The sequence below is a fragment of the Streptomyces iconiensis genome, assembly GCF_028657195.3.
Classification (GTDB): Bacteria; Actinomycetota; Actinomycetes; order Streptomycetales; family Streptomycetaceae; genus Streptomyces; species Streptomyces iconiensis.
The window spans coordinates 1-111,183 of sequence record NZ_JANCPR020000006.1 but is presented as its reverse complement, the minus strand read 5'-3'; the positions used below and the strand labels follow the sequence as shown (position 1 = coordinate 111,183).

The window sequence follows — 111,183 nt, the reverse complement described above, 5'->3', positions numbered from 1 at the left end:
GCGAGGGCCCTCGCAACTGCGGGGTTCGCTCTCAGCGAACGCCTACCGGGGCGCGTTCCAGGTGGGTGGGCTCCGGGGTGCCCTCGCGCCCTCGCGGCTTCTGGTGGGGGCCCGGAGGGGTCAGCGGGTGACGGTGAAGGTCGCGGCGTCGGGGGCGAAGGCCGTGTCGCCGTCCTTCGCGGTCGCCAGTGCGGAGATGTGCCAGGTGCCCTTGGGCAGGTCGGCGGCTTCCTTCGGGGTGACCTTCAGGGTGTAGGTGCACTCGGAGGTCTCCGTCGTGGACTTCTTGCAGGTGGCGCGTTCGGCGGTCGCCATTTCCTTGGCGGTGGGCTTGAGGTCCGAACTCTTCGGCCAGGCCAGGACCTTGAGGTTCCGGATCCCCGAGTCGTCGGTCACCTTCGCCGTGTAGGTGAGCGAGCCGTCGGTGTCGGCGGTCGGGGCGGCATAGCGGGCCGAGCCGTTCTCGATGGTCGGTTCGCTGGACGCGGTGGCTGATGCGACGCCACCGATCGCAAGGCCGCCAATAACGACGGCACCAATGAGTGACGGAACAACGATGCGCTTGGACATGGGAATTCTCTCCTCAGAAACGTGATCCGGAATGCGTGAATGGCGCCGGTGCGGTGTTCCCGGGAAACGCGAAGAAAGCGTTGAGTGCTGAACAAAAGGACCGGGAACAACCGGTTGCCGATGCGTTCATCGACGTAATCGAGCCTATGGCCGCCGGAGTGCGTGGTCCTCAGGCTCTGGGACGAACACTTCCTGCAACCAGAGATAGAGAACGGTGCGGTACGCCTCCACCGGGCGGCGTGCGGGTGCCGCAGGAACTGGGAGTTCGTCGGTCCGGAGGGAGGGAACCGGTCCGGGGCACAAGGAGCCGGTCCGGGGCACAAGGAGCCGGTCCGGGGTACTGAGCAAGTCGCGCATCGGGCTGGTCGTGCGTGCGGGGCGCTTTTCTCTTCACCGTTCTCTTCACTGGGCTTCGGAGACTCCGGGCTTCCGGGCTTCCGGGCTACATCGTGTTGTCTTCTTCTGAACGGGGGCGATGGAAGAGCGGTGGTGACCCGGCGGCTGGAATTCGTCACTCCCCTGTGCGGAAAGTGTGGGCGTGGCCGTGGGACAGGTGGTGGGTGCCATGGGTGCGGGTGGCGAGCCAGCCGGCCATCGCTCGTACGCCGAGGCCGATGGCGCGCTCGTCCGGGGTGAAGTCGGGGTAGTGCGGATAGCTGGTGGTGATGGGCGCTTCGGGGGTGCGGACTCCCAGGAAGGTGTAGGTGCCAGGCACGCGGTCCAAGTAGAGAGCGAAGTCGTCCCCGTTGAACGGGAAGGCGGCATGCAGGCGAGTGGTCGCGTCGCGGCCGAGCGTGTGGCGCAGATGGCGGGCGAGCCTGCGCGCGTCCTGTTCGGGGCAGACCATGGCGGGGAAGGGCTCGCGGGGGAAGCTCACCCTGGCCCCGGCGTACGACTTGGCGAGGCGGCGGATGTCCTCGCGTACCTCCACGTAGCGCTCCTCCGGCCAGCAGCGGGAGGCCACCTCCACCTTGGCCGCACCGTCGACGCCGTCAGCAGCCTCCTGGACCCTGGCCCGAGCGGCCACGAACCGGGCCAGCGGCCCGTTGGGCGTCTGCACATCGGCGACCATCCGCTCCAGGTCGGCGGGCTGCTGCGGCGGTGTCACCGTGGCGAGCGCGCCGATGTCGGCGGCCAGTCGCCGCGCCGCTTCGGGCGCGTCCGTACCCGACAGTGCCACTTCCGGACGGTCCTGCCCCGGCAGCCCGTAGCCGGGGGTCACGGCGAACTGCCCGAGCGGGAACGGGCCGCAGTGCAGCGCGTGGATCTCCTCGACGCGGGCGTGGAAGCGGGTGCGGTCCAGCACGCGCCTTTCCAGCATCGCGCGCGCACCGGTCAGTGCCTCCTCGGCCGGCTGGAAGAGGAACACCACCGTTCCGCTCAGGTGTTGCCGCAGCCGCGCCAGGACCAGGGCGATGCCGATGGCCACCGTGGTGTGGATGTCGTGCCCGCAGACATGAGCGGGCGCAGCGCCGCCTCCCACGATGTCGCGGCCCGGCACCGCGTCCATGTCGGCCCGGTAAGCGACGGTCCGGCCCGGATGCGCGCCCCGTAGGACGCCGACGACGCCGTGGCCGCCTATTCCGGTGGTGACGGCCAGCCCGGCCTTTCGCAGTTCCCGGGCCACCGCGCGTGCGGTACGCCGTTCCTGGCCCGGCGCCTCGGGGTGCCGGTGGAGGTCACGCCGCAGGGCGATCAGCGCGCGTTCCAGGTGCGCGGTCTGTGTGTCCACCGCGCTCCGGGCCAACGGGCCTTGTTCTGCTGCCGCTTGCTCGGCTGCTCCTTGCTCCGCTGTCCCTTGCCCCGCTGCTCCTTGCTCCGCTCTTCCCTGCCTCGCTGTCCCTTGCCCCGCTGCCTCTTGTCCCGCCGCGCTTTGCACAGCCAGCCGCCTCTCCCCGTAGGCGGCGGCCCTGTCCGCTGTTCCCCCTACGAGGCCCGCCGCTCCGGCTGCTGCTGTGCCGGCGAGCATGGTGCGGCGGGCGAGAGCGTGTTCCATGGGTTGCTTCACTGTTTCCCCCAACGTGAAAAACCTGCGTGTGGACTTCCGGCTCCCTGACGAGGCAGTGGGTCCCCTGACGTGGCAGTCGGCTCTCGGCCGTGCGGGGCGTGCGCGTGCGGCGTAGAGCCTGTGGCGTGGGCCGGGCCGTCACCGCTCGGCGAGGAACCCTCTGCCGCCACGATGGCCGCGCACAGCCGCCATTGCCCATGCGGCTAGCACCCCGGAGGGAGTAGGCGTAGGCCCCTTCGCCTTCGACGGCTCGGGGTGACGGGTAATCGCTCACTACTGGATGGTCGAAGCGCCTTTGCGTGCCAGTAGTTCGCCGAAGTTGGTTCCGTACCGCCTGGTGGCCGCGCGGCTGGAGCGTTGGGGCGGCTGTCGGTCCGGTGGGCTCACGGTCGGGCGGACGCGTAGTCGGACGGGATCGCGGTCCGATGAGTTCGCGGCGGTCGGGCGGGCTCGCACTTTTCCGGAGAGCCGTGAACTTTTCCGCCGGGTCCGTCATCGAACCCGTTGTCCGACCGTCCTCGACGCCGCAGTCGCGAACGCCGTCGCGCCGGTACGGGCACATCCGAGATGACCGAGGTATGCGTGCTCACCGCGCGCCCTCCTCACCCGAACGGAGAGGCATGCGTGGGAGGTTCACGGGGGCTGCCTGGGCCCCGCTCTGCCTCGCCGCGCGCACGGAGCCGGCGCCCACTTGGCGTGCCGCCGGCCCGCGAGCACCACCCGGTGCCGTCCCTCCCGTACCAGGTCGGCGGACCGAGACGCCAGAACGGGTTCGCCGCCGTACCGGTGTCTCGTAACGGTCCTCGTAGTGGTCCTCGTAGTGCTCCTCGTAACGAGTCCTCCTAGCGGGTCCCCGTAAACGGGCCCCTGGTAGCGGTCCTCGTCCAACGGGGTCCGGTCCAAAGGGCCTCAGGGGGCCACCGAGGTCCACCGGGGTCAACCGGGATCCACCAGGCCCAGGGACGGGAGCGGCATATACGAGCGTCGTAGCGCACCGGAGCTGTCGTGCTCCAGGTGCTGCACGGCAGAGCCATCGCGCCCCGAATACGTGTCGGCAGCCCTCGGGCTCCACACGTGCTGAAGCCGCGAACGGTCCTGGTTCCGGCGCGGAAGGCCGGTACCAGTAGTCAACCGGCATCCACGGCGCTCAGTCCCACAACCGACCAATCCCGCAGATGCGGAGTTTTTCGCCATGAACGCCAGAATCCTGACCGGACGCAAGGGCATCACAGCCCTCGCCACCGGCGGCGTCCTGATCGCCGCCACCGCGATAGTCGCGCAGGCCGTCCCGTTCGGCGACTCCCCGCCGTCCGTCGAGGCCAAGGGCGCCACGCTGCTGGACAACGGGAAGGGCAACTCGCTCTACGCCAAGGACGCCAATACGGTGCGCCCCCAGGCCAGCACGACGAAGATCATGGTGGCCTCCGTTGTCCTCGACAACAAGAATGTCGACCTGGAGCGCAAGGTTCCCGTCCGGCAGCAGTACCGGAACTACGTCACCAAGCACCACGCCAGCACGGCGGACCTCCAGACAGGGGACAAGGTCACGGTCCGCCAGTTGCTCTACGCGTCCCTGCTGCCCTCTGGAGCCGACGCGGCCTACGCGCTGGCCGACACCTTCGGTACCGGCGACACCCTCGCCGAGCGTGTCCGGTCGTTCATCTCGAAGATGAACGCGAAGGCCCAGGAACTGCATCTCCGCAAGACGAAGTACGAGACCTTCGACGGCTCCGGCAAGGACGCCACCACACCGACCGAACTGGCGAAGCTGGCCCGGCACGCCATGAGGAACGACACCTTCCGCAAGGTCGTCAAGACCAAGAAGTACAAGGGCGACGCCCCGGCCGCCAACGGCCGCACACGCACCTACGCCTGGACCAACACCAACCGGCTACTGGGCGCGTACGACGGAGCCATCGGCCTCAAGACCGGCACCACCAGCCGCGCAGGCAAGTGCCTTGTGTTCGCGGCCAACCGGGGCGGCAAGACCGTCGTCGGTACGGTGATGGACAGCAAGGACCGGTACAACGACGCGGCGAAGCTGCTGGACCACGGCTTCGGCACCGACGACGCCAAGGACCTGGACATCCGCGAACTGCCTTCTGGCTCCCACGACGACTGACCCGGCCGGGCAGCCAGTGGGGGGTAGCTGCGTGGGGGTGGCTGGGTGGCCACGTGTTCCCGGTACGGTCACGTGCTATCGGTATCGCCACGTGATCTCGGTACGGGCACGTGTTCCTAGTAGGGGCACGCGTTCCCGATAGGGGCCCTGGAAAGCGTGAAGGGATGCATAGGGTGCGGCGCCTCGCGAATACGCCGCCTCGCGAGCACGCCTCACGCCTTCGCCTCCGAGGTACGCCTCCTGTGCGTTCACCGCCCGGCCTCACCGGGGGAACACAGGGCCCCACCGCGACGACGGTGGGGCCCTACTCGTGCGCTACTGGCGCGCTGCCGACGCGATTCGTGCCCCTACTGGTGCGCTACTTCCTTCCGATGCCCTACTGGCGGGTCAAGTGGCGAAATGGTGAAGCGGCCTACTAGAAGTCAACGGAATCGACGGGCCAGTTTTCTTCCCTCCCATAAGGGCCGACACGAGCTCGTACGGGTCGCCACAAGTACGCGGTGCCGAACGCTCCCCCAGTAGTCGCCCCCATCTCGTGGCGTTCGCCCGCCCCTACAGGCGGCCGGGGCCGGGGGCGAGGCCGGGGCCAAGCCTCGGCCCCGGCCCGGGGTCGACCGGGACCTGGCGTCGATCGGGAGCGAGCACCGACCGGGGGGCGAGCACCGATCGGGGTGGGCACCGACCGGGGATGAGCGCGGGAGGACGGTCTATATCTCCGGTTAGAGGCGGTGCTCGACCCGCGGCCCGATGCTCTTGGCCCCCGTGTGTCCATAGCCTGATACACGTGATGAGGCACCTGAAGGAACGAACCGACGACCGGCTCCTCCCGGCCCTGCTGCTCGGCGCCCAGGCCGTGGCGTGGCCCGGGTTCGCGCTGCTGCGCGGGGGCGCGCCGACGGCGGCGGAACTCCTCTCGGTCGCCCTCGTCGGCGGCCTGGTCGCCGCCGCGCTCATGGCCCGCCGCACTCACCCGGTGCCCGTCCTCATCCTGGTCGCCGCCGCGTGCGCGGTCGGCGCCGGGCCGCTGCCCGCCGGCGCCGTGGCTGTGCTCGGTACCGCCGGTGTCGCACTGGCCCTGTTCACGGTTGCCGCCGAACGGGACACCACCACCGGGCTGCTGTGTGTGGCCACGCTGGTGGTCTGGCAGCTCGTGCACGGCCTGAGCCTGCACGGACTCGGCGGCAGCCAGGGGCTCGATCTTGTCCTCACAGCCCTGCTCTACGCAGCCGCCACCGGCACGGGGCTTCAGGTGCGGCGGCAGCGGAGCGCCCGGGAGGCCGCCGAGCGCCGTCTGCGCCGGGCCGAGACCGAACGGCACCGGCTTCCGGCGGCGGAACGGGGCCGGATGGAGAGGGAGTTGCACGACGTCAGCGCTCACCACCTGACGGCGGTGGTCGTGACGGTTGAGGCGGCGCTCGGATTGCGTGAGCGCCGCCCGGAACTGGCCGAGCAGGCGGTGCGGTTCGCCGCCGAGACAGGCCGCGAGGTGACGCGGGCGCTGAGCGCGGTCAGGGCGCCCGCGCCCTCGTCGGACGACCTGCCGCTGCCGGAGGAGCGGCTACGGGAACTCGTGGCCGGTTTCCGCGCCCTCGGCCAGCCGGTGACCAGCCAGACCGACGCGCTGCCTGAAGGCTCCATCGGGGATGCCGTGTACGGAATCGTCCGCGAGGCGCTGACCAACGCAGTACGCCATGCCTCCGGCGCCCCCACCACCGTGCGATGCACCTATGGGGACACGCACACGGAACTAGTAGTGCACAACGATCCGCCGGACGCCTCCTCCGCTCGTACACCGCGCGGTGAAGGACTGGGCGGCGGGCGCGGCCAGAACCTTCTGCGCGGCCGGGCGCGGGAGGCGGGCGGCACGCTCACCAGTGGGCCCACACCGGATGGGGGCTGGGAGGTACGGGCGCTCCTGCCGGGACGGACCGCGGCGTCACCTGTGGCAGCCGTTCCGCGCACGTACCGTCTCGCACAGTTCGTCGCCGCCGCGGGTCTGTGCTTCCAGCCGCTGCTGCCGTTCCTCGTCATCCAGAGGAACACGACGCCGACCGGGCCCGGCGTCTCCGCCGGCGCGCTTTTCGCGCTGCTCGCCACAGCACAGGCGCTCGCGCTGCTGTGGCTGCGACGGGCTCCCCGTACAGCACTGAGCGCACTACTTGTCCTCACCGGGGCCTGGCCTGCGGCGATGTCCGTGAGCGAGTACACGGGGCCGGTGCTCCTGCCGCCCGGCCTGAGCATGCTCGCTACCTGTGTCGCGCTCACCACGGTGGCGGCGCGCGGCCAGAACGTGGGCGTACCGCGTTTCGTCCTCCCCGTCGTTGCCGCCCTTGTGCACGCGGCTGCGGTGACCGTCGCCGTACTCGACCGTGGAACCGCCACATCTGCCTGGGCGGTCGCCGCTATCACGACCGCAGCGGCGGCGCTGGCGGCTGCCGCCTCCTGGTACGCCGGCACCCGGTACGGGAGGCGCCGGCAAGCCGCCCAGGACACGCAGGAGAACCGTGTGGCCACATGGACGGAGGAGGCCGTACGGGACGCATGGGCCGAACGCCGCCGCATCACCGTCGGCCTGGAGACAACCGTGCTGGCCCGCACGGCCGAGGTGGTCGAGCAGGCGGACGCGGGACGGCTCCCGGAGACGGCGAAGCGCGCACGCAAAGCGCTGGCCGCCATGCGGGCCCTGCTGGAGACGGTCCGGGCCGGGGAACAGTACGGCGAGCTCCAGCCACAGCCCACGCTCCAGGCCCTCGACCTGCTCGCCCACCAGACCCGAGCCACCGGCCGACAGGTGGAGGTACGGCTCACCGAACGGGTGCCCGAGCGGCTGCCGTCAGGGGTGGACCTCGCCGCCTACCGCGCTGCCGAGACCGTGCTGAAGGCCGGTGGCGACGACCCTGCCACCCTCGTGTTCGACACCGAGGGCCAGGACCTGACCCTCACCGCGACCGGCGTCCCCCGCGCCATCCGCCTCCCCGCGAGGGAGCGGCTGGAGGCACGGGTCGCGCCGCTCGGTGGCACCCTGGCCATCGAACAGCCGGGCACGCTCCTGTTGCGCCTGCCCCTGACCACCATCCCGAGCGACGGGTCCACCACCCCGCGCCGGGGAGACGAGGAGGAAGCCCGATGACCCTGACGGTGATGGTCGTGGACGACCAGATCGTCGTGCGGGCGGGCTTCGCCGCCGTCATCGACGCCGAGGAGGACATGACGGTCGTCGGCGAGGCCGGCGACGGCGCCGAAGCGGTGAGCCTCGCCGAACGGCTCGCGCCTGACGTGATCGTCATGGACGTACGCATGCCCGGCCTCGACGGCATCGCCGCCACCCGGATCCTCACCGGGCGCGAGAACCCGTCCCGCGTTCTGGTACTCACCACCTTCGACCTCGACGCCTACGTCTTCGACGCCCTACGTGCCGGCGCATCCGGGTTCCTCCTCAAGGACGTACAGGCCGCCGAACTGCTGCACGGCATCCGGGTCGTGGCCACGGGCGAGAGTGTCCTCGCCCCTTCGGCGACCCGCCGCCTCATCGGTCACTACGCCGCCGGACCTTCCGCGGGACGGCGACCCGGCCACGACTCGTCGGTCCTGGACCGGCTGACCGCCCGTGAACGCTTCGTCCTCACCCTGGTCGCCTCGGGACTGAACAACGCGGAGATCGCCGAGGAACTCGACATCACCGTCGGCACCGTCAAGTCCCATGTGAACGGGCTGCTGCGCAAGCTGGAACTGCGCGACCGAGTGCAGGCGACGATCCTCGCCTACGACCTGGGCCTCGCCCGGGCAAACCCACCGAGACCGCACAGCTGACCCCCTCCCCTGCCTGCTCTGTCCCCCTCCTCTGTCCCCCTGCCCCGTCCTGTCCGTCCTGTCTTGCCCTGCTCTGTCTGGGCTGACCCACGACTGTCCCGTTTCGAACCTGGTGCCGTGCGGCTGTGTGGCCGAGCGCAACTGATGTGCCGTGCCGCGGCCGGTGCACCGCCGTGCAGGTCCGCCCGGTCCAGGTCAGTCCGGCACGGAGCGAGTCGGGCACGGTCCCGCCCCGTCCGAACCAGTCCGGTCCGATCCGCCAGTGAGACGAACGTTGAAACCATGAGCACCGCGCATAAGGAGCCCACCGCCATGACCGATTCCGCTTCCTCCCGTCCCGCCCAGCGCTTTGGACGCTTCCTGCGCAGAGCGCTCAGCACGGTTCTCGCTCGCGTCTATCTCGCTGTATGCGCTGGCCTGTTGATCTGGGCCCTGGTGGAGAGCTCTCGTGACACCGCCGACGCCTCCCTCGCCGGAGTGTGGCCGTTGATCGCGACCGCGCCCGTAAGCATGATCATGATCGTGCTCCCGGACGACGTGTCCATGTTCGTCATTCCCGTCATCATCGGAGCCCTGGTGAACGCCGTGCTCATCGGCTGGTGCGCCAGCGCCCTGCGCCAGGGCTGGCAGACGGGCCGGGGCGGCTCGGGACCGACCGCCTGAGAGTCGCACTACTCCGCGCGGGGCACGGCGATACGCCCCAGACCGACACCGGCCAGGCAAGACGCAGACGGGCGACGCGGAGACGAGCGGGCAGGGCAGGGGCGGGTGGGACCGGGCAGGGTGGGACCGGGCAGGGTGAGGCAGTCGGTCAAAGAACCAGACCGAGCCCGATACGAAGCATCGGACCCCCGAAGCACCCCGTCTCCGCGACCCCGACGGATCAGGCGGACAGTGCGATGTCGTGCGTGACGCGTTCCGCGGCCACCCTGCGGACGGCCCCAATGGAGTCGACCCGCGTCGCGGCAAGGCTTCGTGAGCATGACGCGAGCACCGGCACACGTACCGGGATCACCGGCAACAAGCGCCGCTACGAGGCCCGAGCTGAGCGGCGCTCAGGCTCGGATTTGGGCCTGGATTTGGGCCTGGATTTGGGCCTGGGTTTGGACCTGGGCTTGGCCCTCGGTGTGGAGCCGGGCTTCGGAATCGGAATTCGGGCTTGGGTCGGACTGTGCGCGGCCTTCGCGGACTTGGACTCGGATCGAGCGGCTTGGGCCGTTCGGTTGCCGGGCGGGCATCCAGTGGTGGCTGCCGGGTCAGGGGGTGATCGTAGGCAAGCTCCCCCGGCGAAGCGGGCCCATCGCGGGGCAGCGGCCACACCGTGGCACGGAGGCTCAGGCGGGTGCAGGGGTCTTGGCGAGGAAGTCGGACCATGTGCGGGTGGTGGTGTGGAGGGGCCCTTGAGGGAGAAGCGTGCCGTTACGGATGGCACGGGTGCCCGGCATTCGGAGGGAAAGAATCTTGCGGTTCGGGCGGCCTGTGGTGTGCAGGTAGGTGCGGAGGAGGTCTGCGGCGGTCGTTGCTTCCGGCCCCGCGATGTCGGGTGCTCGTCCTGCGGGGTGGGGGTCGAGGGCTATGTCGGCGAGCCTGGCTGCCACTTCATCGGCGTCGAGCGGCTGGACACGGAAGCCGGACGGTATGGGCACAAGGGGAAGCTTCGCGGCGGAGCTGACTCCCTTCAGGATCAGGTCGTAGAACTGAGTGGCGCGCAGGGTCGTCCACGGCAGGCCGGAGTCGGCCACGATGCGTTCGGATTCGAGCTTGGAGCGGAAGTAGCCCAGGGAGATGCGGTCGACTCCCACTATGGAGACGTACACCAAGTGCGGTGCGGGCGAGTGCGAAGAGACCGCGCGCACAAGATTGCGGGTCGCCTGGGCGTCGCCCCTCTTGTCGCTCGCACAGTGCACGATGACCCGCACGCCGTCGACAGCGGATTCGAGTGCTTCTCCCTTGGCCAGGTCTCCCTGAACGAACTCGGCTCCGTCTCCGCTCTCGTAACGGCTTCGGCTGAGCACGCGCACCTGGCGACCCGCGTCGGTGAGGCGTGGCACCAGGAGTCGTCCAAGTGTCCCTGTGCCGCCGGTGACCAGAATCGGTGAGGTCATCGTCTCTCTTCTCTCTCGGAGTTGCGGGCGGTCACTGATATGACCCGCGCCGAGCCGGAGATGTGACAGCGGCGAGACGGTCACACTCCGTTGCTCCGACGGGTCATATAGCTGAGGGACGAACGCCCGGCAACGACCGCAACGTTGAGCGCCGCATACGAGGAGCACACGTGAGTGCAGTGGACGAAGGCATGAAGACAGCTATCTGGCCCGTCGAAGACCTCGCGCAAGCAAAGGGGCTGGCCGATCAGCTCTTGGGCATGGAACCGTCCATGGACGCGCCGCACTACGTCGGCCACCGCATGAGGGCAGGACGTCAGGCTCGATCCGAACGTGCACTCCAAGGGAGTGCCGGGCCCCGTCTTCTACTGGCACGTCGCAGACATCCGGGCCACGTGGCCGCTCTGCGTGTGGGCGGAGAGCAGACAGTCCAGGACATAGAGGACCTGGGCGGCGCCAAGCTCATCACCCAGGTCAGTGATGCGGACGGCAATGTCTTCGGGCTCATCCAGATGCCCTGACCGTTCCCGCCGCCACTTCCGCTTCCGCGAACGCCCGTGTTGCCCAGCGGCCTCGTGCTGGCTCGGCCCTCCACCGCCCCCGGCCTCGGCGGCCCTCCAAAACCTGAGAGCCAACTGACCGCCGAGGCATGGCAAGCCTACGGCGTCGCAGCACCGCTGCCCGCTCGGCCCAGGCAGTGCAAGCGGCCCACTTGGCCCAGGCGGTGCAAGCGGCCCAAGGGGCTCAGGAGACCCATGCGGTCCAAGCGGCCAAGGCGGCCAAGGCGGCCAAGGCGGCCAAGGCGGCCAAGGCGGCCAAGGCGGCCAAGGCCAAACGCTCACCGGCACGGGCGAGTTGGGGGCCCACTGCTCACCAAGCCCTCGAATAGCTCACGAACTCCCACCCCGGCACCCCCGGCAGCCGGGGTGCCCCAGCCCGACCGGCCTCGGGCCCTCAGAGTTGGGTGCTCCCTGCCCTCCGGCCCACGCTGGGGTCTCTCATTTGGATCAGGCTGGATCGGAGAGCGAGGTCCGATGCCGTGCGTCGCAAGGTAGGGGAGGGCGCCCCTGCGGAGCAGCGGCGACCGGCGCTTCCCCGCCCCACCGGACGGTGCGGGAAGTACCCCGCCGTTGCGAGGCGCGGTGCCCAGTCCCCGCCCCCCACGTCACCCACCACACGCCACACGCCAAGGCCCCAGCCTCCCCACTGCTTAGCCCAGCTCAACTAAGCACGCCCCGGCCCTGCCTGGCCCCCTACCCCTACCCCTCCCCTCCCGATACCGCCGGTCCCGCTATCCCTTCCCCGCTACCGCCGTGCCGGCGACCGCAGTCGCCGCGCCCGTCCGCCCGTCCGCCCGCAATTCCTAGTGGCGGTCCCCCGTCCGCAATTCCCTGTGACGGTCGGAGGTCAGGGGTCACGGGTCAGGGGTGGTGATGAGTTCAAGGCTCAGTTCGCTGAGGTGGCCGGGGTCGGCACGCATGTCTATCGCGGCGATCCTTTCTCCGGTGAGGGTGAAGCCGAAGACGACGCGGGGCCGTCCGTCAGCTGACCAGACCAGCCCGACCTTGCCGTCGATGTACGCGGGCCGTGCTGCCTTGGCTCGGCCGGCGAACACGTTGGCGACGGCGGTCGCACCGCGCGCACCCTGTGCGCCCGTGCTGGCGGCGGCGCCGTCGATGCGAAGCACGACGTCCGGGTCGAGCAAGGTGAGCAAGGAGGTGAAGTCGCCGCCGCGGGAGGCCGCGAGGAAGGCTTCCACCACCTTTCGCTGGCGGGCCGACTCGATAGGGGAGTCGCGTGACGCGCCGCGTAGGCGGCGGCGTGCCCGGCTGGCCAACTGCCGGGTGGCGACCGTGGAGCGCTCCACGATGGGCGCGATGCTGTCGAAAGGAACGGAGAAGAGGTCGTGCAGCACGAACACGAGACGCTCAGCGGGAGTAAGGGTGTCGAGAACCACCAGCAGCGCCACACCGATCGAGTCGGTGAGCACCGCATGGTCCTCGGGCCCCGCGCCGTCCTCATGCGGTACGTCGGCATCCGGCCCGTGGGTGCCCCAGGGGTCTTCGCGGCGCGTGTCACGCGCGCGCAGCATGTTGAGGGAGATCCGGCCGACGACCGTCGTGAGCCATCCGCTCAGGTTCTCCACCTCGTCGGTGTCAGCGCCGCTCAACCGGAGCCAGCCTTCCTGCACCGCGTCCTCTGCCTCCCCCGACGACCCGAGCAGGCGATAGGCCACGGCGTGCAGGCGGCCACGGTGTTCCTCGAAGCGTTTCGCCAGAGATTCGTTTTCTTCCATTGCTCAGGTCCCCCTCCGTCCACGGCATGTCATAGGGCTGACCCGCGAGGCCGCTCCGGTGTGACAGGGGGACGGGGGCGGTGAGAGACCGGAGTGATCAAGGGTTGGGGTAGTCGTCGTAGAAGCCGCGTCCCGTCTTCACGCCGAGATGCCCCATGTCCACATAGGTGTGGAGGAGGGTGCGGGGCGAGCTGGGGAGGTGCGGATTCTGGCTGGCGTAGTGGTTCTCGATGGCCAGGACGACATCGAGGCCGATGGCATCCATCGCTCGAAAGGGGCCAGGCGCCCCGGTGTTCAGCTCGATGAGGCGGTCGACCTCCTGAGCCGTGGCGACACCGTCGGCGACGACCTGGAGCGCTTCTCGTTTGATGGCTGCCCAGATCCGGTTGTTGATGAAGCCGGTGCTCTCCTGACGAGCCTCGAAAGGATGAAGGCCGTAGCTGGGAAGGACGGTGAGGAGATGGTCGAGGAGGGCGCGACGTGTGTGGCCGCAGGTCATGATCTCGACAACGTTCTGCTCGGGGGGCATGTAGAAGTGGGCGTTCATGACCCGTTGGGGGCGGGTGACGTGATCGATGAGCAAGCGGCTGGCGAACGAGGACGAGTTGCTGGCCAGCACCGCGTCCGGGGGCGATAGGCGGTCCAGGTCGCCGAAGACCCGGCGTTTCAGGCCCAGTTCCTCCGGCACGGCCTCAATGACCAGCCACGCGTCGGCTAAAGCGGAGGCCAGATCACCGGTCGTACGGACCGCCCCGGGTGAGGCGCCTTCGCGCGCGGCGACCACCCCCGGAAGTGTCTGGCGCACGTACTCCTCCGCCGCGTCGCGTTGTGCGGCCGAGGGGTCATGGATACGGACGGTGCCGCCCCGGGACGCCAACATGAGCGCGATACGGCGCCCCAGAGTGCCGGCACCGACCACGGCGACGGGGCGGGAGTCATGCGCGGGGAGGACAGAATCAGAGAGGACGGGATCCATGGCGGTAGATACTCCTCTGCTCCAGAGAGTGAGGGGATGGCGGTGGCTTGGTATGTGACGTGCACGCATACGCATGGAATGCGACGCAATACGACCGGGACGGTCACGACACGGTGCGAACGAGACATAGACGGCACAACGCGAGCGGAACGCACTGCCTCGGAAAGACCCGGAAGGACCGGAAGGACCGGAAGGACCGGAAGGACCGGAAGGGCAAGCGAGGCGAGCTGGGGCGCGGCACGCGTAGGCGCTCGCCCCTCAGGCTAGGTAGTCGTACACCGGAGTGAAGGGGGCGAGCGTCAGGTCCGTGAGGATGTGGCTGGCCTCGATCACTTCCAGCACGGGCAGATCGGCGAGCGGGGCCATCACGTGTTCGAACAGTTGGAGGCGGGCGGGGCCCTGCCATGCCTGCTTGACCGTGAGGTCGGTGATCTGGGTGCGCACCAGGTCACAGGCGCGCAACCCTTTGTCGTAGCCGGGAACGACATTGAGCGCGAACGTCGGTGCGGTGAGGAGCCGTTCGGCGCGCGCGGGGTCCATGGGCTCGTGCTTGTAGGGCATCGTCGCCGTCGCCACGCGCTGCGAACCGTAGTCGAGGGTTCCGATCAGCGCGCTGGCCTCGGCGAACAGCCTTGGCGAGCCGATGGACTTGGGGTAGGCGTCCCACTCGCGTCCGGCGAGGATGGCGCCGACGTTGTCCAGGTACATCGCGTGGAGGTACTCGCCCTCCTCCCCCTCGTAGGAGGCGTGCAGCACCTGGCCGCACTCGGTGTAGGAGCCGTAACCGTCGACGTCGCCCATGCGCATCACCTCGAATCGCACCAGAGGTTCGCCGGTCAGCAGCGGCTCGGGGACGGCCGCGCGGAGAGCGTCGGGGTCGGTGCGATAGACGACGTTGAAGTACTCCCTGTCGATGAAGCGCGGGACCCGCAGCGGGTAGGGCGTCGCCGTGAGCGGCGTGGTGGGCCTGCGTAGTACGTCTTCGATCCGCATGGTGGACGAACTCCTCCCGCGCGTAGCCGGTTTCCCTCCGTCCCGGTGCCACGGAGGCCCCCTTGCCGGTTTCCTTCCGCCCCGCTGCCCCGGAGGCGACCTTGCCGGTTTCCTTCCGTCCCGCGGCCCGGGACGTCCCTTTGCCGGGTTCCCGACGCACCGACTTCCGTTGCTTCCTGCTATCGGGCTTCCTCCACACCGGCTCTACCGGACTACCTCCTGTACGGGACTTCTCCTCTACAAGACTCCTCCCGCACGGGACCTCTACTGCCCAGCGCTCCCCCTGCCCAGCGCTCCTCCTGCACAGGGTTTCTGCTGCACAGGGATTCTGCCGCACCGGCTTCCTGCCTCCCCGGCGGCTCTCGTGCAGGTGACGTTAAGGGGTCCTGGCGAGCGGGGCGCCCGGCCGGCGTCCGACTGTTGCGGTTCAAGCGACCGTTGCGGTCAAGCCGACCGTTCCCCCGAGGCGGCGGCCTCCCCGGGAATGGCCGCGTCACCCGGAACAGCGACGTCCCCGGCGGGTGCCGGGCGCAGCAGGCCGGCGCCTGCTGTGAGGCCGCAGGTGAGGAGGGTGACGACGGTGAACGAGAGGGTGAGGGACGTGAGATCGGCGATGCCGCCGACGAGGGGGGGGGCGATGAGACCTGCCGTGTACGTGATGGTGGCGACGCCCGCGATGGCCTGGGCCGGGGCCTTGCCGGAACGGGCCGCGGCGGCGAAGGCGAGGGGGACGACGACCGCGATACCGAGACCGATCAGGCCGAAACCCGTCAGCGCGAGGGCAGGAATGGGTGCCGTGACCACCAACGCCCCGCCAGCGGCGGCCAGTAGGCCACCGAAACGCACGGTACGCACGGCGCCGAACCGGTCGACGATCGCGTCACCCGCCAGCCGCGCGACGGCCATGGTCAGCGCGAAAGCTGTTGTGGTTGCGGCGGCGAGGCCGGGTGACGTGCCAAGGATGTCGCGCAAGTAGACGGCCGACCAGTCGAGGCTGGCGCCCTCGGCGAAGACCGCACAGAAAGCGACACCGCCGATGAGCACCGCCGACTTGGGCGGCAGCGCGAAGCGAGGCGGAGGTTCTGCTTCCGGTTCGGTGCGCACGTCGAGAACAGACCGGCAGGCGAGTAGCCCGAGCGTGGTGAGGACCAGCGCGGCGATGGTGTGGTGGAGGCGCGCGTCGGCGCCCAGGTGCGCGGCGACGGTACCGCCGACGGAGCCGATCAGTGCTCCGATGCTCCACATTCCGTGCAGTCCCGACATGATCGAACGGTGGAGGCGGCGTTCGGTCTCGACGCCGAGCGCGTTCATGACGACGTCGGACATGCCCGCCGTCGCGCCGTAGACGAAGAGGGCGAAGCACAGGGTGAGCAGGCTCGGCGCGAGGGCCGGGAGCACCAGCGCGAGCGTCCACAGTGCAAGGAGGACGCGCAGCGCGGGCCGCGCTCCGAAACGGTGACTGACCGCCCCCGCCATGGGCATCGCCAGTGAGCCGCCGATGGCAGGGAACGCGAGTGCGAGCCCCAACTGGCCTGCAGATACGCCCGCGTGCTCCTGGATCCAGGGGACGCGGGTGGCGAAGCTGCCTGTCACAGCGCCGTGCACGCAGAAGACGGCGGCTACGGCGAACCGAGCACGCCGTAGCCCGCGTATGTCGCCCGCCGGGGCCCCGCCACCCATCGACGCACTACTTGCTGTCATCTTCCGTTTCCCTCCGGCCAGTTGGCACGCCGCAGGCCCGCGTGCGCAGCTGTACCGTAAATTATTAGGGACCCTTCCTGAAAGGTAATTCTGAGAGGATCCCCGCATGCCACCCGCTTCACCGAGCACCGCCCGGGCCATGAACGACCGCCTCGCGCTGAAGCTGCTCCAGGAGCGGGGGCCGCTCTCCGCGAGCCAGCTCACCACCCTCACGGGCCTCGCGCGCCCCACCGTCGCCGACCTCATCCAGCGGCTCGCCGCCGCCGGCCTTATCGCACCCGCCGGTGAGTCGGAGGCCAGGCGACGCGGGCCGAACGCACGGCTGTACGGCATCGTTGCCGACCGTGCGCACCTGGCAGCCCTGGATATGCGAACGGACGGAGTACGCGTACGCGTCGCCGATCTCCTCGGTACCCAACTCGCCGAAGCCCAGCTGCTCGTCGACCCGGCAGCCCCGCCCGAGGAAGCCGTACGAGGCACCGCCGAGCTGCTCGACCATGCAGCGGCCGAGGCCGGAGTCGAACGCCTGCACAGCGTCGCCGTCGGCGTGCCGGGTCTCATCGACCCCCGGACGGCCCGCCTCCGCACCGCGACGGGGCTCGACTGGCACCGCGAACTGATCGCGCTGCTCCAGGACCGGTTGAGCGCGGCCGTCAGGACCGAGAACGAGAGCAACCTCGCGGCCCTCGCCGAACTGCGGGCAGGCGCAGCGCGCGACCGTGACTCCTTCGTGTTCTTCTGGCTGGGCGAGGGACCTGGCGCGGCGGTGATTCTCGACGGGGCGCTGCGCAGTGGCGCCTCGGGCGGCGCGGGCGAGATCGGCTTCCTGCCGGTACCCGGTGCCGAAGCGCTGCCTTCGGCTGCCACGTGTGAGAGCGGCTTCCACTCGCTGGTCTGCGACGCCGCCGTGCGGCAGCTCGCCGCCGAGCACGGCATGGACCCGGCACTCGGCGCTGAACAGGCCCTACGCGCGGCCGTTGAAGGAGGCGGGCGCGGAGAGGGGGTCGGTTCAGGGGAGGGGCCCGGACCGGAGGCGGCGTTTCTTGACGCGCTCGCCACGCGCATCATGCTGGGCGCCGCAGCCGTCACGGCTGTGCTCGACCCCGGTTGCCTCGTGCTGGGTGGCGCGCTCGGCCACGCGGGCGGAGCCCCGCTCGCAGCCCGCGTCGAGCGGCAGCTGGCAGAGGTGACGCCCCTGCGTACCGAGGTACGGGCCAGCAGCTACGGCGACGACGGCGTCCTCAACGGTGCGCTTCTGGCCGCCGTCGACATGGCCCAGGAGGCTGTGTTCCCTTCGTTCCCTTCAGCCGGCTGAAGGGAACGGGGCTGCGGCTGCCCATGCGTATCCGGGGGCGGGAACGCACCGGACGAGGGCCTGGAGCCCGTACGGCGGCCCGGGCCCGGGTCTCGGTCCTGGACCGCGCACGACCTCGGTCCAGGACGACACCGGATGAGGCCCGGTTCAGGCCCGCACAGAACCCGTACGGATGAAGCCCTGCACCTGCGCGTAGGTGAAGGACGGAACCGGGACGTCGTGGCCGTCGCGGACGGCTGCCGCGGTGTCCGCTGCGGCCGTGAGTGCCTGGCGGTACGGGAGAGAGCCGAGGCTCAGCCTGCGCACGCCCAGTGCGGCGAGCGCGCGAAGATCGGGAAGTGCCGGGCTGTAGAGGAGGTTGAGGGGGACGGTGAGAGTTTCCGTAAGGGCCCGGACGCCTGTCGTGTCCGTGAGGGCCGGCGCGAAGGCCCCGTCGGCGCCCGCCTGTTCATAGGTGAGGAGGCGCTGCACCGTGCGGTTCACCTCGGTACCGAGCCAGTGGGTGTCGGTACGCGCGTTCACGAAGAGGTCCGGGCAGGCTTCTTTGACCGCCGCGATCTTCGCGGCGTGCGCGTCGGCTGAGGTGAGCGTGCCGTCGGTGCGGCCGTCCTCCAGGTTGATGCCGACGGCACCGGCAGCGGCCAACTCCGTCGCCAGGGCAGCCACCTCGGACGGGTCGTCGCTGAAACCACCCTCAGCGTCCACTGACAGGAGGAACGGCGCCTTCCCGCCCCGCCCCAGCGCCCACGCCAGCCCCACCGTCAACTCCCGTGTCTCCGCTGCACCGTCCGGCAGCCCGGCGGCTGCCGCGACCCCGAGGCTGCTCGTGCCGATCGCCGCGAATCCGCGCGCGTACAGTGCCGTCGCCGAGCCGTGGTCCCACGCGTTGGGCAGGACAAGCGGCGCGTTCTGGGCACGGTGCAGGGCTGCGAACGGGGTTGCCAGGGGGTTCATCGGCGCTCCTCGATCAGGTGTGCAGCCCGCACGGAATGTCCGCTGAGCACGCCCTCAGCCAGCGCGAGGGCGTGTGCGGCGGCGGGACAGCGGTGCGGACCTGCGGAGAAGGACAGGTGTGAGTGCTCCGGGGCCGTGCTGACAGCGGCAAACGCGTCGCTGTCGACTACAGGGTCGCCATCGGCGTTGGCGGCGACGATATCGAGGTGCACGTAGTCGCCTTCCGCGATGTCCGTGCCCTCGACACGGGTGGCACGCACCGCGATGCGGCGCAGAAACCGTACGGGTGGGTCGTACCGGAGGGTGCGGTCCAAGAGAGCCGCGAAGTCACCGCCGCAGCCCGGAAGGGCGTTGCGCGCGTGCGCAAGTAGCGTGGCCGTAGCGTCACAGGCTTGTACGAGGAGGCAGATCCGCCCCGCCGCCACCTCAAGCTCCCCCGGCCCCGGGCCCCGCACGCCGGGCGCCCGTATCCCGGACGCTGGCGCCCCGCATGCCCGTGCCGCGGGCTCCGATACTGCGAACTCCCGTACCCGGGACTCGCCCACCCCTGGCGCCCGTTCCTGGGTGTCGGCGACCAGTAGCTGCCCCATCAACCAGTTCACAGCCGCGTCGGCGTGCGCATCGGAGCCGCCGAAGTACGCGCGGGCAATGGTCGTCACGGCCGACACGACCGCCTCGGGCTGCCGCAGGCCCAACGCACCGGCGAGCGTGCGGACCACCAGGCCGCGATCGTCGTACGCGGACGGTTCGCAGCGGTCCGGTGTACTGGCCGCCGCTTTGGCGGCTGCTCCGCGCATACGTTCGGGGTCCAGCCGGGCCAACTCCCTCTCCGCCAACGCGCGTCGCCGCGCATGCGTGTCCCCACTCGCGAACCGGACTACGGCGCCCCGCAGCCACGCCACACCCCACGGTGGGCCTCCATCCAGCGGCTCGACGGGACGCTCGGCAGAGGAGGACACCACAGAAGAGGCGATGGGCGACACGGACGCCGGGCCATGCGCCCCCTCAGAGGAGGCAGGGAAAGCCGGGGAAACAGCGGAAGTCGGGGAAGCAGGGGAGGCAGGGGAGGCAGGGGAGGGGAGCGGCGGTACGAGACACGGGTCGGAGAGGGCTGCGTATACGTCCTCGTAGCGATCGAGTGTGTGGGTGCGGCTCATGCGCCGGACAGTAGGCGCCCCACGCTTCGATGCCGGCCGAAGCGTGGGGCGAAGGGTCATGGTGCGTCGGACCGCGAGGCGTAGGCCCACAGGCGACCCCGTGCACCGGCCCCAGCGCACATGCTGTGCGGGCTGTAAGGGACGAGCGGGCTGAGCGAACTACACCGGCTGTACGAGGCGCTCCGAACGCTCGGCCTGCGGTACCCGCGTACCCGGGGGCCGCGTACCCGTAGCTCGCGCCGTCGGCACCCGCGTAGCCGGAGCCCGCAGTTCCCTGGCGCCCTCCGGCACCGGTACGGCGGCGAAGACCGCGCCCTGCTGGGCCTGGAGGTCACGGACACGGTCGGGGGGCGTGCCGGGAAGCCGCTGTTCTTCGTACAACTTGTGGGTCGTTTCCTGCGCGCGCTTGCTCGCTGGGGTGTGGAACTGGACCTCGAACGGGTGCCCCGAACGGGGCGAGCGCCAGGCGGAATTGATGCCCTTGTAGGCGCGCTCGCGGGACCAGGTGTTTGACCACTTGAGAGAGTCGTTGCCCCAGTCGGCCAGAGTCGACGACGCGGAGGCGACGCCCCATGTGTACCGCGCGTCCTCCCACTGAAGCGTGTACCGGATCGAGTCGTTCAACCGGGCCAGTGCCTCCTCGGCGGTCTGCCCCGGGGCCTCCCGAAGCGAACCGGCGACCTTCCGCTTGAGGGAGTCGGCGGACTTCAGGCGGTGATCGAAGCCGACGAGTTCGGCGCCGCTGCGCCGCGCGGCTGCGCGCACCTGCGGGCTGATGGAACGCTCAGCAGCGCGCGCCCGCGCGAGATACGTGTCGGCGGCTCTGTTCTGCTCCGCGTCGAGGCTGAGCCCTTCGCCCTTCCAGCCGCCGTCACCAGGGGGCTCGGCGCCTGCGGCGCTCGCCGCCGGGCCGCCGCCGAGCACCACGGCGGCGAGCGCCGCCGTGACCGCCGTACGGGGCAGGGCTCGGCCCGCGTTCCTGGTCATGCTCCTGGTCACTGCCACGCTCCTCGTCACTCCTACTTGCCGTCCGCTCGACTACTTGCCGTCCGCTCGACTACTTGCCGGCCACGCGACGTCCCGTTCGGTGCTGTCCGGTCCCCTGGACCGCCCGGCTCTCCGGGACGCCGTGAACCACCCGGCTCCGGCCGCCGTGAGACGTAACGGTGCGGAGGCCCAGGAGGCACGCGCCAAACCGCGTGGTGAACTGAGAACATGCGACAGGGAACGGGTTCCGACCCGGACGGGGCAGCCGTGTTCGAGGAGTGGCGGAGCACTCTGTTCGGGGTCGCCTACCGGATGCTGGGGACGGCGAGCGAGGCGGAGGACGTCGTACAGGAGACGTATCTGCGCTGGCGTGGCACGGACCGCGCGGCGGTTGTCTCACCGGCTGCATGGCTCACCAAGGCGGTCACGAATCTCTGCCTGAACCAGCTCAGTTCGGCACGCGTACGCCGCGAACGGTACGTGGGCCAGTGGCTGCCGGAACCGGTCCTCACCCGCGTCGGAACCTCCCCCTCCGGCCCGTCGGCCGACCCCGTGGAGGTGGCCGAACAGCGCGACGCGATCTCGCTCGCACTGCTTGTGCTCCTGGAACGGCTCACGCCGCCCGAGCGGGCGGTGTTCGTCCTGCGCGAGGCATTCGGTTACGCACACCGAGAGGTCGCCGACGTGCTCGGCGTCACCGAGCCGCACTCACGGCAGCTCTACAGGCGCGCGAAACGTACGGTCTCCGAGGGCGACGACGTGGCCGAAAGGCCCGATCGAACCGAACAGCCCGGTCGACCGGGACGGACGGGACGGACCGAGCGGACCGAGCGGACGGAACAGCCTGAACGGACGGAACGTGCCGAACAGCGCGAGCGGCCGGAACAGCGCAAGCGAGCCGTACAGCGCGAGTGGCCCGAACGACCTGAACGGCCGCTCTCTTCCGTACCGGGCGGCGACCTCCTCTCCCGTTTCCTGGCAGCAGCCCGTGACGGTGATCTCGCCGGTCTCGAACGGCTGCTGGCCGACGACGTGGTGTCGTACGCAGACGGCGGCGGCACGGTCGGCACAGCGCGCCGCCCCATCGTCGGGCGCACGAGGGTGGCGCGGTACCTCACGGGCGGGATGCAGCGCTTCGCCACGCAGATCGAGCTCACGCCCGCCGTGGTCAACGGCGGACCCGCCCTGCTCGGGTTCGCGGGCGGACAGCTCCTCGGAGTGCTGGCCGTGGACGTCTCCGGCGGCCGGATCAGCACTCTGCACGTCATGGCGAATCCGGACAAACTGATCTATATACAGCAGCAGTTGGCCTCACTGTCACATCCGCGCCCGCTGCCGGGTCAATAGGGAAAGGACGCATACACCAGCCACCCGCCAGCCCCGGAGGACCCGATGGGTAAGCCAGCAGACACTCCTCCCACCAGCGAGACCGTCCTCGTGACCGGTGCGACCGGCACGCTGGGACGCCCTCTCGTGGAACGCCTCCTCGAAGCGAGCGCTTCCGTGCGGGTGATGAGCCGCCGGCCACGCCCCGTCGACGACGAGCGACCGTACGAGTGGGCCCGCTGTGACCTTGCCACCGGCGCGGGCCTCAGCTCAGCCGTCGAGGGCGCGGGCACGATCGTGCACTGCGCGACGAGTCCACGGCACGAGGTGAGCGCGACCCGTCGCCTGGTCGAAGCCGCGCGCTCCACGGGCGGCAATCCGCATCTTGTGCACATCTCCATCGTCGGCGTCGACCGATTGCCGTTCTCCTACTACCGCGCGAAGTACGCCTCCGAGCGCCTCATCGAGACCTCGGGACTGCCCTGGAGCCTCCTGCGCACCACCCAGTTCCACGACCTGATCGCCCGCGTCTTCACCGCCCAGCGCCGTCTGCCCTGCGTCCTCATCCCCCAGGGCTTCCGCTTCCAGCCCATCGAGGTCACCGAGGTCGCAGCCCGCCTCGCCGAACTCGCCATGGCCGCTCCCGCCGGCCGGGTGCCCGACATGGGAGGTCCCGAGATCCACACCGCCCGCGACCTCGCCACAACCACCCTCCACAAGCGCGTACTCCCCGTGCCCCTCCCCGGCGCCGCTGCCCGCAGATTCCGGGCCGGCGACAATCTCGCCCCCACCCATGCCACGGGCACCACCACCTACGAGCAATACCTCGCGGAGCGAGTCGGCCCAGCGCGAGCCGATACGCGCCCCACGCGCACTCGGAACCACCCGTCATGAGGCAGTCGAGGTCGCGCCTCAAGAGGCAGCCGAGCACACACGCCACCGAGCCATCGCGCACGCAACCCATGAGGCGGTCGGTCGAGCGTGCGGCTCGTGAACAGGGAAGAGAAACACGCCTGTTGGGACTCGTTCATGATGCGGTGCCGGTCCTCGTCCGGCCCAGCCCAATAGTCGATGGCCTGACCCACCGCGTCGTTCACGGCTGCCGTGGCCACCCACGCCCTCCGGTGGGGCCCGGGCCCCACCAGGACAGGGCAAAAGACCGTGAGAGCGTGAGCGCATGCCCTACGCGACAGCTGCCGACGGTGCCGCGCTGTACTACGAGACCCATGGCTCCGGCCCGCCCCTGCTCCTCCTCAGCGGGCAGGCGAACAATCACCACTGGTGGGACTCTGTACGGGCCGGTTTCGAGGCGGAGTTCACGACCGTCGTCATGGACTACAGGGGTACGGGCAAGAGCGACCGGCCGGACACGGATACGTACAGCACGCCCGGTTTCGCGCGGGACGCGATGGCGGTGCTGGATCACGCGGGAATCGCCAGCGCGCACGTGTACGGAACGTCGATGGGCGGCCGGGTCGCTCAGTGGATCGCGGCCGATCATCCGGGGCGCGTGAAGCGGCTGGTGCTGGGCTGCACCTCGCCGGGTGCTCGCCACGGCGTGGAGCGCGGGCCAGAGGTGCTGCGTGCCCTTACGGACCCTGATCAGGCCGCTGCACACCGCGCGTTGGTGGAACTGATGTACACGCCAGCGTGGGCGGCCCGGCACGAGGGCCCGTTCCACACGCTGGGGGACCCCTCGATGCCGGACCACGCGCGCCGCCGCCACCTGCGCGCGAGCGCACGGCACGACGCGTGGGACGCGCTGCCCTGTATCACCGCTCCCACGCTGGTGATCCATGGCACGGACGACGCGTTCAACCCCACCGCGAACGCACCGCTGCTCGCGGACCGTGTGCCGGACGCGCGGTTGCGCCTGGTGGAGGGCGCCCGGCACGCGTACTTCGAGGAGTTCGCCCATGTCGCCACCCCGCTCGTGCTGGAGTTCCTCACCGAGGCACAGCCGCGCGACTAGGCCCGCTTCTGATGGCTCTTGGCCGGACATCATCCGACCGATCGGCACCACGCAAGGTGACTCCCGAGGCGGTGGCCGTCGCGTCAGTCCCTCCGGCAACCGCCCGTGGACGGCTTCAAGAGCCATCAGAACGGCCTGGCCGAGAGGGCGGGGCGGGACATGGGGCGCGTGCCTACACCAGCGGTGAAGTGAGGGGCACAGGTGAGGGGTTGAGCCGTACGAAGCCCTGCTGGCGCTGGTAGGCGAAGTACGGGTACGCCGCGTCCTTCGCGCTGGCCACGTCGAGCGTCGCGATCTGTTCCGGTGTGAGGGTCCAGCCGAGGGCGCCGATGTTCTGCCGCAGTTGTTCCTCGTTGCGCGCTCCGATGATCACTGAGGAGACGGTGGGTCGCTGGAGCAGCCAGTTGAGGGCCACCTGCGGAACCGTCCTTCCGGTCTCCTCGGCGACCTCGTCCAGCGCATCGACCACGCGGTAGAGAAGTTCATCGGGGACGGGCGGGCCAAAGATGGCGGATCCGTGCAGACGGCTCTGGGCGGGCGGGGGCGTGCCGCGCCGGATCTTTCCGGTGAGCCGGCCCCAGCCGAGAGGGCTCCAGACGATGGCACCGACGCCCTGGTCGAGCCCGAGGGGCATCAGCTCTCCCTCGTAGTCGCGGCCGACGAGGGAGTAGTAGACCTGGTGTGCGGCGTAACGGGGGTAGCCGTACTTCTCGGCGGTGGCGAGGGACTTCATGACCTGCCAGCCGGAGAAGTTGGAGACGCCGGTGTAGCGGATCTTTCCTGCGCGCACGAGCTGGTCGAGGGTGGCGAGGACTTCTTCGACGGGAGTCGAGGCGTCGTACGCGTGGAGTTGGAAAAGGTCGAGGTAGTCGGTGCCGAGGCGGCGGAGCGCGTCGTCGACCACCTTGATCAGCCGGGCGCGCGAGGTACCCGCCTCGTGTGGGCCCTCGCCCATGGGCAGGCCCGCCTTGGTGGACAGGAGCACCTGGTCCCTGCGGCCCTTGACCGCTTCGCCGAGCACTTCTTCGGAGGCCCCATCGGAGTACACGTCCGCGCTGTCGAACATCGTGATGCCGGCGTCCAGCGCGATGTCGAGCAGGCGGCGTGCCTGCTGGGCGTCGGTGTCGCCCCAGGCACCGAAGAGGGGGCCCTGACCACCGAAGGTGCCGGCCCCCAGGCTCAGCGCGGGTACCTTCAGGCCGGAGTTGCCCAACTGCCGGTATTCCATGACCATTTCCGTTCACTCCTCGGAACTCTTGGAAGACGACGAACGAACCGAACTGGCTGTCGGTGCACGATCATCGCACTCCTGGCCGACCTGCTCACGGACATGGCGGAACAATCCCTTCCGCGCACGGAAACCGGGACGCTCCTCGGTGACCTTCGCACCAACGCGCACCTCGTGCACCCGGCAACGAACGCGGACCGGGCGGGGCAACCGGGGTCGGCTGGGGGATCACCCTGCACGGCAACGGCGTACCCTCGCCGTTGCCCGTCAGGGCACCCCGTTAAAGTCCGTGATCGCCGCCGCCACCTGTGACCCCAAGACCGCCGAAGCGCTGCGCCGCTTCCACGAAGTGCGCGTGGCGGAGTGGGCGCCGCGTGTACGGCAGGCCGTGGAGCGCGGCGAAGTTCCGGCTGACACCGACCCGTTCGAGGTGGTATGCGCCGTGTCGGCGCCGCTCTACAACCAGTTGCTCGCCGGGGCAGCCCGCTGGGCGAGGCGGCAGCCGACCGCGTGGTTGAGGCCGCCTGCGCGGCGACCCGCGCCGGTGCCTACACCACCGGGACCACCTACATCGCCTACACCACCGGGGCCACCGGGGCCGCCGGAGACGATCCAGGCGCCGGGGACCGTTGACCCGTAGGAGAGGAGGGCCCACTTCCCCCGGCCTGCCGCGCAACAGCACCCCGCTCCGGCCCGGCACCGCCCACACAGGCATCCCCCACACAGTCACCCCCCGTCGCTTCCGCCGAGCCCACCGCTTCCGCCGAGCCCAGCGCCCTCGCCGACCCTGCCGACCCCGCCGACCGGGCCGACCGGGCCGCCCGGTCGGCGGCGTGCGCGAAGGCGCGTAGTGCCGCGCTGTCGTGGCCCGTGCGCCGGACGAGGCCGTAGCCGAGGGGTGGGGCGTCGGCGAGGGGGACGTAGGTGACGCCGGGACGGGTGAAGTACGTGGTGGCGTGGGCGCCCGTCAGCAGCACGCCCTTGCCGGCGGCGACGAGGACCAGCGCCTCCTGGAGGCTGGTGACGGCGGGGCCGGCCGCGATGGGGCGGCCCGATGGGGTACGGGAGGGCGCGAACTGTTCTCGGCAATCGGGCGGCAGTTCCGCACGCCCCGTCAACAGCGGGACGCCCCCGAGGTCCGCCAGGTCCTCCAGGGTGACCGTTTCCCGGGCGGCAAAGGGGTGCCCCGACGGCAGGGCCAGTGCGCGGCCCTCGGCGAACAGTTCGGGGCCTTCGTCCAAGTCGTCTTCCGCTGCTGGCAGTTCGACGAGCTGGACGTCGAAGTCGCCCTCACGCAGCTGGCAGTACGGCTCGCTCATCGGCACCTCGCAGGCGTCGACCACCAGCCCGGGGTGTCCGCGCGCCAGCAGGTCGGCTGCTCGCATCACCACTTCGCCCGCCACCGGGCCCGAGAACCCGACATGGAGCACGCCGCCCGGCCGCCGCGCGCTCGCCGCGGCCCGCGCGAGCGCCGCTTCCATCGCACGCTGGTGAGGTTCGAGGTCGTCGCGCAGTTGTCTGCCCAGCTCCGTGAGGGCGACGCGGCGGCTCGTACGGACGAACAGGGGTGTGCCGACGCGGCGTTCGAGGCGCTGGACGAGTTGGCTGACGCGGGCGCGGGAGAGCCGCATGCGCTCGGCCGTACGACCGAAGTGCAGCTCCTCCGCGAGGATCAGCAAACACACCACCTCGTCGCGCTCCATCCCGCAGCCTCCCTCCCCCACGCCCCCGGGGCCGCCTCACGAGGCCGCCCCCGACATCACCCAGCGCCGCCTTCCGACGCCGTCTCCCGAAGCTGCCTTCCGACGCCGTCCCCGGAGGCCGCCTCCCAATCCCGCCTCTTGACCGTCTCCGGCCACCACCAACGCAGGCGTCGCCTTCCGACGTCGCCTTCCAGCGCCGCCTGCCGACATCGCTTTCCGCCGTCGCTGGACATCCCGGCCGCGGCCCCTACGCCGCTGATCGGTAAGCCTGACTGAACGAACATCGCGTACTTCGCCGTTGTTCCCCCGCTTCCGGGCGCCGAGGGTGGGAGCTGTGACAACCCACCTCTCTCCTCCCACAGACGCCACTCCGCCCACCGTTCACCACATGGGAATGAAACGCCGCGAATGGGGTGTGCTCCTGGTCCTGTGCGGCGCGATCTTCCTTGAGGGCATCGACATCGCCATGCTGAACGTGGCGCTGCCCTCCATACGCGCCGACCTCGGTCTGCCCACCGGCCAGCTCCAGTGGGTCATGAGCGCCTACGTGCTCGGATACGGCGGCTTCATGCTGCTCGGCGGGCGTGCGGCCGACCTGTTCGGACGGCGCAGGATGTTCGTGCTCTGGCTGGCGGTGTTCATGGCGTTCTCGGGGCTCGGCGGGTTCGCGACGGACGGCTGGACGCTGATCGTCGCGCGGTTCGTCAGCGGGGTCGCCGCCGCGTTCATGACCCCGGCGGGACTCTCGCTGATCACGACCGGGTTCGAGCAGGGGCCCCGGCGCAACAAGGCGCTGCTCATCTACTCCGGTACGGGCGCGGCGGGGTTCTCGACGGGGCTGGTCTTCGGCGGGCTGCTGACCTCGATCGGCTGGCGCTGGGTGTTCTTCGCACCCGTCGGCCTCTCGGCGCTGATCCTCGTCGCCGCGCTGATCCTTGTACCGAAGACGCCCCGCGTCCCGGGCGCGCGGCGCGGGTTCGACCTCGCGGGCGGCGTGCTCATCACGGCCGCGCTCGTGGTGCTCGTACTCGGTATCGAACGCGCCACCCACACGGGCCCGTTCACAACCGTCGGCACACTCGCCGCCGGGCTCGCGCTCCTGGCCGCTTTCGTCGCCGTCGAACGCCGTACGGCGGCGCCGCTGATCCGTCTCGGCATGCTCCGCTCGGGACCTCTCGTACGCGCCAACCTGTCCGCGCTGCTCTTCGCCGCCAGCTTCTTCGGGTTCCAGTTCCTCGTCGTGCTGTACCTGCGGGAACTGCGCGACTGGTCCACGTTCCAGACGAGCATGGCGATGCTGGTGACGGGGCTGGACGCGGTTCTGTCCCCCACGCTCACGCCCCGGCTGGTGGCCCGGTACGGCAGCGCGCGCGTCATCGTGTGGGGGCTCGAGCTGGCCACGCTCGCCTACGCGCTGTTCCTGCCCGTGGGCGCCGACTGGACGTATCTGGCGATGCTGCCGAGCCTCGTTCTCATCGGCGTCGCCTTCGCCCTGGCCTACGGTCCGCTCACCATTACGGCCACCGACGGCATCAGGCCGGAGGAACAGGGGGTTGCGGGCAGCCTCCTGTACACCTCGTTCCAGTTCGGGGCCGCGCTCGGCCTGTCGGGCGCCGCGGCGGCCAATGTCGCGGTGACCGCTTCCGGTTCGGCCGCTGCCCAACTCGACGGGTACCGCGCCGGATTCGCCGTACCCCTGGCAGCCGCGCTGCTGGCAGCGCTGATCAGCGCTGCCGGGCTGCTGCGCCGGCGGGTTCTTACGGTGCGGTGACGCGTGCGGGTCGCGCGGCGCGAGCCGCACGGCCCGCATCTAGCGTGACCTCCATGCGCGTACTGGTCACCGGCGGTGCCGGGTTCATCGGGTCCCAGATCGTCACGGCTCTGACGGAGCGCGGGCACGAACCCGTCGTCCTCGACGCGCTGCTCCCGGCCGTGCACGCCGCACGCCGCCAACGCCCCGAGCCCGCCGAGCCCGCCGAGCAGGCCGATCCCGCCGGGCACCTGGCGCACCCCCAACACCCCCAACACCCCCAACACCCCGCACACGCCGCGCACCCCATGCACCCTTTGCACGCCGGGCCGCCTTCCCCGCCCTCGCCGCCCTCGCTGCCCTGCCCGCCCTTGCCGCCCGACGGCGTACGGCAGTTGACCGGCGACGTACGCGACGCCGGCACCGTACGGGCCGCGCTGCGCGGCGTGGACGCGGTCTGTCACCAGGCGGCCATGGTGGGCCTCGGCAAGGACTTCGCCGAGGCCCCCGACTACGTCAGCTGCAACGACCTGGGAACCGCCGTCCTGCTGGCCGGCATGGCGGAGACCGGCGTCGGCACGCTCCTGCTCGCCGGGTCGATGGTCGTCTACGGCGAGGGGCGCTACGAGTGCCCCTCCCACGGGGTCGTACGTCCAGGGCCACGCGCCGTCGAGGCGCTGCGGGCCGGGCTCTTCGAACCCGAGTGCCCCGTATGCGGGGCACAGTTGGCGCCGGGCGCCGTGGGCGAGGACGCGCCCGCCGATCCGCGTAACACGTATGCCACCACCAAGCTCGCCCAGGAGCACCTGGCATCCTCCTGGGCGCGCGCGACGGGTGGCCGCGCCGTCTCGCTGCGCTACCACAACGTCTACGGACCCGGTATGCCGCGCGACACCCCGTACGCGGGCGTGGCCGCCTTCTTCCGCTCGGCTCTCACCCGGGGCGAGTCCCCGGCCGTCTTCGAGGACGGAGCGCAGCGGCGGGACTTCGTGCACGTACGGGACGTGGCGGAAGCGAACGCGGTCGCTCTGGAAGCGCTCCACGAGCCGGGCGGCGGCCACCGGCCGGGCGGCTTCACCCCGTACAACGTGGGCAGCGGTCACCCGCACACCGTGGGCGAGTTGGCGCACGCGCTGGCCGAGGCGTGCGGCGGGCCCGCTCCTGTCGTGACGGGGGAGTTCCGGCTCGGGGACGTACGGCACATCACGGCCTCCTCGGAGCGGATCGCCACCGAGCTGGGGTGGCGTGCGCGCACCGGCTTCCCGGAGGGCGTACGGGAGTTCGCCGCCGCGGAGATGCGTACGCCGGTCACCAGCTGACCCGGTCAACAGCTGACGCGTACGCCGACAGCGAGCCGAGGGCCGCGAGCGAGCAGCGAACCACCTGGCGATCACCCCCCTCGAAGGGCCGCCCCCTGGAAGGGCAACCCCTGGGGGGCCACCTCTGGGGGGCCACCTCTGGCAGAGCCGTACCCCTGTAGAGCGGAGGCCGCCCCCCGCGCGGAGACGGCCGGGGCAGCGAGCCCTATTGCGGCAGCTCTGGCGGCAGCTATTACGGCGACTCTGGCGGCAGCTATTGCGGCAGCTATTGCGGCAGCTATTGCGGCAGCTATTGCGGCAGCGTCAGTTCGAAGCAGCAGCCGCCCGCCACATTGCGTACGGAGGCGCTGCCCCGGTGCGCTTCCACGATGCCCCGCACGATGGCCAGGCCCAGCCCGGCGCCGGGGGGCGTGCGCGCGTGGGCGCCGCGCCAGCCGGTCTCGAAGACGCGCGGCAGGTCGTCCTCCGGTATCCCGCCACAGCCGTCGGTCACCGAGAGCACGACGGCGTCCTCTGTACGGCGTGCCGCGAGGGCGACAGTGCCATCGGCCGGTGTCCGGCGGATCGCGTTGACCAGCAGGTTGCCCAGTACCCGCGTCATCTCGCGCGGGTCGACCTCCACCTCGGCGGCGGCGGTCAGCGCCTCTTCAGCGCCGCCGACGAGTTTCACGCCGCGCTGCCGCGCGAGCGGGTCGGCGCCTTCCAGCGCCTCGCCCACCAGTTCGTCGAGCGCGACGCGGTGCGGGGTCAGGGTGAGCGTGCCCGCGTGGATGCGCGAGAGTTCGAAGAGGTCGCCGACCATCGCGTTCAGCCGCTCCACCTCGCCCCGGATCTGGCGCAGATAGCGGCTCCTGTCCTCCACCACCCCGTCCTCCAGTGCCTCGGCCATGGCACGCAGCCCGGCCAGCGGGGTACGCAGGTCGTGGGAGATCCAGGCGACGAGTTCGCGGCGCGAGCCCTCCAGAGCCCGTTCGCGCTCCCGCGAGGCGGTCAGCTTGGCGCTGGTCGCATCGAGCGCGCGGGTGAGAGCGGCGAGTTCGGCCGTCACATCGCCGCCGGGCGCCGAGAAGCTGCCGCCCTCGCCGAACGAACGCGCCGCGCGGGTCAGCGCGTTGCTGCTCGCCACCACCCAGCGGCCCAGCACCACGGCGGTCACGAGGGAGACGACGGCGGCCATGGCGACGACGGTGGTGACGACGACGAGGTCGTGCCGCGAGAGGAACATCGCCCAGGCCACCGCGAGCGTTCCCGAGAACATGGCGGTCACGGCGACGCCCGAGACGATCGTCATCGACACGACCAGCGAACGGTGCCGTAGCACCCGTAGCACCAGCGCTCCCAGCAGCCCGGCAGCCGCAGCGCCGAGGAAAGCGAACAGGGCGATCAGCAGAAGCTCCCGCACGCCGCTCAGCCCTCGCTCGTCGCGCCGTCGAAGCGGTAGCCCACGCCCCACACGGTCCGGATCAGCCGGGGTCCTGCGGGGTCGTCCTCGACCTTGGCCCGCAGCCTGCGGACATGGACCGTGACCGTCGACAGGTCGCCGAAGTCCCAGCCCCACACGGACCGCATCAGCTCCTCGCGCCCGAAGGCGCGTCCCGGATGCCGAAGCAGGAACGCCAGCAGATCGAACTCCCTTACGGTGAGCGCGAGTTCCCCGCCGTTCCTGAACGCACGCCGGGCCTCCGGGTCCACGACGAGCCCTCCGGAGCGCAGAAGGGCGCCCTGCGGCTCAGGACCTCCGGCCGGGCGGCTGCGGCGCAGTACCGAACCGACGCGCAGGACCAGTTCGCGGGGGCTGAACGGTTTGGTGACGTAGTCGTCGGCCCCCACCTCCAGCCCGAGGACGCGGTCGTCCTCGTTGCCGAGCGCGGTGAGCATGATGACCGGAACAGGGCCTTCCGCACGCATGCGGCGACAGACCTCCCAACCGTCCATGCCCGGCAGCATCAGGTCCAGCACCACCAGGTCGGGCCGGTGCCCCGCGGCCAGCGCGAGCGCCGCGGGACCGCTGTCGGCACGGTCGACGGCGTAGCCGGCACGGCCGAGGTAACCGGCGACGACCTCAGCGACGGTGAGGTCGTCGTCCACGACCAGGACACGGCCCGGCGAAGGCGGGGGTGGAGGCGGCGAGGGCGGGGACGGCGAGGGCTGGTGCGGCGAGAGCGAGGGCTTCTCCATCCGCCCAGCCTCGCACCGCAGGCCACGGACCGGCCCAGACAGGGGAAGACCGTCCGCGTTCTGTAAGGCCCGCGAGACACGGGAGACACGGGAGACACGCGGCCTGCGATCCACCGGGCACGAGGCGCGCGGCGCGAGACACGCGGCCTGCGAGGCGCGAGGCAGGCGAGGGCGCGAGGGGGCGAGGCAGGCGAGGGGGGCGGAGGAAGAGCCGAAGCGGAACGAAGGCGCGCGGCGCGACGGGGCGTCGGACACGCGCGGCTGCGGCCCTCTCGGGCGCCAACACGGCTCGCTCCACGGGACGTTCGCATTCCGTAAGGACGCGAAGTCCGGATTGCGGCTTTTCTCTTCGTAGCCTGAGGACGTGATCTCTCCGACGCCCGAGCACGCATCTCTCCCCGCCCCCTCCTCCCCCTCCCTCTCTTCCTCCTCCGCTTCCGCGCCCTCTCCCCGGCCCTCGCCCTCGCCCCCCGTCGATGTCGTCCTGCCCTGTCTGGACGAGGAGGCGGCGCTCCCGTGGGTGCTGGAACGCATCCCACAGGGGTGGCGTGCGCTCGTTGTGGACAACGGTTCGACGGACGGCTCGGCCGAGACGGCCCGTTCCCTGGGCGCGACCGTCGTACGGGAGGAAAGGCGCGGGTTCGGCGCCGCCTGCCACGCGGGGCTGCTCGCAGCCGATGCGGACATCGTCTGCTTCTGCGACTGCGACGCCTCCCTCGACCCCTCGCTGCTCCTGCCGTTCGCCGAGGCGGTACGCGAGGGCAGCGCCGACCTCGTACTCGGCCGCCGGCGGCCCGAACGCCTGGGCGCCTGGCCGGTGCACGCACGCGCCGGCAACCACGTACTGGCCCGCATGCTCCGGCGCCGTACGGGAGTTCGCCTCCGTGACCTGGGGCCGCTGCGTGCGGCGCGGCGCGAAGGGCTGCTGGCGCTCGGCCTCACCGACCGGCGCAGCGGCTACCCCCTCCAGATGGTCGTCAGCGCCGCCGAAGCGGGCTGGCGGATCGAGGAGCGGAACGTCCCCTACCGCCCGCGTACCGGCAAGTCGAAGGTGACCGGCACCTGGCGCGGCACCTGGCACGCCGTACGTGACATGCGCGCCGTCCTCAACCAGCCGCAGGTACCCGGCCCTTCGACGGAGCCCACCCGATGAGGCCCGCAGCCGACGCCCACCCGATGAGGCCCGCAGCCGACGCCCACCCGAGGCGCCGCATGACCGATGCCTCCGCGGAGAGCCCCGCGACCGACGCCCCCGTCGCCACGCTGCTCGTCCTCGCGAAGGCGCCCGTGGCCGGCAAGGCCAAGACCCGTCTCACCCCTCCCTACACCCCGCACGAGGCCGCCGAACTGGCCGAGGCCGCGCTGTGCGACACCCTCGACGCCGTACGCGCCATGCCCGCGCTGCGCCGCGTCCTCGTCCTCGCGGGCGAACCGGGGCCGTGGCTGCCGTCCGGCTTCGAGGTGGTGCCGCAGTGCGCCGGGGGACTGGACGAGCGGCTCGCCGCTGCCTTCGGTGCCTGCACGGGCCCCGCGCTGCTGCTCGGCATGGACACCCCGCAGGTCACGCCCGAGCTGCTGGCTCCCGTGCTGGGTCCGGGAGCGTGGCGGGCGTGCGACGCATGGTTCGGGCCCGCGTGCGACGGGGGCTTCTGGGCCCTGGGCCTCGCGGCGCCCGACCCCGCGCTGCTACGGGGCGTTCCGATGTCCACGCCCACGACTGGTGCCGCACAACGGGCCCGCCTCACCGGTGCGGGCTTGCGCGTCCGCGACCTGCCCGCGCTGCGCGACGTCGACACGGCGGCCGACGTGCCGCTCGCGGCTGCCGAGGCCCCGCACGGGCGGTTCGCCGCGACCGCGGAACGCCTGCGCCGGACCACGGTCCGATGACCGCCACCGCCGCGCACGCGCCGTGGGAGGCGGGGCCCTACGCGGCGGCCCTGCGCAGTGGCCGCGGCCCGCTCTTCCTGCGCAGGGCCGACGGCTGGCTGCTGCCGCTGGAGGTCGAACGGTGGTGCGCGGAAGCCGATACGGCCGACCTGTCGGCGCTGCGCCGCTGCGAGGGTTCCGTCCTGGATGTCGGCTGCGGCCCGGGGCGCCTGGTCGCCGCGCTCAAGGCCCGGGGCGGCAACGCGCTGGGCATCGACATCAGCCCCGAGGCCGTTCGGCGCACCGTCCGCTCGGGCGGACCCGCGCTGCGCCGTTCGTTCTTCGAACCGTTGCCGCGCGAGGGCACATGGGGCAGCGTCCTTCTCCTGGACGGCAACGTCGGCATAGGCGGCGATCCCCGCGCACTACTGGCGCGCACGCACGAAGTACTGGCGCCCCATGGTGTGTTGCTCGCCGAGACGGCACCCGGGGACGTGGACGAGCGAACCCGCGTCCATGTGGTCGACGACAGCGCGCAGAACACCTCGCGTCCGACGGCGTACGGGGAACCGTTCTCCTGGGCACGCGTGGGAACGGCGGCACTGTTGCGGTACGCGTTGCCCTACGGGTGGCGCGCGGAGGGCCAGTGGGCATCGGGCGGACGCACGTTCGTGGCACTGCGACGCGCCTGAGCACGCACCTGAGCACGCGCACGCGCAGAAGGAGACGTACGACCTACCGCGCGGTCACCGCACCGCCTCGCCCCACCACGCACCACCGCGCCACCTCACGCCCACCGCGTGGTCATCACACCACCTCGCGCCCGCCCGAGCGGGACCTGTGCCGTGCCCGCGCGGACGCACGCCGTAGCCGCGCTCTACTGGTGAACAGAAGCAGGCCCGAGAGCGCGAACAGGGCCGCGCTGATCAGCAGCCAGCGCAGCGCGAAGCCGCCGCCTCCGGGCAGCCCTGTAGCGCCCTCGTACCGCGCGGGCGGGCCGCTGATCAGCGGGAACCATACGAGGAGCAGCAGCGCGGACAGCACGGCCGGCACCCGTAGATAGTTGACGTAGGGCCCGGCGAGCCGGGGCAGCCGGTCGGCCAGGGAGTAGAGCGGAAGCAGCACCAGGTCGTGCAGGAGCGCCGCTCCCACGAACCAGACCAGGACACCCAGGGTGTCCCCGTCGAGCAGCCGTACGCCCGCGTAACCGGTCAGCACGAACGAGGCCACCAGTAGTGCGCACTGCCACGGGCTCTCCCCGTACCACCGCCGGAACAGTCCCCCGGTCTGCGGCGCCCTCATGGAACGCCGCCGAAGCGCAGCGCGGCCACCCACTTGGTGTTGAGCACCCCGGGTGCGGCGGGCACGATGATGCGCGCCGGGTAGCCGTGGTCGAGCGTCAACTCGTCGCCGTTCACACGCAGGGCCAGCAGCGCGCGCGGATCGCGCACCTGGTTGTCGCGGAGTGCGGCGGAGCGGAACGACCCGTGGCGCTGAAGCGACTCCACCAGCACATCGGGTGCCCCGCCGTACCCGGCCAGCGCCGCCAGGTCACGCAGCCGCACGCCCCGCCACAGTTGGTCGGAGGTGGACCAGCCCTCCACACAGGCGATCGGCAGGGCCGCCTCGTGCTGCGGCAGCCGGAGCAACTGCTCTCGTGAGAGCCGCGCTTCACGACCGTTGGCGCCCGTCACGAGCAGCCGCCAGTCCGCTCCCGTCCCCCGCGCCGTCACGCCGACGGAGGCCGCGGTCTTGTTGATCTGGAAGCTGCCGGGACCGCCGCCCGGGTTCCCGCCACCGTGCGGTGCCAGCAGCGCCGTGTGACGCAGAGGACCGCCGATGCTCTGGCCCGCCGTCACCCCGAACAGCAGCAGCGAGCCCCCGCCGACCAGGCCGAGCGCGCCGCGCCGCGAGAGGGTGGCCGGCGCGGGGCGTGGCGCCACCAGCCCCGTCCCCAAGTCGGGTTCGGGCGCTGGGCCGCGCGGAAGTCCACCGCGCAGTGCCCGTACGGCACGCGGAAACCGCAGCGCTACGTGGACGACGAGCGCGGCGGCGAACACCCAGGCACCGTAGAAGTGCAGCGGATAGAACGAGCCGGGGAAGACGTACTCCAGCTGCACATTCAGCAGTCCCGTCACGAACTCGAACAGCGCGCCTCCCACCAGCAGGAGCAGGGAGATCCGCTCCAGCGCGTGCCCGGCGGAACGCGCGGGCGGCAGCGCGAACAGCTTCGGGATCACCGACCACAGCTTCGCCAGCAGCACCGGTACGAGCGCGACACCGACCGTCACATGCAGGCCCTGGGTGAGCCGGTAGAGCCAGTGCGGGTCGGTCGGCCAGGGGAACAGGAAGAAGCCGAGCAGCCCGCGCCCCGGCGTCTTGTCGTTCACCGGGGAGAGGCCCGGGTTGTACGCGGCGTACGAGAGCAGGCCCGTGACGAACAGCAGCGTGACGCCGCCCAGCAGCACGGTGCCGAGCACGGCCGTCAGCCACGGGCCGCGCAGCGGGCTGCGCCAGAAGCGGGGATCCGAGGGGAGGGTCCGGGTTTCACCCATGCCGCGACGGTATGCGGCAACGACCCGTGCGGCGGCGTCACGACCCATGACGAAACGCTGACGTCCTCCGCGTGCCCCCTCCGCAGCCCTCACCCACGCCCTACCGTGCCGATGTGCCAGCAGACCCCCGTACCGGCCCTCACGCCCCTTCCCGGCCCCACCCCGCCCCTGGCTCCGCCACCGATGCCGCGTCGGGCCCGCTCCCCGACGGACCCGACGGACCCGACGAACACAGCGGGCCCGACAGACCCGACGAATCCGACGAATCCGACGAACACAGCGGGCCCGACGAACACAGCGGGCCCGACGAACACAGCGGGCCCGACGCACCCGACGCACCCGACGCACCCGACGCACCCAACAGGCGCCAGGGACCCAACGGACGCCACGAGTCCGGCGGTTCCGGCCGCCCCCACGTCCTCGGCGAAGCCGGCAGCGGTCCCGCGCCCTCCCGTGTCCCGGATCTCCTGGCCGCCGGATCGGCGCTGCTCCTCGTCACGGTCGCGGTGCTCATCGGCTCGGCCATCGAGGCGGAGCACGGCACCCTGCGCGTGGGCTGGCCGCCCTTCTACGCCCGCTGGAAGCCGCACCTCGGCCCCGGTACCCCGGCCGCGCTGCTGCTCGCAGCCGCCGTGGTTCTCCACGGCCCGGCGCTCGCCGCGCGGCTGCCGTGGCGGAGGCTCGTACTGGGCTGCTGGGGCGCCGCGATGGCATGGACGTGGTTCTTGGCCCTGATCGACGGCCCCCGGCGCGGCGTGGCGGAGCGGCTCACGACGCGGTACGAGTACCTGACGGTGATCGACCGCTTCGCCGACGCCGGCGCCGCGCTGCGCGGCTTCACGGACCACATCCTGCTGGACGCGCCGGCCAACTGGCCCCCGCACGTGGCCGGTCACCCGCCGGCCGCCGTGCTCACCTTCGTGGGGCTCGACCGCGTCGGCCTCGGCGGGGGCGCCTGGGCAGCCGCCTGGTGCGTCACCGTCGGCGCCTCGGCCGCTGCCGCGCTCCTGATCGCCGTACGCGTCCTCACCGACGAGGAACGGGCCCGTCGCGCAGCGCCGTTCCTCGTGCTGGCACCCGGCGCCGTGTGGATGGGCGTCTCCGCCGACGGCTACTTCGCAGGCGTCGCCGCCTGGTCCCTCGCGCTGCTGGCGCTGGCAGCGACCGGCGCGACCAGGGTGCCGCGCGCCGCCGCGCTGTGCGCCGGGCTGCTCGGCGGCCTGACCTGTTATCTCTCCTACGGGCTCACCCTGTGCGCCCTCATCGCCGCAACCGTGCTGCTCCTTGCACGCAACGCGCGCCCCCTGCCGTACGCGCTGGGGGGAGTGGCGGCCGTCGCCCTCGCCTTCTCGCTCGCCGGCTTCAACTGGTGGGAGGGGTTCAACCTGCTGCACGAGCGCTACTACCAGGGCGCCGCCGCCATCAGACCGTACGGCTACTGGGTGTGGGCCAATCCCGCCTGCACCGTGGCCGTCGTCGGACTCGCCTCGGCCGCAGGGCTGCGGCGTGCGCTCTCAGGAGGCCCGCACGCGCTCGTACGGCTGCGCCGGGGGCACGACACCGCGCGGGACCGCCTCGTCCTGCTCGCCCTGGCCGCGCTGGTCACCGTCGCCGTCGCCGATCTCTCGGGAATGAGCAAGGCCGAGACGGAACGCATCTGGCTGCCCTTCGCCCTGTGGCTGCTCCCCTGCGCCGCGCTGCTGCCCGTGCGCGGCATCCGCTGGTGGCTGGCGGCGCAGGCAACCGTCGCACTACTGGTCAACCACTTGCTGCTCACGGGCTGGTGACCCGTTCGGCGTCGCAGCGCCCGGAGCCTCAGTCCTTGGGACGCCCGGCGAGCGTCCTGCACAGGTCCTCGTAGCGTCCTTCGAGCGCGAGTAGTTCGCGCTGTGTCGTGCCGCCCGACTCCGTATACTTCACCGCCATGAAGCCGCGCGAGATCAGCCACTTGTTGTGCACGGGACGGTCGCCCGTGTGCAGCAACGTGCCCCAGTCGCCGCCGGAGAGTATGTGCGTGTCCGAGCCGGGTTCCGGATACGAGAGGGTGCCGGTTCCCGAGATGTCGCGGCGTACGGTCTTGCCCGTGTCGAGGTTGGTCGCGTCCATCACGAGGGGCCCGCTGACGATCGCGTAGACGGGGTCCCCGGCGTCGTTGAACCATGTCTTCTGCGTCATGTCGACGACCGGGAACCGCCCCTTCACCGGGAACGGGCACACAGCGCCGCGCGGAGAGTCGACGTTGGGCTGCGCGGGATGAGTGACGACGGGCCCGTGCCAGCCGGAGCCCTCACCGGGGACGCCGCCGACGTCCCCGGTTCCCCGTGCCCCGGCACCGGCGGAAGCGACCAGTAGGAGCGCCGCCGCGCAGGCCGCCACAGTGACAACCCTCGTACCCCGTGTCAGCACACGTGCCCGCCGGTCCACCGTGTCCATCGCCACTCCTCCCGCTTTCCTTCTGTTCCCCCGCCGCCACGGTGGCCCGAACCGGCCGCCCATGGAAGACATTTCGGCCCTGTCCGAAGGTTCTCGGAGGAAGATGCACACAGGCGGCTGTACGAACGGAGCAACGGGCGACCATAGGGCACCGAACGAACGGAGCACCTACGGGACTTCCGGAATGCGGGAGGAGAACAAGGATGCGGATTCACTTCACGGTCAGCGACTTGGCACGCACCCGGCTCGCACCGGCGCCCAGCCCGCTCGCCGCCGTCACCTTCAGCATCCACCGCCTCGCGCACGGACCCGGGACGCCGGGGCTCGACCTGTGGCGCAGAGCGGTACGGGCCGCGGGGGTCCCGCCCGAGGCGGGGGCGCTCGGCGCGCTCACGGCCGGTGCCGCGTCCCACCCCGTGCCCCGCTTCCTCCGCCCGCACGAGGGGCTGCCCTCGCTGGAGGAGGAGCTGGACAGACTGCTGTCGACCCCGCGCGTCGCCCTGCGCCGCGACCTGGCGTACGTCGCCGCACACCGCGCCCTGCCCGCCTGGACGCACGACCTGGCCGACGGCGACCGTGCCGCTGCCACGCGGCTGGCCGGGTCGATCCGCGCCTACCACCGTGTCGCCGTCGCGCCCTACTGGCGCGGCCTGTCCCGCGCGCTCGGGGCTGATCACGCCCTACGGGCACGCCAGTTGCGCGAGGGCGGCATCGAAGTAGTGCTCAATTCCCTGCGGCCCGGCATGCGCTGGCGCCCGCCCGTACTGGAGATCGAGATGCCGGGCGATCTCCAGGACTACCACCTGGACGGACGGGGGCTGCTGCTCGCGCCCGCGGCGTTCTCCTCGTACATCCCGTGCGACCCTTCCGACGACCAGCCGACGCTCTACTACGAGGCCGCATCGCACCCCCTCACCTCCCTGAACGGGCCGCACACCGGGCTCGCCGCGCTGCTCGGGCACAGCCGCGCCGCCGTACTGGAGGTGATCGCCGACGGCGTCTCCACGGGCCAGCTCGCGCGCCGCGCGGGCCTGTCGCCCGCGTCAGCCAGCGAACACGCGACCGTACTGCGCCGCGTCGGACTCGTCGCGACGCACCGTACGGGCCGCACAGCCCACCACACCCTGACCCCGCTCGGCTCCGAACTGCTGGTGAGCGCGGCAGCCCACCCCGACGGCCCCCGCAGCCGCCCATAAACCGCGTGAATCCGCCCCGCACGCGCTCGCCTACTGGCCGCACGAAGCCCCTCTCCGTGCCCGCACCCCTGGCCCCCGTACGCAAGCTGCCCGCTGCGGAGCATGCCTGGCTCACCACGGAGATCCGCGACTTCGCACGCCATGTGGCCGGCTCCCTCGTACCGCGCGGCTACGAGGCGTACGTGCGCATACCGCACGCCCTGGAAGGCGAGGACCCCGAGGAGGGCGCCCTCGCGGACGCCCTGCTCGCTGCCCCCGCCCCGGAAGCGCTTCGGCTGCCGCCGCACGCCCCCGAGCTCTGAGTTCGGCGCACGGCGCCGAGGCGCCACGAGTCTCACAGCCCCCGCGCCCATTGAGGCTCCGCCTCAACGGCGCGTCCAGGCCCACCACTCGGCGACCGTCCGCACGGGCCGCTCCCCCTGATACGGGTCCGCACGGTGTCGCGGACACGCGCACGGCGGAAACCGGCCCACGTCCGCGCGCCACCCGGTCGGATCAGGCTCCACGCTGACCACCCGTACCGGCCCGAACTCCACCACCCCGTCCGGACCGACCTTCCCCACCCGGAGCGTCATCCGGCTACCCATTCGCCGCCTCCCACTCCTTGAGCCCCAACGCGAGCCGCGCCGCGTCCCCCACCGCGAGGCCCACCACAAGAACGACCCCGCCGAGCGGCCCCTCCCCACCGCGTACGGTCACGTCCGCCGGGCACTCCAACGCGACCAACGCCGCCGCCAACTCGTCCACCACCGCCGCGACCACCAGCCCGGCGGCCACCCGGTCCCCGCTCACCCCGCCGCCCCCTTGAGCGCGGCGACCAGCGCCCACGCGGTACCGGCCGTACACCGGCCCAGCACGATCAACGGCGGCTCACCACCTTCGGCGGCCACACCGACGGGGTCCACGCCGAGGGACGGCAGGATCACTCCTACGTCCGCGAGGGCGGCCCGTAGCTCCGACACCGCGTCATCTGACGCCTGGATGGAGTCAGTTGGCATGTCAAGTCCTTTCACGCTGTGTAGCGAGGACAACACGCCCGTGGTTACGATGACCTCACTTGCGCGGAAACGTGAAAGTGCCACGTATGGCGGCACACCACCTCTCACAGGCATGGGAGCTGTTCAGCGGTGCCAGGAAAGAAGCGCGGGAGCGCGGCCTTGCATAAGGCCGTGCCTCCCTCATTCGGGGAAGACGTCAAACGGGTGCGCCTAGCGCGCGGGCTCACACAGAAGCACCTGGGCAGAAGTGCCGGGTACAGCGAAGGACACGTGAGCAAGGTGGAGGCGGGTCTCGTCGCCCCGTCCGAACGGTTCGCCGAGGGATGCGACAGGGCATTCGGCACCGGGGACTTGTTCGCTCGCCAGCTCAAGCGGATCACCGAGGGGGAGCACCCGAGTTGGTTCGCGCCGTACATCGACGCGGAGTGGGAGGCGTCCTCCATCCGCGACTTCTCGGCCCTTCACATCATGGGCCTGCTCCAGACGGAGAGCTATGCGCGGGCCGTACTCCAGGCAAGGTGGGACCCCCCATCGGAGGAAGAACTAGAAGCTCAGGTAACCAGCCGCATGGGTCGGCGAGAGATCCTGGAGCGTCCAGATCCGCCTCGGGTGTGGGTTGTACTGCACGAGGCGAGCCTGTGGACCCGAGTGGGATCGGCTCGCGTCATGGCCGGGCAACTGGACTCCATCTTGTGCCAGTTGAAGAGACACCGGACCCTTGTCGTGCAAGTTCTTCCGAACTCCGCGACCTCCTATGCCTTCGGTACGCCGTACACCGTGCTGGAGCTTCCGGATGGTAAGCCAGTGGTCTATGTGGAGGGGCCACAGGGCGGAAGGGCGTACGACGCAGAGCGAACAATTACCAACGCCGTCGGCAACTTTGATCACTTGCGGGCATGTTCACTGAGCCCGCATGATTCCATTGCCAACATCAGCGCCGTCAGGAGTGAGCATGCCCGCCACGCAGTGGATCAGTTCCAGCTACAGCGACAACCAGGGCGGCCAGTGCGTCGAGTGGGCCCCGGCGCACGCGTCCGCAGGCAGCGTCCCGGTCCGGGACAGTAAGGACACCTCCCGGACCCCGCTCTCCTTCTCCCCCACCGCCTGGAGCGCATTCATCAAGGGCGTACGCACATCCGAGGTGTGAACGCCCCGCCCACAACTGAGGCCCCGCCACCGCACAGTGGCGGGGCATTTTCATGGGTAGCAGAACCCCATGGACGAGAAACACGACTGGACCAAGTCGAGCTACAGCGACGGCGACGGCGACGGCGGCCAGTGCATCGAATGGGCCCCGCCGCACGCACCCGAAGACAACATCCCGATCCGGGACAGCAAAGACCCCGCCCGAACCCCGCTCGCCTTCTCCCCCACCGCCTGGAACACGTTCATCAGGGGCGTGCGCACATCCCACACATGAAGCCCACCCCCGAACCGCGAGGGGCGCCCCAACGCACGGTGGCGAGGCCCGACTGCCTGTTACAGAGTGCGGACACAATCCCGTGAACAAACCCCGGTCGGCCGTCATCTCACTGCACGTACCGACCAGTGAGCCTGACTCCGGCCGGGGACGCCCAGGGAAGCGGGCGGCCCATGCCGCACCCGACACCCATGGGGGATCTCGTGAAGACCGTTCGCCGCACCCGCCGCACCGTCCGTACCGCCGGCCTCGTCGCCGTGGCCGCAGCCGCCGCGTTCTCGCTGACCGCCTGCCAGGGCGGCGGCAAGGACGACGACGCCGGCTCCTCGTCCTCCGCGGCACCGACGCAGGAATCGGGCGCGAAGGACTCGGGCTCGGGGGACTCCGACACGAAGGACTCCGGCTCGACCGGCTCAGGGTCGACCGAATCCGGTACGTCGGGCAACGGCGGTGGATCGGGCAACGGCGGCACGCAGAGCGGAGGCAACGGCGGCAACGGCAAGGTGGACACGCAGACCGAGGGAGCCGCCTCGAACGTCAAGCGCACCACGTGCACCGTCGCCACCACGACCGTCCGGTTCCAGCAGACCGGTGGCAGCATGCCGGTCATCCTGCTCAAGGCGACCAACTCCGGCAGCACCCGCTGTGACCTGTACGGCTACCCCTTCGTCGGCTACCCCAACGCCCAGTCCCCGATCGCCGTCGGCGGCGGCAAGCCCCAGTCCGTCGTCTCGCTGGAGCCTGGCAAGTCCGCCTACGCCTCGCTCGGCCTGGAGGAGGGCAACGGCGCCGACATGCACCGCGAGAAGAAGCTCACCGTCGAGCTGGCCAACCGGAACCAGCAGGGCACCGGCGCCACCGCGACCCTCACAGCGCCCGGCGCCGGCCTCGCCCTCGGCGACGAGTCCACCGTCTCCTACTGGAACACCACTCCGGAGCTGGCCATGCAGTAACCATGCGGTAGCCAAGCGGTAAAGCCGCGCCACACCCACAGGGGTGCTGCCCGCTCGTCGGGCGGCACCCCTGTCGCGGTCGGCCGGGCACCGCATGCCGGTAGTACACGGGCCTGCAGCGCGGTCTCCCCCGAAGCGCGACACCAGCAGAAGGGGCTGAACACTCCCCAGCTCAGGGCCCGTTGTCAGTGGTCGCGTCTAGGCTCGCAAGCTCACCGCGCAAGCAGGAAGCAGGGAGCAGGCATGCCGACGGATCCGTCCAGCCCGCCCGTACGGACCGCAGCCGACAGCCATGACGTGATCGAGGTCAGGGGGGCACGCGAGAACAACCTGCGGAACGTCTCACTCGACATACCGAAGCGCAGGCTGACCGTCTTCACCGGGGTCTCGGGGTCGGGGAAGTCGTCCCTGGTCTTCGGGACGGTGGCGGCCGAATCGCAGCGGCTCATCAATGAGACGTACACCGCGTTCGTGCAGTCGTTCATGCCGAGCCTGGGCCGGCCCGACACCGACTCGCTGCGCAATCTCAGCGCCGCGATCGTCGTCGACCAGGAGCGGATGGGCGCCAACTCCCGCTCGACGGTGGGCACGGCGACCGACGCGTACACGATGCTGCGCATCATCTTCAGCCGCCTCGGCACCCCGCACATCGGCACCTCCACCGCGTTCAGCTTCAACAGCGCCGAGGGCATGTGTCCCGAGTGCGAAGGGCTGGGCCAGGCGTCGGCGATCGACGTGGACGAGATCGTGAACCGCGATCTGTCCGTGCGCGAGGGTGCGATCAAGGCGCCCGGCTTCGCCGTGGACTCCTGGTACTGGCAGGTGATGGTCAGCTCGGGCTTCTTCGACCCGGACAAGAAGGTGCGCGACCTGACCCAGGAGGAGTGGGACGCGCTCCTGTACAAGCCGACGACGAAGGTCAAGGTGGGAACCACCAACCTCACCTACGACGGTGTGATCGCCCGTGTGCAGCGCACCTACCTGTCCAAGGACAGGGACTCGATGCAGAGCCACGTCCGCGAATTCGTCGACCGCGCGGTCGTCTTCACCGACTGCCCCGCATGCGGCGGCAGCCGCCTCAGCGCCGCCGCGCTCTCGTCCACGATCGACGGGGTGAACATCGCGCGGTGCTCGGCGATGCAGATCAGCGACCTCGCGGAGTTCGTACGCGGCATCGAGGACGAGTCCGTCGCACCGCTGCTGAACTCGCTGCGCCACACGCTCGATTCGCTGGTCGAGATCGGGCTGGGCTACCTCAGCCTGGACCGCACCTCCTCCTCTCTCTCCGGAGGCGAGGCCCAGCGGGTCAAGATGGTCCGGCACCTCGGCTCCAGCCTCACCGATGTGACCTACGTCTTCGACGAGCCGACCATCGGCCTGCACCCGCACGACATCCAGCGCATGAACAGCCTGCTGCTGCGGCTGCGCGACAAGGGCAACACCGTGCTGGTCGTGGAGCACAAGCCCGAGGTCATCGCCATCGCCGACCACGTGGTCGACCTCGGTCCCGGCGCCGGCGCCGACGGCGGGACGCTCTGCTTCGAGGGGGATGTCGAGGGCCTGCGCGCCTCCGGCACCCTCACCGGCCGCCATCTGGGCCACCGCGCCGCGCTGCGCGAGACCGTGCGCGAGCCCAAGGGCGCGGTGTCGATCAGCGGCGCGGGGCTGCACAACCTCAAGGACGTGAGCGTCGACATACCCCTCGGCGTGCTCACCGTCGTCACGGGCGTGGCGGGTTCGGGCAAGACTTCGCTGATCCACGGCTATCTCGCGGGCCGGGACGGCGTGCTGGTCGCCGACCAGTCCGCCATCCGCGGCTCCCGGCGCAGCAACCCGGCCACGTACACGGGACTGCTGGGCCCCATCCGTAATGCCTTCGCCAAGGCCAACGGCGTCAAGGCGGCGCTGTTCTCGGCCAATTCGGCCGGTGCCTGCCCCAACTGCAACGGCATCGGGCTCGTCTACACCGACCTGGCGATGATGGCCGGTGTGGCCTCGGTCTGCGAGCAGTGCGAGGGCAAACGCTTCACGGCAGAGGTGCTGACCTACACGCTGCGCGGCAAGAACATCAGCGAGGTCCTGGGCATGTCCGTCGCCGAGGCCCGCGACTTCTTCCCCTCGGGCCAGGCCCGTACGCTCCTCGACCGCCTCTCGGACGTGGGCCTCAGCTATCTGCGTCTCGGCCAGCCGCTCAACACCCTCTCGGGCGGCGAACGCCAGCGGCTGAAGCTGGCCATCCACATGTCCGAGAAGGCGTCCACCTATGTCCTGGACGAGCCGACGACGGGTCTGCATCTCGCCGATGTCGACCAACTCCTCGCGCTGCTGGACAGGTTGGTCGAGGACGGCAATTCGGTGGTGGTCATCGAGCACCACCAGGCCGTGATGGCGCACGCCGACTGGATCATCGACCTCGGTCCCGGAGGCGGCCACGACGGCGGCGAGATCGTCTTCGCCGGCACCCCCGCCGACCTGATCGCCACCGCGGACACCCGCACGGCCCACCACCTCGCGCGCTACGTCGCGAACTGAACCGACATCACACCCCGCGACGCGCACGGGCCGCGCCCCGGCCCGTGCCGCGCGGCAGGCCCGTGTGCGGCGCCCCGGCCCGTGCCGCGCGCAGGCCACGCGCCGACCCCCGTAAGTGCCTGTCAGGCCCGCAGGTCCCGCGCGCTCAGGGACCCGGCGACCACCTGCTGGGCGACCTCCGTGATCCGTACATGGCGGGGCCTGGCGTAGGAGCGCAGCACGTCGAACGCCTCGTCCAGGTTGATGTTCCAGCGCTCGGCCAGCACGCCCTTCGCCTGCTCGATGGCGATACGGCTGTTGAGCGCGTGCTGGAGCTGCGCCTTCTCCTGGCTCGTTTGAGTGAGAGTGCGCTGCTGGAGGATCGCGATCGTCGCCACATCGGCCAGCGCCTGCGCCACCCGTGCGTCGGCGGGTGCGAGGGAGCTGGCGCGCGTGTGGAAGAGCGCCATGGCGCCGACCGTCTGGTTCCGCAGCCGCATCGGCAGTGCGTGCGCCGTCACGAACCCGGCCTCGCGGGCCCGTTCGGCGAAGTTGCCGAAGCTGGCCGTCGCCTCCGGGGAGGTCAGGTCGATGTCCATACGGGCTGCGCCGCTGCGGTAGCAGTCCACGCAGGGCCCCTGCTCGTGCTGGAGCGCGAAGAGTTCGAGCAGCCTGGTGCGCTCGCTGGAGGCCGCGATGGTCCTGAGCACGCCGTACTGGTCCGCGATCACGATGCCGACCTCCGTGACATCGAGCAGTTCGGCGCACCGTCCCGAGAGCCGGTGCAGGAAGTCGATCACGTCGAAGTCCTCGGTCAGCGTGTCGATCGCCTCGACCATTGCCTCCAACACGCTTTCTTCGCGTGCCATTTCGTCATCCCCTCACGTCGGCGGACGGGTCACGTCCCATTCCGCCGTCTCGAAAGCGCAGGCGTCGCGCCACAACGTCTTCGGCGACCGCCATGACCGACCGGTCATGGCGGTACGCGTATGCGCGCAGCAGCACAAGTGCCTGAGCCACGGGCACCTCCGCCTGCACACTGATCATGCCCCCGGCCTGATGGACCACCGCCCTGTGCAGCCCGGCGTCCTGTTCCTCCAGTACACCCGGCCGCGCGCCGCCGTCCAGGACGACCGAGGTGAGCGCGGCAGCGAGCACGAGCGCGTCCTCCATCGCCGCATCCGCCATCGGCCCCGGGACGGCACGTTGCAGGGTGAGGGCACCCACGCGCACGGCTCCGATCCGCAACGGGAAGCAGAAGACGGCGGCCACACCCAGGGCAGCCGCCTCCGGGAGCAGCACGGCCCACCGGGACGGCTCGACCCGGGTCAGATCGTGCTCCAGCACCAGCGACCCCGTACTCAAAGCGTCCACGCCCGGCCCTTCCCCCAGCGTGAACTGAAGGTCGTCAAAGCGTGCGCTCACCCCCGGTGAATACCACACGAGTTCGCTCTGGCGCCCGTCCGAGGCGACCGAGACGGCCGCTCCGTCCACGCCGAGCACGGCGGCGCAGGCGTCGGGGTCACCTCCGATGAGGAGGGAAGCGTCCGTGGGGTTCCGGAGGCCGTGCAGGAGCGCGGCCATCCCGGAGCTGGCCACCATCGTCGCCCTCCCCCTCTCGCTGCGGTGTGCGTGCCGCCGGAGCGGGGCTCGCTGTCGTGAGCGTAGCGGTGGAAGCGGAGCGCGGTCCTCGCTCACTCGTCACCGAGCGCGCCCCCCGGGTGAACGGATACGGCCCGCCGCACCCGGAGTTGCTCCAACTCCCGTGCCCGTAGCTGTCCCGGCCTCTCCGAGTGCCCGTTTCCGCTGTACGTCACCCCATCGAATGAGTTAGCGGGGGCGAAATCCAGCGGTATCGGTTCTCCACCTGCTTCATGAGGGCACGGCACCTACAGTGCCAGTCCGGCCCCAGACCCCGGCCGCCCGGCACGGCGCTCGCCGTGCACGCTCATCGGCCGAAGGGGCTCCTCATGGCCGCTGTTTCCCGCACCCCCACTCCTCCCGACCGCGAAGGCTTCCGCCTGGTACGGGCCGGGGGAGAGCTGGACATCGCCACGCTCCCCCCACTGGAGTCCGCTCTGTCCCATGCCCTCTCCTCCCGTACCCCGCCCTACGTCGTCGTGGACCTGTGCGCGGTCACGTTCGCCGACTGCGCCACGGTCCGGGTCCTGCTGCACGCACGTGCGAAGGCGCACGCGGAACGGGGCTGGCTCGGGCTCGCCTGCGCTCCCCGACCGATCGGCAGACTGCTGCGCACACTCGACCTGATGGAAGTCCTTCCTCCCCACGCCTCGGTCGACGAGGCGATCAGAGCCTGCCCCGCGCTGGCGGAAGGCTAGTTCGACCCCTCCACCCCTCCACCCCTCCGACTCCCCGCGACCGCGGACCCGCGGAGCCGCAGACCCGCAGAGAAAGCCACACGCCAGGGGACGTCCCGCGCGTGACCACAATGACCACAACGACCAATACTTTTTCTTTCTGCACGCGGGCAGACACCGCCCGGCAGGCGGGGCAGCATATGGGCCGCCACACTCCCCGTCCCGTCGAAAGGCGGTGTGTCCGCTGCGCCCGCGCACTCTGCTCGCCCCACTCGCCGCCGGCATGGTGCTGCTCGTCGTCCCACCGCTGATCACCACGGGCAGCGGCGCCGACACCGGCACCAACATCCCCGGCCTGCGGATGATGGTGCCCAACACCCCAGGCGGCGGTTACGACATCACCGCACGCACGGCCGCCAAGAACGCCGAGGACGCCGGGCTCAACCACAACATCGAGGTCTTCAACCTCCCCGGAGCCGGCGGCACGGTCGGCCTCTCCCGGCTCGTCAACGAGCGCGGGAACGGCAAGCTCACCATGTCCATGGGCCTCGGCGTCGTCGGCGCCGTCCACACCAACAAGTCGCCCTCCACGCTCGCCGACGCGACCCCCGTCGCACGGCTCGTGGAAGAGCCCAACATCGTGGTGGTCGCCAAGAACTCCCCGTACAAGACCTTCGACCAACTGCTCGCCGACTGGAAGAAGAAGCCCCGTTCCCTCCCCGTCGGCGGCGGTTCCTCGGCGGGCGGCCCCGACCACCTGGCCCCGATGATGATGGCGCGCGCAGCCGGTATCGCGCCCAAGTCCGTCAACTACGTCCCCTTCGACGGCGGCGGCGAGCTGCTCGCCTCCGTACTCGGCGGCAAGGTCAAGTTCGGCGTCTCCGGCATCAGCGAGTACCGCGACCAGATCGAGTCGGGCGAGCTGCGGCTGCTCGCCGTCACCGGCAAGAAGCGGATCAAGGGATTCGACGCGCCCACCCTCCAAGAGTCGGGGCTGGACGTCGTGTTCACCAACTGGCGCGGCCTCATGGCCCCACCCGGCCTCTCGGATGCCCAGCGCACCAAGCTCACCCACTTCGTACGTGAGCTGCGCGGATCCAAGGAGTGGAAGAAGTCCCTCCGCGTCAACGGCTGGGACGACGCCTATCTCTCCGGCGACAAGTACGGCCGCTTCCTGGCCAGAGAGGACAAGCGCGTGGACACGGTCCTGAAGGAGTTGGGCCAGTGAGCGCCGCACGCGCGACTGCCGGGCCGCAGGCAAGGCGCACAGAGCACACAGGACATACAGGGCAGGAAAGACAGACAGGCCACACGGGCCGGACAGCGACGAGAGCCGCACACAGCCGCGCGGGCGCAGAAGCGAACGGAGAACGAGGGTGAGCACGGAACCCACTCCGGGAACCCCGCCGGGCAGCCCCCAGGAATCCGGTCAGCCGGAGCGCCCCCGCCCCTCCCGCTGGCAGGGGCGTTCCGAACTCGGCGTCTGCGGGCTGCTCCTGGTGGTCGGCGTACTGGTCCTCACAGACGCGTTCACCATGGACACGGTCGCCTCCGTACGCGGGCCCGTGGGGCCGCGCACGGTCCCGCTCGTCGTCGGCGTCGCACTGCTTGTCGTCGCGCTCGTCCTCGCCGTCGACGTGCTGCGCGGCGGCCGTGGCGACACCGAGGGAGCCGGCGGGCCGGACGGGCCCGAAGAGACGGAAGGAGCCGAAGGGGCCGCAGAGACCAAGAGGGCCGGGGCAGAAGGGGCCCCAGTAAAGGACGAGCCAGGCGACTGGCGAACCGTCGCACTACTTGTCGGCGTTTTCCTCGCGTTCGCCGCACTGATCGAACCGATCGGCTTCCCGCTGGCCGGCGCGCTCCTGTTCTGGGGCTCGGCCTTCACGCTCGGCAGCCGTACCCACACCTTCACCCGCGATCCGCTCATCGCGGCCGGGATCTCGCTGGGCACCTATGTCCTCTTCCACACCCTGCTCGGCGTCCCTCTTCCCGGCGGCCCCCTGATGGGAGTGCTCTGACCCATGGACTCCCTCAACTCCCTGATCGACGGCTTCGGTACGGCGCTGACGCCGCTCAACCTGCTGTGGGCAGCGCTCGGCGTGCTGCTCGGAACGGCCATCGGTGTGCTGCCTGGCATCGGCCCCGCGATGGCCGTCGCGCTGCTGCTGCCGGTGACCTACGGGCTCGATCCGACGGGCGCCTTCATCATGTTCGCGGGGATCTACTACGGCGGGATGTTCGGCGGCTCGACGACCTCGATCCTGCTCAACACCCCGGGTGAGAGCTCCGCGGTGATCGCCGCCATCGAGGGCAACCCGATGGCCAAGGCAGGGCGCGGCTCCCAGGCGCTCGCCGCCGCCGCCATCGGCCACTTCGCGGGCGGCATCATCGGTACGTCGCTGCTGGTGGTCCTCGCACCCACGGTGGCCGAACTCGCCGTGGACATCGGCGCTCCGGACTACTTCGCCATCATGGTCCTGGCCTTCATCGCGGTGACCTCGGTCCTCGGTTCCTCCCGGGTACGCGGGTTCGCTTCCCTGCTGATCGGCCTCACCATCGGGCTGGTCGGACTCGACCAGATGACGGGCCAGCAGCGCCTCACGTTCGGCAGCCTTCAGCTCTCGGACGGCATCGACGTCGTGATCGTCGCCGTCGGCCTCTTCGCCATCGGCGAGGCGCTGTGGGTGGCGGCTCACCTGCGGCGCGGCGGCGGGGAGTCCATACCGGTCGGGCGGCCCTGGCTGGGCCGCGAGGAACTGCGCCGCACCTGGAAGCCATGGCTGCGCGGACCGGTGATCGGCTTCCCGTTCGGGGCGATCCCGGCCGGAGGCGCCGAAATCCCCACATTCCTCTCGTACATCACCGAGAAGCGCCTGTCCCGCCACAAGAAGGAGTTCGGCAAGGGAGCCATCGAGGGCATCGCCGGCCCCGAGTCCGCGGCCTCGGCCTCCGCCGCCGGCACGCTCGTCTCGATGCTGACGCTCGGGCTGCCGACGACGGCGGTCGCGGCCGTCATGCTGGCCGCCTTCCAGCAGTACGGCATCCAGCCGGGACCGCTGCTTTTCGAGCGCGAGCCCGAACTGGTCTGGGGGCTGATCGCCTCGCTGTTCGTCGGCATGGTGATGCTGCTCGTCCTCAACCTGCCGCTGGCGCCTGTCTGGTCGAAGCTGCTGCGCGTACCGCGCCCGTATCTGTACGCGGGCATTCTCTTCTTCGCCGCCGTCGGCGCCTACGCGGTGGGCGGGGAGGCGATCGATCTCGTGATCCTTCTCATCATCGGGCTCATCGGCCTGATGATGCGCCGCTACGGGCTCCCCGTACTGCCCGCCATCATCGGCGTCATCCTCGGCCCTTCCGCCGAGCAGCAGTTGCGCAGGGCGCTCCAGATCAGCGACGGTAGCATCACGGGACTGGTCAACACCCCGTTCTCCCTTGTGGTTTACGCGGCGATCGCCGCGCTGCTCCTGTGGCCCTGGGCCAAGCGGGGCTTCCTGCGGCTACGCGCCGCGAGGGGCTGAGAGACCCCCGGAAACCACCCCCCACGCCCCGTCCCGCTCCGCCCCCGTCGGAGCGGGACGGGGCTCTTTTCGTGTGCCTCCGGGACCGCCGTGCTCCCGTTGCGCCCGGAGCCCGAATAGTCCTTTGGTAAACTAACTATTAACGCTTTTTTGACGCTCTCTTGACTGAGTACCGGACGCCCAGGAGGAGCCATCCGCTTGTCGACGCCCGGCCACACCGGCCACCCCGCAGCGCCCCTGTCCCCGATAACCGCTCATCTCCCCAGGGAGGCGTGACCCATGGGCCACGCCGACACCCTGCTCGCCATGGGCGGCGCCTTCGTCGCCGCCGCCGTCCTGGCCCGGCTCGGCAACCGCATCGGCCTGCCGACCATCCCGCTCTTCATCCTCGCCGGGATACTTCTCGGCCCCAACACCCCGGGCTTCGTGCTCCTGAGCGACCCGCACGACCTGGAGATGCTCTCCGCACTCGGCCTCGTACTGCTGCTCTTCTACCTCGGCCTTGAGTTCCATATGGACGACCTCAAGTCCGGCGGAAAGAAGATGGCGCTCGCCGGCGGCCTCTACCTCGTACTGAACGTGGGAGCGGGCCTCGCCTTCGGCTTCGCCGTCGGCTGGGGCACCTCCGAGGCGCTCGTACTCGCCGGGGTGCTCGGCATCTCCTCCTCGGCGATCGTCACCAAGACGCTGGTCGACCTGAACCGCATCGGCAACCCCGAGACCAAGCCGATCCTCGGCATCATCGTCGTCGAGGACGTCTTCCTCGCCCTCTATCTCGCGGCGCTCCAGCCCGTGCTCGCGGGCGCCGACAGCATGGGCTCGGCCATGCTCCAGATCGGCAAGGCATTCGGCTTCCTGCTGGTCCTGGCCCTCGCGGCGCGCTTCGGTACGAAGGTGATCGGCAAGCTCTTCGACACCAAGGACGACGAGTTGCTCGTCATCTCCTTCCTCGGAGCGGCCGTACTGGTAGCGGGCATCGCCGAGGAGTTCGGGGTCGCGGACGCGATCGGCGCCTTCATGGTCGGCCTGATGCTCGGCAACACCACGTCGGGCGAACGCATCCGCGAACTGGTGCACCCGCTGCGTGACGCGTTCGGCGCGATCTTCTTCTTCGGCTTCGGGCTCTCCATCGACCCGGGCGACCTGCCGGTCGTGCTGTGGCCCGTTCTGATCGCCGTCGCGCTGACCATCCTGATGAACGTGTTCGCGGGCCTGTGCGCTGCCAAGGTCTACGGCTTCGGTCCGCAGCCCGCGGCGAACGTCGCCACCACCCTGCTGGCACGGGGCGAGTTCGCGCTCATCCTCGCCACGATGGCCGCCGTCGCGGGGCTCGACGACCGGCTGTCCCCGTTCATCGCGGGCTACGTCCTCATCCTCGCCGTGGTCGCCCCCCTCGCCGCGGGCCGCTCCCACTGGCTGGCCAGGCTCCTCCCCGCCGGCCTGACCCCGGAGGAACCGGAGCACAGGAAAGAAGCGGAACCCGCCAACTCCCGCTAGCCCGCCCCCCGTCAGCCCTCCACCGCTCCACCACGCCAAAAAACGGAACCGGCGGTGCGGGACGCCCTCACAGGGTGTCCCGCACCGCCGGTTCACGTAGACGGGGGGCGGCTACCGCCGCGCGTGCCGTCCGCGCCCGTTACGGTTCTGCGGCGCCGCGGGCGGTGCGGGCGGCGGAGGCCCGGGCGGGCCGGGGGCACCGGGAGGCCCGGCGGTTCCGGGAGCACCGGGCGCGGGCGGAGGAGGACCGGGCGGGCCGGGAGGCAGCGTTCCCGCCTCCTGCGTGGCCCCCAGCGGAGGAGCGGGGGGACCCGCAGCCCCTGCGTCGGCGGCCGGCTTCTTCCTGCGGGCGCGCAGATACTCGATGGCGATCGGCACGACCGACAGCAGGACGATCCCCACCAGGATCGCCTCGATGTTCTTGTGCACGAACTCGATCTGCCCGAGCGCGGCGCCCAGAAGCGTGACTCCCGCTCCCCAGAGCGTGCCGCCGATGATGTTGAACAGGACGAACGACCGGTACCTCATCCCGCTCACACCGGCGATGATCGGCGTGAACGTCCGCACGATCGGCACGAACCGCGCCAGCACCAGGGACTTCGGGCCGTGCTTCTCGAAGAACTCGTGCGCCTTCTCGACGTTCTCCTGCTTGAACAGGCGCGAGTCAGGTCGCTTGAAGAGCGAGGGCCCGACCTTCTTGCCGAACAGGTATCCCACCTGGTCACCGAGGACCGCCGCGATCACGATCAGCAGGCACATCAGCCACAGCGGCAGGTGCAGGTACTGATCGGTGACGATCAGCAGACCCGTGGTGAACAGCAGCGAGTCACCCGGCAGGAAGAAGCCGATCAGCAGACCCGACTCCGCGAAGACGATCGCCAGAATCCCGATCGGGCCGAACGTCTGGATGAGGAAATCCGGATCCAGCCAGCTTGGTCCAAGTGCGAGTTGGGTCACGGAGGGCTCCTGATCAGGGGCGCGGAGTGAGGGTGGAACGCGCCGAGGGCATCGAAAGGCTGATGCGGACGCTACACGCTACCAACGCGGCCCTCTTCTCCACCGTTCCCGTGGTAGGGGGACGCGCCCCCGTGCACAGGGGGCGCCGCGGTACGCGTACCCCCAAGCGCGGCCACGCAAGCAGCACGGGCCCCGGATGGCAATGCGTAAAACAGGCGTTCCCGCCCGCCTCGCGGGACGCTAGTTTTCCGAGCCAGCGCGTCCGCGAGCCGGACACGGAGCCCCCCACGCCGAACAGTGCCGTCCCTGCCGTCACACCGGAAGGACCACGACTGTGCATGAACCGCTCCGCAACAGACCCACCCGGCCGAAGCGGGCCACCCGGGCCAGAGCCGTCGCGGCACTCGCGGCGACCGCACTGGCGGCCCCGCTGCTCCTCAGCGCCTCGACGGGCTCAGCGACCGCGTCCGGCGGCCACGACCCCGGCAAGGAAGGCAGGAAGCTGGCGCACAAGCTGGTCCACAAGACCGGCGCCCAGGGCGCGGGCAAGCACCTGCGCGCCTTCCAGGCGATAGCCGACGCCAGCAAGGGCAACCGCGCAGCGGGCTTCGCCGGGCACGAACGCTCGGCGAAGTACGCGGGAAAGCTGCTGAAGGCAGCGGGCTACAAGGTCACGTACCAGAAGTTCGAGTTCACCTACCGCGAGACGCTCGCCGAGAAGCTCAAGGTCCTCGAACCGGAACAGCGCGACGTCCCCATCACTCTGATGACGTACACCAAGAGCACGCCCAGGGGCGGCCTGGAAGCCCCGGTGGCCGAGGTCTCCCCGTCCGGCGGCGGCGCCGACGAGAGCCCGGGCTGCCAGGCGGCCGACTACGCGTCCGGCACCTTCACCGGCAAGATCGCCCTCATCAAGCGCGGCGGCTGCTCCTTCGCCGAGAAGCAGGCAGCGGCTGCCGGGGCGGGCGCTGTCGGCGCCGTGATCTACAACAACATCGACGGCGCCCTGAACGGCACCCTGGGCAGCCCCACCGACGCGCGGGTCCCCACGGGCGGCCTCACCAAGGCGGACGGCGAAGCGCTCTCCGCGCTCGTCGCCAAGAACGACGAGGGCAAGGTCACGATCAACCTGGAGCTGCGCGAGCACCAGGAGCAGCGCACCACACCGAACGTCATCGCGGAGACCCGCGGCGGCGACCCCGACAACGTGGTGATGCTCGGCGCCCACCTCGACTCCGTGTCCGAAGGCCCCGGCATCAACGACAACGCCTCCGGCTCGGCCGGAATCCTGGAGACGGCGCTCCAGCTCGCCAAGGCCGACCGCAAGGGCAAGCACGCCAACAAGGTCCGCTTCGCGCTGTGGAGCGCCGAGGAGCTGGGCCTGCTCGGCGCCGAGCACTACGTCGAGAAGCTGCCGGCCGCCGAGCGCGAGAAGATCCAGCTCTATCTGAACTTCGACATGATCGCGAGCCCCAACTTCGGAGTCTTCGCCTACGACGGTGACGACTCCGACGGCACAGGCTCCGGACCGGGCCCCGCCGGCTCGGGCCAGCTGGAGAAGGACCTGTCCGACTTCCTGGCCACCCGCGGCCTGGAGACGCGCGGCACGGACTTCGACGGCCGCTCCGACTACGGCCCGTTCATCGCGGCCGGCATCCCTTCGGGCGGCACCTTCACCGGCGCCGAGAAGGTCAAGACCGCCGAGCAGCGGAAGCTGTGGGGCGGTACGGAGGGCACCGCCTTCGACAGCTGCTACCACCAGGCATGCGACACCCTCAAGAACATCAGCAAGCGCGCCTTCGACGCCAACGTGAAGGCCATCGCCAACGCCGTCGGTCACTACGCATGGGACACCCGCTCCCTGCCGGAGGTGACGGCGAAGGACACCAAGAGCACAGAGAGCCCGAAGGAAGTGAAGGACCCGAAGGACCCGAAGACCCTGGAGGAAGCGAAGCCCGCAGAGAGCGCAAAGGCCACAGAAGGAGCAAAGGCCCCAAAAAAGGCCACAACCTCCGCGCTGTACAAGGGCGAACGCCTCGTCCGCTGACCGAGTACCGGACAGCGGAGGCGGACCCCTCAGCTCCGTCTTCGCTGTCCACAGCCTGTGCATAACTATGAGCGCACCCCGGCACGCACCCGCGCACCGCACCCCCGCGTGGCGATTCCCCGACAGCCTGCCCGCTTTCTTCTGGATTCCACTGGATTGCACCATCGTCACAAGGCTGCGCCCGGTACCGCTGGCCCGGTAGGCTTTCCGTGTGATCTTCAAGCGAATCGGAAACGGGCGGCCGTACCCCGACCACGGCCGGGAGAGCACCCGCCAGTGGGCGGATGTTGCCCCACGCCCGGTGCGTCTTGACCAGCTCGTCACCACAAAGGGCCAGCTCGACCTGGAGACCCTGCTCGCGGAGGACTCGACGTTCTACGGCGACCTCTTCGCGCACGTCGTGAAGTGGCAAGGCGACCTCTACCTGGAAGACGGCCTGCACCGAGCGGTGCGCGCCGCGCTCCAGCAGCGCCAGGTGCTGCACGCACGCGTACTGGAGCTGGACTGACAGCGGCAGCCGAGCACCCGGTTGGCCCGTTCAGGTGCGCGTGACAACGAGCCATTGATCATTTAGTAGGCAGTGCCGCCTGTGCGCATTACGCTGCGCACATGAGCATGCTCACTCCTCCCGGCATGGGCGGCAAGTACCGCATCAAGGGTGACCGTTACCCACGTATGCGCAGGTCCCGGGGGCGAGGAAAGATCATTCTCGCCTCGGTCGCCTCGGTCGTCGCCGTCGCCGTGATCGGGTGGGGGACGGTCCAGCTCATCGACATCTTCGCGGGCGGCGGCTCGGCCAGCGCCTCCGACGACCGCGCCAAGCCCTCCGACTGCACGACGCCCAAGGCGTCCAAGAGCGCGACGGCGGCGAAGAACGGCAAGGGCGACAAGGGCAGCGCCCAGGACGGCAAGGACAAGGGACACGCCCCGGGCGCGCTCCCCGAACCCGGCAGCATCACGGTCAACGTTCTCAACGCGACCTCACGCGGCGGGCTCGCCAAGTCCACGTCGGACGAACTGAAGAAGCGCGGCTTCAAGATCGGCGACATCGGCAACGCGCCGTCCGCGCTCGACAAGAAGGTCAAGAAGACCGGCGTGCTCGTCGGGGCCCCTGGCTCCGACACCACCGCACGCCTGAAGGTCCTGGGTACTCAGCTCGACGGCGCCGACACCAAGTTCGTCGAGCGGGACGGCAAGGATGTGGACCTCGTACTCGGCGACGACTTCAAGAAGCTCACCAAGAAGAAGGCAGCGACGGCGGCACTGGCCAAGCTCGGCAGGACCACCCAGCCCGACAAGGCGCCCACGGCCCAGCCGTCACCCGCCGCCAGCTGCTGAGACCCGGTCGGCGCAAGAACACTGAAACGGGAGTGGGAACGGGGAATCCGACTGCCAGGATCCTCAGCCGGCCGTGCCGTACATCCGGTCCCCGGCGTCGCCGAGGCCGGGAACGATGAAGCCCTGCTCGTCCAGCCGCTCGTCCACCGAGGCCGTCACCACGGTCACCGGCGTACCGGCCAGCTCCCGTTCCATGACCTCGACGCCCTCCGGCGCGGCCAGCAGGCAGAGCGCCGTCACATCGTCGGCGCCGCGCCGGATCAGCTCCTTGATCGCGGCGACCAGCGTGCCGCCCGTCGCGAGCATCGGGTCGAGAACGTAGACCTGGCGGCCCGACAGATCGTCGGGCATCCGGTTCGCATACGTCGACGCCTGCAGCGTCTCCTCGTCCCGGATCATCCCCAGGAAGCCGACCTCGGCCGTCGGCAGCAGCCGGACCATGCCCTCCAGCATGCCCAGCCCGGCGCGGATGATCGGCACCACCAGCGGGCGCGGATACGACAGGCGCACCCCGGTGGTCTCCGTCACCGGCGTACGGATCCCGACCTCCTCGACGCGCACATCGCGCGTGGCCTCGTACGCCAGGAGCGTCACCAGCTCGTCCGCGAGACGGCGGAACGTGGGGGACTCGGTGCGCGCGTCGCGCAGGGTGGTCAGTTTGTGCGCCACCAGCGGGTGGTCGACGACGTGGGTCCGCATGGGTCGACAGTATCCGAGGCGCAGCGCGCAGGACCCGTCCGGGCCCGTTCGGTCCGCACTGGCGTACGCCGGGCGTACGGGGGAAAGTGGGCAGGTACGCCGGAGGTGTGCATATGACAGAACCGCAAGAGCCCACAGGAGCGCGGAAGTCGGAGGACCCGGTCCAGGAGGCCAGGCGCCGCGTGACCGACGCCGAGCGGCTGCGCCGCAGGGCACGCTTTCTCCGAGAGCTGAACGAGGCGAGGGAGCTGCGCGATCGCGTCCAGCCCCGCCGCGCGCGAGCGGCCCGCATGCGTCAGCAGGCAGTACGGATGCGGAACTTCCGGTGGTGAAGGGGCGGCGCACGGCGAGCATGCCGTGACGCTGTGAGTCCCGAGGGGTCACGGTGAGTTGCCGCAGGCCGCGTCCGCGCAATCACCACGACGACGCACTGTCGAAGACCCTTCGCACAGCCCGGGTTTCTGCCACGATTCCGATGGGGCGGGGGCACGGTCCTCGTCAGCACTCGGGCACCTCTTGAATCAGTGGGAGAGTCACGGTGTATTTCGCCGCGCTGCTCGCGCGCACCGAAGACGGGTGGGAAGCGAGCGACACAGAGCTGGACGATGTGGAGACCCTGGCCGATCTGGCCGAACTGGCCAGGGAGGCCGCGACCGACGACGAGACAGTGCTGGTCTGCATCGAGCAGGAGGGCGGGTGGTTCGGCGTCGTCCGCGTGGACGGCGAGGAGGATCCCCGCGTCTTCGTCTCGGATGCCGCAGCCGCTATGCGCAGTTCGTACGGCGAGATACTGCTCTCGGACGAACTGCTGGGCCGGGAGCCCGAAGACCCCGACGCGCTGGACCAACTCGTGGACCTGGACGGCACCGAAGACGGGGAGCCCGATCAGGACGGCGACGAGGAGGCCGCCACCGGGAGCGAGGGCGCCGAGACGCCCCCCGGCCCGCTCGGTGACGCCGGAATCCTCGCCGACCTGGGAATGGAGGACAAGACCCTGCTGTCACTCACACCCGAGGACGCCCTGAGCGAGGTCGCCGACGCGCTGGGCTGCACGGACGTCCTGGAGGCCGTCCGCTGACGCCCGCGCCGAGCGCGACACTGTTCCCATGACCCCCGCGAACGATCCGGCGTCCGGCACCCCGGAGGCCCCCCGGCTCCCCGACCCCGTACGCGATCCCTGGCACGGGCCCATGCGGCTCGCGCTGGAGGAGGCCGTACGGGCGCCGGGGACCGGGGACGTTCCCGTCGGCGCCGTCGTACTCGGCCCCGGCGGCCCCACGGGCCAGGTGCTCGCCCGTACCCACAACACCCGCGAGGCCACGGGCGACCCGACGGCCCACGCCGAACTGCTCGCCCTGCGCGAGGCGGCCCGCGCCCTCGGCACCGGCGACTGGCGCCTGACCGGCTGCACCCTCGTGGTCACCCTTGAGCCCTGCACGATGTGCGCGGGCGCCGCCGTGCTGGCCCGCGTCGACCGCGTCGTCTACGGCGCCCCCGACCCCAAGGCGGGCGCCGCCGGCTCCCTCTGGGACCTCGTACGCGACCGGCGCCTCAACCACCGCCCCGAGGTCCTCAACGCCGTGCTCCCCGACGCCTCCGCCGCCCTCCTCACCCGCTTCTTCCGCACCCCGAATACCGATTTCGACCCACGCCCGCCCTTGAGCTAGAGTTCCTCTCGGTAGCGTGTCCGAGCGGCCGAAGGAGCTCGCCTCGAAAGCGAGTGAGGGGGCAACTCCTCCGTGGGTTCAAATCCCACCGCTACCGCTCTTGAGCAGCACGGATGAAGGTCCGGATCCCCGACGGGGTCCGGGCCTTCTTCGTGTGGGGCTCGGTTGCCGTCGGTGGTGCGGTTGCCCTGGGGGTGCCGGATGGTGGTCGGGTTCTGAAGTCTTCTCGGACTGTCGTGAACTTTTCCGCCGCAGCGATCATCGAACGCCATGTCCCGCCCGGTAACGGCCGAGCAGGCTGGACAAGATCATTTGTGCTGCGAATGGAGAAACACACGTGCGTAGGAAGTTCACCAGGGCTGTTGTCACACTGGTCGGCATCGCGGCGTTCGCCGGTGCCGGAGCGACGGCGGCGCAGGCCGCGGACGGCACCCCTGTCAAGGTCGCCAACTTCAAGTCCTGCAAGGCTTGGGGCGAGGCGCTCCAGGCTGACGGCAAGATCAAGGGCTTCCACTGCGACAACATGAACGACGCCCATCAGTGGTACCTGACGCCGGTCTACTGATCCTTACGCGCTCCACCGAAGGGCCGGGTCCCCCGAGGGACCCGGCCCTTCGCCGTGCGCCCCCTGGCACCCGCGGGGCCCGCCTCAACGCCCGGGCAGGTCAGGGCGAGGTGCCGGACTGCGGGAGGCGGTGGCCTGTCGTACGTTGAGAGCGCCCACTGGTCCCAAGGGGGGAGCAGGGAGACTGCTGATGCGTGCTGTCGCGGTCAAGGAGCTGAAGGGTCGGCCCGAGGTGGTCGACGTGCCGAGGCCCGAGCCGGGTGAGGGCGAGGTGCTGGTACGGGTCGAGGCGGCGGGGCTGAATCCGCTCGACTGGAAGATCGCGGACGGCATGCTGGAAGGTGCACTTCCGTACGCGTTTCCGATGGTCATGGGCGTGGACTTCGCGGGGGTCGTGGAGGACGGCGGCCCGCAGGCGCGTCGTTTCCGGCCCGGTGACGCGGTCTACGGGCAGGTGGTCAGCGAACCGGTCGGCGGCGGCACGTACGCGGAGTACGTGGTGGTCGAGGAGGCGGGCAGTATCGCGGGGGTGCCGGCCTCGGTACCGACGACGGTCGCCGCCGGTGCGCCCACGGCCGGGATGACGGCGCTGGACATCGTGCGGGCCGCTGCCCTGCGCGAGTACGAGAGCCTGCTGGTGATCGGCGCCGCCGGGGGCGTGGGAACGTTCCTCACCCAGTTCGCCGCGGCACACGACATGCGCGTCATCGCCTCCACGCACGGCCACGACCAGCGCAGGATGGCCGCCTTCGGTGCCGCGGTCACCATTGACGCCAAGGAGCACTCGATGGTCGACGCGGTCCGCGAGGAGTACCCGGACGGGGTGGACGCGCTCGTCGATCTCGCCTCCCCCACCGCGGCGGAGTTCGCCGCGAACGCCGCGCTCGTCCGCGACGGCGGTGTCGCACTCACCACGGTGGGCGTCGCCGACCCTGACGCGCAGTACGCGAAGGGCGTGGAGGGCATCAACTTCCAGCTCTCCGCCTCGGCCGAGCTGCTGGACCGGCTCGGGCAGGAGATCGACAGCGGGCGCGTCGTGGTTCCCATCGAGAACGAGGTCCCGCTCGACCAGGCCCCCGACGCGGTGGCCCGCGCCCGCGCCGGCGGCTCGCGCGGCAAGACGGTCTTCATCCCCTGAGCCCCTTTCCCCCCTTCGAATCCCTGGGCCTCTCCCGTCCCCTCAACCCCTGAGTCCCCCTCTCCTCATCCCACGAGCCACCCCTCCTCTCCTCGCGCCCTCGCGCCCTGAGCCTCCCTTTCCAGCGAGCCCCCGGGCGCACGTAGCCTCTTCCCGGCCGCGGGTGGGTGAGGCGCGTGGCACATGGCATGTGGCGCATGGCGCGGGGAAGCGGCGAGTGGACGGGGCGAGTGGAGGGGGAGCGCAGCGATGGGCTCGGCGGAGTTGCTGATCGTGCTGGACCGCGCGAGCGGCGTCCCGTTGCAGCGCCAAGTAGTCGCGCAGATCACGGCGTTGACCGAGCGGGGGCGGCTGCGCCCCGGCGACCCGGTGCCCGCGACCCGGGAGCTGGCCCGGCAGTTGGACGTGTCCCGTACGGTCGTCGTCCGCGCGTACGAGATGCTCCGCGCGACCGGCGTGCTGACCGCGCGGCACGGCTCGGGCACCCGCGTGGCACCGCGTACGGTCCCCGCGCCGCCTGTGGAAGCGCCGCCGCGCGCGAGGGAACCGCTGCCTCCGCTGCCGACCGGTGCGGGGGACGCACTGTGGCAGCCATGGGAGCCGCCGCCTTCGCATACGCCGGGCCGCTCGGGCATCGACTTCCGGCACGGTACGCCCGCGCTCTCGGCGTTCCCCATGGCCCGCTGGCAGGAGTCGGTACGCCGTGCCTATGCCCGTGCCGACGCCGCGTCCCTGGGTTACGGGCCCGCCGAGGGCTCCGGCGCGCTGCGCAACCATGTCGCCGCGCTCGTCGCGCGCAGCAGGTCCCTCGTGGCGGGCACGAACCGCGTACTGATCACCAGTGGTGCGACGCAGGCCATGGACATCCTGGTACGTGCGCTGGTGACGGGCCCTGGGGACGTGATCGTCATCGAGGACCCGGGCCATACGGTGCTGCGCCAGGTGTTCGGTTTCTCGTCCGCGACGGTCGTACCCGTACCGGTGGACGGGGAGGGGCTGCGGGTGGAGGACATCGACATGTGTGTCCGCGCCTACGGGCACGATCCGGCGCGGGTGCGGCTGGTGTACGTGACGCCGTCGCACCAGTTCCCGACGGGCGTCATCATGTCGGCCGCTCGCAGACGGGCGCTGCTGGAGTGGGCGGGCGAGCGCGGCGCGACACTACTGGAGGACGATTTCCACAACGAGTTCACCTTCAGCGCCGCGCGCCTGCCCGCGCTGGCTGCCGACGGCGGCGCCGAGACGGCGTATCTCGGCAGCTTCAGCAAGACGCTCTTCCCCGCGCTGCGCATCGGCTACATGGTGCTTCCCGAGCGACTTGTGCGTGCGTGCCTGGGCATAAAGTGGATCACCGACAGGCTCTCGCCGACCGTGGACCAGGAAGCGCTCGCCGACTTCATCGCCACCGGTGCGTACGAACGGCACATCGCGCGGATGTCCGCGCTCTACAGGCGCCGCCGCCGGCACCTGCTGGACGAGTTGTCCGCACACTTCGGCCACGCCGGCCTGCGCGTCTCGGGAGAGGCGGCAGGGCTGCACGTGATGGTGACGCTGACGAAGGCTCAGGGGACGGCCGAAAACCTGGTGCGCGCCGCCGCGCGGCTCGGCGTACGGATCTATCCGGTCGCGGGCTACTTCACGCACAACCCGCCGGCCGAACCCACCTTCCTGCTGGGTTACGCGGCGCTCCCCGAGGCCCGTATCAGCGAGGGCGTACGCAGACTGGCGCAGGCCGCGCACACCGACCCGGGCACGGGAAGCACGGGCACCGGAGCCGCGAGCGCCGGCGGCTGAGAGGGCGCCGCGGCGACGTGCAGCCGTGTACAGCCGTGTGCCGACATGGGGAGGCGCTGGGGCGGGAAAGCGCGCGCGGGACGTCGAGGGCCCGGAGAGAGCGGTGTGAGGCCGCGAGGGCGGTGGGCGATGGAGAGTGGCGGGTGGGTACGGCGAGCGAGCGACGGCTGCGGCGGACAGGCGCTCCCACCGGAACATGGCCTGTCCGGGGCCAGGGGGCCTGCCGGTCCAGGGGTGCCTGCCGCCTCCCGGTTCTGACACGCCCTCCACTCCGGCACCAGCTGACGGAACCGGGCAAAGGACCTGTGCGGACGGGCCTTTGATGGCTGACGGTCGAGAGCCGTCCGCCTGACGCTGGATCAAGGCCCCCCGTCTCCCGCTACACTCACACAGCCGCACAGGGGTACAGGATTTCGGGGACCGAACACACCCGGGGGAGGGCCAGGACGATGGCACAGGCGAAGAAGATCGTGCTCTACCTGCTTGTTGTCTTCGTGCTGTACACGATCATCACGTCGCCCGACCGCGCGGCCGATCTGGTCCAGATAGGTTTCGAGGGCATATCCAGCGCGGCTGAGGGCGTCGGGCAGTTCATGACCTCGCTCGTCAACTGACACCCGCCGTACGGACCCCGCCCACCCGCACCCTCCGCGCCCGCACGCGCCTCCGCGCCATCCGCACCCGGCGCCACCGCACCCTCCGTGCCGGTCGCGTCCGTACGCACGGTCGAGCCGCCCCGTGCGCGTCCTCCTCCATGCCTGCGCCATGCCCCTTCCGGGCCGCCCCCGTGCGCCGCCACACGCCGCACGCCCCCGCACCCTCCAGGCGCCCCTCGGCCGCATCCGTACGCGCTCACACACACCCCTCGACGCCACCAGTACGGGGGGTTTTCCGCTGAACTGGCAAGCAACACGGAGTTATCGGGTGCTTGCACACGGTGCACATGTCTTGTGATGCTATGACCGCTTTTGGCGGATGAATTGACCAGCCAGGACAAATCTGCACCGTGAACCGTAAAGGGGTGGTGGCTGAGTGGACGGGACCCGTACCCCCACCCAGACTCCCTCCGGGGATACCGAAGCGCAGCGCTCACCCGCCGAGGCACAGCGGGAACGGGCCGCGCGCACCCGGGCACTGACACAGTCGCTCTTCGACCAGCTCATCGGGCTCGAACCCGGATCCGCCGAGCACGAACGGGTGCGCTGCGCCCTCATCGAGGCCAACCTGCCGCTCGTCCGCTACGTAGCCGCCCGTTTCCGCAGCAGGAACGAGCCGATGGAGGACGTGGTCCAGGTCGGCACCATCGGCCTCATCAACGCCATCGACCGCTTCGACGCCGGCCGCGGTGTGCAGTTCCCGACGTTCGCGATGCCGACCATCATCGGCGAGATCCGGCGCTACTTCCGCGACAACGTCCGCACCGTGCACGTACCCCGACGGCTGCACGAGATGTGGGTCCAGGTCAGCGGCGCCACCGAGGATCTGACCACGCTGCACGGCCGCTCCCCCACCACCGCCGAGATCGCCGAGCGGCTGAAGATCACCGAAGAGGAAGTGCTCGCCTGCATCGAGGCCGGACGGGCCTACCGCGCCACGTCGTTGGAGGCCGCGCAGGAGCGCGAGGACGGTATGCCGGGGCTGCTGGACCGGCTCGGCTACGAGGACCCGGAGCTGGACGGCGTCGAGCACCGCGACCTCGTACGGCACCTGCTCGTGCAGCTGCCCGAACGTGAACAGCGGATCCTTCTGCTCCGGTACTACCGGAATCTGACGCAGTCGCAGATCAGCGCGGAACTCGGGGTCTCGCAGATGCACGTCTCCCGGCTGCTCTCACGCAGCTTCGCCCGGCTGAGAGCCGCAAATCGAATCGACGCATAGCCGGATCGAGCGACACCAATCCAGGCCCCACCGTCCTCAACTGTGCAGTTTTATCGACATGAGGCTACGTCGCGTTGCTGACTTGTGACATTCTGCAAGAGCTGCGTTTGCCGCAGTGGTGCTCCCGGTATTCAGGGGGAGGTGCTTCCCTCGCCCGAGGGCGCCGCAGCGACCCGTCCGCGACCTCAAGGGGGTGGCATGTCCGTAGAACTGGGCAGCTCGAAGGTGCTCGCCGAGAACACGACCCTGGGTGCACCTCCCGGGCCAGCCGAGCCCGGCACCGCGCCACATGATCTCGCCGAGGCCGCGGGAGTGGCGGCCGACTGCGAAGCACTCGACACACGCACCCTTTCCCGCTCCCTCTTCCTGCGGCTGGCCGCGCTCGACAAGGCGGCGCCCGACGCTCCAGGAACGGCTCCGAGCGCCGAGCGCACGTACGTGAGGGACACGCTCATCGAGCTGAACCTCCCGCTGGTGCGCTACGCCGCCGCCCGTTTCCGCAGCAGGAACGAGCCGATGGAGGACATCGTCCAGGTCGGCACCATCGGCCTGATCAAGGCGATCGACCGCTTCGACTGCGAACGGGGCGTGGAGTTCCCGACGTTCGCGATGCCGACCGTCGTCGGCGAGATCAAGCGCTTCTTCCGTGACACCTCCTGGTCGGTACGGGTTCCGCGCCGCCTCCAGGAACTGCGGCTGGCGCTGACGAAGGCGAGCGACGAGCTGTCGCAGAACCTCGACCGCTCTCCGACCGTGACCGAACTCGCCACCTGCCTCGGGGTTTCCGAGGAGGACGTGGTCGACGGGCTCGCGGTGGGCAACGCCTACACCGCCTCCTCGCTGGACTCCCCGTCCATGGAGGACGACGGAGGCGAAGGCTCACTCGCTGACCGCCTCGGCTACGAGGACGCCGCGCTGGAGGGCGTGGAGTACCGCGAGTCGCTCAAGCCGCTGCTCGCCAAACTCCCGCCGCGCGAGCGGCAGATCATCATGCTCCGCTTCTTCGCGAACATGACGCAGTCGCAGATCGGTGAGGAGGTCGGCATCTCCCAGATGCACGTCTCCCGGCTGCTGACGCGCACACTCGCGCAGTTGCGCGAGGGGCTGATCGCGGAGGACTGACCCCACAGGACTGAGCACGCGGAGGGCCGAGTGCCTCGGGGGATACGAACGAACAGAAGGAGCACCAACGCCACAGGGTTCACATCTGACGTAGCGTCAGTGACACTGTCGCCATGCGAAGCCATGGGACGCGTGCGCGGACGCCACGGGCATACGCGACAAGCCGCCGGGGCGGCCTCACCACCACCGCCTCGGCGGCTCTCGTCTGTCTCGGCGTCCTTCTGACGGCCGGGTGCGGCGGAGGCGGGGACGACGGCTATGTAGCGGTCGGAGCCGCGGAGCAGCCGCAGCGGGACGGCGGCGGTCCGTCGAAACCGGCAGGCCCCGACGACAAGGTACGGATGGTCCCGCTGGACCCCGCCGACGAGAGCGGCGCCGCGGACGGCCGGGGCGGCGGCGCCGCCTCATCGAAAGGCGAGGGCGGCGGCGCTCGGGACGGACAGTCGGCTGACGGCGCCGGCGGCGCGGAGGGGACCGACGGCGCCGGTGGCGGCAGCGGCGGTACCGCGAGCGGGGGGAACGGCTCCGACGGCGGCGGCTCCGGAAGCAGCGGAGGCGGTGGGAACGGCGGCCCGGCCTCCGGCAGCCCCTCGCCCGGCGGAGGTGGCACCGGCGGAGGCGGCGGCTCGTCACCCTCACCCGGCGGCGGTACCGGAGGCAGCGGCGGGAACGAGACACCGGACGGCGACGCGACCCCGAGCGGCCCCGCCGTACTGAAGGTCGGCGAGCCCAAGCGGGCCAAGACGGGTGACCGCTGGTGCGAGAAGGTGACGGTCCAGTTCCGCAACACCGGCGGCAGCCCCGTGAAGAAGGGGACGGTCACCTTCGGCACCCACATCATCGGCTCCCTCGGCGTCGACTGGGACACCCGCACCAGCACCCGCGCGCTCCCCGCACCCGTCGGGGCCGGGGAGAAGAAGGACAAGACCTGGAAGGTCTGCGTCGACCGCTGGCGCGTCCCCCTGGGGATGCACATCGAGACCCGCGAGGTGCGGGTCTCGGGCTGGAAGTAGCCGACGACCACAGCGCCTGTCGGCCGGCACGTGGCCGGTCGGCCGACCGGCTGACCGGCGTTGCCCGCAGGGTCGGCTACCCGTCGCCGGCCGCACGTCGCCGCTCGCACATCGTCGGCGGAGTGGCGTCGCAGGTCGGCAAGTAAGTGACCGCAACCTCACCGGCGCCCAGTAGCCGACGGTGCGGACGCGGGCCGCAAGTAGTCGACACGGCCGTCGTCCGTCACCCAGTAGTCGACCGGCACGTCGTCGGCGTCCCGTTACCGCGTTACCGGCGGGCGAACGCAAGCCGCAAACCGTAGGCCGCGGGCAGCCGACCGGCGCGTAATCGACCGCCAGTAGTTGGCAGCCGCCGAGAGCGTCATCTGCCATCCATGTAGTCGGCAGGGAAGCAGTCGGTCGCCCCGTAGTCGGCAGGGAAGCAGTCGGTCGCCCCGTAGTCGGCAGGAAGGCAATCGGTCACCCCGTAGCCGACAGGAACGCCACCCTCGGCAACGGGGACCGGCAGGAGCGCCGTGGCCCTCCCAGTAACGCGCCGAAGGCAGTCGTGGACGGCTCGGCGCTGACATGAAAAAACCCCGGAGCCGGGGGCCGGTCCGGGGCGGCAATGCTGGGTGCGGTGCTGGGCACCGCGGTGAGGAGGTCCTACGGGTCGGGTTCCGTCAACGGTCGTCGTACGCGGGCGTCGTGCGGGTCGTCGTACACGGTCGGTCGGTTTCGTCAGCGGGCTGTGCGGTGCGCGGCCGTTCGTACATCGGGTACGCCGGGTACGCCGCCCGCACGTCACCGTACGGTCGTCGTACGCGCGAGCGTTCCTAGCCGAAGGCGAGCCAGGCGACGGCGCCCAGGACGACGACCGCGACGACGATGCCGACGATCAGGCCGACCCGGGGCCCGGCCGGTGCCGGTGGCACGGGGCCGCGCTGCTGCTGTGGGGTGCCCTCGTCGACGAAGGCGCGGAACATCTGAGTGCTGCCTGCCGGGTCCGGGTGTCCTTCGGGGCCCTGCGGCGACTGGGGGTTGTGAGCCATGGGGCAGGACCCTAGCGAACCCTGGGACAGGGGCACAGCCCCGGCCCCGCACTGGCGAGAGCCAGGTCAGGCACCGGAGCGGACGGCCGGAGCGAGAGGGGGAGCCGGCGGGAGAGCGGGCGCCGCGGCGGGGGCGCTCAGCGGTTACCACACTTGACGCGTTCTTGGTCGGCCGCACACCGATGCTTTATTTATTGTTTGCCTCGCATGCCCGAAATCAACTTGCCTACAGCAACCAACTTCTTCTATGGTTGCCCTAAGCAACAAGTTCATGGGGTACAGATGGCCGAACGCAGTCAGTACGAGGAGCTGGCACGGCAGCTGAGCGCCATCGGCGCCGTCAAGCGTGAGATGGCCCGGGGACTCCCGGCGGATTGCCCGCCCGCATCGGCGGCCGTACTGATGCTCCTGAGCAAACACGGGGAGATGCGCACCAGTCGGCTGGCCGAGTTGATGGCCATCGACATGTCGGTCACCAGTCGGCATGTCACGCACGTCGCCGACCGTGGCTGGATCGACCGCCACCCTGACCCGCAGGACGGCCGGTCCCGGCTGCTGCGGATCAGCGAGTCGGGCGAACGGTTCCTGGACGAACTGTCCACACAGACCGTCGAACTCCTGGCCGCACACCTTCGGGACTGGAACGACGAGGACGTCGCCCACCTCAACTCCCTGCTCAGCCGGCTCCGCACGAGCTTCGGGGACTGCCGTTCACGCGGTGGGCCCCCACATGACACGACCGCAACCGCTTCACACTGAGTAAGAAGGACGCCGAATGGCAACGACCCGACCTCAGCCCTCAGCTGGGGGGCCCCGCGACGCCGTACATGGGGCCGGCGGCGGGGCACGACACGCGGCCAACACAGCGCACGGCGCCCAGCCGACCCCCACGCACCAAGCCTCAGCCGCCACACAGCCGAGCGGCGACGGTTCGATGTCCCACCGTCAGATCATGGAGGCGCTGTCCGGGCTGCTGCTCGGCATGTTCGTCGCCATTCTGTCGTCGACGATCGTCTCCACGGCACTGCCCAGGATCATCTCGGACCTGCACGGCAGCCAGAGCAGCTACACCTGGGTCGTCACGGCCTCGCTGCTGTCGATGACAGCCACCACCCCCATCTGGGGCAAGCTCGCCGACCTCACCAGCAAGAAGATGCTGGTGCAGATCGCGATCATCGTCTTCGTGCTGTCCTCTGCCGGTGCCGGACTCTCTCAGGGCCCCGGCACGCTGATCATGTTCCGTGTGTTCCAGGGCATAGGCATGGGCGGTCTGACCGCCCTGGCCCAGGTCATCATGGCCGCCATGATCTCCCCGCGTGAGCGCGGGCGGTACAGCGGCTACCTCGGCGCCACCTTCGCGGTCGCCACCGTCGGCGGCCCGCTGCTCGGCGGCGTCATCACCGACACCAGCTGGCTCGGCTGGCGCTGGTGCTTCTACGTCGGCGTTCCGTTCGCGATCGTCGCGCTGATCGTGCTCCAGAAGACGCTGCACCTGCCCGTGATCAAGCGGAAGGACGTGAAGGTCGACTGGCTCGGCGCGTTCTTCATCGCCGCCGCGGCGTGCACGCTCCTGCTGTGGGTCACCTTCGCCGGTGACAAGTACGACTGGATCTCCTGGCAGACCTACGCCATGATCGGCGGCACCATCGTGCTCGCGCTGCTGTTCATGCTCGTGGAGTCGAAGGCCAAGGAACCGATCATTCCGCTGCGGCTGTTCCGCAACCGCACCATCACCCTCGCCTCGGTCGCCTCGCTGTTCGTCGGTATCGCGATGTTCGGCGCGACGGTCTTCCTCAGCCAGTACTTCCAGCTGGCGCGCGGCAAGTCGCCGACGATGGCCGGTGTCATGACGATCCCGATGATCGCGGGACTCTTCGTCTCCACCACCCTCTCGGGCCAGATCATCAGCCGTACCGGCAAGTGGAAGCTGTGGCTGTGCGGCGGCGGTGTGCTGATGACAGCCGGCATGGGCCTGCTGGGCACGCTGCGCTACGACACCACGTACTGGCACATGGCGATCTTCATGGCGCTGCTGGGCCTCGGTGTCGGCATGATGATGCAGAACCTGGTGCTCGCCACCCAGAACCAGGTGGCTCCGAAGGACCTCGGCGCCGCAAGCTCGACGGTCAACTTCTTCCGTTCCCTGGGCGGCGCGGTGGGCGTCTCGGCGCTCGGCGCCATCATGGCCACCCGCATCACGCACTACATGGAAGACGGCTTCGGCAAGCTCGGCATCAAGGGCGGCGGCGCCACGGGTGGTGGCGGCAGTGCGCTGCCCAACCTGGACAAGCTCCCCGCACCCGTACGCACCGTGGTCGAAAGCTCGTACGGGCACGGCATCGGTGACATCTACCTGTACGCCGCGCCCGTCGCGCTGCTGGGACTGCTGTGCGTGCTGTTCATCAAGGAGGTTCCTCTGAAGACGCAGTCCGGCCTGGAGCAGGGGGCCAACCCGCAGTCCGTCCCGGCGGCCTCGGGCACCCCCGCAGGCGAAACCCCCGCGGTCGAGCGGACCGCCGAGCAGCCGGTGGCCCAGCCCGTCGGTGCGCACGGCGGCCCGGACACCTCCCGGCCCGGCGAGAACGGCGACCACCGCACGCAGCAGCTCAGGGAGTACGCGGCAGCCGCCAGTGCGGCACCGGCGGCACCGCAGCCCTCCGGCGGCATCGGGGTCTACGGCACCGTCCGTAACGCCGACGGCATCGGCGTCGCACGCGCCGCCGTCACCCTGATCTCGCTCAGCGGGCGCCAGCTCGGCCGCTCCGTGACACACGGCGACGGCTCCTACGGGCTGGACGCTCCCGGCGCGGGCTCGTACGTACTGATCGCGGCGGCCGACGGCCACCAGCCGCAGGCGTCCACGGTCATCGTCGGCGAGGAGCCCCTCAGCCACGATCTGCTGCTCTCCGGCACCAGCGGCCTCTCGGGCCAGGTGCGCAGCGCGGTGGACAGTGCGCCCGTGCAGGGTGCGATGGTCGTCGTCACCGACGTCAGGGGCGAGGTGCTGGCCACCGGCGTCACCGGCGAGAACGGCGACTACCGGTTCGACGAGCTGGTCACCGGCTCCTTCACCCTCGCCGTCAACGCCTCCGGGTTCCGCCCGACCGCCATTCCGGTCGAGGTCCAGGGCCAGGGCGTGACCAAGCTGGACGTCGACCTCGCGGCGGGCGCCCGGGTCACGGGCACCGTGATGGCGGGCTCGGGCCGCAGGCCCCTGCCCGACGCGCGGGTCACGCTGGTCGACGCGGCGGGGAACGTCATCGCCACGTCCACGACAGGTGAGGACGGCGCGTACGCCTTCACCGACCTGGACGCGGGCGACTACTCGGTCATCGCGAGCGGCTACCCGCCCATGGCGAACGCCCTGCACGTGTCCGGTCCCGGTGTGGACGCGTACGACATCGAGCTGCACCACCCGGACGAGTGACCCCCCTGACCGGCGGCGCGCGGACCGAGCGGAGCGCGCGTCGTCGGCCAGGCCCGGGGAAGGGCCCCGGCATCCGCGGACAGCGTGTGCGGGCAAGGGACGGTCCGCCGCCGCGGACGCCGGGGTCCGTCGTATGCGAACTAGGAGCAAGAGAGACATGACGAGCGGGGCAAGCGGAACAGGCGCTGCGAGCGGCGCCGGCGTACGCGCACGGGTCAGGACCCGTGACGGGTGGGCCGTGCAGCACGCGGTGCTGACGGTGACCGACATGACGGGCTCGCAGGTACTGCGGGTCGAGGCCGACGACGAGGGCATCGTGCGCAGCGGGGAGCCGCTGGCCCCCGGCCCGTACACCGTGATCGCCACGGCCGTCGGCTACGCGCCGGCTGCCTCGACGGCGATGGTCACGGCCTCCGGCCGGGTGGATGTGGGGACCCTGGTGCTGGCGCGGCAGGGCGGCGTCGAGCTGCCCCCGCCCGGGATCTGGACGATCGACCCGATCCACTCCACGATCGCGGCGAGCGCACAGCACCTGGGCATGTCCAGCGTGCACGGGCGCTTCACGGACTTCGGCGGCCGGATCGAGATCGCGCAGGACGCCGAGAAGTCGACCGTCGAGGCCGTCATCAAGGCCGAGAGCATCGACACCGGCAACGAGATGCGCGATCAGCACCTGCGGTCCGGTGACTTCCTCAACATCGAGACGTACCCCGATCTGGTCTACCGCAGCACCGGCATCGACGTCGCCGGGCCCGACCGGTGGACCGTGCACGGCCAGCTCTCCATGCACGGCGTCGTACGCGACGTCGACCTGGACCTGAGCTACCTGGGCACGGGCCCCGACCCGTGGGGCGGCGTGCGCGCCGCCTTCCGCGCGGTGGCCGAACTGAAGCGCTCGGACTTCGCGATGAACTACAACCAGGTGGTCGCGGCCGGTATCGCCGCTGTCGGTACGACGCTCAAGGTCGAGCTGGACATCCAGGCCGTACAGGGCGAGTCACTGCCGTTCGGCTGAGCCGAACGGCCGCTCGCGGGCCCGGGGGCGCGTCATAGGCACGTCCGCAGGGGCGTCATCAGGGGCGTTCGACGGGCTGCGAGGGAATCACCGGCGTGGGCCGGCCGGAGACGGCCGGCCCACGCTTCGTCGTAGCGGAAGAAGCCGTCTCGCACAGCGACTCGATGCCCGCGATCACACAGTCCAGCGCCACCTCGAAGTCCCGCTGCCCCACCAGGAGTACGGGCTCGACGGGCTCCTCGCAGGCTCCCTGCTCCCCGGACCCGACGCGTTCTCCGTGATCCCCGCGAACCCCGTACCGGTCGTTCGCCCCGTCTCCGCTCAGCTCGCCGAACCGGGAGCGCAGCGCGCGCGTGCAGTCCTCCGAGCTGATCCCCGCCTCCCCGCACCGGCTGTTCCAGCCGGCCTCCACCGCCGCGTGTCCGTAGACGAACGAGAACAGCGAGGAGAGCGCGCCGTCCGCCTGCCGCGCCGGCAGCCCGGCACGCAGCAGGACGCGGCGGGTCGCCAACTGGTACCGCACCGCGCTCGGGCCGACGTTGAGGAAGCTGCCCAGCATCCCCGAGGTCCACGGGTGCCGCCGCAGCAGCCCGCACAGCTCATGAGCCACCTGCCGCAACTGCGCGCGCCAGTCGGCCCCTTCGGCCTCCGGATCCGGTACGTCCAGCTCGCCTTCCACGGCGTCCAGCGCGAGTTCGAGCAGATCGTCCTTACGGTCCACGTACCAGTACACCGACATGGCGGTCACACCCAGTTCGGCCGCCAGCCTGCGCATCGAGAACTTCGCCAGACCCTCGGTGTCCAGCAGCCGGACAGCCGCCGACGTGATCTTCTCCCGGTCCAGCCCTTCAGCCTGCCCCACCGCTCTGCGCCTCACCCCCGGCCGCTCATCCAGCCACACGCTGGTCCTGTGCATACGGCTCATGCGGCTGCCGTCTCTCATGGCACGCGCTCCTTCGGGAGCCGGGGAGGTAGGGCGGAACGGGGCGGCAACGGCCCGCGTAGTCCGTACCGTTACCCCCTCGATGCTAAGCCGTTTCCGAGTCCTCGGCGTCGCGCTCACGGGCAACGGTTCCCCGCCGGTACCGCTCCCCGCGCCGCCCCTCGCGCGATGCCGCCGTATTCTGGCTTTCAACGCCCATCGGACTCCCCTGCCACCGACGCGGAGCTTCCACAGGGCGGCTGGACAGAGGGGGAAACGTGGAGGAGAAGCACACTCCGGACGAGCGGATACCGGAAGAACGGACACCGGTGGAACAGGGCCCCGCCCACAACGGCCCCGCCAACCCAAACGACCCCGAAGGCCGCACAGACCCCACTACTCACAGCGGCCCCGGCGGCCACAAGGGCCCTGCGGCCCCCAGGTCTTCCACAGACCCGGTGACGGGCACCCACCGCGACCCCGCCCCCTCAACGCCCCCGGCTCCCGCGGCTCCCGCAACTCCGGCGGCTCCAGCGACGCGCGCGTCCGACGCCGACCGCGACACCGTCCTCTCCATCCTCAGCGCAGCGATGGCCAACGGCCGCCTCGACCAGGCCGAGCACGACGCCCGTTCCGGAGCGGCACTCTCCGCCCGCACACTGGGTGAACTGGCCCCACTGACCGCCGACTTACCCGAGGCCGAAGCGCACGCCCGCGAGGTCCGCCAGGCGGAGAGCCGCCGGCAGAACCTCAAGGAACGGGCCACCGAATGGCGCTCCTGGCTCGGGGCCGCCCTGATCATGAACGTCATCTGGGTCATCACCAGCATCGCCGACGGCGAGCTGTCCAACTACTGGCCCGTCTACCCCCTGGGCATCTGGGGAGCCATCCTCCTCGCCAGCACCCTTCGCCCCACGGACTCGCCCCACCACGCCAGCCATCCCCGCCGCCGACACCCTCGCTGAAACTGGAAGCCCGCGCGGATCCTGCGCCCCCGCCTGGAGTCGCCCTGTGACCGCAGTCATAGCCGCCATGATCACCGCTGTCGTCGGAGTCCTGGGCACCCTCTTCGCGCCGCTGATCTCCCACCGCATGACCGCGCGCCAGCGGGCGGAAGAGCGGGAAGACGCCGACCGGTTCCGCCTCTTCGAGGAACGGCGAGCCGCGTACACGGCGATGAACCGCGCCTCCCGCCAGTTCAGCACCCTGCTCAAGGACGCCCTGCACCGGCTGCGTGACGACGTGTACACCGACCAGGAACGTACGGCCCTGGAAGCGGCCAGGCTCGATTACCGCGACCGCTACGCGGAAGCCCAGATGATCGTCCCGGAGCGGATCCTGGAGGCGTCCCGCGCCGTCAACCAGGTCCTCGCCCACGTAGACGCCGTCGTCAAGCGCATCGACCGGAACCTGGCACGCCCCGGCGAAGACGCGGAGTCCGTCCGCCACACCCTCACCACCGACGGCGACCCCCTGCTCGCCACCATGCGCCACCTCATGCGGGAAGACCTGGGCGTACACGACTGACCCCGCCCCACCGCGCAGCTCCCTCGCGCACCATGCCCGCCCTCGCCCCTCGCCCTTCGCGCCGGATGACCGCGAAGCGTAACGCCCCCTTCACCGCTTGCCGCCGCAACGATCCCGGGCACAACACAGAGGGCCCCGTCCATATCGGACGGGGCCCTCTTTCTGCTGTGCGCTCGGCAGGATTCGAACCTGCAACCTTCTGATCCGTAGTCAGCCGGATAGCGTCCATGGTGTCCACCGTGAGAGCGGCGCGGTCACGGAGTGCAGGTCAGGCCCTGTCGGGGCAGTGATCGGCGGTGAGTCTGTGAGAGATGTGTGAGACGGAATTCGCCGACGCTCACCTCTGGCCGGAAGCCGCGCACACGAAGAAGGTCCGGCCCTGCGGGGCTGGACCTCGCGCGTCTGGGTGCTTCGTCAGGACCCGTCGTCGCCGGCGTCCTTCTCCTCAGCCCGCTCCTTCTCCGCAGCCCGCTCCTTGCGGATACGCGCGATGTACTCGCGGGACCAGTCCACCGAGCGCGCGATCCTCGCGTTCGGCTCGCCGAGTTCAAGTTGCTCCTTGATGCCGGTCATGAGTGCCTCGCGTGCGCGGTCGTACTCGTCTCGCAGGGACCTCAACTTGGGGATCTCATCTCGCGCCATGCCTGCCATGTTGTCACGACCTTCATTGTGAACTATGTGCGGAACAGAGTTGACAGTCTCACCGTGCAGGCGTAGTGTCAACCTTGTTAGGAACAGAGTTGACATAGGGGGAGTCGATGACTGGTACGGAAACCGCGAAGTGCCTGCGCTGCGGTAGGACGTTGACCTCGGCGGACAGCGTTGCTCGCGGTTACGGCCGGACCTGCGCCGCCAAGATCCGCCGCGCGAACGTCGTTGACCTCGCCGACTTCCAGGCCCACCAGGTCGCTTCCGCCCACGAGCTGATCGAGGACGGCGCCATCGTCGCCATCCGATCGCGGGTATTCCGCGCCGTCTCCACCGACGGCAGCGAGAGCTACCTCTGCCACCCGGCCAACTGCGCCTGCCCCGCCGGCCGCAAGGCCGTCCGGCCCTGCTACCACCAGCTCGCCGCCCGCCTCTTGCTCGCCGCCTGATGGACGCCACCGAGCCCACCGTGGCGGACGAGGCGCAGGCGGATCGCGACTACTGGAACGACCGGTACGAGCACGAGACCGAGCCCGACGACTGAAGGGACGCGAGCGGTCTCCGGTCGGTGCGACAACACCGGCCGGAGACCCGGCGCCCCACCACACGACACAGCACGACCCCGGCCTACGACCAAGCAGAACCCGGGGCCGCGCCACACAACCGAATGGAAGGACCGCCGTGACCACCATGGCACACGCACCCGCGATCATCCCGGCCCTCAACCTCACCCCGACCGGCCGCCTGCCCCACGCGGCGACCAGCCAGACGCCCCCGCCCGAGCCGAAGAAGGACATCGTTCCCGCGCTGATCGGCGGCGCGCGCGTCTACATCGAGTGCCCCGAGTGGTGCACGGTGGATCACGTCGCCACCTCCGAGCGCTGCCTCGCCGACCTGTCGCACGCCAGCACCTTCGCGGACTTGCACGTCCCGACCGGGGGCCGCGAGTTCCTGTTCCACGCCGCGCTGTTCTCCATGCCCTACGCCGAGGAGGACCCGGACTCGCCGCCGCACATGTTCGTGGATGACGAGCGCCAGGACGGAATCCGTCTCGACGCGGACGGCGCCACGGAGTTCGCCGACCGGCTCATCACGATGGCCGCGCAGGTGCGGCGCATGGCGCAAGCGCTGAGCCCCAGTGAGAGCACCCCTCCCGCTCCGCGTCCCACCGGCGCTTGCCCCGTCGAGTGGTGCGGGCAGCTCGGCCCCCACCAGGGGCACACCTCCAACGAGGTGGCCGTGCAGGGGCCGAACGGCACCGACGCCTACCTCATCGCCGAACTGATCGACATTGACGCAAGCGGTGCCGTTCACATCGGGTTCGAGGCGTCGGAGTGGGTCGGGCTGGACGCCGCCGGCCTGCGCGCCGAGGTCGCCAAGCTCCGCGCCCACCTGCCCCGGCTGGAGGCCCTGGCCGCCACGCTCGACACCATTGAGAGCAACAAGTGACCGGCCACGACAACAGCCCCCGCCCGAACGCCGGGCGGGGGCCCGTGACGGTGCACACCCGCGACCACGGACCCGTGACCATGCCCGAACCCGGCTGGTGCCTCGGACACCACGAGGACGACGGATACCGCGAAGACATCGCACACGAAGGACCCGAGACCCGCATCGAGGTACCCACCAGCCGCGGCCCCGAACTGCTGCTCCTGACAATGCTGGAACAGCGCCCGTTCACCAACCGCGCACCCGGCACGGGCGTGTTCCGCAACGTGTCCATCGGTGACAACGACTGGTTCCCCTCCAGCCCTGCGGACCTGCACACGCTCGCCGCCCACCTGTCCAGCGCAGCCCGAGCAATGCACGTCTTCGCCGAGGAACTGGAACAGATGGGCGGTGCGCGATGAGCCGCCGCCACCGCGCGGGATGCGTACGCGGAGAGCGGGGCAGGGAGCTGCGCCGGCGCCTGGCCGCCCGGGACGGGGCACGGTGCCTGTACTGCGCCCTCCCCTTCCCCCGACCCGAGGACGCGACGCTCGATCACTTCGTCCCGTACTCGCTATGGCGGACGAACCGCCCGGCCAACCTCGTACTGGCCTGCGTCCCGTGCAACAACGCCAAGGGGGCGACGCTGCCGTACACCCTCGTCGTGCTGCTCCTCGCAGGCTCCCGCAGGGCTGGTTGGGGGTGGACAGCGTGAACCTCAGCCCGACCAACACGGTTCACCGGCCGACGGAAGAGACGGCGCTGCGCCGCGCGGCCACGGCGGCCCGTCCCCTGCCGCCCGTCGAGCAGCTGCTCGACGCGTTGGTCATGGCCAACCGGCGCGGTGACCGGGCGGGCATGTGCCTGTGCGCGCACCGCGCCGTACGCGCCGCCGGCGGAGAGGTGGGCGAGCCGTGAGCCCCACACCCGAGGTGCGGCGCCGCACCGTGCGCCGCCTGGCCGACGAGGGCCTGAGCCGACGGCAGATCGCCGCGCGGCTCGGCATCTCGGCACGCACCGTGGGCCGTGATCTGCAAGCCGCGGACGAGGTGCGGCGCCCCGCGCGCCGCACCTCCCCACGGGGAGCACGAGCGGCCCGCCCCGGCCGCGTACGGCTGCGCCGTGACCTGCGCGGCACCCGGGGCGCCGCACCCGCCGACGAGGCGGATGTCCCCGGCATTCCGCCGTACGCCGACCCCGGCGCGGTACGCGCGATCGAGGCGCTGCGCACGGTCGATGCCGACGCGATCCAGACCGAGGCGCGACGTGCGGCACACACCCGCCCCTACGTGGTCGCCGCACTCGGAACAAGCGTCGACCTGCTCACCCGACTTGGCCCCGACACCGACATGCAGCGCCGTCAACTCGCGCTGCTCGCCGCCCGACTGCACGCGCTCGCCGAGAGTCCAGAGGAGACCAGCCCGTGAAGAACCAGACCTTCCCCGGCCGGACGCTCTCCGGCCGCACCGTGACCGTGGCCTGCCCGCCCTGGTGCACCTTCCCCCACCACGAGTGGGTGGACACGTGGGCCTTCCACGAGACGGACAGCGCCGTCTTCATCGGCCCCGCCGATCACTCCGGCTTTGACGGTGGCAAGCCGTATGACGCGCTGTGGGCCTGCGTCTCGGCAGAGGCGCACGAGGACGGCGGATACGGGCGGCCGTACCTGCACTTCGACACGATCGGCGCCGGTGCGGGTGGCCGCCTCGATGTGGCCCAGACGGACGCGCTCCTCGCCGAGCTGCGCCGCTACACCGGCCGACTCCAGCAGTTGCGTGACCAGCTCGCGAAGATCACCACCGAGGGGGAGCAGTGACCACCCACACCCGCACGTACACCGGCCCGACCCTGGCAGGCGGCACGGCCACCATCGTCTGCCCGCCCTGGTGCACCGTCGACCACGAACACCCCATCGAGGGCATCGACCGGGCCGACCACGCGGACGACGCGTTCCACGCAAGCGAGACGATCGCGATCGTTCCCCCGCCCGACGACGAGCGCACCGACCAGTTCTCGATCGTGCCGCAGCTCCGCGCCTACCTGATCCAGCACTCCGTAGACCCGCTCACCCCGCCCTACGACGCCGAGCACGGGCCCGGCACCCCGTGGCGCGCAACTGAGAAGCCCATGCGGCCCGGCGCAGGCATCTACCTCGCGCTGGAGGACGCAGGGGACCGGGCCGTCACCCTCGACCTGGAAGGCGCCGAGCAGGTGCTCGCCGAGCTGGAGGAGTACACCGAGGCGTTCCGGCAGATGCGCGACCACCTACGCGGCTGAGTAGGGGCGCGAGCACAGGTGTGGTCCCGAAGGGGGTACCCGTTCAGCGGGTACCCCCTTCTTCGTGTCCCGTGCAGCCAACCCCTTCTGAGAGGGGTTCGAGAAGGGGTTGGCGGGTGTGGATTTCCCCAGCTCGCGCCCGCTCTCCACAAGCGTGGACCCGGGCGTGTGGAGCGGTCGGGGAGAAGGGGCCCGCCGGGGTCTGCTACTACGGGCTGCTACGCACGTAGCGGGGGTTGCTACAGGACTGGTCAGCGGCCTGCTACAGCGGTAGCTACGGGTCGCCGGCGGGGTCCGGTCGGTCCGGTCGGGGAGAGGGGCCCGGGCCGCCACGGAAGGGCGCCGGAAGGGGCCCGCCCTGCGCCCCCGGCGGGCGGCCAGCGGGGCCGCTCGGGAGGGCCCTCCCGAACCCCTTCTCGGGCCCCTCCCCGACCGCGTCGGCCGACCCCGCCCCGGGCCCCGACTACACCCGCTGTGAGCTGCTGAACCACACCCCGACCACACCCCGACTACAGGGCCGACTACGGGCCCCGGCAGGCCCCTTCCCTCGCTCTCTCCGACCGGACGACCCAGGCCCCGCCTACCTACCCCGGCTACCCGCTCTGACCTGCGACGCCTACCACCCAGCTACCCCGCCTACCCGCCGCCTACCTACCCGTCTACCCCCTCCAGAACGGGCCACGAGAAGGGGTTAGCTGCACCCCGCACCCACCCACGCCGGGATGAGCAGAGGACAACTCACCTTGCCACCTGGGCCCCTCCCCTCTCCGACCGAGACTGTAGCGCCCCTCTCGCCCGGCGAGAGCGCCGGTGACCTGCACAAATCCCGGTCGCTCTCGGCCAGCTCTCGGCCATGTCTCGGCCCCGTGCAGCCCTCCCAGAAGGGGTTAGGTGCAGAACGCAGCTAACCCCTCCCGCTCTCACGGAAGGGGCCAAAAGCGGTGTTGTTGCCGCAGGTCAGCACGGCAACAACAACAACAACGACAACCGGTCAGCTCTCCTCATCGCCGCTCTCCTCGGTGTCGGCGGGGGGATCGGGGATGGGCGGGACCATCTCTGTGTGGTCGCATCTGACGCACGCGTAGCTGCGGAACCCGCCGCCCTCGACGCAGACCATCCGTACGCCGCAGTGATTCATTTCCCCTCACATCCTTCTTCCTGTGGTGCCGGTCCGGTGTGGCCGGGCCGGTCACGGCCACCACGAACGCAGTCGAGCAGAAGCAGAGCGGCGCCCAGCGCAGCGCCCGTATTCGGAACAGGTGGCGGAGTCGGGTCCGCGAGCACCTGCGCACGGCGGTGCAGCCATCGCGCGTACTCGCCGGCCGGACCCCCATCCGCGCGGGGTGGCGGCCGGTCGGCAGAGTCACGGGCGACGGCGGCCAGCACGCGGGCCTGCTCCAACCCCTCGCTGGCGAGCCACTGCTGGCGCAGCCTCGCATCCTCCGCAGCGGCATCCGGCCCCTGGTGCTCGCTGAGGGCATCCACCATCAGCATGAGCAACAGGGAACTGTCCGGCGGCAGCTCGGCGGCGCGGGTCATGAGGCGTTCCCCAGTTGCTTGGCTCTGGCCGCGTCCAAGGCCGCGAGGTCCGTGCGGAGCCAGGCCGGGGCGCTCGGATAGGTGGCCATCTCGCGGGCGTGCGGGATGCAGGCACGCACGATGTAACCGGGTCCGGAGCCTCGTTCGACGAGCGCGACCGCCAGAGTCTCCGCCCACGCCTCGCAGCGGCAGCAGTGCCCCATCTCGACAAGACGTTCCGCGTCGTCCGCGCCGGGCTCGTCACGAGACATGGCGGCCCCCGAACGCGCGGTAGGGGTCGGGGCAGCGGGGACACTCGCACGGCGGGTAGACGCTGGAGGACATCGGTGCTCCCGGAGGCTCGGTGAAGGCCACCGCGGGGCCGCGCTCCAGCGTCCGGGAGTTCACGGTGTAGATCTTGAACCTGATCCCCGGATGGCGGGGTGCTTCATCCGTTCGACCGGTCCCGCTAGAGTCGGTCATGACGTCAGCTCCTCGGGCTGGTGTCCACGCCTCGGAGCCGTTCGCCCGGCTGCCGGGGCTTCTTGCCGAGTGAACCCTATAAGCCATACAGAGCTATACATAGCTTTCTGTCGGTCTGTGCAGGTCAGCGCAGCTCTACGTTCCCGGTATGAGCGATGATCAGCAGGTCCCCGACTTCAACCCCACGGGTCCTCAGCTGGTGTACGTCGCGGTGGCGGACCACATCGCAGCTCGCATTGCGGCCGGCGAACTCGGCATCGGGGCGCGACTCCCCGCCGAACGTGACTTGGCCACCGAGTACGGCGTCGCTTACCTCACAGTGCGGCGAGCCACAGCTCTCCTGCGCGAGCGCGGCCTCATCGTCACGGTCCACGGCCGAGGCACCTACGTTGCCGAGCCCGACGATGCCCCCGGTGATCAGCCGCCCGACGAGGGCTGAGCGCTACGGCACGCGCCGCTGCTGCTGCGCCCGCGCGTAGGCTCTGACGAACCAGTCCTCCAGCTCCCGCTGAGAGCCGATGACGCCCTCGTTCGTGAAGTAGAAGTTGTTCACCACCGTCGGCGCCTCGACACTCCGCCCGGCCGTAGCAGTGGCTCCGCCCGTCCCTACCTGATGCGCCGTGCCTCTGGCAGGAAGCTGCATGCTGTTGATGGCGTCCATGAACGGCTCGCCGTAGTGCTTCACGGCCGCGGTGCGCATCATGAACTCGCCGTCGGAGCCCATGACCGGGATGCTGTCCGAGGTGCTGGTGCCGGGTCCGCGCAAGAGACCGCCGCCGGGGAAGCCCTGGATCGGCCCGCCGGACGCGCGCTTGATCGGCCCGCCCTTCGCCCGCCGGCCCCAGTAGCTGCCGCCGGGCGCAAAGGTCGCGCCCTTGCGTGCCTTGACCGAAGACACGTAGTTCGTGCGGATCGTGACGGACTTGTCTGTGACCTTGGCCAAGGCAGCGCGTGCACGTCGCACCTTCGCCAGCAGGTCGCCTATCTCCGCACGCAGCTTGGCCTTCTTGCCTGGGGGGACGCTCTTGAGACGCCGCTTCGCCGCTTCGAGTTTCGCGGTCCAGTCCTTGATGTCACCCCTGAGCTTGGCGGTCTTGGTGGACTTGGCCTTCTTCAACTGCCGCTCAGCGCTGGCGACCTTGGCCTTCCAGTCCTTGATGTCACCCGTGAGCTTGGCGCGCTTCGTCCCCTTGGCGGTCTTGAGCTGCTTCTCCGCGCTGGCGATCTTCGCGCGCCAGTCCTTGACGTTCGCGGTGAGGCGCGCCTCCCGCTTCGTCGGCGTCATCAGCAGACGGACCTTCGCCTTGATGAGCTGCTCGTTCCACCGCTTGATGTCGGCCGTGAGCCGGGCCTTCTTCTCCTTGGGAATGTTCTTGTCCGAGAGCTGCGCCTTAGCCTTGCTGATCTTCGCGGACAGATCGGACACGTCGCCCTTGAGCGTCGTCTTCTTGTTGGGGATCTTCAGGATCTCGCTCGCGAGCTTCGTGGCCTGCCCCCGCGTCAGGCCCATCTGCATGCCGTACGTGATCAGCTTCTGACGGCCACGCTCGTAGATCCCGCTCACGGTGCTCCACGACTTGCCCGACTCCCTCGCCGCACCGCCCGCCTCGTCGGTCTTCGTGGCCAGGTCTTGGAGAGCGCTAGCTGCTGCCTGGGCCTTCGGACTGTTGACGTCCAACTGGCCGTTGACCATGCGCAGGCTGCCCGCGTTCTCCTTGGCGGCCTTCGCAGCGGTGTCGATGCTGGCCTCGAACGCGATCATCCCGCCGAGGCTCGCCCTGTTCACTTCGTTCAGGGCCTGTATCGCCTGACGCAACCCGTCGGCGCTGGCTTTCTGCGCTTCGAGTTTGGTCTTCGTCTTGATCGCCTGGTTACCGAACAGGCCCATACTCTGCGCGACCAGCTCCTGCTCCGCTTTCGCGTTGGCCAGAGCCTCCTTGTACTTCGGCATCATGCCGCGGAGCTTCTCCGTCGACGTGCCGCTCTTCGCAGCTGCCGCGGCGTACCTCTTGAAGCCCATCGCTGCGATGTCCGTGTGGCCCTTGGACACGAGATCGGAGAGCGCTTTGTCTACGGCCTGCATGGACTTCTGCGACTTGTCGAGCCCCGCCTCCGTGTCCAATCCCAGGGTGACGATGGTGTGGCCGACGTCCTTGATGCGTTCCATCACGCTCGGGTGTGCGACCCGTCCCACGGCCGCGCCGAAGCCGGACAGGTCTTTCCCGAAGGCGCGCGCGGCCTCCCCGCCGATCTTTCCGGTACGGGCGAAAGCGATCATGGATCGCGACAGCTTCTCCGCCGACGGTGGCGCCTCATCCAACTTGCTGACCAGCTTGGAGATGCCGACCGTCAGCACCGCCACACCGACCGCCGCGAGCGCGAACTTGGCGCCACCCGGCATCGCCGCCAGCCCCGCACGCAGCGACGCCATCCGGCCCGTCGCCCCAGCCGCCGCCGTACGCATCGCCACGATGTGCCCGGTCATAGCCGCAAGCCCGGCATTCATCGCGATCATGCCAGCCGCCGCCAGCTTGATCAGCCGGAAAGTGATGTACACCTGCACCAGGTTGTTCAGCAGCCCTTGGGGGACCGCGTTGACCAGCCTGGCGAACGCGTTGACCACCGTCAGCATCCCGACGCCGACCCCCGACGCGGCCTCGACCAAGTTGAGCAGCACGCTGCCGAGGTTCCGCAGCGTCTCACCGGCGAGTGGGCCGTTCGCCCTGGCGTACGCCATGAAGGAGGAGACCCCGCCGCCCACGCTTCCGGTCTGGGCGGAGCGGATGAAGGACAGCAGCCCGTCGGTGGCGCGACGCAGGGCCGTGCCCGCGAGCGCGTTGACCTTCTGGATCAGCGCGTCCATACCCGGCGATCTGATGCCCCCCGCCGCAATCTTGATCAGGCGATCCAGGCCGCTGGCCGCCGTCTTCACCAGCGGCGTGAACTTCGGCAGCAGCGCGGACGCCGTCTGAAGCCCGCGCGTAAAGACCGGCATCGTGTCCTTCGCCAAGGCGTTGGACCAGCCGGTGTACTGCGTCTTCAACGAGGACAGCGCCGCAGCAGCCGTACGCGTCGGCGCCGGCATCCGCGCGACTTCCCGCGCGTACTCGTTCGATGCCTCCGCCGCCTGCTTCGACGTACGGCCGTGCTCGCGCACCGCCTCCTTGTACTTCGTCTCCGCCTTAGCAGCAGCCGCGACCGACGCGACCTGCTTGCCCATCGCCAGGCCGAGCGCACCCACCGCGACACCGGCCGCCATGGCGTACCCGGCGATCGGTGCGAGCGACGCCGCGGCCGGAATCGCCGCCGTCGCCAGCGACAGCAGCACGGCCCTCACGTCCGACATGCGGTCGCCCGCACCGCCCGCCGACCCGCCGAGCGTGCCGAGCCTGCCGCGCAGCCCGTTCAGCCCCGGACCAAGACGCCGCACGCTGGCGTCAAGGTCGTCCATGTCGCCGCGCAGCGTGCGCGTACGGCCGGACAGGTCCCCGAACCGCCCCGCCACGTTGTCCGCCCGGTTGCTCAGGACGCGCAGGGCACGAGCGGCACCCTGCGCCGCCTCCCTCAACCCGTTGAGCTGGGCGGCTGCGGCTGTCGCGCGGGCGCCCAGTGCTGTGAGCGCGCGGCCTGCATCCTCGCTGCCTTCGCGCAGCCGGCCGACCGCGACGGCGGCCGTGGTCAGCTGCTGGGCACGGGCCTGGACGTTGACCGTGATCTGTACGGAGCCGAGCGCGCGGAGCCGGTCGACGGAGGCGCGGACGGAGGCGATACCGGGCGCGGTGTCGTCGTCGACACGGGCGCCGATGCGCACCGGGCCCAGGCGCCCCAGGTCGTCGACGGCGTTGCGGACTTGGGCCGCGCCCGCGCTGAGCTGGTTGTCCAGGCGGGCGCTGACGCTGATGTCGCGGGCGACGGTACGGACGCGGTCGAGTTCGTCGGCGACGTCGCCGATGCGGTCCTTGAAGTTCCGCAGCGGCCCGTCGGAGCGGGAGACCATGGCGCGGATCGAGCGCGCGGCATCCCGCGTGTTCATGTCGACGCGGATCTCGGCCGTGCCCACCAGCTCAGCCACCGAGGATCACCCCGGCAGCGTCCGCGCACCGATCACGAATCGTCATGATCGGACGGTAGGACTCACCGCCCGAAGATCATTCCGGGCGGGCGAGCAACCCCGCAGCCTGCAAGTGCTCCACAATCCGCGCCCCCGTCGCGGGGTCCGCCGTCTTCACCACCGCGCCGACCGTCCGCCCCGAATCCCCGCGCAACCGCGGCTTCAACAGCCGCGCCGCCGCCTCCATATGCCGGTACTGCTCACGCACACCGGCCACCCACTCCCACCCCATATCCAGCACATTGCGAGAGACGGGCATCGGCTCGATCACCGACTCGCCCGTACGCACCTCCACTTCGGCACGGACCCCATCCGCCTCGCGCATCAGGTCCCGCGCGGCCGAGAGGAGACACATGATCTGGTCCTCTGCCTGCGCGATGATCTCCTCGCGCTCCTCCTCGGTCACGGCGCACGCTCCTCCGCCAGCAGACCAGCACACCGCAGATGACCGGTGATCTCCTCGAACACCTCGGGCGGAACGACCTTCAACAGCGAACCCAAGTCGCGCGTCTCGTCCGGCCGCATCCACTCCTTCGCCAGGTCGACCGCCGCCGCCACATGCCGCGCCCGGTGCGCCAGGTCCTCCAGCATCTCCGGCCGCGAGTCGAGCACCGACGGCCCCGCCGAGCGCATCAACGCGACGTGCTTGGCCGCCGACTGAGCGATACGCGCACGCCGCGCGTCGTCGCCGCTCATCGGGTCGCCTCGCAGCCCGCACACCGGCAGCCGCAGCCGTGCATCCGCTGCGCACGCTTCGGCGCCGGCCGCTTCTTCGGCTCGGGCTTCCTCGTCGACGCGGTGATGGACCTCGGCCCCCGGATCGGCTCGGCCGCCCTCGTGCCACTCATGTCGTGACACAGACACGGCCAACCCACCGCCGTACCGCACGCCTTCCGCCGCCGCTTGCCCGAAGCCGTACGCGCACGCTCAGGCGCCGCAGGCCGCTGCTTCGGGCCCGGCCCCTGCGGCGGCTCCGTACGCGCGGCAGGCTGCGCCTCATCCGCCCCCGCAGCCGCCTTCTCCGCACCCGACAGCATCCGCCGCAGGTCCCGCATGTCGACCGCGCACGGCTCACCGAGCAGCACGCGGTACGCGGCGAACCCGAACCGGCCCGGCATCAGCCCCCCGTGCACGGCCGCTGTCATCCGAGCCCAGCACCACCGGCACCCCGAACCCTCCTGCATGCGCGCGGCCTTCACCGCCGCCGCCCCGAACAGCGCCACCGCGTCCGTGTGCGTCGGTGTCCAAGAGCGCTCGACGCCGATCGTGCGCAAGGCAGCGACCGCCTTCACCGCGAAGCGTTCCAGGTCCCCGACCCGCGCCGCGGCCTCGCCCCGCCGCGCAAGCAGCAGCTCCTCGACGGCCCCTTCGTCCACCCGCAGCGGCGTACCCCGGGCCCGCAGCGCCCCGGCCTGGATCAGGTCATACACCGTGCGCTCTGAGACACCCACCCGCCGGGCAGTGTCCGCAACACTGATGAGGTTCATGAACCCGACGCTAGCCAGCAACAACCCAAGATCATTCCGGCGTGGGGGAGTTCACCGAGACGGCCAGATCACCGTAGTCACCGACGGCCCACCCCGACGCCACGGCGACAGATGCCCACCCGCCGGCACCCTCGGCAACTCCCGCTCACGCACACCCGCACGATCCCGCGCCACCGCCCCCGCACTCCGGGCAAACGGCAGACTCCACCGCTCCGGCACCGGCGGCGCCTCCCGGACCGCACGCGCCGCCCGCACCCGCGCCCGGTCCTCGTCCTCATTCGCCTCCATGTGCGCCGTCTTCAACCGCCGGTACTCGCCCTTCAACCGCTGAAACTCCGGCCCGTCCCCCGCCTTTGCCACACGCCTCAACCGCTCCCGCGCCTCGGCGAGCTGCTGCTCGCGCTCACTCGCGTCCATCACGCCCGTCCTCCTCCTCCAGGAACGCAGCCAAGTCCGCTTCCAGGCCCCCGCCGGGCGTCACGGGCGCCGACTCCGCCGGCGGGACAGGCCGCTCCCCCTCACCACCGAGCAACCGCCACTGCGCCAACGCCAACGCGTACCGCCGCAGCACGTCTTGACGGCCCTCATCGAGCCCGGACACGGCCAGCGCTTCAAGGGCCGCACTCAAAGCATCGGCCACCAGATCGCCCTCCAAGTCCATCCGCCGCGAGAGCACCACGTCCAACGGCTGCGGCATGTCCAGCGCCCACAGCTTCCGCCGCGACTCCGACAGCCGCAGCAGCCGATCAATGGCCTTGAGCCGCACTTCCCCCTCAGCCTCGGCGAGCACGTCGTACGCCTGAAGCCCCAACGCCTCCAGCCGCGCCGACTCCAGCGCCCGGAACTCCTCCGCGCCCACGGCAACGCGCTCGGCCAGCACCCAAGAGAGCCTGTCGGCAACGCCCTGGTGAGACAGGCCGACCCGCTCACCGATCGCGCGCAACGACAGGCCCTCAGCGCGAAGCCGCAGGATCTCCTCCGTCTGCGCCGTACGTTCCAGGTTGGTCTTCATCGGGGCCTCCTTCTCCTTGACACAGGGAACTTGACACAGGGAACTTGACACAGCGCGCGCCCTGGCCGTTCCGGACCCCGCTCACGCCCCGTCCGGGCGCACCACCCACGCAAGGCCGCACGTCGTCTCACAGCACTCCACGAGGACGACCAGACGCCCGAGGACCGCACCCGAACCGATCCGCCGCGCCGGCCGCTGCCGACGGCATGCCGGGCAGTGCAGTACGGCGCGCTCGTCCTGCGCGAGGTGGTCGAGCTTCGCCGCGTGCCGGGCGGCCAGGCCGGCCGAGCGTGCCGCGGCCAACTCCGCGCGGGCCTGCTTGTCGGCCTCGGTCTTCCGCTGTGCCGCGGCTATCCGTTCGGCGACTACGTCGTCGACGTTCATCAGTGCTGTCCTCTCGAACGCAGGGCGGGCTTCGGTGGTCTTCCTGAGAAGACCACCGAACCGGGCCTCACACAGGCGGGGCGGGCAGGAACCGGGTCACGCTGGATCAGCGGGCCGGGCGGAAGGTGTCGGGCACCATCGCGCGGAGCGTGTCGGGGAGGGCGGAGAGGGTGCCGGTGAGGACGGGGCACTGGTCGTCGTGGTGGATGCGGATGCTGGGCATCCCGCCGTCGTCGTGCAATTCGGTCTCACTGTTGCAGTGGCCGCAGCGGTAGTTGGTGGCTATGGCGGTGATGGTGTCTGCGGGTCCGGCGACGAGGTTGGAGCGCTCGGGCTTCATGGTGTTCCTCTCTTTTCGCTTCGGCCCCACGGAGCGCACGCACGCGCACGTCTGTAAGTAGACGTGCGTGCGTGCGCGCCTCCGTACGGGGTGAGCGCACGGTGCGCGTGCGTGCCGCATGCGGGGCGTGCGTGCTGGTCAGGGTGCATGTGTCGCCTCACTGGGGGAGGTGGCGAGCCACAGGGAACCGGTGCCGGGCAACGTGGTGTCATCGGCGAGCTTCCGTTCGGCCAGTTGGCGAAGCGCGTCCTGGATCGTGCGCGCCTTCAACGGCCCCTTACCGTCCTTGCTCTCTGCCAGCCGATCCCCGATGCCCTTGACCGAGATCGGGTGGGAGGCGGCTCTCACTACGTTCAGCACGCGGATCGCAGCGGGTCGGAGCCCGACCAACTCGGCGGGCGTCTGGTCGTCCTCGGGTGAGTCGTCGTCAACCAGCTCCACGCTGTAGTGCATGCGGCTGTTGAGGTCTTCGGGGTCCTCGGCGAAGACGCGGCGGACGAGGGTGGTCTCGGTCTCGGGGATCTCGTCGCCCTTGAACATCCACTTCAGACGGACGGTGCTCTCCTGCGTGTCGCTGTCAGTACGGGAGTTGAGCACCGCGACCGAGATCAGGAAGCGGCCCCAGGCGCCGGGGCCTACGCCGCTGGAGCGGTTGTGTCCGTTGCCCTCCCCCGTCTTGTTCCAGTGGTGTGAGAGCAGCAGACTTGCGCCGACGGACTGCACGATGTGCTGGATGCTGCCCAGCAGGGCGCCCATGGCGTACAGGTCCGCGCCGTTGGCCCCACCCGCAGCCAGGTACAGGGGGTCGATGACGACGAGCTTGGGCCGGTAGTGCTCCACCGCTCGGAGGATGAGGTGTCGGTGCTGCGCGTCGCCGAGCTGCGGGGCACGGAAGCAGGCGATGACCGGCAGCGCGTCAGCCTGTTCCTGCGCCAGCCCCTTGGACCGGGCCACGGCTCGGATGCGGCGCAACATCTTGGAGTCGCTGCCTTCTCCGAGGAAGACCAGGGCCGGGCCGGGGTCCTCCGCGGGGAACAGCCCGAGCCAGTCGAGGCCGGCGGCGCAGGAGACGGCGGCGTCGAGGATGCCCCAGGTCTTGCCTGCCTTGTCCTGCGCGGACATGACGCCGTAGTCGCCGGAGACGATGACGGGCTTGAACAGCCACGGCCGTGGCGGGCGACTGTCGACGTCGGCCGCGATGTCGGCGAGCGCGCGGAACTTCAAGCCCGGTTCGAGCTGGGGTTCCTCCGGCTCGATGACGTCGCTGATCATTCCGCGCACCGCGGCGCTGAGTTCGTCGCTGCCCAGCTCGCCGCGCCGGACGAGGTCCATCGCGCCGCGTAGTTGGCGGTCGAGGCGACGGCGTCGGGCGGCAGCGCGCACGATCTCGGCGTGCCTCACGGAGGCGGAGACGGTGGCGAACTCGTTGGCCAGCTCCTGCACGTAGCCGGGGCCACCCGCGCGGGCCAGCTCGCCGCTCGCACGTAGGGCCTCCGCGAGCGTGATCGGGTCGGCGGGCTCCCCCGCAGCGTCAAGCGCGGTGATCGCGTTGAAGATGAGTTCGTGCGCGGGCCGGTAGAAGTCGCCGGACGAGATCACCTCGGCGATCTCGCCGATGGCCTCTCGTGAGTAGATCATCCCCGCGAGTACGGATCTCTCCGCTTGGAGGTTGTGCGGGACCGGCGAGGTGATCTCGTCTTCGTTCTCGCTCACGCGGGTCGGTCCTCGCTCGCAGCGGTGAACCGCCTGCGGATCTCCCAGAGTTGCCAGCCACGCGCGAGGCAGCGGCATATCTCCGCACGCACCTCGGCGAGCGTCAGCCCGTATGGATTCTCGGCCAGGGACGCACGAGCGACAGGCGCGGCCCTTTCCCGGTGTGCCACGATGAGCATGGCGTCCCTTCCCATCGTTCAGTGACGCGGCCCCGGGTCCTTCTTGTCGGTTGTGACCGGGGCTGTGTCGTGTCGGGGTGTGGCGCTGAGGGCCCTGCCTCGTCGGTGCTGGAATCACCGACGCGGCAGGGCCCAGCGCGTATCAGGCACCCTCCAGAAGGGTCACCAGAGACGCGGTAATCACCACACGGCGAGTTCCGTACGCCAGCGTGCGCACGGGCGACTCGCCACGTTTGATCAGCGTGTAGAGGTGCGACCCGCTACACCCGAGCGCGGTCGCTGCCTTGCGCACGCTCACGGTGGCGGGCCAGGCGCGGATCTCTGCGAGGGTCGGGGCAGCAGCCGCTGCTACGCGTTGGGCAGCCATCACGACACCTTCGTCTTGATGCCGAGCACCTTCGCCCAGCGAACGGCCAGCGCCCCGCGGGGCGTGGTCTGGCCGTGCTCCCAGCGATGGAGTGACGAAGGGCTTGCGCCGACGGCTGCGGCAACTTCCTTGAGCGTGAGGCGGAGTTCACGGCGCTTGTCACGTGCTTCGCCGCTGGCAGCCGCCATGCGGATAGCACTGATCCGCCGGAGGTCATCGGGGCTCATGAGAGAAGTACATCACCCCGAGAAGTGTTGTGCAATCCGATCTAGAGATGGCCTGGAACATTTCTGGAAGCGGCCTGGAGCCGTTGCGCTGCACCCCTGCCATCCGCCACCATGACGCCATGTCGCGCCGGATCAGAGTCCAATTCCACGGACCAAGCCCCATCGAGGGCACCGAATCACTCGAACTCCTAGGGGTCTCCTTCGTACCGATCGAGCATCCCCAGCTACGGGTGACGTGGGAGTACGTGATCCAGGACCGCGAGGTGCTGTTCCCCAGCGGCATGCGCGTCGAGCCGTGGCCGGCGCTCCCCGTCGCCGAGCGGCTGCGCGTCGTCGCGTCGCTCGTTCAGACGCTCCCGCTGGGGAAGTTCGAGCGGGCTGCGCGCGTCGCTGCCGAGATGTCGCTCAGCCACGGCCACACGGAGCCCGAGAAGCTACTGGAGGCGTATTGGCCCGGCGGCTCCCCGCCTGACATTCCAGAGACTGCGCGGGCCATGGTCCGCGACCGATGGCCAGACCTTGACCCGGAGACCGGCGCCGCGGCGGCCCGTCGGTGGCGGCGCCTCGTACGTCTCGCCGAAGTCGTCCAAGAGCACCAGGTCGCCCGTGCCCGGGGCGAGAAGGCCCCGGCGAATGTCGTGGCGGACGGGCGGGGGGTTCAGCCGAGCACTGTCCGGTCGTGGCTCCATCAGGCGAAACAAGAGGGGATCACTGCCCGGCTGCTCCCCGTGGGCGACTTCATGAGTGAGGTCATTTCCAACGTTCCTCCCGGGGGCGAGGAGTGACCAAGAGAAAGAAGGTGCTTGATGGATGATCCGATCAAGAAACTCCAGCCCAACCGCAAAGGAGAGGTGCGCTACCGCTTCGTGGTCGATGCGGGACCAGACCCGACCACGGGGAAACGGCGTCAGCTCACGGTCACCCGGGACACGCTGAAGGAAGCCAAGGCCGAGTACGCGCGGATCGTGTCGCAGCGCAACGCCGGAACACTGATCGCCCCCTCAAAGCTCACCGTGGCGCAGCTGGTGGACATGTGGCTCGCGCTGGTCACGCCGGATGTCGAGGCGAAGACGGCGCGCAGCTACGTCGACGCGATGGCGTACGTGAAGACGCACCTTGGGGCGCAGCGCGTTCAGCAGCTCACAGAGGAAGACGTTCAGTCGCTCGTGGAGTGGATGCTCACCAGCGCGCGCCGTATCGGTGGGGAGCCGGGCACAGGGCTGAGCGCTCGCACGGTGTCCCTCACACTGGGGCGGCTGCGCGCGGTCCTCATCCTGGGGATACGCCGCGGCATCCTGGCCCGGAACGTCGCCGAGTACGTCACCGTGCCGAAGGAGGCCCGGAAGGCAGCCCGTGCCAAGAAGCGCGAGCGGAAGCCCTGGAACGAGGACGAGGTGCGGCAGTTCCTCGCCGGCATCCGGGACACCCGGGAGTTCGGGGGATGGATGCTGACGTTCATTGCTGAACGGCCGGCCGAGGTGTGCGGCGCCCGGTGGGCGGAGGACATCGACCTTGCGAACGGCACGACCACCATCGGCAACACCCGGACCCTGACCTACGACCCGTCGCGTCCCCGCGGTGAGCGCTCCGTCGTGGTGGAGAAGGACGCCAAGACGGACGCCGGAGAGCGCGCCTTGCCCCTGCCCCTGCCCACGTGGGTCGGGCTGAAGATGTTCCGCGCCATCCAGGATGCCGAGCGGATAGCCGCCGGCGACGGGTACGAGAACAGCGGCTACGTGATGGTGGATGAGTTGGGGCGTCCGTGGAAGACGGACAAGCTGAGGCGCGAGGCGTACAAGCTGATGGATGCGACCGGGGTGCGACGGGTGCGGCTGTACGACGCGCGGCACGCGGTCCTGTCGTGGATGGCGAACAACGGCGTCCCGGACACGGTGGTGTCGGCGTGGGCCGGTCACACCGATCTGTCGTTCACGAAGCGGATCTACGTTCACCCCGACCCGCAGTCGCTGAAAGTGGGCTCTGACAAGCTCGGCGAACTGCTCGGATGATCTGTAATCACTTAGCGACTGAGCGTAATTTGTGAGATTTCGTGAGAGCGCAAGCGAAAAGCCCCGCCTTCCAGTTGGGAAGAACGGGGCCTGACCTGCATCTTTATTGTGCGCTCGGCAGGATTCGAACCTGCAACCTTCTGATCCGTAGTCAGATGCTCTATCCGTTAAGCTACGAGCGCTTGGCTTTCCGGCTGTTTTCCGGCCGGTCGGCGTTGCGGGAACAACATTACATGACCTGCGACCCGAGGTGAAATCCGTTTGGCCGGACGGGTCTGACCTGCGGAAACAGCGCTCCAGGCCCTCTTGGATCCCCCGTCGGGCGAGGTGGCGCGGAGGACGGCGTCCGGGCCGGAACCCGCTCACCAAGGCGGGGCGGCGAACGGGAGAGGCGGGGCGGGAACGAGAGAAGCCCCGGCCGTGAGGGCCGGGGCTTCGGTGATCCTGTGGATCAGAAGCGGAGGCTCCGGGATTTGAACCCGGGATGGGGGATCACCCCAAACCGCATTAGCAGTGCGGCGCCATAGACCAGACTAGGCGAAGCCTCCACACACACTCGGCCCGCCCGCATGGGGCGGCGACGTGTGTGCTGATGATGGCACAGCCCGGTGGGCTGTCTCCAATCGGCCCCTACCGTACTCGGTGCGGGGAGCCCGGGCAAAGCAGATGACCGGCGACAAGTGGCCTGACCTGTGCGCAACGCCCCGGCGTGACGGGCGTTAAGCGAAGAAGAGGGATGCGGCCTGCGTCACGTCCGGGCCTTCGGGCTCACTCCCGGGGGTGCGTTCGGTCAACGCGCGCCCCTGGCCGTCCCTCTGGACCGCGGAACACCACACCGGGAGCGCATATGTCACGCCGTACTGTCACCGCCGTAGCCGCTGCCGCGGCCCTGTTCGCCCTGGCGGGCCCGGGGCCACGGGCCGGCGCGCAGGAGCCGGGAGCGGACGGGCACTCCGCCCATGGCGACCGCCTCGTGTTCACCGTCACCGACAGCGGCAACGGCGCGCACGACGGCTCGTACACGCTCCGTTGCCGACCGGCGGGCGGGAACCACCCCTCGCCGCAACGCGCTTGTGCGGCGCTGGAGCGGGCGGCGGCAGGTGGCGAGGACCCGTTCAAGCCAGTGGCGCCGGACGCGCAGTGCACGATGATCCACGGGGGTCCTGCCACGGCGCATGTGTCCGGTGCCTGGCGGGGCCAGACGGTCGACGCACGCTTCAAGCGGACCAACGGGTGCGAGATCGACCGCTGGGCGAAGCTGGTTCCGGCGCTGCCGGATGTGTCGTGAGACGGACGGCGTCGGTGGGCGCGCTGCGTCGGTGAGGCGCACCAGGTCGTGAGAAGCACCCGGTCGTGAGGCACACCAGGTCGTGAAGCGCCCGCTGCGTGAAGAGCCCGTTCTGGACGCCTCCGGAGAGCGCGTGGAAGTGCGGCGCCCGCGCGCGGTGGGCCGGTGAGCAACCAGCGAGCCGGCTGCGTCGTTCGGCCGCGAAGGGTGACTAGCAGGTGAGTGCCAATGGTGAGCACTACGGGGCGCGGTGCTGCGGTGTCGTCAGAGGGTGTTCGGCGCTCCGCGCGCCTCATGGAGCACAGGAATCCCGTGGGTCTCCTCGCCCGTCGCGAACCCTCATAGAACACGCCGAACGCGTGAAACGCGCAGATGCGGCGGAGGCGCCCGTGAGGGCCGAGTTCGTGACGGCGGGCGCGCTCGTCGGTGCTGCTCCTCCACTTCCCTCCCGCACATCCGGCGCCGCGCGCGCCACCGCTGCCCGTAGACTCCCCCTAGTGACGCGCCCGGGGTGAACGGCAGACTGGCAGCCGCGACCTGACCGGACCAACAGGGAAGAAACGGGCGGAAGGTCACGAGCACCGTGGGGTCAGCAGGGAGGAATTGTCGCCGTGAGCAGCAGGCCATCCCGAGGCGCTGCTCGCCTCGCCGCCATACTCGACGCACTGCCCGATGCGCTGCTCCTGGTGAACTGCAACGGCACAGTGGTGAACGCCAACACGATCGCGCTGGAAGCCTTCGAGACTCCTGGTACGGCGCTGGTGGGGCGTGGACTGCTCGATCTGCTGCCGGAGTTCGACTCGAAGCGCATTCCCGGGTCGATGCGGCGTCCCGAAGAGGCCGTTCAGACACAGGAACGCCAGAAGCCGACCCGTATGGTCGCGCGGCGTACCGACGGCACCGAGTTTCCGGTCGAGGTGACCAGCGCCAACCTTGAGGACGGGCGCACGCCGTACGCCTCCGCCTTCGACGCCGCTTTCGCTGACCACGGGACGAGCCACGGTTCCAGTTACACCGGCGACGAACTACTGATGCTCGTCGTGCGTGATCTCACCGGAACCCTCGACACCGAGGCGGAGCTCGCCCGCCAGCAGCGGCAGACCGAGATGATCCTCCGCGCGGCTTCCGAGGGTGTCGTCGGGGTCGACGCCGAGGGCCGTGTGGTGCTCGTCAATCCCGCCGCGGCGCAGATCCTCGGCTACCGGGCCAACGACCTCGGCGGCCAGGAACTGCATCCACTGGTGCACCATTCCCGCCCGGACGGTACGCCGCTCCCGTACGAGGAGACCCCGCTCGCCGACACGCTCCGCTCCGGCCGCAAGCATCGCGTACGGGTCGGTCAGACGCTGTGGGCGAAGGACGGGCACCCGGTGCCCGTCGACATGACGACAGCGCCGGTGCGTGACGGCGATCAACTGGTCGGGGCCGTACTGACCTTCACCGACCGGCGCCCGTACGACGCACTGGTAGCGCGTCAAGAGCAGCTGCGTGCCGTACTGGAGGACGCGCTGCGCGGGCCGCTCGACCAGCTGCGTGGTGAGCTGACCGGGCTCGCGGCAGACCCCGCCGGGCAGTTGTGGCCCGAGGCGAACCAGATCCTGCGCCATCTCTCCGCCGGTTACGCCCGGATGACGACGCTGGTCGACAACGTGCTCCACTACCAGCGCCTCGATTCGGGTCAGGACCGGCTGAGCACCGAGTCCGTGCCCCTGGACGCCGTGGTGGCGGCGGGGGTCGACGGCGCGGTCGAGCTGATCGGTCCGGGGCGCGCGCAGTTCGCCGTACACGCGCCCCCGATAGAGGCCGAGGTCGACCCGGAGCGGCTGGCCGTCGCGCTGGCACATCTGATCGCCGATGTCGCCGGGGTGGACGCGACGGGCCGGACCCCGGTGGCGCCACCGCCGGGCGTCGACCCGACGATCGTGGTCGCGGCGGCCCAGCGGGGCGAGGTCGTCCGCATCGAGGTACGCGGACCGCACCATGGCGGCAGCCCGGTGCATGCGCCGCTGGTACGCGGCATCATCGCCCGCCACGGCGGGGTGCTCCAGACCCACGACGTACCAGGCGCGGCGGGCGGCAGCGCGTACGTGCTGGAGGTGCCCGTCGCCTCGGCAGACCCAAGCAGTACGCGTCAGCGGACCGCGGGTCACGCGCGGCGCGGCGGAACGGACAGCGGTACGGGCGGCGGCGCTCCAAGTAGCGGTGGCGATACGGGCGGCGGCGGTACGGGCGGCGGCGGTACGGGTACCGCCGCCGGCGACGGAAACGGGGCCGAGGGCCGGTCGAACGGCGGCGCCGGTACGCCGCGTTCCGAGGCGCAGGCATCTGGTGAGACGACCGTGATGCCCGTCCCTTCGGCCCCCGCTCGGGGTACGGAGGGTCACGCACAGGTCCAGGACGGCGACGGTGCCGGCGGGCAGGGTCGGCAGGGCGACGGCCGGGGTGACGACCAGGCCAGGGGACAGGGGCAGGGACCAGGGCAGGAGCAGGGGCCGGGACAGGGCCAGGCGCTTCAGGGCCGGGGCCTGGAGCTGGGGCCCGGTCAGGGCGCCGCTCCCGGGGGCGGAGCCGGCGAGCAGCGGGGGGATGACGGCGCGCAGGGCCAGGCGCGTGCGCTGGAGCCCGCACTGGGGCAGGTTCCGGATCCGCGCCAGAGCCGCGAACTGGGGCCGGTGCGCGGGCAGGAACAGGGGCCTGGGCCGGGGCAGGGGCCTCGGCCGGAGCAGGGTTCTGGACCCGGGCAGGGTTCCGTGCCGGGTCAGGGCAGGGCGGCGTTGGAGCGGGCCACCAGCCAGGGCCGGGCCGGAACCGCGATGTCCGAGCAGCCCCACATGCCCGCACAAGGGCACCCAGGACGGCCCGAACTGGGCCCTGCCGCTACCCCTCAGGCCCCGGCGCACGCCGCGGAGCAGAATCAGCTCCCGCCCGCGCAGGTCCCGGCCCAGGAGGCCCCGCACAGCGGGGACGTGCCCCGGCCGACGGGACGGCGGCGGGGGCGGCCGAGCCCCGGCGAGGAACAGCACGAGCAGACCGCACGTGCGGACGAGGACGACACACTCGGCGGGCCCATGGCGCTGCCGCCTGCGGGCGGGAGCGCAAACGCTTCTGTGCCGGCGCAGAGTTCAGGGCGGCGTGCCCGACGCGCACTGGCCGATCCGGCGGAGGGGCGCGGGGAAGCGGCTGCCGAGGCTTCCGTTCCCGAGCCGCAGTCCGCTTCACCCTCCACCTCCACGTCGGTCCCCATGCCGCCGCCGGGGCAGCCGGGACAATCAGGGCCGTCGGGGCAGGGCACCGAAGGCGCGGGCGCGGGCACTTCGCAGGACCTGGAGCTGCAGGGCGCGGCGGGCGGTGGCCGGAGGGCGCGGCGCATCGCGGCGGCCAAGGCGCGGGCGCAGGCGGAGGCGGAGGCCCAGCAGGGGCCGCAGCACGCACCGTTCGCGCTGCCGCCGGCTCCCTCGGAGCCGCAGGAGAGCGCGGCGGCGGCCGAGCAGGAGCAGCCCGGCATGGGCTCCCTCAACGGCGTCAGCGCGCCCGCGAGCCAGGGCGGCGGCGCCGACAGTGGCGGGTTCTCCCTCGTGGGAGCCGAGGCGCCGGGGCAGCAACGGCAGGCCGGGGCGGCCGGAGGTGCGGGGCAGCAGGAGGCGGAGGGCGAACGGCGTACGGCCGATCACTCGGTCGTCGCCGCGAGCCCGATCCTCGGCGGCCCCCCGCCACAGCAGCCCGAACAGCGACAGCCGGGGCACCACCAGTCGGGGCACCACCAGCCCCCGCCGCATCAGTCCGAACAGCACCAGTCCGAACAGCACCAGTCCGGCCAGCATCAGTCCGGGCAGTCGTCCGCACAGCAGGGGCCGGGGCAGGGGCTCGCCCTGCCGGAGAGGGGCGCCACGGGCCCGTACGGGGCTGATCAGGGGCCGCTTGTACGGACGTTGGGGCAGGGGCTTCCGGTGCCGTTCTCGGAGCGTACGGAGGAGCAGGCGGCGCACCAGTGGCATGGGCAGCTGCCCTCGCCCGCGTCCCCTGCCTCGGCCATACCGTCCACGCCGTCCACCCCGCCTCCGCCGGCGGGTTCGGGGCGCCGCCGCAAGTTGTCGACGCCTCCCGAGAAGCCGGAGGGCACGGCACCGGGCCCTGAGCAGGCCGGAAACACAGGGCCGGGGCAAGGACAGGGCCAGGGGCAAGGAGAGGGCCAGGCGCCCGCTCAGTCGCAAACGCCGCCGGGGCCGCTGCCTGGCCCGATGCCGGGTCCGATGCCGATGCCGCAGCCCGCGTCGCAGAACGGTACGGGGCCGCAGCGATTCGCCGTCGGTGCTTCCGTCGGCCCCTCGATGACGGAGGGTCCTGAGCCGCTGGACGGGCCCGACAGCCCGATCGAGGTGACGGACGGGCGCGGTCTGGCGATGCCTCCGCATGCCAGGGACGACGAGTTGCCGCCGGAGCCGCTGGACAATCCGCGCCGGCTACTGGTGTGGCCCGAACCGGACGTCTCCACACAGCAGGCGCTGTCCGACCGCGGCTACCGCCCCGTGCTCGTGCATTCGCGCGAGGAGGTGGACGCGCAGATCGCGGCCTACCCCGCCGCGCTGTTCGTCGATCCGCTCACCGGGCCGATCACGAGGACGGCGCTCCAGTCGCTGCGTACGGCGGCCGTGGCGGCGGAGGTACCCGTACTGGTGACGGCCGGTCTGGGGCAGGCGACGCGGGAGGCGGCGTACGGCGCCGACCCCGCCGTGCTGCTCAAGGCGCTGGCGCCACGTGACAGCGAGCAGCACCCTCCGAGGGTGCTGCTGGTCGAGGAACACCACGCCATCGCCAGCGCTTTCGCCACGACGCTGGAGCGGCGCGGTATGCAAGTAGCGCGCGCGCCCACGGATGCCGAGGCGGTCAACCTGGCGGCTCAGATGCGCCCCAACCTCGTGGTGATGGACCTGATGCAGGTACGTCGCCGCCGCGCGGGCATCATCGACTGGCTACGGGTGAACGGTTTGCTGAACCGCACCCCGTTCGTCGTCTACACCTCGGCCGACATGGACCCCAACGAACTGCCGCGGCTGGCCTCGGGCGAGACCGTGCTGTTCCTGGCTGAGCGTTCTACCAGCGTGGAGGTGCAGTCCCGCATCGTGGACCTGCTGACGAAGATCGGCGCCAGCTGACGGCCAGGCCGCAAGGCACAGGGTCGCAAGCAACGCGCGGGGCGCAACGTGCGGGGCGCAGGACGTAATGCGCAGCACGTAGGGGCGTAGGGGCGTAAGACGCAGGGCGATCGCGGTGCGCGCGGCGGGCGCGGAGCAGAGCGATGGCGCAGCCAGTAGTCAGCAGCGGCGCCCAGTGGTGAGCAGCGGAACAGTCAGGGCCCCGACCGGGGGGCGAACCTCGGCCGGGGCCCTGCCTGTTCGTGGTTCAGGACGTGGTGCTCCGGCCCAGTTCGGTCACGTCCAGTCCGCCCTCCGCGTACTGGGCGCGCAGCACCTTCTTGTCGAACTTGCCGACGCTGGTCTTCGGCACGCTCTCGACAACGGCCCAGCGCTCGGGGAGCTGCCAGCGGGCGATGTTCTCGCCGAGGAAGTCTCGCAACTCCTCGTACGGAACGGACTTCTCGCCCTCCTTGAAGACGACGACGGCGAGCGGGCGTTCGTCCCACTTGTCGTCCGGTACGGCGATGACGGCAGCCTCGGCGACCGCGTCGTGCGCCATCAGCGCGTTCTCCAGGGCGACCGAGGAGATCCATTCGCCGCCCGACTTGATGACGTCCTTGGCCCGGTCGGTGAGCGTGAGGTAGCCGTCGGGGGTGATGACACCCACGTCGCCCGTACGGAGCCAGCCGTCGGGGCTGAACCTGTCCTCGGGTCGCACTGGTTCAGCGCCGACGCCGCCGAAGTACGCTCCCGCGATCCACGGTCCGCGCACTTCCAGCTCGCCCGGTGAGGCGCCGTCCCAGGGCGCGAAGCCGCCTCCGGGAGCCGCCAGTCGGGCCTCGACGCCGGCGGGGAACCGTCCCTGGCTGACGCGGTACGGCCACTCCTCCTCGGCGCTCAGCCCGCTCGGAGGGTGCGCGAGGCTGCCCAGAGGCGAGGTCTCGGTCATGCCCCAGGCGTGGCAGACACGTACGCCGTGCAGTTCGTCGAAGGCGGCCATCAGGGAGGGCGGACAGGCCGAGCCGCCGATGGTGACGGTGCGCAGGCTGGAGATGTCGCGCGGATTGGCCTCCAGTTCGGCCAGCAGGCCCTGCCAGATGGTGGGCACGGCCGCGGCGTGCGTGGGCCGTTCGCTCGCGATCATCTCGGCGAGCGGGCCCGGCTGGAGGAAGCGGTCAGGCAACAGCACGCTGACGCCGACCATGAAGACCGCGTGCGGCAGCCCCCAGGCGTTCACATGGAACATGGGCACTACCGGCAGCGTGATGTCCGCGTCCGTGAGCCCCATCGACTCGGCCATGTTGACCTGCATGGAGTGCACGTAGATCGACCTGTGGGAGTAGACGATGCCCTTGGGCTCGCCGGTCGTCCCGGACGTGTAGCACATGGCCGCCGCCGTGCGCTCGTCCAGCTCGGGCCAGTCGTACGTGGTGGAACGCCCCGCCAGTAGTTCCTCGTAGTCGTGCACCTGGGGTGCGCAGCCCTCCAGTACGGAGGTGTCGCCCGGCCCCACGACCACGACATGCTCGACCGGCGCCAGATGGGGCAGCAGCGGCGCGAGCAGGGGCAGCAGCGAGCCGTTGACGAGGACGACGCGGTCGGCGGCGTGGTTGACGATCCACGCGAGCTGCTCGGGAGGCAGGCGCAAGTTGAGGGTGTGCAGGACGGCACCCATGCACGGGATGCCGAAGTACGCCTCCATGTGCTGGGAGTTGTTCCACATGAGGGTGCCCAAAACATCTGACTCCCGTACTCCGAGTTCGTCATGGAGTGCGTGGGCTAGCTGTGCTGCACGGTTGCCGATCTCTGCGAAGGTTCGCCGCTCCGGTTCAGCTTCGCCGGTCCAGGTCGTGACCTGCGCTGTGCTGTGCACCTTGCGGCCGTGTTCCAGAATCCGCGAGATGGTCAGCGGTACATCCTGCATCGTGCTCAGCACCGGGGGCCTCCCCATTGAGTTACGCGGCGGTAGCTACCTGCGGCGATTCTCGGGGCGTACCCGGTCTATGTCACTACCTCGGAGGGACCTGCTGCCAGAAATCCGGACGTGCCCACAGCTCGGCGAGCTCCCGTTCGCCGGGGGCGACTGTCCCGAAGGGGCCGCGGCAGATATGAACTTCGGCCCAGGGGTCCGGCTTCCATACGGGGTGGATCTGCACGTCGACGCCGGCCTGCCCCCGGATCGGTACCCCCTCGTCGTCTCGCAGCCGCACGAGGGCGACCCGGCGTATGAGCTGTTTCAACATCGCGTTGCGTTCCGCTGTGAGCAGCGTCGGCCACTCCTCGACCATGCCAACAACGAGTAGATCGAAGTCGGCGCGGTGCGGGGCCTCCTCGACCTCGACGAGTTGGCTAAGTGCCTCGTCAACGCGCGCCCGCTTCTTCTGGAGTTCGTCCCGCGCGGCCTCGAACACCCCCTCGGGATACTTCTCCGGGGTCATAGCGTTGTCGACGGCGAGGCGACGCAGGCCCGCGTCGTACTGCTCGCCCTCCGCTTGCAGCTTGGCGCGAGCCTTGCGGGCGCGTGCCCGCTCGTCGAGGGCGGGCGTCTGCTGTGGGGTGGCAGGGGCCGCATCGACACCGTGTGCCGCTTCGGTTTCAAGCCACTCGCGAACCTTCCTTTCGACGATGTGCCGCGGAATCCATACACCCTCGCATTTCGTGTTGCCCGACGCGGCACGCTGTGAACAGCGGTAGGCCCAGCCGTTGACGTTGACGGGCTGCCCGTCCTGGGTGCTGATGGCCGTGGTCATAGAGGTGCCGCCGCGGCATTGGGCGCACCGGGGTAGGCCGGTGAGTTCGTACAGGGCGTTGCGTGCGCGTGGTGGGGTGGCCTTGATTTCTTTGCGTCGCTGCTCGTACGCCTGCCACAGGTCCCATTCGATGATCTCTTCATGTGCTCCCTGGACGTACAGGTAGTTGGGGCATCCGCCGTTGGTCTTTCTGCCGTTGCAGGTGCATGACGGTTCGTGGAGGCGGAGCAGCCCGGCCGCAAAGCCGCTGTCCATGTAGCGGGTAAGGGTCGGCGTGGTCCACATGGTCCCGCGTGTGGTGCGGTAGCCGCTGGAGTTGAGCCACCCGCACAGCTTCATGAAGCCCATGCCGTCGACGTACCGGCGGTACGCCTCGGCGCAGACTGGCCCCGTGTCGTCCTCGTCCGGCTCGTACCACTCCTCTTGGAGCTTCTGAGTCCGGGCGTCCCATCGCTGGTGCCAGATGTAGCCGAAGCGGGGGCGGCCGGTGGCGGGAAGCCCGACGCTGCGTCGGTGCTGGTGGGTCTCGGCCCATGCTTCGCCCATGCGGTCGGACTCGAACGCTGCGAATTCGAGGATCATGCCCCTCTGAAATCGCCCGATCGCCGTTGTGGCGTCGATTGGTTCTGTCGCGCTGACGAGTTGGCCGCCGATGGACTCGACGCGCGCGAGGTTGATCGCGTTCCCTGCGCGGTTGCGGCCGAAGCGGGAGTAACGCCATACCGCGATGCCCCGCTCTTTGCCCTTCTCTACGATCTCGATCGCCCGCATGATCTTGCGTTTGAAGTTGCGGCCGGTCGTGTCGAGGTCTTCGATCCATTCCGTGATCTCGGCCCCGTTGCGCCGAGCCCAATCGAGGATCGCCGTTCGCTGTATCTCCGGGCTGATCTTCTCTTCTTTCCACGTCGAGACGCGGATGTACCCGATGTACGGGTCGCGAGTGCTTGGTGTTGTGGCACTGAATGCCGCAGGTACCTGGGTGGTCGTCACAATGCCTGCTGCTCCTCTCTGATGGGTGCGGGTGGCGTGGCGTTCACGCGGCCCGTGGTCCGCTCGGCGTGTTCGCCTCGTACGGCGGGGTGTCGAGCAGGCCACGGGCCGCGTGATGAGGGCGCGGCACGGCCGCCGGTGAGGGTGGCCGTGCCGGGTGCAGCTACGGGGCGGCGCGGTTCGGGGCGAGGTTGTTGGCAACGCGCGCGGGGCTGAGGCCGTCGGCCGGCGGGGTGTCCTGGTCGCGGGGGTCCAGGAGTCCCGCGGCGACGTGGCGCAGGGCGAGTTGGTAGCCGTCGCGGTGCGATGCAGCGAGTTGGTCGTCGGAGATGCGGTGCGCGCGGTCGATAGAGGTGATGATGCTGCCGGGCACTCCAGCGAACGCGATGATGCTCCCGGCGGTGGTCAGGTCGCCGTCGTGTGTCAGTAGCCCGGCAAGGCCGGTAGTTATGCCGACCATCAGGAGTACGTACGCGCACGTTCTTAGGTGTCGTCGCATCGGGGTATTCCTCCGTACAAGGGGGTTACTCGTCGGCGCGTTCGGCGCCGTCGCCGGGGGGTGGCGTGCGTCGCAGGGTGTGGGTCATGGAGACGAACAGGCGGCGCGACTGGTCGTCCTCGATGCCGAGTTCGTCGGCGGCCTGCTCGGGCGTAATGCGGCGGGTGCCCGGCGTGGGATCTCGTACGGCGCTGAGTTCCGCCTCGTCGAGGATTCCGGCCTGCACCAACACCTCTCCTAGCGGGAGATGCAGAGCGTTCGCGAGGGTGGCGAGTACGCGGGTATCGGTGGCTCCGTGACCGGCAAGAATGCGGCTGACCGTGGCCCGGCCGACCCCTGATTCTTCGGCGAACTTTGTCTGTCCGCCGCCCCTAGGTCGTAGGTCATAACCGCGTTGTTCGAGTTGAGCCCGGAGCCAGGCTGCGAAGCGGGCAGGGGTGTCGTCCTCGCGCTTTGTTCGTTCCATGGGTGGAACATATCGCGCGTGGACGGTCGATGCAGCGGCGTCCACGATGATGGCGGGATCATGACTATATGCTCCCTTTGTCTTCACGTGATGCGAACTGGTGAGCGATAATCATTACTATTTGTACACATATGTGTGCATGGTGTCAACGTTCGTGAAGATCGAATCTCTCTTGCGGCACATGAGTCACAGGCGTAACGTTCCACCCGTGGACGGTAGTTGTCCACTCTCGAACGGATCGAAACGGAGTCACCCCGTGTACGACCGCACATCGCTGATCGCCGCTGCTCAGGACATGGGCGACCGCACACCTTCGGACCTTGCAAGACGGTTGAAGGTTGCACGTAATACAGCATGGCGCTTGTGGAACGGGCATACCGCCCCAAGTGCCGCCCTCGCCGCGCTGGTTGAGCGCCACTACGGGGTTTCAGCCAGGCAGCTTGTGAAGGCCGCGCCATGACCCAAGTCGTCCCCCGCGAGGCAGCGTTCGCCGCTGCTCGGCGCGTCCTGGACGCCGCACGGGCCCGCCGCGACGCCGACCGCGCTGCCGGGCGCCTCGACCCCGCCGCAGAAACGATTCTTCGCCGTCTGGAGCGCCAGCAGCGCGCCCAGCAGGCCCCGGCACTGGACCGCGCCGCCGCTTGACCGTCTGGCCCGGATGCGACCCGGACCAGCCGCACCACCCACAACAGAAAACGGCCGCCCCGGATGCGACCCGGGGCGGCCCACACGACCACCCCAGCGAAAGGCATGGCCGTGACCAACCAGAATACCCGCGCGCCCCGCGCCACCCTGGCCGTCACCGGGGCCCGCAGCGCCCGCCGGCACCTCATCCGCCGCGACGTGATCGCGCGACAGCTCACGCAGATCGCCCCGGGCACCGCCCGCGTGCGCACCGTCCCCGTACGGGCCGATGACCGCCTCTCGACGTGGGTCGGCCTCGACGACGGCCTCGGCCACGCGATCACAGCCGACCGCGCCGCGCACCGCGCCGCCCATGGCCTGCTGCGCCGGATGTTCCCTGGCGCCGACTGGTCCCGCCCGCACGGGTACGACGCCACCACGGGCGTGCTCAGCATCGACGAGCCGACGATGCCCGAGGAGCTGCACGGATGATCCGCCCTCAGCTCACCGCCGACGGCTACGCCGTGCGCCTCGCAGATGACCGGCCCGACGTGCTGCTCGACGAGGTCGCCGCCGCCTACGCCCGCGACCCCCAGACCGTCGCCGCGCTGCTCACCGCGCACGCCGGCGCCGTCGAGGCGTACGACGACGCCGAGTGCGACCCGTCCGCCACCGACTACGGCCGCGCCATGCGCGCCGCCGAGACCGACGCCACCCGCGACGCCCTGTACGGCGAGCTGCCGCCGTCCGCCGTCCTCGACCAGGTCCTTACCCCGCCCGAGGCCGTTGCCCTCGCCGACGCCCTCACCGCCCGCGCCGCGCACGCCGTCCTCGGCACCAGCGCCCCCAGGAACAGGAAGACCGCATGACGACCGCACCGGCCGCCTACGCCGTGCAGACCCCCGCCGGACCGGCACACGTCCAGTACCTCCCCGCCCCGGGCGGGGGCCCAGCGGACGCGCCCCGCGTGTTCGCCGTGATCAACGCCGTCATGCGCGGAACGACCCCCGTCGCGAAGGAAAAGCGCAACGAACAGCAACGGTTCATGTTCCGCGGGATCGACGACCTCATGTCGGCCGTTGCCGGACCGATGCGCGAACACGGGTTGTTCATCCTGCCCGAAGTCGCCGAGCAGACCGCCGAAAGGCGGGGCGAGGGCGGGAAGATGACCACAGTTCGCCTCACGATGCGGTACTACCTGTACGGCCCGGCGGGCGACGCCCTGCTCGCCACCGTCCCGGGCGAGGCGTCCGACCACGCCGACAAGGCCACCAACAAGGCCATGAGCGCCGCCATGAAGTACCTGCTGTTGCAGGTCCTCATGATCCCCGTGGACGCCCGCAGCATCGACGACGGCGACCGCGACACCCCGGCCTTGCCGGACGAGCAGGCCCCGCCACAGCAACAGAACCAGCCGCGCCGCAGTCAGCGCGCCGAGCCGGGACCGTGGGAGCAGCCACGACCGTCGCGTGACTTCGTCGCGGAAGCCCAGGCCGCCGCCGATGTGGCGACCGTGCGCAAGCTGCACGCGGCGGCGAAGAACGAGGGTGCCCCGGCCGACTACCTCGCCACACTGGTCGAGATCGGCAGTGGCAAGCCGGGCGCCAAGCCGCGCCCGCAGATCAGCGACGACGACCTCGCCGCCGCAGCAGCCTCCGGGCACCCAGACGTGGAGCGTGCCGCGCACGCCGAGGCGGATCGGCAGGAGCACGCCGCCGCGCTCGGCGAGATGTACGACGCCGCCAAGACCGCAGGACTGTCCGGCCCGGCCGAAGCCGACGAGGCGTTCGTCGCCCGGTTCCAGTGCCAGCCCGTCGGCGCCCCTGTCGCTCAGCTCCGCGAGATGCGCGACGACCTGCTCGACGCTGCTGAGGGGGGCGCCGCGTGACCGCCACCGAGCAGACACTCGCCGAGAAGATCGAACAGCACCACATCGACACCATCACAGAACGGCTCGGCGTCAACCGCCTCGCTGTCGAAGCAGGCGAGGAACCCCCGCACAAGTCGGCGCCCACCGAAGCCCAAGGCGACTCGTTGCGCGACCTCGCCCAGCAGGCAGCCATCTTGAAGCTGCTCGCCGAGCGCGTCACGGCCGCACAGAAGGACGTGCGCAAGCGGACACAAGCCGCCCTCGACGCCGCAGCCGAGCGGGACGGGGTCGAGCGAATCACCGCTGAACTCCCCAGTGGTGAGGCCGTCGCCACGATCGGGCTCCGCAAAGGCGAGACCGGGCCCGTCGTCGTCGATGAGGCGGCGTTCGCCCAATGGGTGCGCGCGACGTTCCCCGACGAGAAATGGACCGAGGTGCAGGTCGCACGTGCGGTCAAACCGTGGAAGGCGGCCGAGCTACTGGCGACCATGGCCACGCTCGAACTCTCCCCCGGCAAGACAGGAGCGCGCCCCGCCCAGTGGGCCGACCCGGAGACCGGCGAAGTGCACGAGGTACCGGGCGTCATGGTCAAGCCCACCCGGAGCCGCACGCATGGAATCACGTGGCGCAAGGGCGGGAAGGACGCGACCGCCGCCGCATGGCACACGGGCGCCCTCGCACACCAGCTCGCCGCCATCACCAGCGGGGAGGGCGACCAGTGACCCGCACACCGCCCGATCAACTCGCCGCACTCGCCGCCTGTCTCGTCGGCGTCCACCCCGCCGCGCCCGAGCTGGTACTCGCCACCGCCGACCAACTCGCCCGCCGCGGCAGCGAGATGTCCCTCACCCGCCACGATGTCGCGGCGCTCCTGCGGCGTCTCCTCGCCGTCGAGACCGACCTCGCCACCACCCGCGCCGTAGTCGCCCGCGTCGTCCAAGACGTGAACGAGGGTGACGACTGGTCCATGTCCGACCTGATGTACGAGCTGGAACACGCGGGGGTCACCATCGCTCCCGAGCTGGAACACATCGAGGCCGTGCGGACCGCCGCCTACCGCGCGCAGGCCCTCGGATGAGCGCCGCCCTCAGCGGCCTCGACCGCACCCGCCGCCTGCTCGACGCCCCACCCCCGCCGACCGTGCCCGGACAGCTCGCCGTCGATGACCGCCCGCGTATCGGTTCCCTGTGCTCCGGTTACGGCGGCCTCGACATGGCCGTCTGCGACGTGCTCGGCGCCTCGGTGGCGTGGCACTGCCAGTACGACCCCGACGACAAGCACCAGTACGCGGCGCGCATCCTCGCGCACCACTGGCCCGACGTGCCCAACCACGGCGACGTGACAGCCGTCGACTGGTCGACGGTCGAGCCGGTCGACGTCCTCACCGCCGGTTTCCCCTGCCAGGACGTGAGCCTCGCCGGCCTGCGCGCGGGCCTCGCCGAGGGCACCCGGTCCGGCCTGTGGGCCCACGTCGCCCGCGCCCTATCCGTACTCCGCCCCCGATTGGCCGTGATCGAAAATGTCCCAGGTCTCCTCTCAGCCCCTGCCGCTCGCGGTTTGGGACCCGACGGCACGCCTTTGGATGAAGGTGACACCCCCGGGACTCTTCGAGCTCTCGGCGCCGTACTCGGCGACTTGGCCGACCTCGGGTTCGATGCGGAATGGGGTCTCATACCGGCTTCCGCCGTACTCGCCCCCCACCAGCGAAAGCGCGTTTTTCTCCTCGCCTGGCCTGCTGCCGACGCCAACGGTAAGCGAGGCAACCGGGCCGGGGGCCCCGGACGGGAACCGCAACGACACCTTGCGGGCCCGAGTCGCGAACCTGCTACCGACACCGCGGGCGTTGGACGGAGCGAAGGGCGCCGTGTCCCGGACGGCGGCGAACGAACGGCGCGTACGGGAGGGGAAGGCGAACCTTCCCGAAGTGGTACTCAACGCGTTCCCGGTGAAGCCGTCGAGTGGGGACAGTACGGCCCGGCCGTCACCCGCTGGGAGACCGTCACCGGACGAACAGCGCCCCGGCCAACTGACGATCGGGGCCGCCTGACCCCGGCGTTCGTCGAATGGATGATGGGACTCCCCACCGGCCACGTCACGGCCGTGCCGGGTCTGTCCCGCCCCGCCCAGCTCAAAGCGCTGGGGAACGGTGTCGTCCCACCGCAGGCCGCGTACGCCGTGCGGTACCTGCTCCACCGGGCAGGCATCGCCACACGGTTCGGACCGGTCGAGTGACCGCCCCGGCCGCAACCCTCGCCCCCGACGGCCTCGCGCGGGCATTCGGCGCCCGAACAGCGGCCGTCGAGGGCGGGCACCGCGAATGGACCGGCGGAAGCCGCACGGCCTCGGGCGCGGGACGCTTCCGGCACCAGGGCCGTGACTTCACCGCCTACCAGGCCGCGTTCATCCTGCGCACCGGCCGCGAGCCGATCGGCAGCGTCCGCCCGACGTGCGACTACCCGCGCTGCTGTGAGCCCGCCCATGCCGACGACCAGGCCACCCGGCAGCGCGACCGCGCCGCCCTCGCCGCCGTCGTCGGCATGGCTCACCGGCCGCCGTCGTGCGACCACGACCAGGCCGTACACGGTCGCCACCGCGCGGACGGCAAGCGGTACTGCAATGCCTGCAACAACCCAGCCGCCGACGGGTGCGGGCACGGCAACCCCACGTGCGGACGCCCCGACGCTCGCCCCTACCCATGCGGCCCGCGGTGCGAGGAGCACCAGCCGTCGCGCACCCGCCCGTACCGCACCGCCCCGTGACCGGCCCCGGGGCGAGGGAGAGCCGCCGCGCCCCTCGCCCCGGGCAGCCCCACCCCCTGACAGGAGCAACCGCCTTGCCTTGGTTCAAGGTTGACGACACCGCGCACGCACACCCCAAGCTGTTGAAGGCCGGTAACGCCGCGCTCGGGTTGTGGATGCGCGCTGGCGCCTACGCCGCCCAGCACCTCACCGAAGGAGCCGTACCGGGCATCGTGGCCCAGCTCTACGGCACCGCCCCGCAGTGCCGAAAGCTGGTCGCAGCCGGCCTGTGGCACGAGCACGGCCACCCGTGCGCACGTTGCCCGCAGCCCACCCCGGGTGACTTCCAGATTCACGACTTCCTGATCTACAACCCGACCCGTGACAAGGTGGAATCGAAGCGTGCCGCCGCCGCCGACCGGCAGCAGCAGGCCCGCGAGAAGGCCGCCGGAAAGCGGCGCGGCCAGGAGCGCAATCCTTCGGATTCGTCGGCGAATCGTCCGCGAATCGACGACGATCCGTCGGCGGAAAATCTCGAATCCTCGCCGAATCGAATCGAGTTCCCGGACCTTTTCGCAGGTCATGAGGGATCGTCACAGCGTGACGGTACGGACCCGTCACGGTCCCCCCGACCCGACTGTTGCCCGACGCTCAAAATGCCGATGAGGGCGGCGTTCAGGGTGCCGATGTGGTGTGACGGCGACGCCCCGCCGGTGGGTGTTCCGGCGGGGCGGTCGTGGGCAAGGTGTCGTTTTCGTCGGCGAG

The 111,183-nt window shown here is 70.5% G+C and carries 110 protein-coding genes, 4 tRNA genes and 3 pseudogenes; 70 read left to right on the top strand and 47 right to left on the bottom strand.

Going from position 1 to position 111,183, the window contains the following annotated elements:
- Positions 1–120 precede the first annotated feature (120 nt).
- Together NMN56_RS07775 and NMN56_RS07770 are read right to left on the bottom strand one after the other, a co-directional pair.
- Positions 121–570 (bottom strand): DUF5707 domain-containing protein, encoded by a 450-nt coding sequence (locus tag NMN56_RS07775; protein ID WP_274044433.1) that lies wholly within the window; start codon positions 568–570, stop codon positions 121–123.
- Positions 571–1,081: 511 nt separating this feature from the next.
- Positions 1,082–2,317, bottom strand: coding sequence for a M20 metallopeptidase family protein (locus NMN56_RS07770; protein ID WP_430542505.1), 1,236 nt, complete (start codon positions 2,315–2,317; stop codon positions 1,082–1,084).
- A gap of 1,453 nt (positions 2,318–3,770) precedes the next feature.
- Here NMN56_RS07770 and NMN56_RS07765 point away from each other — a divergent pair.
- From NMN56_RS07765 to NMN56_RS07750, 4 genes are all read left to right on the top strand, one after another.
- Positions 3,771–4,700, top strand: coding sequence for a D-alanyl-D-alanine carboxypeptidase family protein (locus NMN56_RS07765; RefSeq protein WP_274044435.1), 930 nt, complete (start codon positions 3,771–3,773; stop codon positions 4,698–4,700).
- 787 nt (positions 4,701–5,487) lie between these two features.
- The gene (locus NMN56_RS07760) at positions 5,488–7,830 is read left to right on the top strand and encodes a sensor histidine kinase (protein WP_274044544.1); all 2,343 of its coding nucleotides are present in this window, start codon (positions 5,488–5,490) and stop codon (positions 7,828–7,830) included.
- Positions 7,827–8,510, top strand: coding sequence for a response regulator (locus NMN56_RS07755; RefSeq protein ID WP_274044436.1), 684 nt, complete (start codon positions 7,827–7,829; stop codon positions 8,508–8,510). Before NMN56_RS07760 ends, NMN56_RS07755 begins: the two co-directional genes overlap by 4 nt.
- A gap of 282 nt (positions 8,511–8,792) precedes the next feature.
- On the top strand, positions 8,793–9,173 hold the full coding sequence (locus tag NMN56_RS07750; RefSeq protein WP_280842796.1) for an SCO4225 family membrane protein: 381 nt from the start codon (positions 8,793–8,795) through the stop codon (positions 9,171–9,173).
- A 671-nt stretch (positions 9,174–9,844) separates the two neighbouring features.
- Here NMN56_RS07750 and NMN56_RS07745 read toward each other — a convergent pair.
- Complete coding sequence (locus NMN56_RS07745; protein ID WP_274044438.1) at positions 9,845–10,615, bottom strand: SDR family oxidoreductase; 771 nt, start codon at positions 10,613–10,615, stop codon at positions 9,845–9,847.
- A gap of 191 nt (positions 10,616–10,806) precedes the next feature.
- Between NMN56_RS07745 and NMN56_RS07740 the strand changes: the two genes are divergently transcribed.
- Positions 10,807–11,136, top strand: coding sequence for a glyoxalase (locus NMN56_RS07740; protein WP_347178580.1), 330 nt, complete (start codon positions 10,807–10,809; stop codon positions 11,134–11,136).
- Between the two features lie 191 nt (positions 11,137–11,327).
- Complete coding sequence (locus tag NMN56_RS07735; RefSeq protein WP_280842797.1) at positions 11,328–11,504, top strand: hypothetical protein; 177 nt, start codon at positions 11,328–11,330, stop codon at positions 11,502–11,504.
- Positions 11,505–12,029: 525 nt separating this feature from the next.
- Here the strand turns inward: NMN56_RS07735 and NMN56_RS07730 are convergent.
- From NMN56_RS07730 to NMN56_RS07715, 4 genes are all read right to left on the bottom strand, one after another.
- Positions 12,030–12,911 carry a sigma-70 family RNA polymerase sigma factor gene (locus tag NMN56_RS07730; protein WP_274044440.1) on the bottom strand — a complete coding sequence of 294 codons (882 nt, stop codon included), beginning with the start codon at positions 12,909–12,911 and terminating at the stop codon, positions 12,030–12,032.
- A gap of 97 nt (positions 12,912–13,008) precedes the next feature.
- Positions 13,009–13,887: a 3-hydroxyacyl-CoA dehydrogenase family protein gene (locus tag NMN56_RS07725; protein ID WP_274044441.1), complete on the bottom strand. Its 879-nt coding sequence runs from the start codon at positions 13,885–13,887 to the stop codon at positions 13,009–13,011.
- 258 nt (positions 13,888–14,145) lie between these two features.
- Entirely contained in the window at positions 14,146–14,880 is a 735-nt protein-coding gene (locus NMN56_RS07720) for an acetoacetate decarboxylase (protein WP_274044442.1), read from the bottom strand.
- A gap of 444 nt (positions 14,881–15,324) precedes the next feature.
- A complete protein-coding gene (locus NMN56_RS07715; protein WP_430542495.1) occupies positions 15,325–16,581 on the bottom strand; it encodes an MFS transporter in 1,257 nt (418 codons plus the stop codon).
- Between the two features lie 106 nt (positions 16,582–16,687).
- Here NMN56_RS07715 and NMN56_RS07710 point away from each other — a divergent pair, with 106 nt between their 5' ends.
- Positions 16,688–17,896, top strand: a complete 1,209-nt coding sequence (locus NMN56_RS07710; protein ID WP_274044443.1) for an ROK family transcriptional regulator — start codon at positions 16,688–16,690, stop codon at positions 17,894–17,896.
- A 147-nt stretch (positions 17,897–18,043) separates the two neighbouring features.
- On the opposite strand, the gene NMN56_RS07705 is transcribed toward NMN56_RS07710, so the two are convergent.
- From NMN56_RS07705 to NMN56_RS07695, 3 genes are all read right to left on the bottom strand, one after another.
- Positions 18,044–18,850, bottom strand: coding sequence for an isocitrate lyase/PEP mutase family protein (locus tag NMN56_RS07705; protein WP_274044444.1), 807 nt, complete (start codon positions 18,848–18,850; stop codon positions 18,044–18,046).
- Positions 18,847–19,647: a hypothetical protein gene (locus NMN56_RS07700; RefSeq protein ID WP_280842798.1), complete on the bottom strand. Its 801-nt coding sequence runs from the start codon at positions 19,645–19,647 to the stop codon at positions 18,847–18,849. The genes NMN56_RS07705 and NMN56_RS07700 overlap by 4 nt, the downstream gene beginning before the upstream one ends.
- Positions 19,648–20,166: 519 nt before the next feature.
- Positions 20,167–20,994 (bottom strand): ATP nucleotide 3'-pyrophosphokinase, encoded by an 828-nt coding sequence (locus NMN56_RS07695; protein WP_274044546.1) that lies wholly within the window; start codon positions 20,992–20,994, stop codon positions 20,167–20,169.
- 228 nt (positions 20,995–21,222) lie between these two features.
- On the opposite strand from NMN56_RS07695, the gene NMN56_RS07690 reads away from it, so the two are divergent.
- The 3 genes from NMN56_RS07690 (at position 21,223) to NMN56_RS07680 (ending at position 24,292) form a co-directional block, all read left to right on the top strand.
- The gene (locus NMN56_RS07690) at positions 21,223–22,341 is read left to right on the top strand and encodes a sigma-70 family RNA polymerase sigma factor (RefSeq protein WP_274044446.1); all 1,119 of its coding nucleotides are present in this window, start codon (positions 21,223–21,225) and stop codon (positions 22,339–22,341) included.
- Positions 22,342–22,386: 45 nt separating this feature from the next.
- Positions 22,387–23,214, top strand: a complete 828-nt coding sequence (locus NMN56_RS07685) for an SDR family oxidoreductase (RefSeq protein ID WP_274044447.1) — start codon at positions 22,387–22,389, stop codon at positions 23,212–23,214.
- 283 nt (positions 23,215–23,497) lie between these two features.
- A complete protein-coding gene (locus NMN56_RS07680) occupies positions 23,498–24,292 on the top strand; it encodes an alpha/beta fold hydrolase (protein WP_274044448.1) in 795 nt (264 codons plus the stop codon).
- A gap of 172 nt (positions 24,293–24,464) precedes the next feature.
- Here the strand turns inward: NMN56_RS07680 and NMN56_RS07675 are convergent, their stop codons facing one another.
- Complete coding sequence (locus NMN56_RS07675) at positions 24,465–25,520, bottom strand: aldo/keto reductase (protein WP_274044547.1); 1,056 nt, start codon at positions 25,518–25,520, stop codon at positions 24,465–24,467.
- Between the two features lie 66 nt (positions 25,521–25,586).
- On the opposite strand from NMN56_RS07675, the pseudogene NMN56_RS07670 reads away from it, so the two are divergent.
- Positions 25,587–26,153 (top strand): annotated as a pseudogene (locus NMN56_RS07670) (TetR-like C-terminal domain-containing protein); the annotation flags it as partial.
- On the opposite strand, the gene NMN56_RS07665 reads toward NMN56_RS07670, so the two are convergent.
- Complete coding sequence (locus NMN56_RS07665; RefSeq protein ID WP_283742478.1) at positions 26,096–27,223, bottom strand: LysR family transcriptional regulator; 1,128 nt, start codon at positions 27,221–27,223, stop codon at positions 26,096–26,098. The pseudogene NMN56_RS07670 and the gene NMN56_RS07665 sit on opposite strands and share 58 nt — an antisense overlap.
- A gap of 394 nt (positions 27,224–27,617) precedes the next feature.
- On the opposite strand from NMN56_RS07665, the gene NMN56_RS07660 reads away from it, so the two are divergent.
- Both NMN56_RS07660 and NMN56_RS07655 read left to right on the top strand, forming a co-directional pair.
- The gene (locus NMN56_RS07660) at positions 27,618–28,994 is read left to right on the top strand and encodes an MFS transporter (protein WP_274044548.1); all 1,377 of its coding nucleotides are present in this window, start codon (positions 27,618–27,620) and stop codon (positions 28,992–28,994) included.
- 53 nt (positions 28,995–29,047) lie between these two features.
- On the top strand, positions 29,048–30,292 hold the full coding sequence (locus tag NMN56_RS07655) for an NAD-dependent epimerase/dehydratase family protein (protein WP_274044450.1): 1,245 nt from the start codon (positions 29,048–29,050) through the stop codon (positions 30,290–30,292).
- Between the two features lie 289 nt (positions 30,293–30,581).
- Here NMN56_RS07655 and NMN56_RS07650 read toward each other — a convergent pair whose 3' ends face one another.
- On the bottom strand, positions 30,582–31,694 hold the full coding sequence (locus tag NMN56_RS07650; protein WP_274044451.1) for a sensor histidine kinase: 1,113 nt from the start codon (positions 31,692–31,694) through the stop codon (positions 30,582–30,584).
- 5 nt (positions 31,695–31,699) lie between these two features.
- Positions 31,700–32,470, bottom strand: coding sequence for a response regulator transcription factor (locus NMN56_RS07645; RefSeq protein ID WP_274044453.1), 771 nt, complete (start codon positions 32,468–32,470; stop codon positions 31,700–31,702).
- A 484-nt stretch (positions 32,471–32,954) separates the two neighbouring features.
- Here NMN56_RS07645 and NMN56_RS07640 point away from each other — a divergent pair, with 484 nt between their 5' ends.
- Genes NMN56_RS07640 through NMN56_RS07630 form a run of 3 tightly spaced genes read left to right on the top strand, consistent with a single transcriptional unit; the run spans position 32,955 to position 35,028 of the window.
- A complete protein-coding gene (locus tag NMN56_RS07640; RefSeq protein ID WP_274044549.1) occupies positions 32,955–33,623 on the top strand; it encodes a glycosyltransferase family 2 protein in 669 nt (222 codons plus the stop codon).
- Positions 33,624–33,682: 59 nt separating this feature from the next.
- Positions 33,683–34,357 carry a TIGR04282 family arsenosugar biosynthesis glycosyltransferase gene (locus NMN56_RS07635; RefSeq protein WP_274044454.1) on the top strand — a complete coding sequence of 225 codons (675 nt, stop codon included), beginning with the start codon at positions 33,683–33,685 and terminating at the stop codon, positions 34,355–34,357.
- Positions 34,354–35,028 (top strand): class I SAM-dependent methyltransferase, encoded by a 675-nt coding sequence (locus tag NMN56_RS07630; protein WP_274044455.1) that lies wholly within the window; start codon positions 34,354–34,356, stop codon positions 35,026–35,028. Before NMN56_RS07635 ends, NMN56_RS07630 begins: the two co-directional genes overlap by 4 nt.
- Positions 35,029–35,143: 115 nt before the next feature.
- Here the strand turns inward: NMN56_RS07630 and NMN56_RS07625 are convergent, their stop codons facing one another.
- Positions 35,144–35,638: a hypothetical protein gene (locus tag NMN56_RS07625; protein WP_274044456.1), complete on the bottom strand. Its 495-nt coding sequence runs from the start codon at positions 35,636–35,638 to the stop codon at positions 35,144–35,146.
- Positions 35,635–36,891, bottom strand: a complete 1,257-nt coding sequence (locus NMN56_RS07620; protein WP_274044457.1) for a molybdopterin-dependent oxidoreductase — start codon at positions 36,889–36,891, stop codon at positions 35,635–35,637. Before NMN56_RS07620 ends, NMN56_RS07625 begins: the two co-directional genes overlap by 4 nt.
- Positions 36,892–37,358: 467 nt before the next feature.
- Here NMN56_RS07620 and NMN56_RS07615 point away from each other — a divergent pair, with 467 nt between their 5' ends.
- Positions 37,359–38,678, top strand: coding sequence for a hypothetical protein (locus tag NMN56_RS07615; RefSeq protein ID WP_274044550.1), 1,320 nt, complete (start codon positions 37,359–37,361; stop codon positions 38,676–38,678).
- Positions 38,679–38,706: 28 nt separating this feature from the next.
- Here NMN56_RS07615 and NMN56_RS07610 read toward each other — a convergent pair whose 3' ends face one another.
- Complete coding sequence (locus NMN56_RS07610; protein ID WP_274044458.1) at positions 38,707–39,324, bottom strand: hypothetical protein; 618 nt, start codon at positions 39,322–39,324, stop codon at positions 38,707–38,709.
- Positions 39,325–39,527: 203 nt separating this feature from the next.
- Here NMN56_RS07610 and NMN56_RS07605 point away from each other — a divergent pair, with 203 nt between their 5' ends.
- Together NMN56_RS07605 and NMN56_RS07600 are read left to right on the top strand one after the other, a co-directional pair.
- A complete protein-coding gene (locus NMN56_RS07605; protein WP_274044459.1) occupies positions 39,528–40,520 on the top strand; it encodes an ArsR/SmtB family transcription factor in 993 nt (330 codons plus the stop codon).
- A 56-nt stretch (positions 40,521–40,576) separates the two neighbouring features.
- A complete protein-coding gene (locus NMN56_RS07600; RefSeq protein WP_274044460.1) occupies positions 40,577–40,822 on the top strand; it encodes a hypothetical protein in 246 nt (81 codons plus the stop codon).
- A gap of 277 nt (positions 40,823–41,099) precedes the next feature.
- On the opposite strand, the gene NMN56_RS07595 is transcribed toward NMN56_RS07600, so the two are convergent.
- Both NMN56_RS07595 and NMN56_RS07590 read right to left on the bottom strand, forming a co-directional pair.
- Positions 41,100–41,312, bottom strand: coding sequence for a hypothetical protein (locus tag NMN56_RS07595; RefSeq protein ID WP_274044461.1), 213 nt, complete (start codon positions 41,310–41,312; stop codon positions 41,100–41,102).
- Positions 41,309–41,518 (bottom strand): hypothetical protein, encoded by a 210-nt coding sequence (locus tag NMN56_RS07590; RefSeq protein ID WP_274044462.1) that lies wholly within the window; start codon positions 41,516–41,518, stop codon positions 41,309–41,311. The genes NMN56_RS07595 and NMN56_RS07590 overlap by 4 nt, the downstream gene beginning before the upstream one ends.
- A 129-nt stretch (positions 41,519–41,647) precedes the next feature.
- On the opposite strand from NMN56_RS07590, the pseudogene NMN56_RS07585 reads away from it, so the two are divergent.
- The 5 genes and pseudogenes from NMN56_RS07585 to NMN56_RS07565 form a co-directional block, all read left to right on the top strand.
- Positions 41,648–42,439: pseudogene (locus NMN56_RS07585) on the top strand (helix-turn-helix domain-containing protein); the annotation flags it as partial.
- A gap of 31 nt (positions 42,440–42,470) precedes the next feature.
- Positions 42,471–42,665, top strand: a complete 195-nt coding sequence (locus NMN56_RS07580; RefSeq protein ID WP_274044463.1) for a DUF397 domain-containing protein — start codon at positions 42,471–42,473, stop codon at positions 42,663–42,665.
- Between the two features lie 69 nt (positions 42,666–42,734).
- Complete coding sequence (locus NMN56_RS07575; RefSeq protein ID WP_274044464.1) at positions 42,735–42,938, top strand: DUF397 domain-containing protein; 204 nt, start codon at positions 42,735–42,737, stop codon at positions 42,936–42,938.
- Positions 42,939–43,111: 173 nt separating this feature from the next.
- Positions 43,112–43,891 (top strand): DUF4232 domain-containing protein, encoded by a 780-nt coding sequence (locus NMN56_RS07570; protein WP_274044465.1) that lies wholly within the window; start codon positions 43,112–43,114, stop codon positions 43,889–43,891.
- A gap of 243 nt (positions 43,892–44,134) precedes the next feature.
- The gene (locus tag NMN56_RS07565; RefSeq protein ID WP_274044466.1) at positions 44,135–46,423 is read left to right on the top strand and encodes an excinuclease ABC subunit UvrA; all 2,289 of its coding nucleotides are present in this window, start codon (positions 44,135–44,137) and stop codon (positions 46,421–46,423) included.
- A 122-nt stretch (positions 46,424–46,545) separates the two neighbouring features.
- Here NMN56_RS07565 and NMN56_RS07560 read toward each other — a convergent pair whose 3' ends face one another.
- Together NMN56_RS07560 and NMN56_RS07555 are read right to left on the bottom strand one after the other, a co-directional pair.
- The gene (locus NMN56_RS07560; RefSeq protein WP_274044467.1) at positions 46,546–47,271 is read right to left on the bottom strand and encodes a GAF and ANTAR domain-containing protein; all 726 of its coding nucleotides are present in this window, start codon (positions 47,269–47,271) and stop codon (positions 46,546–46,548) included.
- Positions 47,272–47,275: 4 nt separating this feature from the next.
- Positions 47,276–48,004 carry an ANTAR domain-containing protein gene (locus NMN56_RS07555; protein WP_274044468.1) on the bottom strand — a complete coding sequence of 243 codons (729 nt, stop codon included), beginning with the start codon at positions 48,002–48,004 and terminating at the stop codon, positions 47,276–47,278.
- Positions 48,005–48,372: 368 nt separating this feature from the next.
- Here NMN56_RS07555 and NMN56_RS07550 point away from each other — a divergent pair, with 368 nt between their 5' ends.
- The 5 genes from NMN56_RS07550 to NMN56_RS07530 all read left to right on the top strand — a co-directional run bounded on the left by NMN56_RS07550 (position 48,373) and on the right by NMN56_RS07530 (position 53,735).
- Positions 48,373–48,741: an STAS domain-containing protein gene (locus tag NMN56_RS07550; RefSeq protein WP_274044469.1), complete on the top strand. Its 369-nt coding sequence runs from the start codon at positions 48,373–48,375 to the stop codon at positions 48,739–48,741.
- Between the two features lie 223 nt (positions 48,742–48,964).
- Positions 48,965–49,948 carry a Bug family tripartite tricarboxylate transporter substrate binding protein gene (locus tag NMN56_RS07545; protein WP_274044551.1) on the top strand — a complete coding sequence of 328 codons (984 nt, stop codon included), beginning with the start codon at positions 48,965–48,967 and terminating at the stop codon, positions 49,946–49,948.
- 148 nt (positions 49,949–50,096) lie between these two features.
- A complete protein-coding gene (locus NMN56_RS07540) occupies positions 50,097–50,738 on the top strand; it encodes a tripartite tricarboxylate transporter TctB family protein (RefSeq protein WP_274044470.1) in 642 nt (213 codons plus the stop codon).
- A gap of 3 nt (positions 50,739–50,741) precedes the next feature.
- A complete protein-coding gene (locus NMN56_RS07535) occupies positions 50,742–52,238 on the top strand; it encodes a tripartite tricarboxylate transporter permease (protein ID WP_274044471.1) in 1,497 nt (498 codons plus the stop codon).
- A gap of 306 nt (positions 52,239–52,544) precedes the next feature.
- Positions 52,545–53,735, top strand: coding sequence for a cation:proton antiporter (locus tag NMN56_RS07530; protein ID WP_274044552.1), 1,191 nt, complete (start codon positions 52,545–52,547; stop codon positions 53,733–53,735).
- A 111-nt stretch (positions 53,736–53,846) separates the two neighbouring features.
- Here NMN56_RS07530 and NMN56_RS07525 read toward each other — a convergent pair whose 3' ends face one another.
- Complete coding sequence (locus NMN56_RS07525; RefSeq protein ID WP_274044472.1) at positions 53,847–54,692, bottom strand: DedA family protein; 846 nt, start codon at positions 54,690–54,692, stop codon at positions 53,847–53,849.
- 334 nt (positions 54,693–55,026) lie between these two features.
- Between NMN56_RS07525 and NMN56_RS07520 the strand changes: the two genes are divergently transcribed.
- The 3 genes from NMN56_RS07520 (at position 55,027) to NMN56_RS07510 (ending at position 58,077) form a co-directional block, all read left to right on the top strand.
- Positions 55,027–56,739: a M28 family metallopeptidase gene (locus NMN56_RS07520; protein ID WP_274044473.1), complete on the top strand. Its 1,713-nt coding sequence runs from the start codon at positions 55,027–55,029 to the stop codon at positions 56,737–56,739.
- Positions 56,740–56,950: 211 nt separating this feature from the next.
- Positions 56,951–57,247: a type II toxin-antitoxin system VapB family antitoxin gene (locus tag NMN56_RS07515; RefSeq protein ID WP_003999914.1), complete on the top strand. Its 297-nt coding sequence runs from the start codon at positions 56,951–56,953 to the stop codon at positions 57,245–57,247.
- Between the two features lie 101 nt (positions 57,248–57,348).
- Positions 57,349–58,077: a LytR C-terminal domain-containing protein gene (locus NMN56_RS07510; RefSeq protein ID WP_274044475.1), complete on the top strand. Its 729-nt coding sequence runs from the start codon at positions 57,349–57,351 to the stop codon at positions 58,075–58,077.
- 63 nt (positions 58,078–58,140) lie between these two features.
- Here NMN56_RS07510 and upp read toward each other — a convergent pair whose 3' ends face one another.
- On the bottom strand, positions 58,141–58,776 hold the full coding sequence (gene upp / locus NMN56_RS07505; RefSeq protein WP_274044476.1) for a uracil phosphoribosyltransferase: 636 nt from the start codon (positions 58,774–58,776) through the stop codon (positions 58,141–58,143).
- A 113-nt stretch (positions 58,777–58,889) separates the two neighbouring features.
- On the opposite strand from upp, the gene NMN56_RS07500 reads away from it, so the two are divergent.
- The 11 genes from NMN56_RS07500 (at position 58,890) to NMN56_RS07450 (ending at position 67,953) form a co-directional block, all read left to right on the top strand.
- A complete protein-coding gene (locus NMN56_RS07500) occupies positions 58,890–59,108 on the top strand; it encodes a hypothetical protein (RefSeq protein ID WP_274044477.1) in 219 nt (72 codons plus the stop codon).
- Between the two features lie 206 nt (positions 59,109–59,314).
- The gene (locus tag NMN56_RS07495; RefSeq protein ID WP_274044478.1) at positions 59,315–59,854 is read left to right on the top strand and encodes a tRNA adenosine deaminase-associated protein; all 540 of its coding nucleotides are present in this window, start codon (positions 59,315–59,317) and stop codon (positions 59,852–59,854) included.
- 28 nt (positions 59,855–59,882) lie between these two features.
- The gene (locus NMN56_RS07490) at positions 59,883–60,443 is read left to right on the top strand and encodes a nucleoside deaminase (RefSeq protein ID WP_274044479.1); all 561 of its coding nucleotides are present in this window, start codon (positions 59,883–59,885) and stop codon (positions 60,441–60,443) included.
- Between the two features lie 10 nt (positions 60,444–60,453).
- Positions 60,454–60,540 (top strand) — tRNA-Ser (locus NMN56_RS07485).
- Positions 60,541–60,780: 240 nt separating this feature from the next.
- Complete coding sequence (locus NMN56_RS07480) at positions 60,781–61,008, top strand: hypothetical protein (protein WP_274044480.1); 228 nt, start codon at positions 60,781–60,783, stop codon at positions 61,006–61,008.
- A 190-nt stretch (positions 61,009–61,198) separates the two neighbouring features.
- Positions 61,199–62,146, top strand: coding sequence for an NADP-dependent oxidoreductase (locus NMN56_RS07475; protein WP_274044481.1), 948 nt, complete (start codon positions 61,199–61,201; stop codon positions 62,144–62,146).
- A gap of 249 nt (positions 62,147–62,395) precedes the next feature.
- A complete protein-coding gene (gene pdxR, locus NMN56_RS07470; protein WP_274044482.1) occupies positions 62,396–63,940 on the top strand; it encodes a MocR-like pyridoxine biosynthesis transcription factor PdxR in 1,545 nt (514 codons plus the stop codon).
- A 449-nt stretch (positions 63,941–64,389) separates the two neighbouring features.
- Positions 64,390–64,554: a hypothetical protein gene (locus NMN56_RS07465; protein ID WP_274044483.1), complete on the top strand. Its 165-nt coding sequence runs from the start codon at positions 64,390–64,392 to the stop codon at positions 64,552–64,554.
- Between the two features lie 418 nt (positions 64,555–64,972).
- Positions 64,973–65,818 carry an RNA polymerase sigma factor SigF gene (locus tag NMN56_RS07460; protein WP_274044484.1) on the top strand — a complete coding sequence of 282 codons (846 nt, stop codon included), beginning with the start codon at positions 64,973–64,975 and terminating at the stop codon, positions 65,816–65,818.
- Between the two features lie 198 nt (positions 65,819–66,016).
- The gene (locus NMN56_RS07455; protein ID WP_274044485.1) at positions 66,017–66,940 is read left to right on the top strand and encodes an RNA polymerase sigma factor SigF; all 924 of its coding nucleotides are present in this window, start codon (positions 66,017–66,019) and stop codon (positions 66,938–66,940) included.
- A gap of 113 nt (positions 66,941–67,053) precedes the next feature.
- Positions 67,054–67,953: a hypothetical protein gene (locus NMN56_RS07450; protein ID WP_274044486.1), complete on the top strand. Its 900-nt coding sequence runs from the start codon at positions 67,054–67,056 to the stop codon at positions 67,951–67,953.
- An 815-nt stretch (positions 67,954–68,768) separates the two neighbouring features.
- On the opposite strand, the gene NMN56_RS07445 is transcribed toward NMN56_RS07450, so the two are convergent.
- Positions 68,769–68,984, bottom strand: coding sequence for a hypothetical protein (locus tag NMN56_RS07445; protein ID WP_274044487.1), 216 nt, complete (start codon positions 68,982–68,984; stop codon positions 68,769–68,771).
- A 282-nt stretch (positions 68,985–69,266) separates the two neighbouring features.
- Between NMN56_RS07445 and NMN56_RS07440 the strand changes: the two genes are divergently transcribed.
- The 3 genes from NMN56_RS07440 to NMN56_RS07430 all read left to right on the top strand — a co-directional run bounded on the left by NMN56_RS07440 (position 69,267) and on the right by NMN56_RS07430 (position 73,426).
- Complete coding sequence (locus NMN56_RS07440; RefSeq protein WP_274044553.1) at positions 69,267–69,743, top strand: MarR family winged helix-turn-helix transcriptional regulator; 477 nt, start codon at positions 69,267–69,269, stop codon at positions 69,741–69,743.
- Positions 69,744–69,918: 175 nt separating this feature from the next.
- Positions 69,919–72,411, top strand: coding sequence for an MFS transporter (locus NMN56_RS07435; RefSeq protein ID WP_274044554.1), 2,493 nt, complete (start codon positions 69,919–69,921; stop codon positions 72,409–72,411).
- 157 nt (positions 72,412–72,568) lie between these two features.
- Positions 72,569–73,426 (top strand): YceI family protein, encoded by an 858-nt coding sequence (locus NMN56_RS07430; protein ID WP_274044488.1) that lies wholly within the window; start codon positions 72,569–72,571, stop codon positions 73,424–73,426.
- A gap of 58 nt (positions 73,427–73,484) precedes the next feature.
- Here the strand turns inward: NMN56_RS07430 and NMN56_RS07425 are convergent, their stop codons facing one another.
- Complete coding sequence (locus tag NMN56_RS07425) at positions 73,485–74,369, bottom strand: TetR/AcrR family transcriptional regulator (RefSeq protein ID WP_274044489.1); 885 nt, start codon at positions 74,367–74,369, stop codon at positions 73,485–73,487.
- A gap of 257 nt (positions 74,370–74,626) precedes the next feature.
- Between NMN56_RS07425 and NMN56_RS07420 the strand changes: the two genes are divergently transcribed.
- Positions 74,627–75,313 (top strand): DUF1707 SHOCT-like domain-containing protein, encoded by a 687-nt coding sequence (locus tag NMN56_RS07420; protein ID WP_274044490.1) that lies wholly within the window; start codon positions 74,627–74,629, stop codon positions 75,311–75,313.
- Between the two features lie 46 nt (positions 75,314–75,359).
- Positions 75,360–75,875 (top strand): hypothetical protein, encoded by a 516-nt coding sequence (locus NMN56_RS07415; protein ID WP_274044491.1) that lies wholly within the window; start codon positions 75,360–75,362, stop codon positions 75,873–75,875.
- Between the two features lie 168 nt (positions 75,876–76,043).
- Here NMN56_RS07415 and NMN56_RS07410 read toward each other — a convergent pair.
- Positions 76,044–76,122 (bottom strand) — tRNA-Arg (locus tag NMN56_RS07410).
- 167 nt (positions 76,123–76,289) lie between these two features.
- Positions 76,290–76,517: a hypothetical protein gene (locus NMN56_RS07405; protein WP_280842799.1), complete on the bottom strand. Its 228-nt coding sequence runs from the start codon at positions 76,515–76,517 to the stop codon at positions 76,290–76,292.
- 116 nt (positions 76,518–76,633) lie between these two features.
- On the opposite strand from NMN56_RS07405, the gene NMN56_RS07400 reads away from it, so the two are divergent.
- The 8 genes from NMN56_RS07400 (at position 76,634) to NMN56_RS07365 (ending at position 80,228) form a co-directional block, all read left to right on the top strand.
- On the top strand, positions 76,634–76,972 hold the full coding sequence (locus NMN56_RS07400) for a DUF6011 domain-containing protein (RefSeq protein WP_274044493.1): 339 nt from the start codon (positions 76,634–76,636) through the stop codon (positions 76,970–76,972).
- A gap of 241 nt (positions 76,973–77,213) precedes the next feature.
- Positions 77,214–77,972: a DUF6907 domain-containing protein gene (locus NMN56_RS07395; protein WP_430542504.1), complete on the top strand. Its 759-nt coding sequence runs from the start codon at positions 77,214–77,216 to the stop codon at positions 77,970–77,972.
- The gene (locus NMN56_RS07390; RefSeq protein ID WP_274044495.1) at positions 77,969–78,373 is read left to right on the top strand and encodes a DUF6907 domain-containing protein; all 405 of its coding nucleotides are present in this window, start codon (positions 77,969–77,971) and stop codon (positions 78,371–78,373) included. The genes NMN56_RS07395 and NMN56_RS07390 overlap by 4 nt, the downstream gene beginning before the upstream one ends.
- Entirely contained in the window at positions 78,370–78,666 is a 297-nt protein-coding gene (locus NMN56_RS07385; RefSeq protein ID WP_274044496.1) for an HNH endonuclease, read from the top strand. The genes NMN56_RS07390 and NMN56_RS07385 overlap by 4 nt, the downstream gene beginning before the upstream one ends.
- The gene (locus tag NMN56_RS07380) at positions 78,663–78,869 is read left to right on the top strand and encodes a hypothetical protein (RefSeq protein WP_274044497.1); all 207 of its coding nucleotides are present in this window, start codon (positions 78,663–78,665) and stop codon (positions 78,867–78,869) included. Before NMN56_RS07385 ends, NMN56_RS07380 begins: the two co-directional genes overlap by 4 nt.
- Positions 78,866–79,378: a helix-turn-helix domain-containing protein gene (locus NMN56_RS07375; protein WP_274044498.1), complete on the top strand. Its 513-nt coding sequence runs from the start codon at positions 78,866–78,868 to the stop codon at positions 79,376–79,378. Before NMN56_RS07380 ends, NMN56_RS07375 begins: the two co-directional genes overlap by 4 nt.
- Positions 79,375–79,767 (top strand): DUF6907 domain-containing protein, encoded by a 393-nt coding sequence (locus NMN56_RS07370; RefSeq protein ID WP_274044499.1) that lies wholly within the window; start codon positions 79,375–79,377, stop codon positions 79,765–79,767. The genes NMN56_RS07375 and NMN56_RS07370 overlap by 4 nt, the downstream gene beginning before the upstream one ends.
- Positions 79,764–80,228: a DUF6907 domain-containing protein gene (locus NMN56_RS07365; protein WP_274044500.1), complete on the top strand. Its 465-nt coding sequence runs from the start codon at positions 79,764–79,766 to the stop codon at positions 80,226–80,228. Before NMN56_RS07370 ends, NMN56_RS07365 begins: the two co-directional genes overlap by 4 nt.
- Before the next feature lie 991 nt (positions 80,229–81,219).
- On the opposite strand, the gene NMN56_RS07360 is transcribed toward NMN56_RS07365, so the two are convergent.
- The 4 genes from NMN56_RS07360 to NMN56_RS07345 are packed head-to-tail and all read right to left on the bottom strand — an operon-like array spanning position 81,220 to position 82,229.
- Positions 81,220–81,366 carry a hypothetical protein gene (locus NMN56_RS07360; RefSeq protein ID WP_274044501.1) on the bottom strand — a complete coding sequence of 49 codons (147 nt, stop codon included), beginning with the start codon at positions 81,364–81,366 and terminating at the stop codon, positions 81,220–81,222.
- Positions 81,363–81,767: a hypothetical protein gene (locus NMN56_RS07355; RefSeq protein ID WP_274044502.1), complete on the bottom strand. Its 405-nt coding sequence runs from the start codon at positions 81,765–81,767 to the stop codon at positions 81,363–81,365. The genes NMN56_RS07360 and NMN56_RS07355 overlap by 4 nt, the downstream gene beginning before the upstream one ends.
- Positions 81,764–82,018, bottom strand: a complete 255-nt coding sequence (locus tag NMN56_RS07350; protein ID WP_274044503.1) for a hypothetical protein — start codon at positions 82,016–82,018, stop codon at positions 81,764–81,766. The genes NMN56_RS07355 and NMN56_RS07350 overlap by 4 nt, the downstream gene beginning before the upstream one ends.
- A complete protein-coding gene (locus tag NMN56_RS07345) occupies positions 82,008–82,229 on the bottom strand; it encodes a hypothetical protein (protein ID WP_274044504.1) in 222 nt (73 codons plus the stop codon). Before NMN56_RS07345 ends, NMN56_RS07350 begins: the two co-directional genes overlap by 11 nt.
- Positions 82,230–82,377: 148 nt before the next feature.
- On the opposite strand from NMN56_RS07345, the gene NMN56_RS07340 reads away from it, so the two are divergent.
- Positions 82,378–82,668 (top strand): GntR family transcriptional regulator, encoded by a 291-nt coding sequence (locus NMN56_RS07340; protein ID WP_274044505.1) that lies wholly within the window; start codon positions 82,378–82,380, stop codon positions 82,666–82,668.
- Between the two features lie 3 nt (positions 82,669–82,671).
- Here the strand turns inward: NMN56_RS07340 and NMN56_RS07335 are convergent, their stop codons facing one another.
- The 10 genes from NMN56_RS07335 to NMN56_RS07290 form a co-directional block, all read right to left on the bottom strand.
- A complete protein-coding gene (locus NMN56_RS07335; RefSeq protein ID WP_274044506.1) occupies positions 82,672–86,301 on the bottom strand; it encodes a hypothetical protein in 3,630 nt (1,209 codons plus the stop codon).
- Positions 86,302–86,377: 76 nt separating this feature from the next.
- Positions 86,378–86,746 carry a hypothetical protein gene (locus NMN56_RS07330; protein WP_274044507.1) on the bottom strand — a complete coding sequence of 123 codons (369 nt, stop codon included), beginning with the start codon at positions 86,744–86,746 and terminating at the stop codon, positions 86,378–86,380.
- Positions 86,743–87,036, bottom strand: coding sequence for a hypothetical protein (locus tag NMN56_RS07325; RefSeq protein ID WP_274044508.1), 294 nt, complete (start codon positions 87,034–87,036; stop codon positions 86,743–86,745). Before NMN56_RS07325 ends, NMN56_RS07330 begins: the two co-directional genes overlap by 4 nt.
- A complete protein-coding gene (locus tag NMN56_RS07320; RefSeq protein ID WP_274044509.1) occupies positions 87,033–87,827 on the bottom strand; it encodes a helix-turn-helix domain-containing protein in 795 nt (264 codons plus the stop codon). The genes NMN56_RS07325 and NMN56_RS07320 overlap by 4 nt, the downstream gene beginning before the upstream one ends.
- Before the next feature lie 403 nt (positions 87,828–88,230).
- The gene (locus NMN56_RS07315; protein WP_274044511.1) at positions 88,231–88,839 is read right to left on the bottom strand and encodes a hypothetical protein; all 609 of its coding nucleotides are present in this window, start codon (positions 88,837–88,839) and stop codon (positions 88,231–88,233) included.
- An 81-nt stretch (positions 88,840–88,920) separates the two neighbouring features.
- Positions 88,921–89,223 carry a hypothetical protein gene (locus tag NMN56_RS07310; protein ID WP_274044512.1) on the bottom strand — a complete coding sequence of 101 codons (303 nt, stop codon included), beginning with the start codon at positions 89,221–89,223 and terminating at the stop codon, positions 88,921–88,923.
- Positions 89,224–89,329: 106 nt separating this feature from the next.
- Positions 89,330–89,563, bottom strand: coding sequence for a hypothetical protein (locus tag NMN56_RS07305; RefSeq protein ID WP_274044513.1), 234 nt, complete (start codon positions 89,561–89,563; stop codon positions 89,330–89,332).
- Positions 89,564–89,701: 138 nt separating this feature from the next.
- Positions 89,702–91,276 (bottom strand): DnaB-like helicase N-terminal domain-containing protein, encoded by a 1,575-nt coding sequence (locus NMN56_RS07300; RefSeq protein WP_274044514.1) that lies wholly within the window; start codon positions 91,274–91,276, stop codon positions 89,702–89,704.
- Entirely contained in the window at positions 91,273–91,455 is a 183-nt protein-coding gene (locus NMN56_RS07295; RefSeq protein ID WP_274044515.1) for a hypothetical protein, read from the bottom strand. The genes NMN56_RS07300 and NMN56_RS07295 overlap by 4 nt, the downstream gene beginning before the upstream one ends.
- A gap of 366 nt (positions 91,456–91,821) precedes the next feature.
- Positions 91,822–92,049: a helix-turn-helix domain-containing protein gene (locus NMN56_RS07290; RefSeq protein WP_274044517.1), complete on the bottom strand. Its 228-nt coding sequence runs from the start codon at positions 92,047–92,049 to the stop codon at positions 91,822–91,824.
- A gap of 47 nt (positions 92,050–92,096) precedes the next feature.
- Between NMN56_RS07290 and NMN56_RS07285 the strand changes: the two genes are divergently transcribed.
- Together NMN56_RS07285 and NMN56_RS07280 are read left to right on the top strand one after the other, a co-directional pair.
- Positions 92,097–92,834 (top strand): hypothetical protein, encoded by a 738-nt coding sequence (locus NMN56_RS07285; protein WP_280842801.1) that lies wholly within the window; start codon positions 92,097–92,099, stop codon positions 92,832–92,834.
- Positions 92,835–92,855: 21 nt separating this feature from the next.
- A complete protein-coding gene (locus tag NMN56_RS07280; protein ID WP_274044519.1) occupies positions 92,856–94,058 on the top strand; it encodes a tyrosine-type recombinase/integrase in 1,203 nt (400 codons plus the stop codon).
- Positions 94,059–94,167: 109 nt separating this feature from the next.
- Here the strand turns inward: NMN56_RS07280 and NMN56_RS07275 are convergent.
- Positions 94,168–94,240: transfer RNA gene (locus tag NMN56_RS07275), tRNA-Arg, on the bottom strand.
- 276 nt (positions 94,241–94,516) lie between these two features.
- A tRNA-Ser gene (locus NMN56_RS07270) sits at positions 94,517–94,606 on the bottom strand.
- Between the two features lie 299 nt (positions 94,607–94,905).
- Between NMN56_RS07270 and NMN56_RS07265 the strand changes: the two genes are divergently transcribed.
- Positions 94,906–95,346: an SSI family serine proteinase inhibitor gene (locus tag NMN56_RS07265; RefSeq protein ID WP_274044520.1), complete on the top strand. Its 441-nt coding sequence runs from the start codon at positions 94,906–94,908 to the stop codon at positions 95,344–95,346.
- Positions 95,347–95,957: 611 nt separating this feature from the next.
- The gene (locus tag NMN56_RS07260) at positions 95,958–100,499 is read left to right on the top strand and encodes a hybrid sensor histidine kinase/response regulator (protein ID WP_274044521.1); all 4,542 of its coding nucleotides are present in this window, start codon (positions 95,958–95,960) and stop codon (positions 100,497–100,499) included.
- Positions 100,500–100,746: 247 nt separating this feature from the next.
- Here the strand turns inward: NMN56_RS07260 and NMN56_RS07255 are convergent, their stop codons facing one another.
- From NMN56_RS07255 to NMN56_RS07240, 4 genes are all read right to left on the bottom strand, one after another.
- Positions 100,747–102,417, bottom strand: coding sequence for a long-chain fatty acid--CoA ligase (locus NMN56_RS07255; RefSeq protein WP_274044522.1), 1,671 nt, complete (start codon positions 102,415–102,417; stop codon positions 100,747–100,749).
- A gap of 73 nt (positions 102,418–102,490) precedes the next feature.
- Positions 102,491–104,221: a recombinase family protein gene (locus NMN56_RS07250; RefSeq protein ID WP_274044523.1), complete on the bottom strand. Its 1,731-nt coding sequence runs from the start codon at positions 104,219–104,221 to the stop codon at positions 102,491–102,493.
- 163 nt (positions 104,222–104,384) lie between these two features.
- On the bottom strand, positions 104,385–104,720 hold the full coding sequence (locus tag NMN56_RS07245) for a hypothetical protein (RefSeq protein ID WP_274044524.1): 336 nt from the start codon (positions 104,718–104,720) through the stop codon (positions 104,385–104,387).
- Between the two features lie 25 nt (positions 104,721–104,745).
- Positions 104,746–105,186, bottom strand: coding sequence for a helix-turn-helix domain-containing protein (locus NMN56_RS07240; protein WP_274044525.1), 441 nt, complete (start codon positions 105,184–105,186; stop codon positions 104,746–104,748).
- A gap of 456 nt (positions 105,187–105,642) precedes the next feature.
- On the opposite strand from NMN56_RS07240, the gene NMN56_RS07235 reads away from it, so the two are divergent.
- The 9 genes and pseudogenes from NMN56_RS07235 to NMN56_RS07195 all read left to right on the top strand — a co-directional run.
- Entirely contained in the window at positions 105,643–105,831 is a 189-nt protein-coding gene (locus NMN56_RS07235; protein WP_274044527.1) for a hypothetical protein, read from the top strand.
- Between the two features lie 111 nt (positions 105,832–105,942).
- On the top strand, positions 105,943–106,302 hold the full coding sequence (locus tag NMN56_RS07230; RefSeq protein WP_274044528.1) for a hypothetical protein: 360 nt from the start codon (positions 105,943–105,945) through the stop codon (positions 106,300–106,302).
- On the top strand, positions 106,299–106,679 hold the full coding sequence (locus NMN56_RS07225) for a hypothetical protein (protein WP_274044529.1): 381 nt from the start codon (positions 106,299–106,301) through the stop codon (positions 106,677–106,679). The genes NMN56_RS07230 and NMN56_RS07225 overlap by 4 nt, the downstream gene beginning before the upstream one ends.
- Positions 106,676–107,698, top strand: coding sequence for an ERF family protein (locus NMN56_RS07220; protein ID WP_274044530.1), 1,023 nt, complete (start codon positions 106,676–106,678; stop codon positions 107,696–107,698). The genes NMN56_RS07225 and NMN56_RS07220 overlap by 4 nt, the downstream gene beginning before the upstream one ends.
- Positions 107,695–108,402: a hypothetical protein gene (locus tag NMN56_RS07215; protein WP_274044531.1), complete on the top strand. Its 708-nt coding sequence runs from the start codon at positions 107,695–107,697 to the stop codon at positions 108,400–108,402. Before NMN56_RS07220 ends, NMN56_RS07215 begins: the two co-directional genes overlap by 4 nt.
- On the top strand, positions 108,399–108,758 hold the full coding sequence (locus tag NMN56_RS07210) for a hypothetical protein (RefSeq protein WP_274044532.1): 360 nt from the start codon (positions 108,399–108,401) through the stop codon (positions 108,756–108,758). Before NMN56_RS07215 ends, NMN56_RS07210 begins: the two co-directional genes overlap by 4 nt.
- Positions 108,755–109,912, top strand: coding sequence for a DNA cytosine methyltransferase (locus NMN56_RS07205; protein ID WP_274044533.1), 1,158 nt, complete (start codon positions 108,755–108,757; stop codon positions 109,910–109,912). The genes NMN56_RS07210 and NMN56_RS07205 overlap by 4 nt, the downstream gene beginning before the upstream one ends.
- A complete protein-coding gene (locus NMN56_RS07200) occupies positions 109,909–110,439 on the top strand; it encodes a hypothetical protein (RefSeq protein ID WP_274044534.1) in 531 nt (176 codons plus the stop codon). Before NMN56_RS07205 ends, NMN56_RS07200 begins: the two co-directional genes overlap by 4 nt.
- A 74-nt stretch (positions 110,440–110,513) precedes the next feature.
- A pseudogene (locus tag NMN56_RS07195) lies at positions 110,514–111,183 on the top strand (hypothetical protein); the annotation flags it as partial.

What these genes read in the sequence shown, in the direction of transcription:
- NMN56_RS07775 (WP_274044433.1), bottom strand. Translation starts at nt 570, where the DNA reads ATGTCCAAGCGCATCGTTGTTCCGTCACTCATTGGTGCCGTCGTTATT.
- NMN56_RS07765 (WP_274044435.1), top strand. Translation starts at nt 3,771, where the DNA reads ATGAACGCCAGAATCCTGACCGGACGCAAGGGCATCACAGCCCTCGCC.
- NMN56_RS07760 (WP_274044544.1), top strand. Translation starts at nt 5,488, where the DNA reads ATGAGGCACCTGAAGGAACGAACCGACGACCGGCTCCTCCCGGCCCTG.
- NMN56_RS07755 (WP_274044436.1), top strand. Translation starts at nt 7,827, where the DNA reads ATGACCCTGACGGTGATGGTCGTGGACGACCAGATCGTCGTGCGGGCG.
- NMN56_RS07750 (WP_280842796.1), top strand. Translation starts at nt 8,793, where the DNA reads ATGAGCACCGCGCATAAGGAGCCCACCGCCATGACCGATTCCGCTTCC.
- NMN56_RS07745 (WP_274044438.1), bottom strand. Translation starts at nt 10,615, where the DNA reads ATGACCTCACCGATTCTGGTCACCGGCGGCACAGGGACACTTGGACGA.
- NMN56_RS07740 (WP_347178580.1), top strand. Translation starts at nt 10,807, where the DNA reads ATGAAGACAGCTATCTGGCCCGTCGAAGACCTCGCGCAAGCAAAGGGG.
- NMN56_RS07730 (WP_274044440.1), bottom strand. Translation starts at nt 12,911, where the DNA reads ATGGAAGAAAACGAATCTCTGGCGAAACGCTTCGAGGAACACCGTGGC.
- NMN56_RS07725 (WP_274044441.1), bottom strand. Translation starts at nt 13,887, where the DNA reads ATGGATCCCGTCCTCTCTGATTCTGTCCTCCCCGCGCATGACTCCCGC.
- NMN56_RS07720 (WP_274044442.1), bottom strand. Translation starts at nt 14,880, where the DNA reads ATGCGGATCGAAGACGTACTACGCAGGCCCACCACGCCGCTCACGGCG.
- NMN56_RS07715 (WP_430542495.1), bottom strand. Translation starts at nt 16,581, where the DNA reads ATGACAGCAAGTAGTGCGTCGATGGGTGGCGGGGCCCCGGCGGGCGAC.
- NMN56_RS07710 (WP_274044443.1), top strand. Translation starts at nt 16,688, where the DNA reads ATGCCACCCGCTTCACCGAGCACCGCCCGGGCCATGAACGACCGCCTC.
- NMN56_RS07705 (WP_274044444.1), bottom strand. Translation starts at nt 18,850, where the DNA reads ATGAACCCCCTGGCAACCCCGTTCGCAGCCCTGCACCGTGCCCAGAAC.
- NMN56_RS07700 (WP_280842798.1), bottom strand. Translation starts at nt 19,647, where the DNA reads ATGCGCGGAGCAGCCGCCAAAGCGGCGGCCAGTACACCGGACCGCTGC.
- NMN56_RS07695 (WP_274044546.1), bottom strand. Translation starts at nt 20,994, where the DNA reads ATGACCAGGAACGCGGGCCGAGCCCTGCCCCGTACGGCGGTCACGGCG.
- NMN56_RS07690 (WP_274044446.1), top strand. Translation starts at nt 21,223, where the DNA reads ATGCGACAGGGAACGGGTTCCGACCCGGACGGGGCAGCCGTGTTCGAG.
- NMN56_RS07685 (WP_274044447.1), top strand. Translation starts at nt 22,387, where the DNA reads ATGGGTAAGCCAGCAGACACTCCTCCCACCAGCGAGACCGTCCTCGTG.
- NMN56_RS07680 (WP_274044448.1), top strand. Translation starts at nt 23,498, where the DNA reads ATGCCCTACGCGACAGCTGCCGACGGTGCCGCGCTGTACTACGAGACC.
- NMN56_RS07675 (WP_274044547.1), bottom strand. Translation starts at nt 25,520, where the DNA reads ATGGAATACCGGCAGTTGGGCAACTCCGGCCTGAAGGTACCCGCGCTG.
- NMN56_RS07665 (WP_283742478.1), bottom strand. Translation starts at nt 27,223, where the DNA reads ATGGAGCGCGACGAGGTGGTGTGTTTGCTGATCCTCGCGGAGGAGCTG.
- NMN56_RS07660 (WP_274044548.1), top strand. Translation starts at nt 27,618, where the DNA reads ATGAAACGCCGCGAATGGGGTGTGCTCCTGGTCCTGTGCGGCGCGATC.
- NMN56_RS07655 (WP_274044450.1), top strand. Translation starts at nt 29,048, where the DNA reads ATGCGCGTACTGGTCACCGGCGGTGCCGGGTTCATCGGGTCCCAGATC.
- NMN56_RS07645 (WP_274044453.1), bottom strand. Translation starts at nt 32,470, where the DNA reads ATGGAGAAGCCCTCGCTCTCGCCGCACCAGCCCTCGCCGTCCCCGCCC.
- NMN56_RS07635 (WP_274044454.1), top strand. Translation starts at nt 33,683, where the DNA reads ATGACCGATGCCTCCGCGGAGAGCCCCGCGACCGACGCCCCCGTCGCC.
- NMN56_RS07630 (WP_274044455.1), top strand. Translation starts at nt 34,354, where the DNA reads ATGACCGCCACCGCCGCGCACGCGCCGTGGGAGGCGGGGCCCTACGCG.
- NMN56_RS07625 (WP_274044456.1), bottom strand. Translation starts at nt 35,638, where the DNA reads ATGAGGGCGCCGCAGACCGGGGGACTGTTCCGGCGGTGGTACGGGGAG.
- NMN56_RS07620 (WP_274044457.1), bottom strand. Translation starts at nt 36,891, where the DNA reads ATGGGTGAAACCCGGACCCTCCCCTCGGATCCCCGCTTCTGGCGCAGC.
- NMN56_RS07610 (WP_274044458.1), bottom strand. Translation starts at nt 39,324, where the DNA reads ATGGACACGGTGGACCGGCGGGCACGTGTGCTGACACGGGGTACGAGG.
- NMN56_RS07605 (WP_274044459.1), top strand. Translation starts at nt 39,528, where the DNA reads ATGCGGATTCACTTCACGGTCAGCGACTTGGCACGCACCCGGCTCGCA.
- NMN56_RS07590 (WP_274044462.1), bottom strand. Translation starts at nt 41,518, where the DNA reads ATGCCAACTGACTCCATCCAGGCGTCAGATGACGCGGTGTCGGAGCTA.
- NMN56_RS07580 (WP_274044463.1), top strand. Translation starts at nt 42,471, where the DNA reads ATGCCCGCCACGCAGTGGATCAGTTCCAGCTACAGCGACAACCAGGGC.
- NMN56_RS07575 (WP_274044464.1), top strand. Translation starts at nt 42,735, where the DNA reads ATGGACGAGAAACACGACTGGACCAAGTCGAGCTACAGCGACGGCGAC.
- NMN56_RS07570 (WP_274044465.1), top strand. Translation starts at nt 43,112, where the DNA reads ATGCCGCACCCGACACCCATGGGGGATCTCGTGAAGACCGTTCGCCGC.
- NMN56_RS07565 (WP_274044466.1), top strand. Translation starts at nt 44,135, where the DNA reads ATGCCGACGGATCCGTCCAGCCCGCCCGTACGGACCGCAGCCGACAGC.
- NMN56_RS07560 (WP_274044467.1), bottom strand. Translation starts at nt 47,271, where the DNA reads ATGGCACGCGAAGAAAGCGTGTTGGAGGCAATGGTCGAGGCGATCGAC.
- NMN56_RS07555 (WP_274044468.1), bottom strand. Translation starts at nt 48,004, where the DNA reads ATGGTGGCCAGCTCCGGGATGGCCGCGCTCCTGCACGGCCTCCGGAAC.
- NMN56_RS07550 (WP_274044469.1), top strand. Translation starts at nt 48,373, where the DNA reads ATGGCCGCTGTTTCCCGCACCCCCACTCCTCCCGACCGCGAAGGCTTC.
- NMN56_RS07535 (WP_274044471.1), top strand. Translation starts at nt 50,742, where the DNA reads ATGGACTCCCTCAACTCCCTGATCGACGGCTTCGGTACGGCGCTGACG.
- NMN56_RS07530 (WP_274044552.1), top strand. Translation starts at nt 52,545, where the DNA reads ATGGGCGGCGCCTTCGTCGCCGCCGCCGTCCTGGCCCGGCTCGGCAAC.
- NMN56_RS07510 (WP_274044475.1), top strand. Translation starts at nt 57,349, where the DNA reads ATGAGCATGCTCACTCCTCCCGGCATGGGCGGCAAGTACCGCATCAAG.
- upp (WP_274044476.1), bottom strand. Translation starts at nt 58,776, where the DNA reads ATGCGGACCCACGTCGTCGACCACCCGCTGGTGGCGCACAAACTGACC.
- NMN56_RS07500 (WP_274044477.1), top strand. Translation starts at nt 58,890, where the DNA reads ATGACAGAACCGCAAGAGCCCACAGGAGCGCGGAAGTCGGAGGACCCG.
- NMN56_RS07490 (WP_274044479.1), top strand. Translation starts at nt 59,883, where the DNA reads ATGACCCCCGCGAACGATCCGGCGTCCGGCACCCCGGAGGCCCCCCGG.
- NMN56_RS07475 (WP_274044481.1), top strand. Translation starts at nt 61,199, where the DNA reads ATGCGTGCTGTCGCGGTCAAGGAGCTGAAGGGTCGGCCCGAGGTGGTC.
- pdxR (WP_274044482.1), top strand. Translation starts at nt 62,396, where the DNA reads ATGGGCTCGGCGGAGTTGCTGATCGTGCTGGACCGCGCGAGCGGCGTC.
- NMN56_RS07465 (WP_274044483.1), top strand. Translation starts at nt 64,390, where the DNA reads ATGGCACAGGCGAAGAAGATCGTGCTCTACCTGCTTGTTGTCTTCGTG.
- NMN56_RS07455 (WP_274044485.1), top strand. Translation starts at nt 66,017, where the DNA reads ATGTCCGTAGAACTGGGCAGCTCGAAGGTGCTCGCCGAGAACACGACC.
- NMN56_RS07450 (WP_274044486.1), top strand. Translation starts at nt 67,054, where the DNA reads ATGCGAAGCCATGGGACGCGTGCGCGGACGCCACGGGCATACGCGACA.
- NMN56_RS07445 (WP_274044487.1), bottom strand. Translation starts at nt 68,984, where the DNA reads ATGGCTCACAACCCCCAGTCGCCGCAGGGCCCCGAAGGACACCCGGAC.
- NMN56_RS07440 (WP_274044553.1), top strand. Translation starts at nt 69,267, where the DNA reads ATGGCCGAACGCAGTCAGTACGAGGAGCTGGCACGGCAGCTGAGCGCC.
- NMN56_RS07435 (WP_274044554.1), top strand. Translation starts at nt 69,919, where the DNA reads ATGTCCCACCGTCAGATCATGGAGGCGCTGTCCGGGCTGCTGCTCGGC.
- NMN56_RS07430 (WP_274044488.1), top strand. Translation starts at nt 72,569, where the DNA reads ATGACGAGCGGGGCAAGCGGAACAGGCGCTGCGAGCGGCGCCGGCGTA.
- NMN56_RS07425 (WP_274044489.1), bottom strand. Translation starts at nt 74,369, where the DNA reads ATGAGAGACGGCAGCCGCATGAGCCGTATGCACAGGACCAGCGTGTGG.
- NMN56_RS07405 (WP_280842799.1), bottom strand. Translation starts at nt 76,517, where the DNA reads ATGGCGCGAGATGAGATCCCCAAGTTGAGGTCCCTGCGAGACGAGTAC.
- NMN56_RS07400 (WP_274044493.1), top strand. Translation starts at nt 76,634, where the DNA reads ATGACTGGTACGGAAACCGCGAAGTGCCTGCGCTGCGGTAGGACGTTG.
- NMN56_RS07395 (WP_430542504.1), top strand. Translation starts at nt 77,214, where the DNA reads ATGGCACACGCACCCGCGATCATCCCGGCCCTCAACCTCACCCCGACC.
- NMN56_RS07385 (WP_274044496.1), top strand. Translation starts at nt 78,370, where the DNA reads ATGAGCCGCCGCCACCGCGCGGGATGCGTACGCGGAGAGCGGGGCAGG.
- NMN56_RS07360 (WP_274044501.1), bottom strand. Translation starts at nt 81,366, where the DNA reads ATGAATCACTGCGGCGTACGGATGGTCTGCGTCGAGGGCGGCGGGTTC.
- NMN56_RS07355 (WP_274044502.1), bottom strand. Translation starts at nt 81,767, where the DNA reads ATGACCCGCGCCGCCGAGCTGCCGCCGGACAGTTCCCTGTTGCTCATG.
- NMN56_RS07350 (WP_274044503.1), bottom strand. Translation starts at nt 82,018, where the DNA reads ATGTCTCGTGACGAGCCCGGCGCGGACGACGCGGAACGTCTTGTCGAG.
- NMN56_RS07345 (WP_274044504.1), bottom strand. Translation starts at nt 82,229, where the DNA reads ATGACCGACTCTAGCGGGACCGGTCGAACGGATGAAGCACCCCGCCAT.
- NMN56_RS07340 (WP_274044505.1), top strand. Translation starts at nt 82,378, where the DNA reads ATGAGCGATGATCAGCAGGTCCCCGACTTCAACCCCACGGGTCCTCAG.
- NMN56_RS07325 (WP_274044508.1), bottom strand. Translation starts at nt 87,036, where the DNA reads ATGAGCGGCGACGACGCGCGGCGTGCGCGTATCGCTCAGTCGGCGGCC.
- NMN56_RS07320 (WP_274044509.1), bottom strand. Translation starts at nt 87,827, where the DNA reads ATGAACCTCATCAGTGTTGCGGACACTGCCCGGCGGGTGGGTGTCTCA.
- NMN56_RS07315 (WP_274044511.1), bottom strand. Translation starts at nt 88,839, where the DNA reads ATGAAGACCAACCTGGAACGTACGGCGCAGACGGAGGAGATCCTGCGG.
- NMN56_RS07310 (WP_274044512.1), bottom strand. Translation starts at nt 89,223, where the DNA reads ATGAACGTCGACGACGTAGTCGCCGAACGGATAGCCGCGGCACAGCGG.
- NMN56_RS07305 (WP_274044513.1), bottom strand. Translation starts at nt 89,563, where the DNA reads ATGAAGCCCGAGCGCTCCAACCTCGTCGCCGGACCCGCAGACACCATC.
- NMN56_RS07295 (WP_274044515.1), bottom strand. Translation starts at nt 91,455, where the DNA reads ATGCTCATCGTGGCACACCGGGAAAGGGCCGCGCCTGTCGCTCGTGCG.
- NMN56_RS07290 (WP_274044517.1), bottom strand. Translation starts at nt 92,049, where the DNA reads ATGAGCCCCGATGACCTCCGGCGGATCAGTGCTATCCGCATGGCGGCT.
- NMN56_RS07285 (WP_280842801.1), top strand. Translation starts at nt 92,097, where the DNA reads ATGGCCTGGAACATTTCTGGAAGCGGCCTGGAGCCGTTGCGCTGCACC.
- NMN56_RS07280 (WP_274044519.1), top strand. Translation starts at nt 92,856, where the DNA reads ATGGATGATCCGATCAAGAAACTCCAGCCCAACCGCAAAGGAGAGGTG.
- NMN56_RS07265 (WP_274044520.1), top strand. Translation starts at nt 94,906, where the DNA reads ATGTCACGCCGTACTGTCACCGCCGTAGCCGCTGCCGCGGCCCTGTTC.
- NMN56_RS07245 (WP_274044524.1), bottom strand. Translation starts at nt 104,720, where the DNA reads ATGCGACGACACCTAAGAACGTGCGCGTACGTACTCCTGATGGTCGGC.
- NMN56_RS07240 (WP_274044525.1), bottom strand. Translation starts at nt 105,186, where the DNA reads ATGGAACGAACAAAGCGCGAGGACGACACCCCTGCCCGCTTCGCAGCC.
- NMN56_RS07235 (WP_274044527.1), top strand. Translation starts at nt 105,643, where the DNA reads ATGACCCAAGTCGTCCCCCGCGAGGCAGCGTTCGCCGCTGCTCGGCGC.
- NMN56_RS07225 (WP_274044529.1), top strand. Translation starts at nt 106,299, where the DNA reads ATGATCCGCCCTCAGCTCACCGCCGACGGCTACGCCGTGCGCCTCGCA.
- NMN56_RS07220 (WP_274044530.1), top strand. Translation starts at nt 106,676, where the DNA reads ATGACGACCGCACCGGCCGCCTACGCCGTGCAGACCCCCGCCGGACCG.
- NMN56_RS07205 (WP_274044533.1), top strand. Translation starts at nt 108,755, where the DNA reads ATGAGCGCCGCCCTCAGCGGCCTCGACCGCACCCGCCGCCTGCTCGAC.